This window comes from Peptococcaceae bacterium 1198_IL3148 (assembly GCA_036763105.1).
Classification (GTDB): Bacteria; Bacillota; Desulfotomaculia; order Desulfotomaculales; family Desulfohalotomaculaceae; genus JBAIYS01.
The window spans coordinates 1-115,343 of the sequence record JBAIYS010000009.1 but is presented as its reverse complement, the minus strand read 5'-3'; the positions used below and the strand labels follow the sequence as shown (position 1 = coordinate 115,343).

General features: G+C 42.9%; 116 protein-coding genes, 1 pseudogene and 1 riboswitch (1 of these 118 running past the window's edge). Of the genes and pseudogenes, 86 read left to right on the top strand and 31 right to left on the bottom strand.

Annotated features, from left to right (window positions below; translation table 11 throughout):
* Nucleotides 1-443, top strand: partial view of an ABC transporter substrate-binding protein gene (locus V6C27_10040; GenBank protein ID MEG6616754.1) — the final stretch only. Its footprint begins 559 nt before the window's first position; 443 of the gene's 1,002 nt are visible here — the last part of the coding sequence; its start codon lies off the left edge, out of view; it ends in the stop codon at nucleotides 441-443.
* Between the two features lie 45 nt (nucleotides 444-488).
* Here the strand turns inward: V6C27_10040 and V6C27_10035 are convergent, their stop codons facing one another.
* The 4 genes from V6C27_10035 to V6C27_10020 form a co-directional block, all read right to left on the bottom strand.
* Nucleotides 489-1,175: a DUF554 domain-containing protein gene (locus tag V6C27_10035; GenBank protein MEG6616753.1), complete on the bottom strand. Its 687-nt coding sequence runs from the start codon at nucleotides 1,173-1,175 to the stop codon at nucleotides 489-491.
* Between the two features lie 179 nt (nucleotides 1,176-1,354).
* On the bottom strand, nucleotides 1,355-2,248 hold the full coding sequence (locus tag V6C27_10030) for a DUF3298 domain-containing protein (GenBank protein MEG6616752.1): 894 nt from the start codon (nucleotides 2,246-2,248) through the stop codon (nucleotides 1,355-1,357).
* Complete coding sequence (locus tag V6C27_10025; protein ID MEG6616751.1) at nucleotides 2,245-2,751, bottom strand: RNA polymerase sigma factor; 507 nt, start codon at nucleotides 2,749-2,751, stop codon at nucleotides 2,245-2,247. The genes V6C27_10030 and V6C27_10025 overlap by 4 nt, the downstream gene beginning before the upstream one ends.
* Before the next feature lie 126 nt (nucleotides 2,752-2,877).
* Complete coding sequence (locus V6C27_10020) at nucleotides 2,878-3,657, bottom strand: Cof-type HAD-IIB family hydrolase (GenBank protein MEG6616750.1); 780 nt, start codon at nucleotides 3,655-3,657, stop codon at nucleotides 2,878-2,880.
* A 252-nt stretch (nucleotides 3,658-3,909) separates the two neighbouring features.
* On the opposite strand from V6C27_10020, the gene V6C27_10015 reads away from it, so the two are divergent.
* Both V6C27_10015 and V6C27_10010 read left to right on the top strand, forming a co-directional pair.
* Nucleotides 3,910-4,329 (top strand): PH domain-containing protein, encoded by a 420-nt coding sequence (locus tag V6C27_10015; GenBank protein MEG6616749.1) that lies wholly within the window; start codon nucleotides 3,910-3,912, stop codon nucleotides 4,327-4,329.
* Nucleotides 4,330-4,416: 87 nt separating this feature from the next.
* Nucleotides 4,417-4,674, top strand: coding sequence for a hypothetical protein (locus V6C27_10010; GenBank protein ID MEG6616748.1), 258 nt, complete (start codon nucleotides 4,417-4,419; stop codon nucleotides 4,672-4,674).
* Nucleotides 4,675-4,875: 201 nt separating this feature from the next.
* Here the strand turns inward: V6C27_10010 and V6C27_10005 are convergent, their stop codons facing one another.
* The 5 genes from V6C27_10005 to V6C27_09985 all read right to left on the bottom strand — a co-directional run bounded on the left by V6C27_10005 (nucleotide 4,876) and on the right by V6C27_09985 (nucleotide 7,667).
* A complete protein-coding gene (locus tag V6C27_10005; protein MEG6616747.1) occupies nucleotides 4,876-5,667 on the bottom strand; it encodes a hypothetical protein in 792 nt (263 codons plus the stop codon).
* Nucleotides 5,668-5,669: 2 nt separating this feature from the next.
* Nucleotides 5,670-6,320, bottom strand: coding sequence for an ABC transporter ATP-binding protein (locus tag V6C27_10000; GenBank protein ID MEG6616746.1), 651 nt, complete (start codon nucleotides 6,318-6,320; stop codon nucleotides 5,670-5,672).
* 58 nt (nucleotides 6,321-6,378) lie between these two features.
* Nucleotides 6,379-6,543: an ATP-binding cassette domain-containing protein gene (locus tag V6C27_09995; GenBank protein MEG6616745.1), complete on the bottom strand. Its 165-nt coding sequence runs from the start codon at nucleotides 6,541-6,543 to the stop codon at nucleotides 6,379-6,381.
* 2 nt (nucleotides 6,544-6,545) lie between these two features.
* Entirely contained in the window at nucleotides 6,546-6,917 is a 372-nt protein-coding gene (locus V6C27_09990) for a GntR family transcriptional regulator (protein ID MEG6616744.1), read from the bottom strand.
* A 177-nt stretch (nucleotides 6,918-7,094) separates the two neighbouring features.
* The gene (locus V6C27_09985) at nucleotides 7,095-7,667 is read right to left on the bottom strand and encodes a hypothetical protein (protein ID MEG6616743.1); all 573 of its coding nucleotides are present in this window, start codon (nucleotides 7,665-7,667) and stop codon (nucleotides 7,095-7,097) included.
* A 213-nt stretch (nucleotides 7,668-7,880) separates the two neighbouring features.
* On the opposite strand from V6C27_09985, the gene V6C27_09980 reads away from it, so the two are divergent.
* Nucleotides 7,881-8,642 carry a MerR family transcriptional regulator gene (locus tag V6C27_09980; GenBank protein MEG6616742.1) on the top strand — a complete coding sequence of 254 codons (762 nt, stop codon included), beginning with the start codon at nucleotides 7,881-7,883 and terminating at the stop codon, nucleotides 8,640-8,642.
* Nucleotides 8,643-8,785: 143 nt separating this feature from the next.
* A complete protein-coding gene (locus tag V6C27_09975; protein MEG6616741.1) occupies nucleotides 8,786-10,912 on the top strand; it encodes a YcdB/YcdC domain-containing protein in 2,127 nt (708 codons plus the stop codon).
* A gap of 49 nt (nucleotides 10,913-10,961) precedes the next feature.
* Here V6C27_09975 and V6C27_09970 read toward each other — a convergent pair whose 3' ends face one another.
* Nucleotides 10,962-11,714, bottom strand: a complete 753-nt coding sequence (locus tag V6C27_09970; GenBank protein MEG6616740.1) for a transposase — start codon at nucleotides 11,712-11,714, stop codon at nucleotides 10,962-10,964.
* A gap of 193 nt (nucleotides 11,715-11,907) precedes the next feature.
* Here V6C27_09970 and V6C27_09965 point away from each other — a divergent pair, with 193 nt between their 5' ends.
* From V6C27_09965 to sat, 28 genes and pseudogenes are all read left to right on the top strand, one after another.
* Complete coding sequence (locus V6C27_09965) at nucleotides 11,908-12,075, top strand: hypothetical protein (GenBank protein ID MEG6616739.1); 168 nt, start codon at nucleotides 11,908-11,910, stop codon at nucleotides 12,073-12,075.
* A gap of 212 nt (nucleotides 12,076-12,287) precedes the next feature.
* Nucleotides 12,288-12,761, top strand: a complete 474-nt coding sequence (locus V6C27_09960; GenBank protein ID MEG6616738.1) for a NapC/NirT family cytochrome c — start codon at nucleotides 12,288-12,290, stop codon at nucleotides 12,759-12,761.
* Nucleotides 12,762-12,781: 20 nt separating this feature from the next.
* Entirely contained in the window at nucleotides 12,782-14,026 is a 1,245-nt protein-coding gene (locus V6C27_09955) for an ammonia-forming cytochrome c nitrite reductase subunit c552 (GenBank protein MEG6616737.1), read from the top strand.
* A gap of 13 nt (nucleotides 14,027-14,039) precedes the next feature.
* Complete coding sequence (locus V6C27_09950) at nucleotides 14,040-15,098, top strand: cytochrome c biogenesis protein ResB (GenBank protein ID MEG6616736.1); 1,059 nt, start codon at nucleotides 14,040-14,042, stop codon at nucleotides 15,096-15,098.
* The gene (locus tag V6C27_09945; protein ID MEG6616735.1) at nucleotides 15,098-15,877 is read left to right on the top strand and encodes a 2-vinyl bacteriochlorophyllide hydratase; all 780 of its coding nucleotides are present in this window, start codon (nucleotides 15,098-15,100) and stop codon (nucleotides 15,875-15,877) included. Before V6C27_09950 ends, V6C27_09945 begins: the two co-directional genes overlap by 1 nt.
* Nucleotides 15,878-16,062: 185 nt before the next feature.
* Complete coding sequence (locus V6C27_09940) at nucleotides 16,063-16,260, top strand: hypothetical protein (protein MEG6616734.1); 198 nt, start codon at nucleotides 16,063-16,065, stop codon at nucleotides 16,258-16,260.
* Between the two features lie 121 nt (nucleotides 16,261-16,381).
* On the top strand, nucleotides 16,382-17,287 hold the full coding sequence (locus V6C27_09935; GenBank protein ID MEG6616733.1) for a selenium metabolism-associated LysR family transcriptional regulator: 906 nt from the start codon (nucleotides 16,382-16,384) through the stop codon (nucleotides 17,285-17,287).
* Nucleotides 17,288-17,449: 162 nt separating this feature from the next.
* Nucleotides 17,450-18,586, top strand: coding sequence for an FAD-dependent oxidoreductase (locus V6C27_09930; protein MEG6616732.1), 1,137 nt, complete (start codon nucleotides 17,450-17,452; stop codon nucleotides 18,584-18,586).
* 145 nt (nucleotides 18,587-18,731) lie between these two features.
* The gene (locus V6C27_09925) at nucleotides 18,732-19,433 is read left to right on the top strand and encodes an arginase (protein ID MEG6616731.1); all 702 of its coding nucleotides are present in this window, start codon (nucleotides 18,732-18,734) and stop codon (nucleotides 19,431-19,433) included.
* A 375-nt stretch (nucleotides 19,434-19,808) separates the two neighbouring features.
* Nucleotides 19,809-21,410, top strand: coding sequence for a methyl-accepting chemotaxis protein (locus V6C27_09920; GenBank protein ID MEG6616730.1), 1,602 nt, complete (start codon nucleotides 19,809-19,811; stop codon nucleotides 21,408-21,410).
* Nucleotides 21,411-21,626: 216 nt separating this feature from the next.
* Nucleotides 21,627-22,754: an MFS transporter gene (locus tag V6C27_09915; protein ID MEG6616729.1), complete on the top strand. Its 1,128-nt coding sequence runs from the start codon at nucleotides 21,627-21,629 to the stop codon at nucleotides 22,752-22,754.
* Nucleotides 22,755-22,873: 119 nt separating this feature from the next.
* A complete protein-coding gene (locus tag V6C27_09910) occupies nucleotides 22,874-23,533 on the top strand; it encodes a Crp/Fnr family transcriptional regulator (GenBank protein ID MEG6616728.1) in 660 nt (219 codons plus the stop codon).
* A 280-nt stretch (nucleotides 23,534-23,813) separates the two neighbouring features.
* Nucleotides 23,814-25,295: an SLC13 family permease gene (locus tag V6C27_09905; protein MEG6616727.1), complete on the top strand. Its 1,482-nt coding sequence runs from the start codon at nucleotides 23,814-23,816 to the stop codon at nucleotides 25,293-25,295.
* 61 nt (nucleotides 25,296-25,356) lie between these two features.
* Nucleotides 25,357-27,222 (top strand): aryl-sulfate sulfotransferase, encoded by a 1,866-nt coding sequence (locus V6C27_09900; GenBank protein MEG6616726.1) that lies wholly within the window; start codon nucleotides 25,357-25,359, stop codon nucleotides 27,220-27,222.
* Nucleotides 27,223-27,414: 192 nt separating this feature from the next.
* Nucleotides 27,415-28,329, top strand: a complete 915-nt coding sequence (locus tag V6C27_09895) for an FAD-dependent oxidoreductase (GenBank protein ID MEG6616725.1) — start codon at nucleotides 27,415-27,417, stop codon at nucleotides 28,327-28,329.
* Nucleotides 28,330-28,350: 21 nt separating this feature from the next.
* On the top strand, nucleotides 28,351-28,659 hold the full coding sequence (locus V6C27_09890; protein ID MEG6616724.1) for a thioredoxin domain-containing protein: 309 nt from the start codon (nucleotides 28,351-28,353) through the stop codon (nucleotides 28,657-28,659).
* Nucleotides 28,660-28,944: 285 nt separating this feature from the next.
* Complete coding sequence (lipB, locus tag V6C27_09885; protein ID MEG6616723.1) at nucleotides 28,945-29,643, top strand: lipoyl(octanoyl) transferase LipB; 699 nt, start codon at nucleotides 28,945-28,947, stop codon at nucleotides 29,641-29,643.
* A complete protein-coding gene (gene lipA, locus V6C27_09880; protein ID MEG6616722.1) occupies nucleotides 29,636-30,490 on the top strand; it encodes a lipoyl synthase in 855 nt (284 codons plus the stop codon). The genes lipB and lipA overlap by 8 nt, the downstream gene beginning before the upstream one ends.
* Nucleotides 30,491-30,585: 95 nt before the next feature.
* Nucleotides 30,586-31,035 (top strand): DUF4342 domain-containing protein, encoded by a 450-nt coding sequence (locus V6C27_09875; GenBank protein MEG6616721.1) that lies wholly within the window; start codon nucleotides 30,586-30,588, stop codon nucleotides 31,033-31,035.
* 80 nt (nucleotides 31,036-31,115) lie between these two features.
* The gene (locus V6C27_09870; protein MEG6616720.1) at nucleotides 31,116-31,799 is read left to right on the top strand and encodes a response regulator transcription factor; all 684 of its coding nucleotides are present in this window, start codon (nucleotides 31,116-31,118) and stop codon (nucleotides 31,797-31,799) included.
* Nucleotides 31,789-32,292, top strand: coding sequence for a hypothetical protein (locus tag V6C27_09865; GenBank protein MEG6616719.1), 504 nt, complete (start codon nucleotides 31,789-31,791; stop codon nucleotides 32,290-32,292). Before V6C27_09870 ends, V6C27_09865 begins: the two co-directional genes overlap by 11 nt.
* A 12-nt stretch (nucleotides 32,293-32,304) precedes the next feature.
* Nucleotides 32,305-33,246: a HAMP domain-containing sensor histidine kinase gene (locus V6C27_09860; GenBank protein MEG6616718.1), complete on the top strand. Its 942-nt coding sequence runs from the start codon at nucleotides 32,305-32,307 to the stop codon at nucleotides 33,244-33,246.
* A gap of 27 nt (nucleotides 33,247-33,273) precedes the next feature.
* Nucleotides 33,274-34,281 (top strand): asparaginase, encoded by a 1,008-nt coding sequence (locus V6C27_09855; GenBank protein ID MEG6616717.1) that lies wholly within the window; start codon nucleotides 33,274-33,276, stop codon nucleotides 34,279-34,281.
* 377 nt (nucleotides 34,282-34,658) lie between these two features.
* Nucleotides 34,659-35,819: a sulfotransferase gene (locus V6C27_09850; GenBank protein MEG6616716.1), complete on the top strand. Its 1,161-nt coding sequence runs from the start codon at nucleotides 34,659-34,661 to the stop codon at nucleotides 35,817-35,819.
* Between the two features lie 186 nt (nucleotides 35,820-36,005).
* Entirely contained in the window at nucleotides 36,006-36,488 is a 483-nt protein-coding gene (locus V6C27_09845) for an SLC13 family permease (GenBank protein ID MEG6616715.1), read from the top strand.
* Nucleotides 36,475-37,017, top strand: a complete 543-nt coding sequence (locus tag V6C27_09840) for a hypothetical protein (protein MEG6616714.1) — start codon at nucleotides 36,475-36,477, stop codon at nucleotides 37,015-37,017. Before V6C27_09845 ends, V6C27_09840 begins: the two co-directional genes overlap by 14 nt.
* Before the next feature lie 116 nt (nucleotides 37,018-37,133).
* A complete protein-coding gene (locus V6C27_09835; GenBank protein MEG6616713.1) occupies nucleotides 37,134-37,838 on the top strand; it encodes a sulfite exporter TauE/SafE family protein in 705 nt (234 codons plus the stop codon).
* Nucleotides 37,820-38,845 (top strand): annotated as a pseudogene (gene sat, locus V6C27_09830) (sulfate adenylyltransferase). The gene V6C27_09835 and the pseudogene sat overlap by 19 nt, the downstream one beginning before the upstream one ends.
* Before the next feature lie 245 nt (nucleotides 38,846-39,090).
* On the opposite strand, the gene V6C27_09825 reads toward sat, so the two are convergent.
* The 3 genes from V6C27_09825 to V6C27_09815 form a co-directional block, all read right to left on the bottom strand.
* A complete protein-coding gene (locus tag V6C27_09825) occupies nucleotides 39,091-39,231 on the bottom strand; it encodes a LysR family transcriptional regulator (protein ID MEG6616712.1) in 141 nt (46 codons plus the stop codon).
* A 273-nt stretch (nucleotides 39,232-39,504) separates the two neighbouring features.
* A complete protein-coding gene (locus V6C27_09820) occupies nucleotides 39,505-40,263 on the bottom strand; it encodes a sulfite exporter TauE/SafE family protein (protein ID MEG6616711.1) in 759 nt (252 codons plus the stop codon).
* 124 nt (nucleotides 40,264-40,387) lie between these two features.
* Nucleotides 40,388-41,776, bottom strand: a complete 1,389-nt coding sequence (locus V6C27_09815) for a sigma 54-interacting transcriptional regulator (GenBank protein MEG6616710.1) — start codon at nucleotides 41,774-41,776, stop codon at nucleotides 40,388-40,390.
* Nucleotides 41,777-42,166: 390 nt separating this feature from the next.
* On the opposite strand from V6C27_09815, the gene V6C27_09810 reads away from it, so the two are divergent.
* The 11 genes from V6C27_09810 to V6C27_09760 all read left to right on the top strand — a co-directional run bounded on the left by V6C27_09810 (nucleotide 42,167) and on the right by V6C27_09760 (nucleotide 55,461).
* Nucleotides 42,167-43,207 carry a TRAP transporter substrate-binding protein gene (locus V6C27_09810; GenBank protein ID MEG6616709.1) on the top strand — a complete coding sequence of 347 codons (1,041 nt, stop codon included), beginning with the start codon at nucleotides 42,167-42,169 and terminating at the stop codon, nucleotides 43,205-43,207.
* A gap of 63 nt (nucleotides 43,208-43,270) precedes the next feature.
* Nucleotides 43,271-45,169, top strand: coding sequence for a TRAP transporter large permease subunit (locus V6C27_09805; protein MEG6616708.1), 1,899 nt, complete (start codon nucleotides 43,271-43,273; stop codon nucleotides 45,167-45,169).
* A gap of 47 nt (nucleotides 45,170-45,216) precedes the next feature.
* Entirely contained in the window at nucleotides 45,217-47,700 is a 2,484-nt protein-coding gene (locus V6C27_09800; GenBank protein ID MEG6616707.1) for a glycyl radical protein, read from the top strand.
* Nucleotides 47,701-47,770: 70 nt separating this feature from the next.
* Nucleotides 47,771-48,709 (top strand): glycyl-radical enzyme activating protein, encoded by a 939-nt coding sequence (locus V6C27_09795; protein ID MEG6616706.1) that lies wholly within the window; start codon nucleotides 47,771-47,773, stop codon nucleotides 48,707-48,709.
* A 20-nt stretch (nucleotides 48,710-48,729) separates the two neighbouring features.
* Nucleotides 48,730-49,077: a DsrE family protein gene (locus V6C27_09790; protein MEG6616705.1), complete on the top strand. Its 348-nt coding sequence runs from the start codon at nucleotides 48,730-48,732 to the stop codon at nucleotides 49,075-49,077.
* 24 nt (nucleotides 49,078-49,101) lie between these two features.
* Nucleotides 49,102-49,938 carry an amidohydrolase family protein gene (locus tag V6C27_09785; protein ID MEG6616704.1) on the top strand — a complete coding sequence of 279 codons (837 nt, stop codon included), beginning with the start codon at nucleotides 49,102-49,104 and terminating at the stop codon, nucleotides 49,936-49,938.
* Nucleotides 49,939-50,214: 276 nt separating this feature from the next.
* Complete coding sequence (locus tag V6C27_09780) at nucleotides 50,215-51,333, top strand: FIST C-terminal domain-containing protein (GenBank protein MEG6616703.1); 1,119 nt, start codon at nucleotides 50,215-50,217, stop codon at nucleotides 51,331-51,333.
* A gap of 2 nt (nucleotides 51,334-51,335) precedes the next feature.
* A complete protein-coding gene (locus V6C27_09775) occupies nucleotides 51,336-52,721 on the top strand; it encodes a sensor domain-containing diguanylate cyclase (protein ID MEG6616702.1) in 1,386 nt (461 codons plus the stop codon).
* A 97-nt stretch (nucleotides 52,722-52,818) separates the two neighbouring features.
* Nucleotides 52,819-53,796 (top strand): MetQ/NlpA family ABC transporter substrate-binding protein, encoded by a 978-nt coding sequence (locus tag V6C27_09770; GenBank protein ID MEG6616701.1) that lies wholly within the window; start codon nucleotides 52,819-52,821, stop codon nucleotides 53,794-53,796.
* Nucleotides 53,797-53,960: 164 nt separating this feature from the next.
* Entirely contained in the window at nucleotides 53,961-54,692 is a 732-nt protein-coding gene (locus V6C27_09765; protein MEG6616700.1) for an ABC transporter ATP-binding protein, read from the top strand.
* Nucleotides 54,693-54,711: 19 nt separating this feature from the next.
* Complete coding sequence (locus tag V6C27_09760) at nucleotides 54,712-55,461, top strand: ABC transporter permease (GenBank protein MEG6616699.1); 750 nt, start codon at nucleotides 54,712-54,714, stop codon at nucleotides 55,459-55,461.
* Between the two features lie 92 nt (nucleotides 55,462-55,553).
* Here the strand turns inward: V6C27_09760 and V6C27_09755 are convergent, their stop codons facing one another.
* From V6C27_09755 to V6C27_09745, 3 genes are all read right to left on the bottom strand, one after another.
* Nucleotides 55,554-56,789, bottom strand: coding sequence for an NAD(P)/FAD-dependent oxidoreductase (locus tag V6C27_09755; GenBank protein MEG6616698.1), 1,236 nt, complete (start codon nucleotides 56,787-56,789; stop codon nucleotides 55,554-55,556).
* 57 nt (nucleotides 56,790-56,846) lie between these two features.
* Nucleotides 56,847-57,671, bottom strand: coding sequence for an MBL fold metallo-hydrolase (locus V6C27_09750; GenBank protein ID MEG6616697.1), 825 nt, complete (start codon nucleotides 57,669-57,671; stop codon nucleotides 56,847-56,849).
* A 92-nt stretch (nucleotides 57,672-57,763) separates the two neighbouring features.
* Nucleotides 57,764-58,126 carry a DUF2512 family protein gene (locus V6C27_09745; GenBank protein ID MEG6616696.1) on the bottom strand — a complete coding sequence of 121 codons (363 nt, stop codon included), beginning with the start codon at nucleotides 58,124-58,126 and terminating at the stop codon, nucleotides 57,764-57,766.
* Nucleotides 58,127-58,294: 168 nt separating this feature from the next.
* On the opposite strand from V6C27_09745, the gene V6C27_09740 reads away from it, so the two are divergent.
* The 9 genes from V6C27_09740 (at nucleotide 58,295) to V6C27_09700 (ending at nucleotide 69,544) form a co-directional block, all read left to right on the top strand.
* The gene (locus V6C27_09740; protein ID MEG6616695.1) at nucleotides 58,295-59,206 is read left to right on the top strand and encodes a spore germination protein; all 912 of its coding nucleotides are present in this window, start codon (nucleotides 58,295-58,297) and stop codon (nucleotides 59,204-59,206) included.
* The gene (locus V6C27_09735; GenBank protein MEG6616694.1) at nucleotides 59,203-59,853 is read left to right on the top strand and encodes a spore germination protein; all 651 of its coding nucleotides are present in this window, start codon (nucleotides 59,203-59,205) and stop codon (nucleotides 59,851-59,853) included. Before V6C27_09740 ends, V6C27_09735 begins: the two co-directional genes overlap by 4 nt.
* 16 nt (nucleotides 59,854-59,869) lie before the next feature.
* Nucleotides 59,870-61,033, top strand: a complete 1,164-nt coding sequence (locus V6C27_09730) for a Ger(x)C family spore germination protein (GenBank protein ID MEG6616693.1) — start codon at nucleotides 59,870-59,872, stop codon at nucleotides 61,031-61,033.
* A 2-nt stretch (nucleotides 61,034-61,035) separates the two neighbouring features.
* Nucleotides 61,036-62,163: an endospore germination permease gene (locus V6C27_09725; GenBank protein ID MEG6616692.1), complete on the top strand. Its 1,128-nt coding sequence runs from the start codon at nucleotides 61,036-61,038 to the stop codon at nucleotides 62,161-62,163.
* A gap of 232 nt (nucleotides 62,164-62,395) precedes the next feature.
* The gene (locus tag V6C27_09720) at nucleotides 62,396-62,563 is read left to right on the top strand and encodes a small, acid-soluble spore protein, alpha/beta type (GenBank protein MEG6616691.1); all 168 of its coding nucleotides are present in this window, start codon (nucleotides 62,396-62,398) and stop codon (nucleotides 62,561-62,563) included.
* A 243-nt stretch (nucleotides 62,564-62,806) separates the two neighbouring features.
* Entirely contained in the window at nucleotides 62,807-64,072 is a 1,266-nt protein-coding gene (locus V6C27_09715; GenBank protein MEG6616690.1) for an FAD-dependent oxidoreductase, read from the top strand.
* 356 nt (nucleotides 64,073-64,428) lie between these two features.
* Nucleotides 64,429-65,907, top strand: coding sequence for an aryl-sulfate sulfotransferase (locus V6C27_09710; protein MEG6616689.1), 1,479 nt, complete (start codon nucleotides 64,429-64,431; stop codon nucleotides 65,905-65,907).
* Nucleotides 65,908-66,207: 300 nt separating this feature from the next.
* Nucleotides 66,208-67,620, top strand: coding sequence for an SLC13 family permease (locus V6C27_09705; GenBank protein MEG6616688.1), 1,413 nt, complete (start codon nucleotides 66,208-66,210; stop codon nucleotides 67,618-67,620).
* A 115-nt stretch (nucleotides 67,621-67,735) separates the two neighbouring features.
* Nucleotides 67,736-69,544 (top strand): DNA mismatch repair protein MutS, encoded by a 1,809-nt coding sequence (locus V6C27_09700; GenBank protein ID MEG6616687.1) that lies wholly within the window; start codon nucleotides 67,736-67,738, stop codon nucleotides 69,542-69,544.
* 53 nt (nucleotides 69,545-69,597) lie between these two features.
* On the opposite strand, the gene V6C27_09695 is transcribed toward V6C27_09700, so the two are convergent.
* Nucleotides 69,598-70,086: a spore coat protein gene (locus V6C27_09695; protein MEG6616686.1), complete on the bottom strand. Its 489-nt coding sequence runs from the start codon at nucleotides 70,084-70,086 to the stop codon at nucleotides 69,598-69,600.
* Nucleotides 70,087-70,533: 447 nt separating this feature from the next.
* On the opposite strand from V6C27_09695, the gene V6C27_09690 reads away from it, so the two are divergent.
* The 14 genes from V6C27_09690 to V6C27_09625 all read left to right on the top strand — a co-directional run bounded on the left by V6C27_09690 (nucleotide 70,534) and on the right by V6C27_09625 (nucleotide 83,283).
* The gene (locus V6C27_09690; GenBank protein MEG6616685.1) at nucleotides 70,534-71,322 is read left to right on the top strand and encodes an electron transfer flavoprotein subunit beta/FixA family protein; all 789 of its coding nucleotides are present in this window, start codon (nucleotides 70,534-70,536) and stop codon (nucleotides 71,320-71,322) included.
* Between the two features lie 15 nt (nucleotides 71,323-71,337).
* Nucleotides 71,338-72,354, top strand: coding sequence for an electron transfer flavoprotein subunit alpha/FixB family protein (locus V6C27_09685; GenBank protein MEG6616684.1), 1,017 nt, complete (start codon nucleotides 71,338-71,340; stop codon nucleotides 72,352-72,354).
* 12 nt (nucleotides 72,355-72,366) lie between these two features.
* A complete protein-coding gene (locus V6C27_09680) occupies nucleotides 72,367-73,773 on the top strand; it encodes an FAD-linked oxidase C-terminal domain-containing protein (protein ID MEG6616683.1) in 1,407 nt (468 codons plus the stop codon).
* A gap of 219 nt (nucleotides 73,774-73,992) precedes the next feature.
* Nucleotides 73,993-74,397, top strand: a complete 405-nt coding sequence (gcvH, locus tag V6C27_09675; GenBank protein MEG6616682.1) for a glycine cleavage system protein GcvH — start codon at nucleotides 73,993-73,995, stop codon at nucleotides 74,395-74,397.
* Nucleotides 74,398-74,422: 25 nt separating this feature from the next.
* Nucleotides 74,423-75,247, top strand: a complete 825-nt coding sequence (locus V6C27_09670) for a glutaredoxin domain-containing protein (GenBank protein ID MEG6616681.1) — start codon at nucleotides 74,423-74,425, stop codon at nucleotides 75,245-75,247.
* A gap of 81 nt (nucleotides 75,248-75,328) precedes the next feature.
* Nucleotides 75,329-76,780: an aryl-sulfate sulfotransferase gene (locus tag V6C27_09665; GenBank protein ID MEG6616680.1), complete on the top strand. Its 1,452-nt coding sequence runs from the start codon at nucleotides 75,329-75,331 to the stop codon at nucleotides 76,778-76,780.
* Nucleotides 76,781-76,850: 70 nt separating this feature from the next.
* Nucleotides 76,851-78,227: a dihydrolipoyl dehydrogenase gene (gene lpdA / locus V6C27_09660; protein ID MEG6616679.1), complete on the top strand. Its 1,377-nt coding sequence runs from the start codon at nucleotides 76,851-76,853 to the stop codon at nucleotides 78,225-78,227.
* Between the two features lie 403 nt (nucleotides 78,228-78,630).
* On the top strand, nucleotides 78,631-79,338 hold the full coding sequence (locus tag V6C27_09655; protein ID MEG6616678.1) for a Crp/Fnr family transcriptional regulator: 708 nt from the start codon (nucleotides 78,631-78,633) through the stop codon (nucleotides 79,336-79,338).
* Between the two features lie 113 nt (nucleotides 79,339-79,451).
* Nucleotides 79,452-79,808 carry a response regulator gene (locus V6C27_09650; GenBank protein MEG6616677.1) on the top strand — a complete coding sequence of 119 codons (357 nt, stop codon included), beginning with the start codon at nucleotides 79,452-79,454 and terminating at the stop codon, nucleotides 79,806-79,808.
* A gap of 133 nt (nucleotides 79,809-79,941) precedes the next feature.
* On the top strand, nucleotides 79,942-80,334 hold the full coding sequence (locus V6C27_09645) for a hypothetical protein (GenBank protein ID MEG6616676.1): 393 nt from the start codon (nucleotides 79,942-79,944) through the stop codon (nucleotides 80,332-80,334).
* Entirely contained in the window at nucleotides 80,328-80,930 is a 603-nt protein-coding gene (locus tag V6C27_09640) for a gluconate 2-dehydrogenase subunit 3 family protein (GenBank protein ID MEG6616675.1), read from the top strand. Before V6C27_09645 ends, V6C27_09640 begins: the two co-directional genes overlap by 7 nt.
* Nucleotides 80,920-82,533, top strand: coding sequence for a GMC family oxidoreductase (locus V6C27_09635; protein ID MEG6616674.1), 1,614 nt, complete (start codon nucleotides 80,920-80,922; stop codon nucleotides 82,531-82,533). Before V6C27_09640 ends, V6C27_09635 begins: the two co-directional genes overlap by 11 nt.
* Nucleotides 82,534-82,592: 59 nt before the next feature.
* On the top strand, nucleotides 82,593-82,904 hold the full coding sequence (locus V6C27_09630) for a carboxymuconolactone decarboxylase family protein (GenBank protein MEG6616673.1): 312 nt from the start codon (nucleotides 82,593-82,595) through the stop codon (nucleotides 82,902-82,904).
* Nucleotides 82,905-82,971: 67 nt separating this feature from the next.
* A complete protein-coding gene (locus tag V6C27_09625; protein ID MEG6616672.1) occupies nucleotides 82,972-83,283 on the top strand; it encodes a hypothetical protein in 312 nt (103 codons plus the stop codon).
* A gap of 117 nt (nucleotides 83,284-83,400) precedes the next feature.
* Here V6C27_09625 and V6C27_09620 read toward each other — a convergent pair whose 3' ends face one another.
* Entirely contained in the window at nucleotides 83,401-84,792 is a 1,392-nt protein-coding gene (locus V6C27_09620) for an MASE3 domain-containing protein (GenBank protein MEG6616671.1), read from the bottom strand.
* Nucleotides 84,793-84,875: 83 nt separating this feature from the next.
* Entirely contained in the window at nucleotides 84,876-85,052 is a 177-nt protein-coding gene (locus V6C27_09615) for an H-type small acid-soluble spore protein (GenBank protein MEG6616670.1), read from the bottom strand.
* 192 nt (nucleotides 85,053-85,244) lie between these two features.
* On the opposite strand from V6C27_09615, the gene hcp reads away from it, so the two are divergent.
* A complete protein-coding gene (gene hcp / locus V6C27_09610) occupies nucleotides 85,245-86,873 on the top strand; it encodes a hydroxylamine reductase (GenBank protein ID MEG6616669.1) in 1,629 nt (542 codons plus the stop codon).
* 62 nt (nucleotides 86,874-86,935) lie between these two features.
* Here the strand turns inward: hcp and V6C27_09605 are convergent, their stop codons facing one another.
* Nucleotides 86,936-87,091: a hypothetical protein gene (locus V6C27_09605; GenBank protein ID MEG6616668.1), complete on the bottom strand. Its 156-nt coding sequence runs from the start codon at nucleotides 87,089-87,091 to the stop codon at nucleotides 86,936-86,938.
* Between the two features lie 168 nt (nucleotides 87,092-87,259).
* On the opposite strand from V6C27_09605, the gene V6C27_09600 reads away from it, so the two are divergent.
* The 8 genes from V6C27_09600 to V6C27_09565 all read left to right on the top strand — a co-directional run bounded on the left by V6C27_09600 (nucleotide 87,260) and on the right by V6C27_09565 (nucleotide 93,102).
* On the top strand, nucleotides 87,260-87,787 hold the full coding sequence (locus V6C27_09600; GenBank protein MEG6616667.1) for an RNA polymerase sigma factor: 528 nt from the start codon (nucleotides 87,260-87,262) through the stop codon (nucleotides 87,785-87,787).
* On the top strand, nucleotides 87,780-88,550 hold the full coding sequence (locus tag V6C27_09595) for a hypothetical protein (protein ID MEG6616666.1): 771 nt from the start codon (nucleotides 87,780-87,782) through the stop codon (nucleotides 88,548-88,550). Before V6C27_09600 ends, V6C27_09595 begins: the two co-directional genes overlap by 8 nt.
* Nucleotides 88,551-88,702: 152 nt before the next feature.
* Nucleotides 88,703-89,620 (top strand): phosphate ABC transporter substrate-binding protein, encoded by a 918-nt coding sequence (locus V6C27_09590; protein ID MEG6616665.1) that lies wholly within the window; start codon nucleotides 88,703-88,705, stop codon nucleotides 89,618-89,620.
* A 61-nt stretch (nucleotides 89,621-89,681) separates the two neighbouring features.
* On the top strand, nucleotides 89,682-90,554 hold the full coding sequence (pstC, locus tag V6C27_09585; protein MEG6616664.1) for a phosphate ABC transporter permease subunit PstC: 873 nt from the start codon (nucleotides 89,682-89,684) through the stop codon (nucleotides 90,552-90,554).
* Nucleotides 90,551-91,381 carry a phosphate ABC transporter permease PstA gene (pstA, locus tag V6C27_09580; protein ID MEG6616663.1) on the top strand — a complete coding sequence of 277 codons (831 nt, stop codon included), beginning with the start codon at nucleotides 90,551-90,553 and terminating at the stop codon, nucleotides 91,379-91,381. The genes pstC and pstA overlap by 4 nt, the downstream gene beginning before the upstream one ends.
* A complete protein-coding gene (locus tag V6C27_09575) occupies nucleotides 91,381-92,127 on the top strand; it encodes a phosphate ABC transporter ATP-binding protein (GenBank protein MEG6616662.1) in 747 nt (248 codons plus the stop codon). Before pstA ends, V6C27_09575 begins: the two co-directional genes overlap by 1 nt.
* A 25-nt stretch (nucleotides 92,128-92,152) precedes the next feature.
* Nucleotides 92,153-92,623 (top strand): ATPase P, encoded by a 471-nt coding sequence (locus V6C27_09570; GenBank protein MEG6616661.1) that lies wholly within the window; start codon nucleotides 92,153-92,155, stop codon nucleotides 92,621-92,623.
* Nucleotides 92,624-92,679: 56 nt separating this feature from the next.
* Complete coding sequence (locus V6C27_09565) at nucleotides 92,680-93,102, top strand: iron dependent repressor, metal binding and dimerization domain protein (protein MEG6616660.1); 423 nt, start codon at nucleotides 92,680-92,682, stop codon at nucleotides 93,100-93,102.
* Between the two features lies 1 nt (nucleotide 93,103).
* On the opposite strand, the gene V6C27_09560 is transcribed toward V6C27_09565, so the two are convergent.
* From V6C27_09560 to V6C27_09550, 3 genes are read right to left on the bottom strand one after another with little or no spacing between them, the layout of a single operon-like run.
* Complete coding sequence (locus V6C27_09560; protein ID MEG6616659.1) at nucleotides 93,104-94,492, bottom strand: nucleoside recognition domain-containing protein; 1,389 nt, start codon at nucleotides 94,490-94,492, stop codon at nucleotides 93,104-93,106.
* On the bottom strand, nucleotides 94,489-95,277 hold the full coding sequence (locus V6C27_09555; protein ID MEG6616658.1) for a FeoB small GTPase domain-containing protein: 789 nt from the start codon (nucleotides 95,275-95,277) through the stop codon (nucleotides 94,489-94,491). Before V6C27_09555 ends, V6C27_09560 begins: the two co-directional genes overlap by 4 nt.
* A gap of 12 nt (nucleotides 95,278-95,289) precedes the next feature.
* Nucleotides 95,290-95,532: a FeoA family protein gene (locus V6C27_09550; protein ID MEG6616657.1), complete on the bottom strand. Its 243-nt coding sequence runs from the start codon at nucleotides 95,530-95,532 to the stop codon at nucleotides 95,290-95,292.
* Between the two features lie 317 nt (nucleotides 95,533-95,849).
* Here V6C27_09550 and V6C27_09545 point away from each other — a divergent pair, with 317 nt between their 5' ends.
* The 6 genes from V6C27_09545 to V6C27_09520 all read left to right on the top strand — a co-directional run bounded on the left by V6C27_09545 (nucleotide 95,850) and on the right by V6C27_09520 (nucleotide 103,065).
* Nucleotides 95,850-97,742 carry a methyl-accepting chemotaxis protein gene (locus V6C27_09545; protein MEG6616656.1) on the top strand — a complete coding sequence of 631 codons (1,893 nt, stop codon included), beginning with the start codon at nucleotides 95,850-95,852 and terminating at the stop codon, nucleotides 97,740-97,742.
* A 134-nt stretch (nucleotides 97,743-97,876) separates the two neighbouring features.
* Nucleotides 97,877-98,734, top strand: coding sequence for a radical SAM protein (locus tag V6C27_09540; protein MEG6616655.1), 858 nt, complete (start codon nucleotides 97,877-97,879; stop codon nucleotides 98,732-98,734).
* Nucleotides 98,731-99,444, top strand: coding sequence for a SprT family zinc-dependent metalloprotease (locus V6C27_09535; protein MEG6616654.1), 714 nt, complete (start codon nucleotides 98,731-98,733; stop codon nucleotides 99,442-99,444). Before V6C27_09540 ends, V6C27_09535 begins: the two co-directional genes overlap by 4 nt.
* Nucleotides 99,445-99,701: 257 nt before the next feature.
* Nucleotides 99,702-101,267: a methyl-accepting chemotaxis protein gene (locus tag V6C27_09530; GenBank protein MEG6616653.1), complete on the top strand. Its 1,566-nt coding sequence runs from the start codon at nucleotides 99,702-99,704 to the stop codon at nucleotides 101,265-101,267.
* A 164-nt stretch (nucleotides 101,268-101,431) separates the two neighbouring features.
* Nucleotides 101,432-101,656 (top strand): hypothetical protein, encoded by a 225-nt coding sequence (locus V6C27_09525; protein MEG6616652.1) that lies wholly within the window; start codon nucleotides 101,432-101,434, stop codon nucleotides 101,654-101,656.
* Between the two features lie 122 nt (nucleotides 101,657-101,778).
* A complete protein-coding gene (locus tag V6C27_09520) occupies nucleotides 101,779-103,065 on the top strand; it encodes a 4Fe-4S dicluster domain-containing protein (GenBank protein ID MEG6616651.1) in 1,287 nt (428 codons plus the stop codon).
* Nucleotide 103,066: 1 nt separating this feature from the next.
* Here V6C27_09520 and V6C27_09515 read toward each other — a convergent pair whose 3' ends face one another.
* Genes V6C27_09515 through V6C27_09495 form a run of 5 tightly spaced genes read right to left on the bottom strand, consistent with a single transcriptional unit; the run spans nucleotide 103,067 to nucleotide 107,535 of the window.
* Nucleotides 103,067-103,633 (bottom strand): TetR/AcrR family transcriptional regulator, encoded by a 567-nt coding sequence (locus V6C27_09515; protein ID MEG6616650.1) that lies wholly within the window; start codon nucleotides 103,631-103,633, stop codon nucleotides 103,067-103,069.
* A gap of 19 nt (nucleotides 103,634-103,652) precedes the next feature.
* Entirely contained in the window at nucleotides 103,653-104,762 is a 1,110-nt protein-coding gene (locus tag V6C27_09510) for an ABC transporter permease (GenBank protein ID MEG6616649.1), read from the bottom strand.
* The gene (locus V6C27_09505) at nucleotides 104,759-105,673 is read right to left on the bottom strand and encodes an ABC transporter ATP-binding protein (protein MEG6616648.1); all 915 of its coding nucleotides are present in this window, start codon (nucleotides 105,671-105,673) and stop codon (nucleotides 104,759-104,761) included. The genes V6C27_09510 and V6C27_09505 overlap by 4 nt, the downstream gene beginning before the upstream one ends.
* Nucleotides 105,670-106,551: an ABC transporter ATP-binding protein gene (locus V6C27_09500; protein ID MEG6616647.1), complete on the bottom strand. Its 882-nt coding sequence runs from the start codon at nucleotides 106,549-106,551 to the stop codon at nucleotides 105,670-105,672. The genes V6C27_09505 and V6C27_09500 overlap by 4 nt, the downstream gene beginning before the upstream one ends.
* A 9-nt stretch (nucleotides 106,552-106,560) precedes the next feature.
* Complete coding sequence (locus tag V6C27_09495) at nucleotides 106,561-107,535, bottom strand: efflux RND transporter periplasmic adaptor subunit (GenBank protein ID MEG6616646.1); 975 nt, start codon at nucleotides 107,533-107,535, stop codon at nucleotides 106,561-106,563.
* Nucleotides 107,536-107,716: 181 nt separating this feature from the next.
* Here V6C27_09495 and menG point away from each other — a divergent pair, with 181 nt between their 5' ends.
* Nucleotides 107,717-108,427, top strand: a complete 711-nt coding sequence (gene menG / locus V6C27_09490; GenBank protein MEG6616645.1) for a demethylmenaquinone methyltransferase — start codon at nucleotides 107,717-107,719, stop codon at nucleotides 108,425-108,427.
* 157 nt (nucleotides 108,428-108,584) lie between these two features.
* Here menG and V6C27_09485 read toward each other — a convergent pair whose 3' ends face one another.
* Nucleotides 108,585-109,787 (bottom strand): MFS transporter, encoded by a 1,203-nt coding sequence (locus V6C27_09485; GenBank protein MEG6616644.1) that lies wholly within the window; start codon nucleotides 109,785-109,787, stop codon nucleotides 108,585-108,587.
* Nucleotides 109,788-109,973: 186 nt separating this feature from the next.
* Between V6C27_09485 and V6C27_09480 the strand changes: the two genes are divergently transcribed.
* The 3 genes from V6C27_09480 to V6C27_09470 all read left to right on the top strand — a co-directional run bounded on the left by V6C27_09480 (nucleotide 109,974) and on the right by V6C27_09470 (nucleotide 112,509).
* Complete coding sequence (locus V6C27_09480; protein ID MEG6616643.1) at nucleotides 109,974-110,660, top strand: GntR family transcriptional regulator; 687 nt, start codon at nucleotides 109,974-109,976, stop codon at nucleotides 110,658-110,660.
* Nucleotides 110,661-110,934: 274 nt separating this feature from the next.
* Complete coding sequence (locus V6C27_09475) at nucleotides 110,935-111,552, top strand: chromate transporter (GenBank protein ID MEG6616642.1); 618 nt, start codon at nucleotides 110,935-110,937, stop codon at nucleotides 111,550-111,552.
* 194 nt (nucleotides 111,553-111,746) lie between these two features.
* Nucleotides 111,747-111,873: riboswitch (cyclic di-AMP (ydaO/yuaA leader) on the top strand.
* On the top strand, nucleotides 111,874-112,509 hold the full coding sequence (locus V6C27_09470; protein ID MEG6616641.1) for an NlpC/P60 family protein: 636 nt from the start codon (nucleotides 111,874-111,876) through the stop codon (nucleotides 112,507-112,509). It abuts the riboswitch before it with no gap.
* Nucleotides 112,510-112,777: 268 nt separating this feature from the next.
* Here the strand turns inward: V6C27_09470 and V6C27_09465 are convergent, their stop codons facing one another.
* A complete protein-coding gene (locus V6C27_09465) occupies nucleotides 112,778-113,113 on the bottom strand; it encodes a hypothetical protein (GenBank protein ID MEG6616640.1) in 336 nt (111 codons plus the stop codon).
* A 180-nt stretch (nucleotides 113,114-113,293) separates the two neighbouring features.
* Entirely contained in the window at nucleotides 113,294-114,739 is a 1,446-nt protein-coding gene (locus V6C27_09460; GenBank protein ID MEG6616639.1) for an amino acid permease, read from the bottom strand.
* Nucleotides 114,740-115,343 lie beyond the last annotated feature (604 nt).

Here is a 115,343-nt window from a genome sequence, read left to right as displayed (position 1 = left end):
AAAGGGTGGACGGCATCATTGGCGGCTATATCAACCATGAAAAAATTCTGCTGGAAAAGCAGGGCATTGGGCTGAATACCTTTAATCCTGTGGATTACGACGTGCCAAACCATTATGAACTGGTATTTATCGCCAGCGATGAGGCGGTGGCAAATGATTATGACACCATCCAAGCTTTTTTAGGGGCAGCCAAAAAGGGATTTGAATACACCAAAAACAATCCGGATCAAGCCCTAGATTTTGTGCTGGCGGTGCAAAATGAAAACTTTCCACTGGACCCGGAAATTGAGCAACAGAGCTTAGAAATACTACTGCCGCTGATGGAAGATGACACCGGTGAATTTTTAAGCCAAACAGAAGAAAACTGGAATCAAAATATCAAATGGCTAGAAGAAAAAAACCTGCTAACGAGCAAGGTAGACAGCCAAACAGTGTTTCACTAATAAGAGAAGACACGGGAAGACACGGGGACAGGTCCCGTGTCTTCTTTAAAATCCGATGATTTCCTTGGCAGCAAAAAATAAGATAGGAACCAATAAGGCTGGCAACATATTTATGGTTTTACAATCCTTTATTTGCAAAATGCTAATTCCAGAGCTTGCTATTAAAACTCCACCGACAATAGAAAGCTCGGTCATCAAATCACCAGAAAAGAAAGATTCCGATAAATAGCTTGCCACCAAATAAATACTTCCTTGCCAAACAAATAAAATGGGTGCTGCAAATATCATGCCTATTCCATATGTAGATGCCAGTACCATGGAAGTCACCAAATCTAAAGTAGCATTGGTAAATAAATAGGTATGGTCACCATAAAGGGCACTCATTACTGGGCCTAATATAGAGAGGGTTCCAATACAATAAAGCAATACCCCGGTTGATAGTCCTTGCCCAAGATTGGATTTGGAATACTTTCCCACCAAATTGTGAAATTTTTTATCAATATTTATCATGGTGCCAATTAAACTGCCAACGGCCAGACTGACTATAAACAATACCGGATAATTGCTATCTGGCATATTGTTTACAATGGCATTAATACCCAGTGCCAGCGCGGCAAATCCCATGGCATTAAAGAGTGCTCCCTGATATTCTTCCTTAATTCCTTTTTTAACGATGCTGCCTGCAATGGTTCCGATAATAATGGTTGCTGTATTTACAATTGTACCTAACATTAAATCATCTCCGATTATTTATTCTTTCTATTGGCTCCAATGATCCTTTTTACGGGTTAATTTCTATTGTACACATTTACCATCTAAAGTGCATTAAATTTTTGAGATACTGAACCTGTCTCTGTGTCCCATACAAAGAGAAGACAAGGGGACAGGTCCCTTGTCTTCTTGTCTTTTATTTATTTAATGTACTGATCCCCAACTAAAATATCTGCTATTACCTCAGTGGGGATGATAAATTCCGGTGTACCCATATAGCCTGGAGCCACCTGGTACTCATCAAAGGCTACTACCAGTTTACCCTCTGGGTTGATATAGAAATTCTGTTCTGGAGATATGGTTTCAAAGGGTTCCACCAGCAATTCCTCACCGGGGACATTAATCCAGTAAATTTTTCCTTCATCGGTCTGCATTTGTGTTTGCATTTGTTCCTTAATGTTTTGGCTAATAATATCTATATAGCTATCGTCTTTAAACAAGCTGGGTAAAGTTATTAAAACTTGCTTTTGCTTATCTATGGTGTCATATTTAACGGTTTCTGTTGCTGATGCCTTGGTGACCACCACATAACGCGCCACAGAAAGGATGCGCTCATTATCGGTTTTAACTTGGTATCCACTGTTCACCGCTGAATAACCGCCGCCCTGCTGCTTTAGCTCTTTCATCTCGGTCATAAATTGTTTATATAATTGTTCGTTTTCCTTCAGGTACTTTTCGTTTAAGCTATTTTCCAACGCTTTATTGTCAAGGCCTTCTATTTTGGGCACGTTAATATCTGCGTGAAATTTGTCTTCATTGAAGGTGTAATTTCTAAATGTTAGTACCTTGATGATGCTACCAACAACAGGTACTTCTGCTGCTGTGGTGGCCACCGCAGGGCTAACATTAACTGCTGCCATCAGTAGTACCACCGAGGCCACCACTGAGGCAACTACTTTGTTAATTCTTTTCAACCGATTGCCCTTTGTAGTACCGCCATCCCTTAATGCTTTTTTAACTACAAAGTCCAGTTCGGGGGGGATGGGAATATTCTGATACTCTTTTTTCAGTTGGTCTAGTTTTTTATCTTTCATGCTAAATCCTCCTTAATTTCATCATTCATTTGGATGCGTAACTTTTTAAGTGATCTATACAAACGGGTTTTAATGGTGTTGACATTTTCACCTAAAATTTCGGCAATTTCTTCTAGCTTTAAATCTTCAAAGTACCTTAATATTACAACGATACGATACTGGGCAGGCAACCCATCTAAAGCCCTTTGCAGATCAATATCTTGATATTGATCTACCGTTCCACCATTTAGGCTGGTAAGTACATCTTCGTCCATAATACCAATCCGTTTTTGTTTCCGCAGAAAATCTAAAGCTGTGTTGACAATTATGCGGTAAAACCAAGTTTTTAAATAGCTGGTTTCCTTCAAGGTATCCTTGGACGCCAGGGCTTTATAAATGGATTCCTGCACAATATCTAAAGCGTCATCAACATTTTTTACATAACTAAAGGCCAGCCGATAATGGCGTTCTTTATGTTTGATCACGTAATCTGCAATTTGTTGCTCCAAGCTATTTATATTCATTAACGAAGCTCCTTTGATCAAGATACGTATCTTGTTTATACACTGTTTAGACGCCGGGGGTCGGTGAAAAAGTTTCAGAAAGTGAAGAAGACAAGGGACCTGTCCCCTTGTCTTCTAAAATTGCTTTTATAATAGACCGACCATTTGCAGGCCATGAACAATTCCATTGTCTTCAACGGATTTGGTTACATATTTTGCCACCGACTTTATCCTTTCATCTGCATTGCCCATGGCCACGCTATTTTTTATAGCGGAAAGCATCTCTAAATCATTGGGCCCATCACCAAAGGCATATTGCCGTTCTGCAGGAAAACCTAGCTTTTCAACAATCATTTTTATCCCTCTGGCTTTAGAACCGCCCTTGGGCAAAATGTCCACCGAAACCGGATGCCATCTTACAAAATTAAAATCGGTAAATTGCCGCTGGTATTGTTTCTCTTCCCCCTCAGCACAAAAGAGTAGCGCTTGATATAGGGGGCGCCCTTGGTAATAATTAGGATCATAGCTGGGGAAACGGTTGATTTTTAAGGTGTCAAAACTTTCCCTAATGTAGGTATGTTCTGGAACATTGGCTTTCATATCCTGGTGATCCATAAAGACCACCGGATGACCGTTGCCCAAGGCTACTTCTGTTAATTTTTCCAGGGAGGGGATTGGCAGTGGATTTTTATATACCACTTCACCATTTAACACCACGTATTGGCCGTTATAACTGACAAAGGTATTAATGGCCAATTGCTGGCGCAAATCCTCAAACATAAAAGGGGCCCGTCCCGTTGCAATGGCCACTTGATGTCCCTGCTCCTTAAGTTTATAAATTGCTGTTTCGGTTGTGGCGGGCAGTTTTTTATCATGGTTAAGCAGAGTGCCGTCTATATCAAAAAAAATTACGCTTGGTTTATTCATTGTTCTTTGTTCCAACCTTCGCTGTGTAATGTTTGTTATCCAACTTCCTTCACTGTATTATCCTTTACCTTAGTCACAATTTCTACTAATTTTTGTTGTTTGGTGCGGGCAAAACCAACAGTAATCCCTTATGCAGTGCCTATTTTTTACCTTTTTGCCTTAATAGCAGAATACTATATAATATTAGACAAATACTAACTATTCCCTACTTAAAAACCAGGAATTTTTGCGATATGAGACAGGAGGTTGCCCATGTTTTTCCCATCTAAAAAGGATTTATGGCTGTCTTTAATTATTTGGGGCACAATTATCCTTTGTATTGTGCCGCCAATAGTGGGGGGTGAGTATGTAGCCCTGTTGATAATGCTACCGATAGCAGTTTTTATGCTGTGGTTTTGGTATACCACCGGTTACCAGGTGGCTGATGGTGACATTGTAGTGAAATACGGGCCAATTAAAAAAAGAGTGCCCATAAAGGAGATCAGCAAGATTAATAAAACTAAAAATCCTATATCGGCACCGGCTTTATCAATGGATCGGCTGGAAATAATTTATGGTAAGCATTACGACATGGTGCTAATTTCACCGGTACGTCAGCAAGAGTTTATCGATCTGTTGTTGCAAGAGAACCCAGATATTCGGTACGCCCCTACAGATTTATCGCAATCTTAACCAACGCAATAGATTTATATTACAACATGAAAAGGCAGTCGGTATATGTGATATAATTAACTAAAAAGTTACGATAGGAGGGCTAGTATGGACAAATTGTCCCCTTGCCCGCGCTGTGGCTCCAATAATGTAAAAAAGGAGAGCAAGTGGATGATGGTGCTGGGGTTGTTAGGCTGTTCTTTATGTTTTATCTGGCTAAGTATGTTTTTCCCGTCCCTATGGCCGATGGTGCCGATCTCCATTGTTGCAGCGGTGGTAATGATGTTTATTCGGAAAACCAGTTGGCATTGCCAAGATTGCAATCATTTGTGGGTAGTTAAAAAAAGTAAAGATATACCACAGTAACTGGGTTATGGTTGGGCCGATGTTATTGCTATTTTAAAGAAAGGAGTGGAACAATTATTAAACCTGGTGTGATATATCGTGTGATGATGAGTTATGGCACAATAATGCCCCAGGGTGTATTCACCTAGGGGCATTACTAATTTAATACTAATTTAATAGGCATTAAAGGGTTAGCTTATACATAGATACCTTTGCAGCATGCTATATTTTAATGGCCATTCTACTGGTAATTAAGCGAATGATACATAAAATTAAGCCTATTATTGTGATAGTTCCCACCACCGAGGTCAAAAGTGGTAAATCTATGGCGGAAAAAGGGATTAATGTTGCCAATAATCCTCCTGGCTCCCGCCCCCATAATAAATCTCTAATAATTAAAAACACCACAGATAGCATAATAACTCCAATACCTAAACCGTTATTTCGATAAAAGGCTGCACCAATCATCCACCCAAGTACATAATAGGTAATCAAATTTAAGCAAAAAATGAGTAACGGTAATGACCAATTGCCACTACTTAATGCCATAAAAGGCACATCAATGATCATTAATATCAGACTGGCGAGGACATTGTCGGTGGCTTTTTCTGCAAAACCAATGCCGGAGCTTTGGTCTATTTCAAGGGGTAGATTGACGACATTGCCAAGGGTGTGTTCCAAACCAGTGATTATACCAAATAGAATCGCAATGGCGATAGAAACTCCCAGGGCGGCAAGTGCACCACCTTTAAAGAAATCTTTTCTGGTAAAACCATTGCTGATGAAAAAAGGCATTAGTCCACTGGCTGTGATAATCCCGATGACCAACATATAAATATTTGCGGCATGATAGTAACTTGTGAAAAAGTCCCCCAACTGGTTGCCGCTAATGTTTGCCACCCACAGCCTAATGGTATAAATAGTAATAATAATACCCAGAGCGGTCAGTGCCCATTTAGATTGCACCACAAAGGAATCAATGGCAATTCTAGAATAATTAGTTTTTTGTTTCATAATTAATCATCCACCCTTGTTAAATGAATAAATAAATCCTGTAGGGAAATTGGGCCGATTTCCAGTCCCCTTTGCGCTGCTCGTTTTCTATCTTCATCAGATAAGTCACCATAAACCATGATGGATTTGGTATTTCCCAATTGCTGAACATTTAATTGTTTCATCCCCCGGACAAATTGATCCACTTCTTCAACCGATCCAGTAATTGAGGCGCCTCTGGTGACAAGGGTTTCGTAATCTTCTTTAACTAGCAGGACACCGTGATCGATGATAATGACTTCATCAAACAAATAATCCATTTCAGAGACCAGATGGGTCGATAAAATAATCGTTCTGGGATGCCTTTGGTGATCTGCCAATAATTCTTGATAAAAGATGTCACGGGTTGGTGCGTCCATGCCCAGGTAAGCCTCATCAAAGATTGTGATGGGGGTACGGCTGGCTAATCCGATGGTGACATTGAGAGCAGATTGCATACCTTTGGATAATTTTTTGACAGCTTTGTCCGGTGGCAGGTTAAATTTTTTTACTAGCTGTTTTGCATATTGCATATCGAAATGCGGCCGATACCGTTCAACATCTTTAAGCATGGACATAACGTTTTCTGATTCCTCTTTGTAATCCTTTTGGTAAACAAAAATCACATTTGGCATGACTTTAGCATTTTCAAAGGGGGCTTCGCCGCCAATTTTGATGGTACCGCCTGTTTGTTCACGAAAGGAAGCGATTATAGATTAAGAGGGAAGTCTTTCCGGCCCCATTTCTACCTAGTAACCCATATATTTTTCCGCTTTCCAGTTTAAAGGAAATATTTTTTAAAGCTTCCTGGTGGCCATACTGCAATGAAAGGTTATTTATTTCAACATCGAAGGCCATTATTATTCACACCCCTTTACCCTATTTATCAATTCAACTATTTCATTTACTGAAATACCTAGTTTATCTGCCTCTTGCACTAGCCCAACAATATATTGGTCTACAAAGGCATCCTTTCTTTTCTGGATCAGTTTATCCTTGGCACCCTTGGCCACAAACATACCTAGGCCACGCTTTTTATACAGAATTCCCTCTTCCACCAACTGATTTACACCCTTTGATACGGTGGCATGGTTAATTTTATAAAAATTGACAAGTTGATTGGTGGAAGGGGCTTGATCGCCCTCCTTTAATTGGTTATTGACAATTTGATCTTCAATTTTTTCACGCACCTGCATGTAAATTGGTTTGTTGTTATCCAGCAGTTGGCTCAAATTCATCACCATCTTAACGTTATTTGTCTACTACAGTGATATGGTTATATACTTATGTATATAAGTGTATAATCTGAAAAGCCTTTTGTCAAGTTAAAACGAAGTTTATTGCCTTGCATATCTAATGCCCTTTGTAAATGCGTAAGAGGTGCAAAGTAGCACCTCTTACTTGTGGTCTTAACAATTATCCTTATCGTGATCGTCACAATCGTCATCGTCATTGCGAAATAGTACCAGTTCCATCCAATCTAGCCCAATCCAATCGTCTTCTAAACCGTTAGAGGTATTTTTAATGACCACTTCATTGAGGCGATCAACATCGGGCACATCAAACTCCAATGTTTCCCAGTTCTTAAAACGTTGTCCGAAGGGTCTACCGTTTTCTAAATCATCTAATTTACCACGGTGAGCCACTTTGTCATTGATGCTGATGGTGGCAGAGTATTTTGATTTTGGAGTGGCAGCGCGGTCATCCAACACCGCCCGAATACGCAACTTACCCCTTAAACTATTTGGTGAAAAGAAAAATCCAGGAATGCGAAAAGTCCATCTGCCGCGGTTGCCGGTGTAAAGAATGTCGGCATTGCCACTGGGGTTACCATAGTTTGGGTAGGCGGTTAGCTCTTTAAATAAAGTTAAGGTGGCCACAGGTCGATTGTCTGATAAGAACGGGTCCAGTTCTTTGTCATCACATTTTCTCACTAAATCTAGTCCATAGATTTTATAAGGTGTATCAACAGCAGGCTTCATATCCATTTCCCCCTCTTTTAATCAGCTTGCATATTAATCTTTCAGTATTATATTCAGTGTTCTTGGAACTTGTTACCTTTTAATGGTTGACGATAACTGGCCATTAAAGTTTGGCATATTTATATTTCGGTTGTTAAATAATAATTCTCTACATCACTTTGTTGACATTAACGCAACGTCAAGGTGTATATTGAAGTGGTGGGAGGGATGCAGATGGAATACACAGTGCAAAGATTGGCCAGGTTAGCAGGGGTTAGCACCAGAACGCTAAGATATTATGATGAAATTGACCTTCTTAAGCCGGCAAGAATTAATTCATCGGGATATCGCATTTATGGTCAAAAGGAAGTTGATCGACTGCAACAAATAATGTTTTATCGCGAGCTGGGTTTAGACTTGGCAAGCATCAAGGAGATCATCACCGCCCCTTCCTTTGATGAAGTTAAGGCCCTGAGGGAACACCGGGAAAAACTGTTGGAAAAAAGAACCCAATTGGATACCTTAATCGCCAACGTGGATAAAACCATTGCGTCAACAGAAGGGAGAATTAATATGAGTGATCAAGAAAAATTTGCGGGTTTTAAGAAACAGATGATGGAGCAAAACGAGAAAAAATACGGCAAAGAAGTTAGAGAAAAGTATGGTGAGGAGATAGTTGAACGGTCCAATGCTAAGTTGATGAACATGACCGAGGAACAATATAACGAGTTGCAGCGGATCAATGGTCATTTTACAGAAACGCTAAAGGCGGCCTTTGCCAGCGGAGACCCAGCGGGGGAACTGGCCCAACGGGCGGCAGATTTACATCGCCAGTGGCTAAGTTTTTATTGGCCCAGCTACAGCAAGGAAGCCCATGCCGGTGTGGCCCAAATGTATGTGGATGATAAAAGATTTACCGCCTATTATGATCAAGAGCAACCTGGCACTGCAAAGTTTTTGAGGGATGCCATCTTTATATACACCGGCAAAAAATAAGACAGGGGAAGACAGGGGGACGGGTCCCTTGTCTTCCCTTCGCTCTTACAGATGAAATTTTAGTAAGATATTTAGAGAAATTTTGAAACGAAAAGTTATTTACTCCGTCATAATACATATAGCTATTTTGAAGGAGGGATAGAGTGTTAAAAAAAGTTTTACCTTTGGTGGGTGTGTTGCTACTCACCCTATTGTTGTGTGGCACTGCTCTGGCGGCGGAACAACCAGCCATAGCCGATAGGCAACAAGCGTTGGAAGTGGCTAAAAAGTTGTTACCCGAGGTAGTAACTGACAAAAACTTTGATGCGGAATATAGTGAAAATGATTACCAAGGGAAGCGGGTGTGGCAACTCAGCTTGCATCATGACGGGGGCAGACCTGGTTATCACACTTGGATTCATATAAGTATTGATGCGGATACCGGAGACCTACTAAATTACCATTACAATCCAGCACCGTCAATTAACGCTGGAGGCAATCAGGTTGTAAGCAAAGATAAGGCTCAGGAGATCGCCGTAAAATTTATTAAACGTATGCAACCGGTTTTGTTTAGTCAAATGCGTCTAGAAGAAAGCAGTCACTTAAACAATTATTACAATCAAGGCGACCTCAACTTGACTTATTATTTTAACTGGGTGCGGATAATTAATGGGATACCATCCCAAAGGGATGGCGTTAGTGTCCAGGTGGATGCGGTAACGGGTAACATAATTGGTTATAGCTTTAACTGGACCGATGATGTCAAAGCGCCACAGGCCAATGAAAAAATCCTAACTAAGCAACAGGTGACTGATTTAGTGGTGGAGAATCAAGGGTTCTATCCAACATATCAAATAGAACCGGATAACACTGCTCAATTGGTTTATCAACTGAATAGCCGGACATTAAATTTTGACGCTTTTACTGGTGATCCAGTGGATTTTAACGGCACAGTAAAAAAGGCTGACGAAAACAAAGTGTTTACAGTTCAATTTAATCCCGAAATCGGTAGCAAAGCAATAAGGATGGTGGCACCCGCAGAAAAGATTGACCCCATAGAAGGGCAAAGGATTGCCGAAAAGTTTTTTGAAAAAATGGGCTTTAAGGGAGAGGTGCGCCATTCAGGCGGTGGCAGTAGCGTGGGACCAGGCTTCAGACATGAGCACTGGACATATAGCATAGAGCGGGAAGAACAAAATCGGCGACTATATGATGTGAATGTCGGCGTTGATGTTTTTACAGGCGCAATTGTAAGTTACCGAAACTACAGTGAAGAGACAAATAAGTCTGAAAAAACAATATCTGAAGAACAAGCGGCTATGAAAGCAGAAAAATTTATCAAAGAGCTAATCGGTAATAATGTTAAGTACCTGCCTAGGGAAGTACCTCAATACTATATCATTGATGATGAAGAAAATTACCATTTTGAATATAGTACGTTATTGAATGGTGTGCCCATTGAGGGGAGTAGCATAATTGTAGCAGTAAATCGCTATTCCGGTGAAATAGTGAGTTATAATTATCGACCGGTATATGTAAAAGCTCCTAAATTAGAGGCAGTAATCAGTCCGGCAGAGGCGGCCGAAGCCCTTAAAAAAGCTAATCCATTCAAATTAAGTTATGTAAATATGGCAAATGACAGATTTAATCCTACCAATCAGTTGGCGTTAGTTTACCAGTTGGATAATATCCGAGGTGTTGATGCCCACACCGGTCAATTATTAACCGGTGCCGGCACCGGTCAGTCTGTTTCTGCACAGCTGGAAAACCATTGGGCCAAAGCATCGTTGGAGTTATTAGCGGTCAGCGGGTTGCTACCGGAAACAGATTTTACCCCCGATGGTGAAGTAACCCGGCGACAGGCCATCAAGATATTGACGGCTGCTTCTCAATATTATTATGGTGATGACGGTGCACCATTGCGCTTTAACGATGTGGTTGCTAACGATGCGGACATAGAATCCATTAGAAGGGCAGTTCAACTGGGAATGTTTGAAAATCAAGGGCAATTAAATCCCGATGCATTGCTCACTAGAGAGCAGTTGGCAGTGTGGTTAGTGAACGGCATTGGCTACCGCGAAATTGCTGATTTGCCGGTAAAAATGGAAATTAATTTTAAAGATCAAAATAGCATCACCGATCAATATAAAAACCATGTTGCCATAGCCGCTGGTTTAGGACTATTCAGCGGTGACAAAAATGGCAATTTTAATCCTCAACAGCCAGTGACATGGGCAGAGTTGGCCACCATAGTCACCAGGGTGGCCCCTAAATTAAATGCAGAGCGCTAATAAAGAGAAGACAAGGGAAGACAAGGGGACGGGTCCCTTGTCTTCTTCGTCACTTCACCGCCTTTTCGACGATGTTTTTTCCCAGCCCTAATACCCGGGCTAACTGCCTAATGCTTACCCCTGTGCGCTGATATATTAGTTTAATTATTTCATTTCTTTGGGTCGTTGGTATTTTTTCCAACTGGAGGGTAGCCAGTTCCCTTTGCAATTTCTGTTGTAACATGGCATCGCTATATTTTGTTACTGGTTTAACATCTAGATGCTGATCATAGTTTTCTGCATTCATATATTCCTCAAAGGCCCTTTGGCTGGTAAAATACCCTTTAACTAATTGAAAATCAATACAGCACTGGCCATGCTGATATGCAGTAATATACTGATGATAACTACTCCAAAAATAATCTGCTGCCCGTTTAACCATTTTTGCTTTAACGGGATTTTGATGTATATACCTTAACACGTTAACTAAGTAGCTTTCTGTTTCTACAGGTTCACTCAAAAACCGATTTTGATATAAATGACCTACCCTTGCATACTTAGTGTTATGCCAGTTGGCATAGCTGACACTGATTCGTTTAATGCTGGTGCCTATATCTTCACCCTCTGCAATTAAAAGATGTACGTGGTTGTCCATTAGACAGTAACCATACAGTTTAAAATTGGCAATTTCCCGGAATTTCAAAAGTTTGTCTACAAAAGTTCCTTTATCCTCGTTGTCCCAAAAAATATTACTTTTATTAATACCCCTTAACATAACATGATAAACTCCGGTGCTGCTTCTTTTTCTTGCTTGTCTGGCCACATTATCACCCCACTTACACTTACATTTACTACAATATACCATAGTCATTTTTATAAATGGAGATCATTTTAAAATAAGACACGGGACCTGTCCCCTTGTCTTCAGGAGGCATACCCTTGTCTTCCCTTTTGTGTTATTATTCAATAAAAAGAAATCACACAATACTAAGACAAACTAAGGAGGCATATCAGCTATGGGTAACGGCAATAAACCCGAAAAAACAATGGGGAATGCTATGGCTATTGGGGTTGCACTGGGCGGAGTTTTAGGCTTGCTTTTTGACAACTTAGCCCTAGGAATTGGAGTTGGTGTTGCAATAGGTGCAGGCATTGGTATAGCTATGCAAAATAAAAAGAAATAAAACAAGTGGGGGAAGACACGGGACCCGTCCCCCTGTCTTTCCCCCTGTCTTCTCCTGTTGTCGTTAATAGTTATTTAATGTAGTAATTGAAGGAATGAGTGTGAAAATAGCGAATATTATAACGAATATTAGAGTTAGTTAATTAGCGGCATTATCGTACCGACATGTGAATAACTTTTAACATTACAACCTTTTTGTAGAATAGTGGCAATATGAAAAAGGTTGTTTTTGTAGAGGGAGGTGAGGTGACCGGGGAAATGAAGAAAAAATTGTTGTGGTTGGCAGGTTTAGCATTTGCTGGTTTTGCATTGATGCTGTTAACAAAGGTCCCGGCCTTGGGCTTGGATAAGGCAGAGTTCTGCGGTCAATGTCACGCAATGGATGAACAGGTGGAAACATATTTACATTCTGCTCACCGGTCGGGTGCCACCTGTGGCGACTGTCATATTCCCCATAGTCTGGTGTATGGTGCCACCTATAAAGCATATACCGGAACCAGAGATGTATACCGAGTTGTCACAGACACTATCCCAACGGAAATAAAAATGACCGAGCTGGGCCAAGACATTGTGCAGGAAAATTGCCTTCGGTGTCACGGACAAATGCTGGAATTAGTGGGGGACACCAAGGAGGACGGCGGAAAGTTTTGCTTTGATTGCCATCGCAGCACACCACATCAGAAATAGTAAAAGGGGTGATTATTTAATTGATTCCCAAACAGTACCGAAATTTGGTTATCTTTTCGCTAATAGCTGTTGTCATCTTAGGGGCGTCGGCTTTGTATTTCTTTAACGCCCATAATACCGACCTGGAGGAAGGACCAATTGGTGAGATTGCAGCCAATGAGGCAGATCCGGCGGTGTGGGGTAAATATTATCCCAAGCATTACGATAGTTACATGGAAAACTTAAAAAATACCGACAAGCCATCGCACTTCGAAACCAAGCCCTACATGGAGCCCATCTATGCCGGTTTAGGGTATGCCAACGAATTTAACGAACCCCGGGGTCACTTATATACGTTAGAAGATATTCGAGAGGTTGATCCCAGTAGATACAAAACCGGTGCTGCCTGTAACACCTGTAAATCCACGCAAATACCTGAACTAATCAATCAATATGGTGAGGACTACTACCTACAATCCTTTGAAGAAATCAATAAACAACTGGAGCATCCCATTGGCTGTTTAGACTGCCATGATCCCCAAACAATGGATTTAAGAATCAGCCGACCGGCTTTAATTGAGGCCTTTGAACGACAAGGTAAGGATATTAGTAAGGCCACTCGGCAAGAAATGAGAAGCTTAGTCTGTGCCCAGTGTCATGTAACCTATTACTTCCAACCGGAAACCAAGAAGCTGACATTCCCTTGGGATAACGGTATCAAAGCCGATGAAATTCTCGCTTATTTTGACGAAAAGAACTACAGTGAATGGAACCATCCCGATGCCGGAACTGGTTTGGCTAAGGCCAGACATGCCGAATATGAAATTTTTATGAACAGTACCCACCAGTCTGCCGGCTTAGCCTGTGCCGATTGCCACATGCCCTATGTTAAGCAGGGCAATGTAAAAATTAGCTCCCACTACTGGACCAGTCCGCTCAACAACATTGAGCAGAGCTGTACCGTTTGCCACCGGGAGGGTGTAGATTGGCTCAAGTCTAGGGTGGAGGATATCCAAACCAAGACCAAGGAAACCCAAGATATCGCCGGTGAGGCGGTGGTGCAGGCCATCAATGAAATTAAGATTGCCAAAGATACCCCTGGTGTTAACCAACAACTGTTGCAGCAGGCCCAGGAAATGCACCGCAAGGGCCAGTGGTATTTAGATTATGTTATGGTCACCAATGGTTACGGATTCCATAACCCCACAGAATCAATAAACAATTTGAGCAAGGCCATAGACTATGCCCATAAAGCAGTGCAATTGGCCAGAGAATCAGTAAACTAATGGAGTGAATGGATTGACAGATAACAATGGCAACTTAACCAGACCCGAAGGAAAGGGGATTATAACTCTCCTTTCCTCCATGAAAATGGGTCTTTTTCTTTTATTGTTATTGGGTGCGGCCTCATCCATTGGTAGTTTAATTCCCCAGGGTGAGGCTGCTGGTTTTTACAAAGCCCACTATGGCCAACTAATGGGTAGCTTCATTGTGCTATTGTCACTGGATGAATTATATAATTGCTGGTGGTTTATAGGGTTAGGCACAGTCTTTGCTATCAATATTCTCTGTTGTTCTTTAAGGCGTATTAAAACCATTGTCGGTGCCCGCCAAATGGGTTCGGTATTATTGCACTGCAGTATGTTGGTTATTTTTGTGGGTTCCCTTGTATCAGGCATAATTGGCAAAAGTGTACACATCGAACTGATTCCAGGGGAATCAATAAACTTGGCCACCAAAGGTTTCCCGGAGTACACCCTCGATGTGCTTGACTTTGAGATTGAGTATTACGATACCTTTGAACCCAAGCAGTATATTAGCAGCCTAGCTTTATCCGGTGGAGAAAGCCAAGTAAGCACAGATATTAGTGTAAACCATCCACTAAAGGCAGAGGGCTTTACCATTTATCAAAAGAGCTATGGCTGGAAGACCGCAGGCAGCATCAACATAGCCGGAGCAGAGAAAAAATTTGACCTGATAAATGGGGATGAAACACCGGTCGCCGAGCACATTAATTTAAAAACAATCTTCGTGCCGGATTTTGACCCCCTAAGTGGTAGTTTGCAATCAAAGACGCCCTTTCCCAATAACCCGCACCTGGCTTGTGCGCTGGTGCAGCATCAACAGTTAATTGATGTGCAGGTACTCGCCCAAGGTGAAACAAAAGAAGTAGCCGGGTATCCCGTCACTTTTAGTGATTATCAATATTACACCGGACTGGAAGTAAAGCGAGACCCAGGAGTAAAGATTGTCTATGTTGGCTTTGCTTTAATGACAATGGGATTTTTGATCCGGTACTTTGCACCTATTAAAGGTAAGGGTAGTAAAGATGCTGATAAAAGTGAGGTGGAGGCATAATGGAAGCAACCTTTAACCTGGCGGCCTATGTTTTACTTTTTGTTGGTGTGATTCTCAGCTTGATATCTCTATGGAAGCCCCATAAAACCATTGGTAGGCTAGCATTACTGGCAATTGTGTTGGCCTTCATTTGCTTAACAGCGGCCCTTTTAGCCCGAAGCCTTGTCAGTGGCAGACTACCCTTTGCCACCATGTATGAGTTTACATTTCTTTTTGCCTGGGGTATTTTACTGTTTTTAATCATCCTCAACAGAAGATTTTCCTCAGACCTGTTAATGGCGCTGGTGGGACTGCTAACCATAGTCATTATTTCTTATGGTAGCACGCTACCTTCGGACATCAGGCCGTTGATGCCGGCCCTGCAAAGTATTTGGCTAGAAGTACATGTTATTACCGCCATCGTTGCCTACGGCGCCTTTGGACTTTCCTGCTGCTTGGGCATTTTATACTTAGTGAAAGGCAAAGGGGGAGACCGGTTAGATAAACTGGATGCTACCCTACACTGGTCGGTGGTGGTGGGGTTCCCCTTTATGACGCTGGTGTTAATTACCGGTGCCGTTTGGGCCGAAGAGGTCTGGGGTCGCTGGTGGAGTTGGGACCCCAAAGAAACCTGGGCATTAATAACGTGGCTGATCTATGCTGGTTATTTACATGCCCGAAAGACCTACGGTTGGCAGGGCAAAAAGGCAGCCATCATGGCCATAGTTGGCTTTGTGGCGGTGCTGTTCACCTTCTTCGGCGTTTCACTACTACTACCTGGTGCCCACAGTTATGTTTAAAACACACAACCCATAAGCTTTTACTTATATAAGGTATCAGATAAACGGTATTTTACTTATATGCTCTTTAGGGTTAAGATTTAATCATAGAAAGCAATTCGATTAAACTAGTAGAAAAAGTTGCAGCTGGATTAGTAACTTATCGCTATAAACAAAAAATTATAACCCAAAGGAGCTGATGATATATGACAATGTTTGATATTTTAAAGGACGAACTGGACAATAGACAATACCAAAATGTTCTAAAGTTAGCAGCCAAATTCGGTTATTATATGGAATCTGATGAACAAAAAGAGGAACCTTTGATGAAACTTAGTTGTCCTAACTGTGAAAATATAAAAAGGATACTGGCCCATTATGGATGTAACATTGAGTGCCAATAAGTGTGCCAAAACTAAGAGAGTCTCCACCGTTGGGGACTCTCTTTTTTGTGTCCGTATGTGTCTAAAATGTGATACCATAATATAGTAACTTAAAGCAAATATATAATTTATGGAGGGAAAGATGGGTCCATATCAATTAGAGATATTCAAAACAGTGGTAGAAAAGAAGAGTTTTTCTGCTGCTGCCCAGGCTTTGTTTATCTCTCAACCAGCAGTGAGCATGCATATACGATCACTGGAAGAACATTATAAAACCAAATTATTTGATCGAACTAATCAACAGATAACCCTTACCGAAACCGGGCGTATTCTCTACAGTTATGCTGTCAAAGTTTTAACTCTCCTAAGTCAAGTAGAAAAGGAAATTTCCAGCTATACCGGACAAATAGAGGGTCCATTAGATATTGGAGCCAGTTTTACCGTAGGTGAATATGTGGTGCCTAAGGTGTTAGGGGTTTTTAATAAACGAAATCCTGGAGTTAAGGCTGCCCTGCAAGTGACCAACACAGAACATATAGTAAAACTGGTGTCTAGACAAAAGCTGGATTTAGGTTTGGTAGAACACAGTGTAGATGCACGCAATCTAATTGTTAGCCCTATAATGCAGGACGAATTGCTGGTGGTCTTTTCACCAGAACATCCTTGGGCAAAACGAAAGATGATAACTATCCAGGAACTTAAAGATATGCCCTTGGTACTGAGGGAACATGGCTCTGGCACAAGAATGATTGCTGAGGAAAGACTGGATGAGGCTGGATTCGACTTGGCTCAACTGAATATTATTATGGAGCTGGGCAGTACAGAGGCAGTGAAAGAAGCTGTTGAGGCAGGTTTTGGTATCACCATTATTTCCCGTTGGGCTGTACAAAAGGAATTAAAATTAGGTACATTACTGTCTGCAAAGATTGAAGATGTCAACATGTTAAGAAGTTTTTATCTTATCCACCACAAAGACAAATTTAAGCCTTTGGTGGTGGAAAAGTTTATTGATTTTCTCATTTCATACTGTAGGGAGTATTCTTATTAAAGATTGCTGCTATTAATAAGAACTAGAAAGTTCAAATGAGCTTTTTAGTTCTTTTTTTATGTAGTAAAGGAAAATTTATTAGTATCTTGGGAAAGATATCCCTAGGTGTTGGTTTGATCAAAAGATGTTACTATGCGGTACTACATAACGGAGGTTACGGATGTGAAGATAGCAATTATAGGGGCCGGTATTTCCGGGCTGTCGGCGGCATTGGTGTTGGAGAAAAACGGTTTTAAGGCTGATATTTATGAACAAAATGCCCTGGTGGGTGACCATTACTCCCATGTGGGTGTTGTTTTAAAAATGGCTTACCGCAGCATTTCCAATGAACCTTTAGATTACCTAAATAAATTGCTGGACATAAATTTAGCACCATTGGAAATAATCAATAATTTAATTATTCACAGCCAAAACTCCAAGGCAGAAGTGAAAAAAGAGGTAATTGGCTATAGTTTCATTATTGGTCCCGAGCCTAATTCGTTAATGAATCAAATTGCCAAGGAACTGAAATACACTAAGATTCTATACGAGCAAAGGGAAACCATAGAAAACCTACGCCAAAGGTATGATTATGTTATCGTGGCCACCGGTAGCAGAAGCGAGGACTATGTATCAGATCAGTATTTGCAGGATTGGCAACAATATTTGGTGGCCTATAGCCGGGTGGCTAAAATATATGGTAAATTTAACCCCAACACTGCTATGGTTTGGGGCAATAAAGAGATCCTTAAAGATGGTTATGCCTTTCTCGCTCCCTTTAGCAATCAAATAGCCTCTTTATACGTTACTGTGCCCCACATTGGTGGTTGGGAAGAGTTAAATCAATGTTGGAAAGATTTTTTAGCAACAGAAAATATTTTAGGGCAGTACACGCTGTTGGGCACTTACGACCGCACCCACGTCAGTGCCCATTCCGCCAATGCCAGTTGGGAAAACTGTTTGTTTGTGGGCGACCAGGGCTGCTTTTTAGATCCCTTTTTGGGCTTGGGTGGTGCCACCGCAGTGGCCTCCGGGGCCATGGCTGCCCGGTCAATTATAGAAAATACCAGTTATGATGAACTGGTCAAGGAGTATAAAAAGGTTATTGGGGTGATGGGTAAGGCGAGAAATTTCTATGACAGCATCGACGATCCAACCTTTGATAAGATAGTGAAGGCAGAAAATAACGCTCTACTAAAGAAACTAATTTATGGTACCAATGTTGATTGGTTAAAATATGGTACCTTGCCAATTGGCCCCTTTGTCAAGAAAAAACAATCCCCCGATTTTCATGACACCTTTTCTTCCCCAACCAAATAGGCCGAGGGAGCCTAACGGCTCCTTGACCAATTGACTTTTGCTGGAAAAGTAATAAAATAATATTATTAGCACTCTAATAAGGCGAGTGCTAATGGATGACCATTAATAGAGAGAGCTTTTTCTCATTGTTTAGGAGGCGATTTAAATGGGAAAATGTTTATTGTCTATTGATTGGGATTATTTTATTTACACCGCCAAAGAAAATTGGGGCTCCTATTTAGAGAACAACAAAAACATAATTAGCCTATGGTATAAGCGCTATTTGCAAGCCAAGAACCGAGGTCAGAACCTGCAAAATTGTTATCAGTTATCTAGTCAAGTGGATGATTTTTGGCAGCGAATTAAAAAAGTTTTTCCATTGACCGCCGATACCAAGGCCTATGTTTCAGATTCCCACGCAGTATCCTATGATATAGCGCTAACCAATCATTGCAACGTGGTATATCTTTTTGATGCCCATGCTGATTTGGGTTATGGCGGCCTTTCGTCCCTTAACTTTGAAGTCAACTGTGCTAATTGGTTAGGCAAACTCTTTAAGAATAAACTGATTGACTCTGCCCATATTATCTACAGTCCCTTTACCAGTGAAAAACCAGAGTATTTTAAAGCGATGAACGATGCCTACAACATCCATTATCCATCACCGCAGGATTTAAACAGCAAAGATAAAGTGGCTGCCATTCATATATGTAGATCCGGGGCCTGGACACCGCCCTGGTTTGATTATAAATTCAAGCAGTTCATTGGCGCTATGGGGTTTAAATATCAAGTAATCAACTGCCCACCGAGAAAGTGGGACCCCCAAAATATTAGTTTATCAGATCAAATTAATTATATGTTGGCTTAGAGAAAAAGGACAAGGAGTACATCCTAAAGGGTGTATCCCTTGTCCTTATACTTTATAACAGTTTTTATCCAATCTCAATTTGACCTTGTTTAATAACCGCGCAAATTCCTCCGCCTCTTGGGCGGTTAAATCACCATAGATGAGGTCAACGAGCTTTGCAGAAACGTCCTCAACAATGGTTTTTTGGGGAGAGAGAATTTAATTCACCTTTAACTTACCGTAATAAAAAATTAATAAAAAATTAAAAAATGGAAGGGTTTGCATTCACTTATGGCGAACACTATTTTGTCAATTTATCCAATACATGGTCGAATTTTGTGACTGAATACTGGGTATACCAAACATTTAACTATATCATCAACAGGGGGAATAGTAATGAAGGTAAGAATTGGTACTAAAATTGCCGGAGGATATGTTGCACTAATTGTTTTACTTTTGGTATTGGGGGTGTACAGCTATAACGTAAGTCACAGCACCATTGAACATTTAGAGAATATAGATGTTTATAACCAGCGTTTAGGGTTGGAAAAGGATATTCAAGCGGAATATTATGCAGTGATGGCCAGTATTAGGGGATATACTATTGCTGCTGATGAAAAGAGAAAAGAAGAGTATCGTATGCATATGGAAAACGTTATGCAAATGGTGGGTCAGTTACAAGATATAGCTGCTGAAAAAAATAAATCAAAGGTTGTAGATTTAAACAACTTACTGGCGGAATATGACCAATCGGTAACAGAGATGTTAATGCCTGCTGTTGAGCAAAAAGTTAAAGGGCAGAATAGTGAACAAGACGCAGCCTATGTTGAAGAACAATTTAATTTGGCGCGCAGCAGTCAATCAGCTTTAGGTTCCGAACTAGAGAGTATAATAGCGGGTTTAGTTAAAGAAAACAGCAATGTTAGAGAACAATACATGTTCGAAGCTAAAGATAATTCTACTACTGTCCAAAGATATACAATTATATTTGCGGTATTAACAGTTGTTGTAGGCGTCGTTTTGGCTATTGTATTAACTAATATGATTAGAAAGCCCATTTTGGAGCTGACTGAAGATGCCAATAGATTTGCCGAAGGGGATTTCAGCCAGCAAATACAGGTGAAGAGCAGTGACGAAATTGGTGATTTAGCCGGCACATTTAACAACATGGCACAAAAGTTGGGTGCAATGATAGCGGATATGGGCCACCATGCCCAAACCTTGGCGGCCCACAGTGAAGAGTTGGCTGCCTCGGGAGAAGAGGTTAACGCCACAGTGGAGGAAATGGCCAGCACCTCCAGTGAAGTGGCCGCCACCGCCGCGGCCGGTTTTGCCAATGCAGAAAAGACGGTGACGGAAGCCAAAAAGGTGGCCCAAGTGGCCCTTGCTGGCAATGAAACGGTTAAACAAACGGTGGTAAAAATAAATGCCATAGCCACTTCCGCCCATGAAGTAGAAAAGTCGGTGGAAAATTTACATGACCTCTCCAATCAGATTGGCAAAATTACCAATGTCATTACCGGAATAGCCGAGCAAACCAATTTGTTGGCGTTAAATGCCGCCATTGAGGCCGCCCGGGCCGGTGAACACGGTAAAGGGTTTGCGGTGGTTGCCGACGAGGTGCGGAAATTAGCCGAGCAATCTGCCAATGCCACTAAAGAAATTGCCCAACTGATTGATCAGGTACAAACCGGTGCTCAACTGGCCAATAGCACCATGAAGCAAGCTGGTCAAGAGGTGGAGGACGGGGTGCGCCTGGCCTCCGAAGCTGGTCAAGCATTGGCAGAGATTGTGGCCTCAACTAATGGTACCATTGAAATGATAGAAGATATTAAAGAAGGCAACCAACAAAGTAGCGAAGGGATGGAACAGGTGGCAGCCAGCAATGAGCAGATTACCTCCACCACCCAGCAGATATCCTCTGCCACCCAGGAGCTGGCTGAAATTGCCAACCAAATGCAATTGGCAGTGGCCCAATTTAAAGTCGCCACCGAATAAGACAGGGGGACAGGTCCGCTGTCTTCCCAATCAGAAAAGACAAGGGACCCGTCCCCTTGTCTTTTTCTTGTTGTTGCAGTATAATTGTTAAATTACTTTTTGACATCAAGCTGTGTCCTGGGCACAGCTTTTTAGCATTGGAGGGTTTCTTTTGACTGGTGATTTAAAAACGATGGCGCAACCAGGCCCCATCTGGACGAACAATTTTATTTTACTGTGTATAGCCAACCTAGCTGTATTTATGAGTATGCACATGCTGTTACCCACGCTGCACTGTATGTGGTGGATATCAGCGGAGATAAAGGGAATGTCGGCTTGGTTATGGCTTCCTTTACCATTGGTGCGTTGATTATGCGTGTTATTGCTGGTTGGTTAGTGGACAATTACGGCCGTAAAAAGATTATGCTCTGGGGCATGGTGGCCGCAGTGGTGGTAGTTTCCTTTTACCGTTTGGCAACGAATATACCCTTAATGTTATTGGTGCGGGCACTACATGGGATGGCCTTTGGTATGATCAGTACCGCCGCCAGTACCATGGTGGCGGATATTTTACCCACCGCCCGCATGGGGGAAGGGATGGGCTATTTTGGTTTAACCACGGCCTTGGCTATGGCGCTGGCGCCAATGACCGGTGTATGGTTAGTGGAAACCAGTAGTTACACAACCATGTTTATAACTATCTCAGTGTTGGCGGTGGTGGCGCTATTCTGTGGCTTACCTGTACGAGGTACCAACGGGGTGGTTGCCAATGCGGCACCGGATACCATTGGCGAGGTGTTGGCCGGATTGTTGGAGAAAAAGGCAGCGCTGCCATCGGTGGTGATGTGCTCTTTAGCCATCCTTAACGGTGCCATTATTCCCTTTGTTGCTTTGTACGCCGTTGAGCGAGGTGTGGCCAACGTGGGCCTATTTTTCACTGCCAATGCTGTGTTAACGTTACTGTCACGACCGATAGCTGGTCGTATGACTGACCGAGGACGCACTGATTTAGTACTACTGATTGGTCATTTAAGTTTATTTGTTTGTGTGGTTGTTTTGGGTTTAGCCAATACCCTTACCGAATTTATCATTGCAGGGGCCTTTTTTGGCTGGGGCTTTGGTTTTGTCATGCCGACATTACAGGCGTTGGCGGTGCGTTATGTGGCTCCTCACCGGCGGGGTGCGGCCACCGGTACTTTCTTTATTGCCTTTGACCTGGGCCTTGGTGTGGGCAACATCTTCTTTGGCTTTTTGGCTGAGGCCTTAAGCTATCAGATTATGTTCTTCATTACCTTGATACCGCTAATTATAGCTGCTGTTATCTATTACCTTTATCGACCCCGCCCATCAGTAGAAAACTGCTGACAACAGCGGAATTTCCACAAGTTAGTGTAAAGAAAAACGAGGTTTATTGGGGAATATAATATAGATTCAAAATATATTTGGCGCTGCGCATAGGGGGGGTCCTGGAAAGGAGAGTTGGCATGAACGGTATGCTGGAGCTAACTGATGTTGTCAGTTGTGAGTTTAAAAAGGGTGAGTATATTATTCGCCAAGGGGAAAAAATTCAGTTTTTGTATTATTTAGCATCAGGGTCTTGTTATCGCACCACCTTTACCGAAAAGGGTGATGAAATTATCTTTGGCGTTAAAGAAGCCAGTAACAATAGCTTCATTGAATGTATGTTGGGAGTTTTAATTTTATATACTGATAACGAGACCAGTGTTAATAACTTCATTGCCAAGACCAATTGTAGTTGCTACAAAATTCCTAAGGAGACTTTTCTGCAGTATGTGCAAGACAAGCCTAATATATTGACTCAACTGGTTTCAATGGCCATGGCTGAGTTGCGCGAGTTGACCAGTTCATTTCAAGCCCGCCAAGAGGGCAAGGTGGCCAATCGCCTTTGTGAGTTATTATTAAAAAATTCCCAACAAAAACAAGGCAGACTATTGGTTAACAAGGACTACAGCAATCACACTAAGATTAGTCAATTTTTAGGTATCCACAAGGTTACGGTGGCTAAAATAATCAAAGCCTTAAAAGAAGAAGGCGTTATTAGTAAAGAAAGGGCCGGCATTGTTATTCTGGATAAAGACCGCTTAACAGCATATGCACAGGCCGAAAAAACCATTGAATACTAATTTTTATTATATAGAGCATAGCGAGCCAATACCAGTAAAACACTAGGAAGCCAAGGGTTTAGTCCCTTGGCTTCTTGTTATGTATGCCCAGCATTTAATACCTTTACCAATAAATCCTTGTAAATAAAAGAACAAAAAGATCAAAATGATAACATAGGTTATATTTTTTCGACAATCATTTTTGTTATCATACTAATTGTAAATAAGATCACATACACAATAAAGCTTAATACTTAGGGGCTACATAGTCGTATTATTGGTGGTTAAGGAGGAGTTTAAAGTGAATAAAAGCATTAACGCAAGTGTTGTCGCGGCTGCATCAGCAAAAAATATCTTATATTATATTCACTGTATCATCGGTATGTTATTCATGTTTGGTTTTGGTGCTTTAGAGCCCTTTGGTCAAATTACTCCGCTAGGTATGAAAGTATTAGGTGTTTTTCTAGGGCTAATTTATATGTGGTCCTTTATTGGTACGCTGTGGCCCAGTTTGTTAGGTTTGATCGCGTTAGGTTTAACTGATTATGCCCCCATGAAACAGATTTTTATGTTATCCCTAGGGGATACCGTGCCGGTTTTAGTACTCTTTGCCATGATCTTATTTGGTGCTATCCAACACGCTGGTGTTACCCAATACATCAGTAGATGGTTTTTAACCAGAAAAGTGATCAACGGTCGTCCAGTAATGTTTAGTTTTATCTTTCTCTTTTGTACCTATGTTTTGGCGGCGCTGTCGGCCAACATTCTACCTGCTTTATTATTAATGTGGTCCATCCTGTACAGTATTTTAAACGATGTTGGTTATAAAAAAGGTGACAAGTACACCACCATTATGGTTATTGGCACTATGTTTGCTGCTATCTCTGGACAAGCTGCCAAGCCCTTTACTGGGTCTGCATTAATGATTGTGGGCGCCTTTGAAAAGGTTACTGGTGTTGCTATCGACTATTTATCCTATATGTCCTTTGGCTTTATCGTATCAACCTTAGGTATCATTGTTTATAGCTTACTAATTAAATTTGTTTTCAGACCAGATATGAGCAAAATTGCTGATATTAGTACCGAACGCTTTGAACAGGACAGGTTACCAGCGATGGATATACGTCAAAAAATCCTGTTTGGTTGTTTGTTTGGCTACCTGATTATGATCCTTATACCCAGTATTTTACCCAAGACCATCGGTTTCGTTGCCCTAATCGACCAGATTGGTCCTTGGGGTGTGGTGTTAGCCTTCATTGTTGGTTTGTGCATGGTTAAGGTGGATGGCCAACCAATTATTAATTTTAAAGAGATTATTGGTAAATATGTGACTTGGGATGTTTATTTCCTGGTGGCAATGGCCATGGTTATCTCAGGTGCTTTAACAGCCGAAGGTACCGGCATTAGTGAGTGGGCTACCGAAGCATTAAGTCCACTACTTGGCGGTCGTTCACAAATAGCCTTTGCAGTGATCTTACTAATATTTGGTATGTTTGTGACTAACTTTGCCAACAACGGCGTTATGGGTGTGTTGTTAATGCCCATCATGTACAGCTTTGCTTTACAAAACGGCACCAACCCAGCGGGTATGGCTACCTTGTTAACATTTGCCATGCATATGGCCATTCTAACCCCGGCAGCATCACCCTATGCCGCCATTTTGATTGGTAATAAAGATTGGGTTGATCAAAGCGATGTTCTTAAATATGGTGGTATTATTTTAGTTGCTACCTTTGCTATTTTCTTGTTAGTTGGCCTGCCTTTGTCAAGGGTAATGTTTTAACCTTTGACAAGGTTCCTAAATACATTAATTTGTTAAATAAATTTTAAAGGAGGAAACGTAAATGACAGTTTTATTTAAAGAATTTGAGCACATTATTGATGAACAATTCCGTGCCGAACAAGCTTTTTTAGCTGAATACCAACAAGGTGAACATACCTTTGCCAACCCTTATGTAAAATTAAATCCATACCTGATTGCTCCTTTAACCGCTTTAATAATGTTTAAAACTGCTGAACCAGTGGGAGTAACCGTAATTGTTAATGGTAAAGAACCAGCTGGCGATATTAGATTTAGCTTCTCACCAGCCACCGAACATACCATTCCTGTATATGGCTTGTATGCAGATTATGCTAACAAAGTGGAACTGAAATTAACTAATGGTGAAAGCATTGTGCTGACCATTCAAACCGAAGCAGCTCCAGAAGATGTAAAACCAGTGACCAAGATTACCACCACTCCGGAGTATTTTGAAGACAATATTATGTTTGTCAGTCCCACCTCTGCCGCTATGACCGCAGGTTATGACTACAAAGGTGATGTGCGTTGGTATGGTACTTTAAACTTTGCTTTCGACATTAAGAGAGTGAGAAATGGCCGCCTATTAATTGGTACCAACCGTTTGGTGACCCCGCCTTACCACACCACCGGTCTTTATGAAATGGGTATGATTGGTAAGATCTACAAAGAATATCGTCTGCCCAGTGGTTACCACCATGACCAATTTGAAATGCCCGATGGTAACTTACTAATCTGTACTCAACATCTACCCCGGGGTACCGTGGAAGACATGCTGGTAATGGTAGACCGCCAAACCGGTAAAATTATTAAAACTTGGGATTACCAAAAAGTACTGCCTACCGATGTGGCTGGTTCCGGCAGCCAAGATGCTCACGACTGGTTCCATAACAACGCCGTTTGGTACGATAAGAGAACCAACAGTTTGACTCTGTCCGGACGTCACCAAGACGCTATCATTAACCTCGACTTTGAAACTGGTGAACTGAACTGGATTATCGGTGACCCAGAGGGATGGCCACAGGAAATGGTAGACAAATATTTCTTTAAGCCAGTGGGTGAAGGCGATTTTGACTGGCAGTATGAGCAACACGCTTGTGTGATGTTACCGGATGGCGATGTAATGGTTTTAGATAATGGTCACTGGAGAGCCAAAAAGAAAGAAAATTATGTGGCAGCTAAAGACAACTTCACCCGTGGGGTTAGATATCACATTGACACCGACAAAATGGAAATTGAACAAGTATGGCAATATGGTAAAGAAAGAGGAGAAGAATTCTTCTCAACCTATATCAGTAACGTAGAATATTACGGTGAAGGACACTACATGGTACACTCCGGTGGTATCGGTAAATTTGATGGCGAAACCTGTAATAAGCCACCGGTACAATTTAGAGGTGAAGATGAAAAGAAAGTGGAATTCCGTTCCGTCACTGTCGAAATTAAAGATGATGTAGTAAAATACGAAATGGAATTGCCAGCTAACTTCTATCGGGCTGAAAAATTGAGACTCTACTGTGCCGAGGATGTATTAACCTTTGGTAAAGGTGAACTACTGGGTAGCTTAGGTGTAACCGAAGAATTTTCCACCATTCCGGAGTTGGAAAATGGCGGCATGGTACCTGAAAAGTACGAAGCTAAATTTGGCCTGGAAGCAGATAGACTGATCTTTAAAGCTTTATTTGAAAAAGGACAAATGGTAATGGTATTGTTAGAAGGAGAAACCACCCATAGCTACTTTGTACCAACCACCAAACGTCCATTCCTGGCCATGTGTGTAGGTACCTTCATGGAAAGCGATGAACGGTCAGTTGAATTCCCAATCAGCAGAGAAGGCATTACCGGTGAATACAAAATTTCATTAATCATTGATGAGTACAAATACGATACCGGTCTAACCGTTAATCTGTAAGTAACCGCTGATAATCAATTAAGACAAGGGTCCCGTCACCCTTGTCTTTTTCTACAAAATTTTCGCTTTAGTTAGTGTATGTTATAACTTATGCTTTAGCCCTGTGATAAAATTATTAATGTAGCGAAAACAAAGCAAATTTAAGAAAACGTTGGCATTTTACTATTGATTATCTAATTTGGAGGGGTATACATGACATATGATGTAGCAATTATTGGATCAGGTCCAGCTGGAATGACAGCGGCAATTTATGCAGCCAGAGCAAACCTAAATGTACTGCTGTTAGATAAATTGGCTCCAGGTGGACAGATTGTCAATACCTTTGAAATTCAAAACTACACCGGTATGGGAACCATCAACGGTGCAGATTTAGCCATTAAAATGTTTGAACATACCCAAGAGTTGGGCGTTACCTTTGATTACGGCACCGTAACCGAAATCCAGCCCGGAGGTAATATTAAAAAGCTAATTTGCGAAGAGGGCCCAACCTTTGAAGCCAAAGCAGTAATTATTGCCACCGGTACCAAGCCTAGAATGCTGGGCATCCCTGGGGAATTAGACTTTGCTGGTTCCAGCATTAGTTGGTGCGCCATTTGCGATGGTGCTCACTATCGTGACAAAAAGGTAATAGTAATTGGTGGCGGTAACTCGGCGGTGGAAGAGGCCATCTACTTAGCTGGATTGGCCGAAGAAGTGATTGTAGCTACTCTGTTTAACTTAACTGCCGATCCATCAGCTTGTGATAAATTAAGAGCTTTACCTAACGTAAAAATTTACGAGTATTATGAGAACATTGAATTCCTGGGTACCAATAAATTTGAAGGTCTGAAAGTTAAGTCTACCAAAACCGGAGAAGAACTAGTTTTAAAAGCAGACGGAGCCTTTGAATATATTGGCTTAAAACCAACGGCCGAAGTCTTTAAGGACTTAGGTATCCTAAATGATTACGGTTATATTGAAACCGATGCCTATATGGCCACCAAAGTACCGGGCATTTACGCTGCCGGTGATATCATTAGCAAACACTTAAGACAAGTAATCACTGCCTGCGCTGACGGTGCCATTGCGGCTCAATCCGTTGCTAAATATGTAGAAAACTTAAAGTAATAAACAAAGGAGAGATTATTAATGGCTGCAACAATCAGAGAAATTACCAGTGCTGAACTGGACGATGTAATTAAAGAGGGTAAAGTATTGGTTGAGTTTTACTCCAAAACCTGTGGACCTTGCAAAATGCTAAGCTTTGTATTAAAGGACGTAGCTAAAACTGTGGACGGCGTGGAAATTGTCACTCTAGACTTCGACGTAAATAAAGATGCTGTAGAAAAATACAACGTAGCCGGTTATCCCACCATGATCGTATTCAACAACGGCCAAGAGGTAACCCGCACCAAAGGTCTCCAACAAAAACCCAAAATTATTGAAATGCTAAGCTAGTTTCACATTAGAAAAGAAGACAGGGGGACGGGTCCCCCGTCTTGTTGGCGCTGCCGGCAAGACAAGGGACCCGTCCCCTTGTCTTGAGGGACCCGTCCCCTTGTCTTGTCCTTAAAGTAACCGTTGCTACAACACCAAAGTATTCACATGGTGTATAATTATGTTAGACATTGTGGGCATAGCACAGATAGGGATTTGTGCAGGAATTACTGTGGGAAACTAGAACACATATGACTATATAAACGGAGATTTTAATTTTTTAACGGGATACACGGGGGACGCATTATGATGAAGCTACAAATCGCTATTTTAGGAGAAACCGATTATCAGCAGGCGTTAAACATGCAAATGCAGTTGTTGGCATTGCGGCAACAGGGTCAAGTGGGCGATATCATGTTGTTGCTGCAGCATCCTCCCACATTGACCATGGGCATGCGGGAAAACCGATACAACATCCTGGTGCCAGAGGAACAACTAAAAGCACAAGGTGCCAGCATCTATAAAATTAATCGGGGCGGGGATGTTACCTACCATGGCCCAGGACAAATTGTGGGCTACCCCATTTTAGACCTGAAAAACCATGGTAAAAGCGTTAAGGGTTATGTCAACAAATTGGAAGAGGTGTTTATTCAACTATTGAAGGATGAATACAACCTCAACGCCCACCGGGAACCTGCCTACCGCGGGGTTTGGATTAACGATGAAAAGATTACCGCCATTGGTTGTTCTGTTAAGCGCTGGGTAACGATGCACGGCTTTGCCTTTAACGTCAACACCAATTTACAACACTTCCAGTGGATTAACCCCTGTGGCATCACTGATAAAGGAGTGACCTCGCTGCAAAAAATACTTGGTCAATCCCAAGATATCGACGTGCTGAACCAGCAAGTAATTACCTATTTCTGTAGAATGTTTAATGTGCAACCGCAACTGATCGAGCAACAACAACTAAACCGAATGCTAGGGGGAGGGCAACATGAATAGTCAACGCAAACCAGAATGGTTAAAAATAAAGCTCCAAGGGGCTGAGAAGTTAACCGGCATTAAGAATATGCTCAATCGCCTGTCGCTACACACCGTCTGTGAAGAAGCCAATTGCCCCAACATGATTGAATGCTTTGGTCGCAAAACCGCCACCTTTATGATATTAGGCAGCATTTGCACCCGCAACTGCTCCTTCTGTAATGTCACCAAAGGCCACACCCAGCCGGTGGACCCAGAGGAACCAAACCACGTCTTAGAAGCGGTGAAGGAGTTGGGTTTAAGGCATGCGGTGATCACCTCGGTAACCAGGGATGACTTGCCAGATGGTGGAGCGGCACATTTTGCCGCAGTGATTAACAAGTTAAAGGATACCGATGTGGTGGTGGAAGTGCTAATCCCCGACTTTCAAGGGGATAAAGAAGCCCTGGCTAAGGTGGTTAGCGCCAAGCCTCAAATCATCAACCACAATATTGAAACGGTACCACGCCTGTACCCCACCGTGCGACCCAAAGCCGTTTATCGGCGCTCGCTGGAACTGCTGCAAAATGTTAAACAAATGGCTAGCAACATTTACACCAAATCCGGCATTATGGTGGGCTTAGGGGAGCAGGAACAAGAGGTAATCAACACCATGAAGGATTTGCGGGCAATGGATTGCGATCTGCTCACCGTCGGTCAGTATCTCAGACCATCGGTTAAGCACCACCCGGTGGTTGAATACGTGCACCCAGATCAGTTTAAAAAGTACGAACAGGCCGCCCATGACCTGGGCTTTAAGTATGTTGCCTCCGGCCCGTTGGTCAGAAGCTCCTACCACGCCGAAGAGGCCGGCAAGAGCCTAGATTAACTTTTTCTAATCAAATTCTAATTTTACACTAATAATTCTCTAGTGATTCCCGCCTATAATAAATAATAACAAAGCTGATAGGGGGAATTTTTATCATGTCAATAAATTTAGAACTGATTGATGAGTTAAAGAAAAGGGCCAACGTTAGCTACAGCGATGCCAAAGAGGCGTTGGAACAATGCAATGGTGATTTGCTGGAGGCTTTAGTTTACCTGGAAAAAAATAAAAAAGTTAAAGCAGACACCAACTGTGACTGGGCTGACAAAATTAAGCACCTGTTTCATAAAGGCAACAACACCAGATTTATCATTAGCAAAAAGGAACGGACGGCGTTGGATTTATCGGTCACTTGGTCCGCCATTATCACTGTCTGTGCACCCTATGTGGTGGTGCCGATGCTGGGGTTAGGGCTGGTCACCGGGCACAAAATGAAGTTTGTGGGCCAAAACGGTGAAGATATGGCGGTCAATGAAACGCTAAACAAGGTGTCATCCGCTGTGGATTTGGCTAAACAGAAACTGAATGATGACAGCCTAAAAAAATAGTTTTCCTCAAATAACCTACCTTGTGTGTAGGTTATTTTGCTATATAATAACATCAACGAACTATGGTTGGAGGCAAGATAATGGCAGGGCAAAGAATATTGTTGGTTGAGGACGAGGTGAAAATAGCTAGGTTTTTAGAGCTGGAGCTAAAGCACGAAGGTTATCAGGTGGAACAGGCCCACAATGGTTGGCAGGGCTTGGAAACCGCCTTAGAGGGCCAGTTCGATTTAATCATTTTAGATATTATGCTGCCGGAGATCAATGGCTTAGAGATATTGCGCCGAATCCGCAAGAAATCTGAGGTGCCGGTGATTATGCTCACCGCCAAGGACGAAACGATGGACAAAGTGATGGGTTTAGATATGGGGGCGGACGACTACATTACCAAGCCCTTTGCCATCGAAGAGCTGCTGGCCCGCATTAGGGTGGCCTTAAAACGAAAGGCCCCGGCAACATCCAGCGCCCCTTTGCAGGTGGGGCCACTAAGGTTGGATTTAGACCAACACGCCGTCACCTTTTATGGGCAACCCATTGAGCTAACCAAGCGGGAGTTTGATTTGTTGGCCTATTTGTTGGCTAACAAAAACATCGTCCTCACCAGACAAAGGTTGCTGGAAACGGTCTGGGGTTACGATTACGCTGGTGACACCAATGTGGTGGATGTATACATCAGGTACCTGAGAAGTAAAATCGATGACGTATATCAGCAAAAGATTATTTATACCGTGCGGGGAGTGGGGTATCTGATTAAAGATGAAGTCTAAGCACTGGTTACTAAATGCCGTTAAGTTACTGTTTAAAATACTGCTGCTGATTATCAGGGCCATTCCCCGGGCGTTGGGGGATTTGCGCCGCTGGTTGCTCAAAAGGTTGCGCTTTTCCATCACCTTTAAAATTACCACTTTTTATGGCGTCATCTTTAGCCTGATGCTGTTGTTCATCAATCTAATTGTTTGTGCCGCCATGGTCGGTTTTTTGGGGTACAATGCGGCCCAAGACCTGAAGCACAGCCATCAATTGGTGGCCCCTTACTTCAAAGAAAATCAGCAAATTCCCACCGCCAACATTGAGCAGTCAACCCAATTAAATCAAGTGGAAATAACAGTTTTTGATCACCGGCAACGGGTGTTGTACACCACCGATGACCAGCCCAGCCTTAACCCCGCATTGAATATTACCGACAACTACTTTTTAGAGCTGGGCCTGAATAATCGCTTAATTTTGCAGGATGGAAAGCTGCAAATTGCTCGTTCCTAAGATCAGGAGTTGTTGATCGTCGGGTTGTTGGCTGCGGTGCTGTTTAGTTTGACACCGCTGGCCATCATGGTGGTGGCGGTGGTTGGTTGGAAAAATAGCAAAAGAATGTTGATGCCGGTGGCCACCATGAACAAAACGGTGCAAAATATCACCATCAATGCGCTGGATACCAGGCTGGACGTTTCTGGCTCCCACGATGAACTGAAGGATTTGGCCGAGACCTTTAACAGTATGCTGGATAGAATCCAAGGGGCTTACGACCAACAAAATCAGTTTGTTTCCGATGCCTCCCATGAGCTGAGAACCCCCATTGCGGTAATACAAGGCTATGCCAATCTATTGGCCAGATGGGGTAAGGATGACCCAGCGGTGCTGGCGGAGTCGATAGAATCCATAAAAACCGAAGCTGACAACATGAAGGATCTGGTGGAAAAACTGCTGTTTTTAGCCCGGGGGGATAAAAAATCCCAACCGGTGGAAAAAGAGAAATTCCCACTGCATCAACTGGTGGAGGAAATAGTAAAGGAAACCAAGCTCATCGATGCCGACCACCACATTATACTACAGCACTGCCAATCGCTAACCATTTACGCTGACCGCAAACTGTTAAAAGAAGCCCTGAGAGTTTTTGTGGACAACAGTATCAAGTACACTCCCCCGCAGGGGCAAATAACCATTGGCTGTTATACCCAAAAATCCCGGGCGGTGGTGACGGTGGCTGATACCGGCAGGGGCATTCCCGCGGCAGATTTGCCCCATATATTCAATCGCTTTTACCGGGCAGATAAGTCCCGAACCAAAGAAACCGGCGGTACCGGCCTGGGGTTGGCCATTGCCCAGTGGATTATCCACCAACACGGCGGTACTATTGAAGTGGAAAGTCAATTAAACCAAGGCACCAAGGTGACGGTTTTGCTGCCTTTGCTGAGTACAGGCGGCAATAATTTGGGGTAATTTTATAAATGCGTTATAATTGCAATTATGAAAAAGATACTTTTATTTGCCACCGGTGGCACCATTGCCTCGGTGCAGGGAGCAGAAGGACTAACTCCGGCCATGACCAGTGACCAACTGTTGGATTACTTGCCCCAGGCTAACCAAGATTATATTGTCGAGGGTAAAGTGCTGATGAGCATCGACAGTACCAACATGCAACCGGAGTTTTGGGCTGTTATTGCCGAAAATATTTATCAAAATTATAATGATTATGATGGTTTTGTCATTACCCATGGCACAGATACCATGGCCTATACCGCTGCTGCCCTTTCCTATATGTTGCAAAATTTGGCTAAACCGGTGGTGCTAACAGGGTCTCAAATGCCTATTCATTTTTATAAAACCGATGCCATTAAAAACTTGGCTGACGCTGTGCGCTTTGCCAATGAAGATGTGGGTGGCGTTTTTGTGGTCTTTGGCGGCAAGGTAATAATCGGCACCAGGGCAGTAAAATTGAGAACTAAAAGCTATGCCGCCTTTGAAAGTGTCAACTGCCCCGATGTGGCTTACATTGAGGACACAGTAGTTAAGTATAACTGGAAAATACTGCCCAAAACAAAACATGAGCTGCAATTTGATACCGCCCTTTGCCCCGATGTGTTGTTGCTGAAACTATACCCCGGCATTAAACCGGAAATGTTTGACGCCTTGAAGGACGAGTCATTATATAAAGGGGTAATCATCGAAAGCTTTGGCAGCGGCGGGGTGCCTTTTCAAGGCCGCAATCTACTGCCTAAAATTAAAGAGTTGGTGGATGCCGGTGTGGCAGTGGTGATCACCACCCAGTGTCTAGAGGAGGGTGAGGATTTACACAGGTATGCAGTGGGGCGCAAGGTGATGGCCCAAAGTTTAATCATTTTGTCCGGCGACATGAACACCGAAGCCATCGTACCCAAATTAATGTGGGTTTTAGGCCATACCAATGATATGCAACAGGTAAAAAAACTAATGGAGACTGCGATAGCCTACGATTTGACCCCTAAATTGAGTTAATTAATAAGACAGGGGGACGGGTCCCTTGTCTTTTCTGATGTAAAAGACAAGGGACCTGTCCCCCTGTCTTGTTTTTTTTGATTGTGATAAACCTTATTGCATCAGGGTTATGCAAAATTGGTTATCGGGTTATCCCAGGAGGTAATTTGATTATAAGATACTGGTTGTGATAAGTTTAACTTAAGAAATTTAGCAAAATTACGACAGTTTGTGCACTGAATTAAGTTATTAAACGCACAATTAAAACTATTTAGTTTTATTTCAAGTTTTTAATTTTATAAGTAGGTAGGAAGGAGGGAAATAGTAGTTCGTAAGTGTTTGTTTAATTTTTTCAAAATAGAGAAAACTCTAAATAATTAAAAAGGAAGGGGATTATTTTGGCTATTGAACTAAAAGAAAAACCTGTTTTTGTTATTGGGCATGAAAGATCTGGTACAACATTACTAATGGTTATGTTAGGTCAACACAGTCGCATTGCAGTACCTGAAGTAGGTTGGTTGTTCCCGCGGATTTATCCCTGGTTACATACCTATGGTGACCTAAACAAAGAAGAAAACCTAAAAACCTTAGCTGATGAAATGCTCTTTGGATTAAACAGACATCTATGGGGAATGGATTTAAACCCAAGAACTGCTGTTGATCAGCTAATAGAAATGGCACCTGAAAAGAGTTTTGCTGGTATTTATTGTGCTATGCATGAAATGTTTGCTCAAAAGAATGGCAATAAGCCTCGTTGGGGTCAAAAAACTCCTCACAACCTTTACTTCATAAAGCAAATTAGAGAGTGCTTCCCAAATGCTCAATTTATTTATATAGTAAGGGATGGTCGGGACGCTGCGTCAGATTATCTAGAATCCGCATTTGGACCTACAAACATCTTCTGTGCTGCAGAGAGCTGGAAAATGGCTTGGAATGCAGTTAAACCTTGGAGAGAAAAACTTAGCAATAAAGAATGGCTTGATGTAAAATATGAAGACTTGGTTCGTAAACCTGAAGAAGTAATGAAAACAGTATGTGACTTTTTAGATGAGGAATTTGAGCCTGCTATGTTTGACTTCTGGAAAGGTGATATTGGTCAAAAACGTGGTATGACCCGGGACCATAAGCCTCTAGGTCACGCAATTAGTGATAAATATGTGGGCATTTACAAAAACCTACTGAGTATTAGAGATCAGCGGGTCTTTACTGCGGTAGCCGGTGAAGAACTAAAAGAAGCTGGCTATGAAAATATTATTGAACCTATTGAAATTACACCTGAAGACGAGGCCCGTTGGAGAGAATATGATGGCAGAGTAAGAGCGGCATTATTGGATGCCCCTGAAGGTCATATCTTGTTTGAGAGCTATCGCGATTGGTTAGTTGATCAACGAGAAGCAAGAAAACAAGCCGGCATTTGGAGCGATGCGGATATTCCAGAAGATTGTTTCCCAATTGGTCACCCACACGAGGAACTAATTGTTGGTTTCCGTGCTTGGAAGAAGTGGAAAGACCATTTTAGCATTAAGAGACAGTATACAGCAAAAGGTATTGTGTTTTAAGATAGAACAACTATTAACTAATTAAAGTTCGGGGGCTATTAATTGTAGTCCCCGAATGATTGCCCCTACCACTATAAAATACTTCTTAAAAATTCATAATTTTTAGGTAGTGGTTTAAGGCACATCGGATATAAGTGCAAAATTTTGATGTAAAGGTTAAGTGGTTAAAATTTAAGGGGGGAGAAAATAGGATACAAAACACATAAGCAAAGATATGATAGTAAAGCAGCTTCAAATATTCTTATTGCCGTTGCTTGGGGTGCCTCAATAGGCGGAATGGCAACACCATTAGGTGGCGGACAAGCCTTGGTTACTTGGAGTTTTCTTAATGAGTATATTGGCACTGAAGTGTTTTTCATTGACTGGTCTCTACGAATGGTTCCTATTTCCCTACTGGTGATGATTGCCTGTTCTTTGTTTATGTACTTTGGTATGAAACCTGATCCAAGTGAATTAAAATTCCATGGGAGCAAGGAGTTTTATAAGCAAGAATTAGAAAAATTGGGCCCCATGACTTTTGAAGAAAAAATATTAGGCTTCGGGTTTTTATCAATAATTCTTTTAGCTATTTTGCGGCCGTTGTATGTTGATTTCTTGCCCTTTGCATGGTTGCACCCAGCTCATAGTGTTCTTTATCTTTGCGATAATATTGTTTATGATCCCTTCTAAAAAGGAAAAGGGAGAGACGTTGCTTTCTATCCCGGCATTAGTTAAACACTTTCCAGTAGCGATACTGTTTATATGGCCGGGGGCAATTGCCCTAAGTCGTGTTTTAATAAATACCGGGGCCAGTGGAGTATTTGCCAGTTGGCTAGAACCGATAATAGAAGGCGGTACAATTCCTGCTATTATCGGTATCGGCGCAGTATCAACCACTTTATCACAATTTACATCTGATACAGCGGCCGCCGGTATTCTTGTACCACTGATAATGGATGCCTTCCATAACTGGAATAATCTAGAGTATGGTGCTGTTGCCTTTATATGGATTGCCGGTGCTTCATTAAGTTGGAGTTTTGCAGTAGTATCGGCCAGTGGTGCCCAGGCCATCGTTGCCGGTTTTGGTGCCAATATTAAGAGATTGTTTACTTATGGTCTGGCATTGGCGGGCATTTCTATAATAGTCACGGCAATATACTTTATAATCACTATAGGTATCTTGCAACTACCATTTTACACCATGCCACCAGGTATGTAATAGAATGTGCTAAAGAATGTTATACCCAAACTGATTGTGCCCGAAACCATGTTAGGCTATCGGGCACAATTAAGTTTTATCAACAAAAAATTATTATAGTTTGGTGGTGATTTACCATGGAAATGTTGGTCCTTTCTTCGCTGATTGTATTTTTAGCCTCTATATTACAGGCGAGTACAGGTTTTGGTTTCTCTATCATGGCTACACCTTTTTTGCTATTAATATATGAGGCCCATGATGCAATACAGATAAACATCATTCTTTCACTTTTAATTTCTTTCGTTATGATCACAAAAATATGGCAAGATGTTGATAAAGAACGCCTCATTAGTTTGGTAAAGGGAAGTATTATTGGAGCACCTATAGGGGTAGCGGTATTTGTTTATGCGGATGTACAAATGTTAAAAATAGTTATCAGCATACTAATTCTGGTATTGACATTTTTATTAATGCTTAATTTCAGTATCAAAAAATCCAAAGGTAAGGATATTACGGCAGGGGGTATTTCTGGGCTTTTGACAACCAGCCTTGGTATGCCTGGGCCACCTTTATTACTTTACTTTACAGGGGTGGGAACAGAAAAGGCAATTTTGCGTAGCACCACGTTAGCCTTTTATGTTTTTATTTACACTGTCAGTTTGGTTATGCAAATAGTATTTTATGGAACTACTAAAGTAGTTTGGACTTCGTCGCTGATGTCGGTGCCCCTGGTTTTATTAGGCATAGTGCTGGGGCAGATGTTGTTCAAATATGTAAACCAAGTAATGTTTAGACGAATAACTTATGTAATTCTTTTTTCACAGGATCATACCTGCTTGTAACCAGTGGTTTTATGAACAAGGCTGACTATCAAGAAGTTGTAGAAAGTAAGCACTTGGCAAATGGTCTGGCATGGCCAATCCCCATTACTGTTTCTGTAACCAAAGAGCAGGCTGCTGAACTAAAAGAAGGCCAAGAAGTTGCTCTGGTTGATGATGAAACTGACGTTTATGTAGGTATTCTTACTGTAGAAGATAAATATGAATACGACAAAGTAAAAGAATGTAAGTCTGTATTCTTCACTGACGATGCAGAACACGCCGGCGTTCAAAAGGTTATGGCCCAAGGCGATGTTAACATTGGTGGTCCCATTGTAACCTTCAGTGAATTGGGATACGACGAAAAGTATGCCGGTTACTATGCACACCCAGCACAAACCCGTGAACTTTTTGAATCTAAAGGTTGGAGTACGGTGGCAGCTTTCCAAACCCGTAACCCTTTGCACCGCTCCCATGAGTTCCTGTGCAAGATCGGTAACGAAGTTTGTGACGGTCTGTTTATCCACCCAATTGTAGGTAAGCTGAAATCAGGCGATATTCCAGCTGAGGTCCGCTTTAAATGCTATCAAGCGCATTTAGAAAACTACTTCAACCCAGCCACTGTAGCATTGAAAGTTTATCCGATGGAAATGCGCTATGCTGGCCCTAGCGAAGCTATCTTGCACGCTATCTTCCGTCAAAACTTTGGTTGCAGTCACATCCTAATCGGCCGTGACCACGCTGGTGTTGGTAGTTACTATACACCATACCAAGCTCAAGAATTGTTTGATGAGTTTAAGCCTGGTGAAATTCTGTGTCAACCAATTAAGGTTACCGCTTCTTATTACTGCAAGAAGTGTATGGGTATGGCTACAGAAAAAAGTTGCCCACATGGCCCCGAAGATCGCATTGCCATCAGTGGTACTAAGGTTCGGGCTATGTTTGCAGCAGGTAAATTGCCACCGCTTGAGTTTGGTCGTAAAGAAGTATTAGAAATCCTTACTGAGTACTACAAGAAACTAAACAACTGATTATAATAACGGATGGAAGAAAATTAAGCTTATAAACATGTAAAGTCGTCCTCCTATTTAATGGTAGTAGATAGGAGGCGACTTTACTAACAAATTTTTAAAAGTCCTTATTGTTGTCCTTTAAAAATCTTATAAATTTTCTATATGCCTTAGACAAATTATCCTCTTTATATAAAATGTACATATCATGTTTTAAATTAACATTTTTAATGTTAACCGTTCGTATCCTATCTAAACATAAATCTCTAGCAATCACCGTAAAAATCTTCAATAATTTTAATATTTTTAGAGGTCGCTGGTTGCGTCATGTAAAGTTCTTCTGCGGCTCTGGTAAAACTTTTTAGTTCAGCCACCTTTATAAAAACTTTTAGTCTATTTATGTTCAATTTTCTCCCCCCTCTACCAGTATATACTAAAAAATGACAATCCTCTATACCTTTTCAAATCATACCATTAGCTAATTGTCGCTTTCACTTAAATACAATATAATATAATTATGAAAGAGGAAGGTGAGGATTTATACAAGTATGAAGTGGGTCGCAAGGTGATGGCCCAAAGTTTAATCATTTTGTCCGAGGACATGTGAAGACAGGGGGACGGGTCCGTTGTCTTTTCTGATGGAAAAGACAACGGACCTGTCCCCCTGTCTTGGTTTTTTCTTAAATTGTTTTAGCAATCATGTATAGGCCGGTAAAGATCAGCACTAAATTGATGATCAGTTGGAAAACCCGTTGATTAATGCGATAGTGTAAGATGTTGCCTACAAATACACCGATCAACAATGCGGGTACCAACATTAACGAAGTGGTAATTACGGTGCCGGCAATTTTGACGGTAAGGGCTTGGGAAATTATGGTTATCACATAAACACCGATAAAAAACGACAGCGTTGTGCTCCGGGTAACTCCTTTTTCAATGTTTTTTACATTAAAATAGATGGCTAATGGTATCCCTGGCAAACCGGCACCATTGGTGAGTACCCCTGAAAGTAAACCGCTAAATAGCTCTTGAAATTTACTGCTTGGTTTTGCAGTATCCTGCAATTCTTCTTCGCTTAAATTGCGGGTTTTATACCATTTAACAATTAAGAATATGGAGATAAAGCTCACCAGTATACCTACAGTAATTTTCAGCAAACCCAGACTGACGTAAGCAAAAAATAGCAAGCCTAAGGGCACCCCAAATAAACTACCGATAAAAAATCGCTTCAATAATTGATAGTCTACCTCTTTAATAATCTTAGGCAGCAAAATAATTGCTACAAGTAAAGAAAGAAAATTGTTTATTTGAACAACCTCCCGGGAATCATAGACCAATAACAATAATGGTGTTCCCACAATGGCAAAACCAAAACCAACGGCGGACTGTAACACCGAAGCCACAAATACTATCAACCCAGCAAATAACCATTCATACATACTGTCACCAACCTTGTAAAGTTATTAGTTTGAATCATGCTGAGTATTAACCCTTAATACATAATGATGCAATTTTTGTGCCAAACATTAGAAAAGCTTGGCGTTTGCCAAGCTGGGACATGATCTAACTTATCAGCCGATACTTCTTTAATTTTCTAAACATGGTGGAACGGTCCACTGCCAGCGCCTTGGCTGCTTTGGCTACATTGTTGTGGTGGGTTGCCAGCGTTTGTTTTAGTAAATCCTTTTCTAGCTGTTCCATAATGTTCCTTAAAGATTTACTTTCTAAATTACTGACTGGTAAAGAAATACTGGCGCTAGGTTGTTCTTGCCGTACCTTACAGGGTAAATCATCCGCTTCTAAGTATTGTTTGTCTTGGGTGACAATTAGTCCTAAGATCATGTTTTCAATTTGCCGCACATTGCCGGGCCAAGAGTAGTTTAATAAAAGTTCTCTGGCGTCGACAGAAAAGGATAGGTTTTTGCGGTATTTGGTATTAAATTTATTTAAAAAGTGGTCAACTAAAGGCAAAATATCCTCTTTGCGCTCCCGCAGCGGCGGCAAGTCCAACACCGCCACATATAAACGATAGTAAAGGTCACTTCTAAATTTGCCTTCCTTTACCGATTGCTCTAAATTCCTGTTGGTGGCGGCAATAATCCGCACATTTACTTTCCGCACCTTGGTGGACCCCACCCGCATAATTTCTTGATCCTGCAAAACCCGCAGCAGTTTAGCCTGCATCGCCAAAGGCAGTTCCCCCAGTTCATCTAAAAATAGCGTGCCCTTGTCGGCTAATTCAAAATAACCGGGTTTACCCTTTGCACTGGCCCCGGAGAAGGCTCCCGGTTCGTAACCAAATAATTCCGATTCAATCAGGTTCTCAGGAATGGTGGCGCAGTTAATTTTAAAGAAGGGGCCATTGGCCCGGGGGCTATTTTCGTGAATTTGCCGGGCAAATACGTCTTTGCCGACACCGGTTTCTCCCAGAATTAAGGCGGTGGTATCGGTTTTGGCTATTTTTTTTAACAACTGCATGAGGTTGACCATTTTGGCACTGACAATAATGACATTATTATCATGCCCTTTATTGCGCAACGCATTGGCCTCCTGGTGATACTTCTCAATTAGTCTTGCCTGATTGGCTATTTGATCCCTTAGTTGAGTAAGTACCGTTACGTCTCTAACAAAGGTAATCACAAAGATAACGTTACCATGTTTATCAAAGATGGGATGCCCGTTGAGCAGCACCCGCCGGCCTGCTTTGGTGGTTTGCATGGCCGTTTGGGGTTGGCCTGTTTTTACAATGATCGGGTTGAGAACCACATTAAAAACCTGTTCTTCTACCAATTCGGTGACTAATCTGCCGACAATATCTTCCTTCTTTAAACCGGTTAGTTTTTCATAGAGACTATTTACCGTGATGGTTTTGCCTTTGGCATTTGTAATATAAACGCCGTCAGAAAATACTTCTAACAGATTATCAAAATAATTTTCAATCCGTTTAGTCACATCGCAGCCCCCTCAAAAGTTGAAATTAAACGAAAGTAATCACAATAACATTTAAATTGTAACAGCTTTGTTGTAATTTTGCAACATTGGTGTAAAATTGCAACAGGTGATTGTGAATACTTGTACCACTTCGTAGTTTTGACTACCTGAAAAAGGTCCGCCATCTGACATTTTTCTGTTGTTGCAACTTTGCAACGTCTGACTAATCTGCATAAAAAATGGTTACCAATATTGCGGTTTAAGAGGTTATAAAAGTTGGCACGGTAATTGCAATATATAATGGCAAACAAAAGTGAGAAAGTAATTACAAATACATGGGGGGTGAAACACAAAATAATATGGTAAAAATCAATGGCAGTTAAATATAAAAAATAATTAGGAGGCTAAATTATGTTAAGAAAAAGCAAGTTGGTTATCGGCCTAGTGGCACTATTAATGCTGGTATCAGTGGTGATGGTGGGCTGTGGTTCTGGAGAAAAAGAAACAGCTGGCGGCGCTGGAGATAAACCCATTAAAATTCGTTTAGCTCACCCGATGGCCCCGGGTAACAACGTGACTTTAGCTTATGAAAAGTTTAAAGAGCTGGTTGAAGAAAAGTCTGAAGGTAAAATTGAAGTTGAGCTCTATGGTAACACTGTTTTAGGTAGTGACCGGGTAACTATGGAATCGGTACAAAAGGGTTCCTTAGAGTTGGCATCCAGTTCATCACCAAATATGGCTAACTTTGCAACAGAATACATGGTATTTGACTTACCTTATATCACTTCACCAGATCACCAACAAAATTTATATAAAGCACTGGATGAAGGGGAACTGGGCCAGTACTTTGAAGAGGTAGCAGCTAAAATTGGTCTCAAACCAATTATGTACACCGAGTATGGTTATCGTAACTTTGTTACTGCAGATAAAGAGATTAAATCTGCTGCTGATTTGGCTGGTCTAAAGGTTCGTACCACCGATTCACCGGTGGAAGTGGCGGTGGCTAAGGCGCTGAACATGAACCCCACACCGGTGGCCTGGGGTGAAACCTATACCGCCTTACAGCAAGGCACCATTGATGCAGAAGGTAACACCTTTGGTTTGCTTTACGATGCTAAACACCATGAGGCCTTGAAGTATGCAGTGGATTCCGAGCACAACTACAGCATGCACATTTTAATGGCAAACAAAAAGTATTTTGACAGCCTGTCCCCAGAGGTGCAAAACATCCTTTTAGAAGCGGGAAAAGAGGCAGTTCAGTATGAGCGAGAATTATCTGTTGAATTGGAAGAGCAGGCGAAACAAAGCTTTATTGACGCTGGCATTCAAGTTCATGAATTAACTGATGAAGAGCGCAATGAATTTAAAGAATTAACCAAACCAGTATGGGATCAATTTAAAGATCAAGTTCCCCAGGAACTTATCGACATGGTACTGGCAACACAGCAGTAATACAATTGGGGGGCGTTATGCCTCCCAATTAGATACAAATTTGCTTAAAAGGGGGCGATTTTATTGTCAACCAGTGAAGAAGCAGTCAAATCGTCAATGCCCACTGATAAGACCAAGCCTAAGAGCTGGCTAAAGTTGATCGACGATAACTTAGAAAAACCCATTCTGTTTATCGGGATGTTGTCAATTATTTTAATTATTACCTTCCAAACCTTTTACCGTTATGTTGCCACTGAACTGTTAGGCACCACCGGTGGGGCGGTATGGACCGAGGAGTTGGCCAGATACATTTTTATCTGGATCTCTTACTTGGCCATTCCCCTAGCCATTAAAGACAGAAGCAACATTCGGGTGGACATCGTCTATGACAGATTGTCAGCGCGCTGGCAAAAGATCAGCTGGATTGTGGTGGATGTTTGCTTCCTTACCTTAGCCGGTGCAATATTTTTTATGGGCATTGATCACTTGCAAATGATGGTTGAGTTTCCACAAACCACCGCAGCGTTACAAATACCATATTATATTCCCTATTTAATCTTGCCAGTTGGCTTTGGCTTGATGGCCATTCGGATTATTCAAGATTTTGTCATTCAAGCTAAAGCAATTGGGCCAAAGGATACCGGTATAGGGCTAGCCATTTGTGCAGTCATCGGTGCACCGCTCTTTATCGGACTGGAATTACCTGCCTTAGCCTGGCTTTTTGGTTACTTAGTACTTTTTCTGGTGATTGGGGTACCGGTGGCCATTTCTCTGGGACTATCAGCGCTCGCCACCATCATTGGTGCCGGCACACTGCCCATTGAATATGTGGCTCAACTTTCCTTTACCTCCATCGATAGTTTCCCCATTATGGCCATCCCGTTCTTTATTGCTGCCGGTGTGTTCATGGGTGTTGGCGGATTATCGGAAAGGCTGCTAAACTTAGCGGATGAAATGTTGGGTTCGCTATACGGCGGCATGGCGTTGGCCACCGTAGCGACCTGTATGTTCTTTGGCATGATCAGTGGCTCTGGTCCAGCAACGGTGGCGGCCATTGGCGCCATCACCATCCCGGCGATGGTTAAACGTGGTTACGATAAATATTTCGCAGCGGCATTGGTGGCTGCGGGCGGTGCCATCGGGGTAATGATTCCGCCCAGTAACCCCTTTGTGGTTTATGGGGTGTCGGCCCAGGTTTCTGTTGGCGATTTGTTTATGGCTGGTATTATACCCGGTGTGTTAGTGGGTTTAGTGCTGATGTTGGTCAGTTATGTCATCGCTCGGAAGAAGGGCTGGAAAGGGGAAGCGCGGCAAAGAAGTCTAAAAACCTTTGGTAAAGCCTTTTGGGATGCTAAATGGGCTTTAATGGTGCCGGTAATCATTCTGGGCGGCATTTACGGCGGTTACATGACTCCAACGGAAGCGGCGGCGGTTTCTGCCTTCTATGGCTTAATTGTAGGTGTCTTTGTTTACAAAGAAATTAACCTGAAAAATATTGTTCCCTGCTTTGTGGAAGCCTGTAGCACCTCGGCGGTGGTAATTGTGTTAATGGCCATGGCCACCATTTTCGGTAACATTATGACCATTGAGCAAGTGCCCAACAAAATTGCAGCCTTCCTGCTGGGGGTAACAGAAAGCAAGATTGCCATTCTAATGATGATCAATATTATGTTGCTGATTGTGGGTACATTTATGGAAGCGTTGGCGGCCATTGTAATTTTGACCCCCATTCTGTTACCGGTGGTGACCCAAGTGGGGGTAGATCCAGTGCACTTTGGTGTGATGATGGTGGTGAACTTAGCCATTGGTTTTATCACGCCACCAGTTGGTGTCAACCTGTTTGTGGCCAGTGGTGTGGCAAATTTAAAAATAGTCAATTTGGCCAAAACGGCGTTGCCATTTTTAGGTGCAATGTTGGTGGTTTTACTTCTGGTCACCTATATACCGGAAATTTCATTATATTTAACAACCCTTGCCAAGTAGTTGATTATTAAAAACTAACAACAATATAAATCAAGGAGGAGAATAACATGACTGAATGTTGCAGAGTATTATCACCTCAAGAACAAAGAATTCAAGAAGAACTCCAGGGTAAACAAGATTTTGCCGGTAGAGAAAGGGTTTATAACATTCTACACAGCTTTCAAAATCTGCGCCCGGTAATTGATATTGAACGGGCCAAATACTTTACTGAATCCTTTAAGCAAACCGAAGGCCAACCATTAATCCTCAGATGGGCCAAGGCATTAAAGCACATCGCAGCCAATATCACTGTATATATTGACGACCATCAATTGTTGGTTGGTAGATCTGGCTGCCCAGGTAGGTACGGCATTCTTTATCCCGAACTGGATGGCGATTTTCTGGATGTAGCCTTAGAAATGCTACCCCAACGGGTGGAGTCACCCTTTAACATCAGCCAAGCTGACGCCGATGTGGTGGTGAAAGAAATTGCTCCTTATTGGAAGGGCAAAACATTCCACGAAGATTTAGCCCAATCGTTGCCAGAGGAAACCTTAAAACTGACCTATGACCCAGCCGACCCGTTAAAATCGAGATATATTGTTAACGAAACTGCTTCTTTCCGGTCCTCTATTCAGTGGGTACATGATTATGAAAAGGTGTTAAAGAGAGGTTTTAAAGGCATCAAAGAAGAAGCCATGGCTAAATTAGCTGTTTTAGACCCTCTAAGCCCTGTCGATAACGTAGAGAAACGTACTTTCTTAGAAGCCATCATCACCGTTTGTGATGCCATTGTTCTTTGGGCCAATAGACACGCCCAACTGGCCCGGGAGTTGGCTGCCAAAGAAACTGATGGCCAAAGAAAGGCCGAACTGGAGCAGATTGCGGAAATTTGCACTTGGGTGCCAGAAAACCCAGCCCGCAATTTCCACGAAGCCATGCAGTCCCAATGGTTTACCCAAATGTTCTCCAGAATTGAACAAAAAACCGGTACTGTGGTTTCCAACGGTAGAATGGACCAATATCTCTACCCTTACTTTAAAAAGGACCTGGAAGAAGGCCGCATTACCGAAGAAAAGGCCACAGAACTGCTGGAATGCATGTGGGTAGCCATGGCGCAATTCATTGACCTGTATGTATCTCCTGCCGGTGGTGCCATTAATGAGGGTTACGCCCACTGGGAGGCAGTGACCATCGGTGGCCAAACCCCCGATGGAAGGGATGCAACTAACGAATTGACTTATCTGTTCCTAAAATCTAAACAAGAATTCCCGCTGAACTATCCTGATTTGGCCGCCAGAATGCATGCCCGGGCACCGGAAAGATATCTGTACGAAGTGGCAGAAACCATTAAGGAAGGTTCCGGCTTTCCCAAACTAATCAATGATGAAGAGGTAATACCATTGTTATTGGCCAAGGGAGCCAGCTTTGAAGAGGCCAATGACTACGCGGTTTCCGGTTGTGCTGAATGCAGAATGCCTAACCGCGATACCTTCACCAGTGGTGGTGCTTACATTAACTATGCCGCCGCAGTGGAAATGGCGCTGTACAATGGTACCATGAAAATATATGGCGATGAAGTAATTGGACTGCAAACCGGTGACCCCAGAGAATTTACCACTTGGGAAGAATTTTGGAATGCTTACTTGGCCCAACAGACCAACTTCTTGAAGCATGCCTTTATTCAACAATACATCATCAACAATTTACGGGCCAAACACTTTGCGGTACCGATGAGTTCATCACTGCATGATTTATGCATGGAAAACATGGTGGATCTGCATACCCCACATATTGATGGCGGTATTGACTTAGGTTACTTTGAGTGTATTGGTTACGCCACCGTGGTGGATTCACTGGCAGCCATTAAAAAATTAGTGTTTGAAGATAAAAAGCTCACCATGGCTGAACTAATTGATGCCATCAGTTGTAACTTTGAAGGCAAAGAGGCCATTAGGCAAATGCTGATTAACGCCCCTAAATACGGCAACAATGACCCTTACACAGATACCATTGCCAAGGCCATTGACCGTGAATCTGTTAAATTTACTAAGAAGTATTCACAGGAATTGGGGGTACACCTTGACTTTAGATTGGTGCCCTTTACCTCCAACGTACCCTTTGGTAAAGTTGTGAGCGCCACCCCCAATGGTAGAAAGGCTTGGACACCACTTTCTGATGGTTCCTCAGCATCCCAAGGCGCTGACTTAAATGGCCCCACTGCGGTACTGTTATCTAACTTCAACTCTAAAAACTATGATTACAGAAACCGGGCGGCTAGATTATTAAATATTAAGTTAAGCCCTTCCTGTGTGGCTGGGGAAGAAGGTACCGAAAAATTAGTTTCCTTTATGAAAACGTGGATTGACCTGAAACTATGGCACTTGCAGTTCAACGTAATTAACAAAGAGACCTTGCTGGCGGCCCAAAAAGATCCAGATAAGTACCGCAACTTAATTGTCCGGGTTGCCGGTTACAGTGCTTATTTCACCGATCTATCACCAGATCTGCAAAATGATATTATTGCGAGAACTGAGCATAGCGCTATCTAATGGCAAACCGCCTGTGGGTTCTGCTTCACCGCAGAACCTACAGTCACTTATCTTTTAGGAGGCAATTGATATGGGGGAAGTGAAAATTTTTGACAAGAAGAAACAAGGGTATGTATTTAATATCCAAAACTATTCGGTTCACGACGGCCCAGGCATCAGAACGATTGTATTCTTAAAGGGCTGTCCTTTGAGATGCAAATGGTGCAGCAACCCGGAATCCCAAAGTCGTCAGCCCGAGTTGGCTTATAACAGCAACAAATGTATTGGCATCAATGAATGTATGTGGTGTGTAGAGGTTTGTGCCAACGGCGCCATTACTATAGAAGCCAGTGCAGATGATATTAATAGAATTAAAGTAGATAGAAATTTATGTAACAACTGTTTAAAATGTGCCGATGTTTGCCCGGCCAAAGCACTGGATGTATTTGGTGTTTTACGTAGTGTTAACGAAGTGATGGATATTGTAGAAAAGGATAATATTTTTTATTCCCGGTCAGGTGGTGGCATTACTTTAAGTGGTGGCGAACCTCTGATGCAAGCAGACTTTGCAGCGGCCCTCCTAAAAGAAGCTAAGCGGAGAAGGATTAACACTAACATTGAAACCTGCGGTCATGCCGACTGGGAAAGCATGGAGAAGGTTTGCAATTACCTGGATAATATCTACATGGATATCAAGTGTATCGATCCCGTTAAACATCAAGAGTTTACCGGTGTGAGCAATGAGAAGGTATTGGCCAACTTTAAAAAACTGACCAATTGTTTCCCCAATATTGCCGTTACGGTGCGGACCCCAGTGATCCCTGGGTTTAATGACAGCGAGGAAGATATACTGGCCATCATTAACTTTATTAAAGGAATCCCCAATGTTAAGTACGAATTATTAAAGTACCATCGCTTAGGGGAAGCTAAGTATGGTTATATCGGTCGGGAATATCTAATGGAAACAAAGTCAGTGACAGATCAACAGATGGCCACCTTTAATGAATTAGTTAAGCGATATTTTAAGTAAACCAACTAGGAGGGACACCATTGCAAACCATTAAAGTGTTATTCCATGTATCGGACCAAGAGGTTTGGCCCAAAGCGGTAACCAATATTGAAAATTACCTCAACGATGTGGATAAAGAAACAATAGAGATAGAAGTGGTGGCCAATGCTGCGGCAGTGGTAACCTATTTTAATGCCGATAAAAAGGAGTTGCTGGACAGAATGGCGAGCTTGTCAGCCGCCGGGGTAAAGTTTACTGCCTGCAGAAACGCCCTGAAAGCGAATAAATTAGCAGAGGCAGACCTGCCGTCCTTTGTACAGCCAATACCTGCTGGCATTACTGAAATTGTGATTAGACAAACTGAGGGTTTCGTTTATATTAAGCCTTAGTAATCAAAAATAGGGGGCATCAAAATGAAAATCATTGACTTTAGATTTAGACCGAACACCGATGAAACTATGCACGGAATAGCAACCAGCAACATGTTTAAAGGCCTTTGTGCAGCCATAGATTTTTCTAAAATGAAGGCTCAAAGGCTGGATGAAATTGTGGCCGATATGAATAAACATGGTGTTGAGCTGGCGGTGATAACCGGTAGAGATAGCGAAACCACCTACCGCTCGCCATCAAACAACGCCAGTGTCATTGAATTCTCCAGCAAATATCCAGATAAATTTGTGGGTTTTGTGGGCTTAGACCCCCACAAAGGAATGGCTGCCATTGAGGAACTAAAGCGGGCGGTGGCTGATCATGGCATCAAAGGGGCCGCCATTGACCCCTATTTGGCACAAATTTATGCCAATGATGCCAAGTACTATCCCATTTATGCTAAATGCTGTGAACTAAATATTCCCATTGTCATTACCACCGGTCCAGCAACCTTGGTGCCCAATGCGGTGATTGACCATGTGGCACCCAGGTATATTGACTTCGTGGCCCGGGACTTTCCGGAGCTAAAAATTGTTATTAGTCACGGCGGTTACCCTTGGGTAAATGAGGCTATTTTTGTGGCCCAAAGGAATCAGCATGTGTACTTAGATATCTCGGAATATGAACGGTTTCCCCAAGCCGAGGCCTATGTACAAGCGGCCAATACAGTTATTCCTGACAAGTTGTTATATGCCAGTGCCCATCCCTTTGTGGATTTTAAAGAGGCCCTCAAAACCTATGCCGAACTGCCTTTTACCGACGATGTACGGCAAAATGTGATGTATAACAACGCCGCTCGGGTATTGGGCCTAACCAAGTAACTGCAAAAAACAAAATATTTTTACACAGCGGCACCCTTTTTGCACAGGGTGCCTTTGTCATGTTATCAACAACCTGTGCATAAATAAAACAGAAACCCTGTAACTGCGCACTTTACGGCGGTGAAAAGTTGTTAATAATGTTAACATAATTGTGGATAAGTACTTAATCAATGTTTAATTTAGTAACATTATTTGCAGGATAAAGTATAAAAATCTTGTATAATGTAAAATATAGGTTTTTGCAAATATTTCAGCTGATGGATTAGGTGAATTTATATGTTTGATAACTGCAGCTTTTATGATGGGAATAACTTTTGTGGTTGGGATGAGTTTTTAGATAGCCTTATTACCGATGATACACGGGGAATTATTTTATTAGTTGGCGAAGAAACGTCCTTCTTTAACTATCATCATATACAACCGATACTAAAAAAGCATGCCATTCCCATTTGCGGTGCGATATTTCCGGGGTTAATTTATCAAAATGCCATGGTGAAAAGCGGGGTGTTGGGGATTAGCTTTAACCAACCAATGGAGATTAAAACGGTAGAAAATTTAAGTTCCTTTGACGGATGCATATTTAATACTGCCGATCAACACACCCCCCAGACCTGCTTGGTTTTAGTGGATGGTTTGGCGCCGGGGGTGGGTGGTTTTTTAGAAAAGTTGTTTGCTTGCAGTACCCAAAATATAAAATTTATTGGCGGTGGAGCAGCTAGCTTTAAGGGTGGGCCGGTACTATTTACCCCAAATGACTGCTGGTCCGGTGGCGGTATTTTGATTGGCATCAGCTCACCGGTGGGTATTGGAGTGCAGCACGGTTGGAATGTTTTGCATGGGCCTTTAGTGGTTAATGCCAGTGATGCATGCTATATCAATGAAATTAATTGGCAACCGGCACTGATTACCTATCAACAAGTGCTAAAGAAAAAAACAAAAGAAAATATTACACCGGAGAATTTCCTTAGCATTGCTAAGAAGTATCCCTTGGGTATGGTAAAAACTGATAACTCCTTGGTGGTTAGGGACATCATCAGCCTTCACGGCCAACAAGCATTAAGGTTAGTTGGCGAAATACCCCAGAATTCTGTGCTGACAATTTTACAAGGGGAGGCTCAGCAATTGATTGTCTCCGCTGGCCGAGCGGCAACAGATGCCTACGTTGACTATTATACAGATTACGGCAGCAAAGCCATCAAAGGAATGATAGTTATAGACTGCATTTCCAGAGCACTATTTCTAGAAGATAAGATTTTGGATGAACTGGCGATGATTAATGATGCTAACCAGGGTGATTTGCCGGTTATTGGTTTCTTTAGTCTAGGGGAAATTGCTGCTATTGGGGACCGATACCTGGAGTTTTACAATAAAACCACGGTAATTGGAGTTGGCTAAAGATGATTGACAATTACATTTTGCAACTGACAAATAAACTCTCTTTATCCTATGAGTTAGCATTGTCAATCGGTCAGAGTTTGCACCTGGAAGAAATGCTGCAAGAATTCATCGACACCTTAGCCCGTAAAACCTCTGCCTTGCGGGGGATAGTTTGGACCACCCAACAGGATATGGTTAGTTTCGGAGCCGGTGCGGGCTATGGCGTTCGGGATATAGATCAGGAACAAACAGCGGCCGCTATCAAGTTGTTTTTACCGGATTTAATAAATAAAGGAGTAATGGTAATTAATCAAGACGACTATTCTTTTTCATCTTGCTGCTATCCCCAGACCGGCAGAGAAAAGGAAGTATTACTGATTTTAATTAATAATTCGTTAGTAATTCACCTAATTTATGGTCGAACAAAGGTGACCGAAGAAGGTATAGCAGATATTATCAGAACATTGAAGACTAAAATACATAATGCGGTGTCTGCTTGTCTTAATTATAAAAAGCTATTGGCATATGAACGTAAAGAAAAGAATCGGTTAGAAAGTGAACTGGTACAATCCGAAGAGAGATACCGGCTGTTAACGGAAAGTGCGCTGGCGGGAGTGTTTTTAATTCAAAATAAGGTTTTACGCTATGCCAATCCCAAATTTGCCGAGATTTTTGGTTACCAACCGGATGAATTACTTGGTAACTTTAAATTTGACAGCTTAGCCAGCGCTGATGATAAAGCACGGATTTCCCAATGGCAAGAGAACGTCATTAACGCCCGATCCGCTGATAACAATCAACTGGTTTTCAGCGCCCGAAAAAAAGATGGGGACATGGTTGTTTGTGAATGTATGGGGGCCAAAACACTGTATAATGATGAATCTGCCATTGTTGGTACGCTGATAGATATCACCGACCGCATGCGCCTGGAATCTGAACTAAAATATTTAGCCACCCATGACAGTTTGACCCGATTATATAACCGCACTTATTTAGAAGAATTGCTTGCCAATTATAAAGGGAACAATGATGTTTTTCCCATTACCATCATTATGTGTGATTTAGACCACTTTAAAAATATAAACGATTCCTACGGACACCTGAAGGGGGATGTTGTTTTAAAGGAGGTAGCACAGCTACTAAAAACCAGTCTGCGTAAAGACGATATTTTGGCCAGATATGGCGGAGATGAATTTATTGTACTGTTGCCCAACACCAGCAATCTATTGGCTAGCCAAATAGTGCAAAGGATTGAAAATGCCATCGCAAATTGTAACCAATTGGAAAACAAATTGCCGATCTCGATGTCTTTAGGTTTTGCCACTGCCAATGATTGCAGTCAGTTAGAGGAAGCTATTAATAAAGCAGACAGCAATATGTATGTCAGTAAGGCAGCCAAATGCTAATGGTAACGGCCACCGCAACGCCTTGTTTAATTCACGTTCACTTTTTGCTTAAATCACTGTATAATAGATTTAGTTTTTTAGGAAGGGTGGATTGATGATGCAAAGACGTAGTCCCTTATTATTGGTATTATTTTTAACGGCGGTCATAGCACTAACTCTGGTTGGTTGTGGTGATACAGCTAAGGACAACGTTACTGATCAACAGCAACTGCAACCGTTAAAGATTGGTGTACTGCCAGTTGTGGATAGCTTACCTTTTTATATTGCTGAAGCAGAGGGTATGTTTAAGGATCAAGGGTTAACGGTGGAGCTTATACCCTTTCCCTCACCCCAAGAAATTTCCGCTGCCCTACAAGCGGGGCAGATTGACGGTATGATTACCGATATGATAGTGGCTGGGATGTTAAAAAAGGGTGGTACCGACTTAAAGGTAGCCACTGTGGCTTTGGGAGCCACCCCAGAGGAAGGACGCTTTGCTATATTAGCTGCACCGGAATCTGGTATTAAGTCAGTGGCAGATCTAAAGGGCAAAGAAGTGGCCATTTCACAAAATAGCGTCATTGAGTTTGTGTTAGACCAAATATTAATGGATGCTGGTTTAGCCCCCACCGATGTTAAAAAGTTATCGGTGCCCAAAATTCCGGTGCGCATGCAAATCTTGCAAAACAACCAAGTGGCGGCAGCGGTATTGCCAGACCCCATGGCCTTTTTAGCTGAACAGCAAGGGGCAACGCTGGTGGCTGACGACACCGCCAGAAGCATCAGTCAGTCGGTGTTGGTTTTCCGGCAACAGGTGCTGAATGATAATGGCCAGGGGGCCAAGGGTGTGGTTGAGGCCTACGGAGATGCCGGACAAGCTCTAACCAACAACCCAGAGCGCTATCAAGATTTGGTGGCAGAGAAGGCCAATATCCCCAAAGAGATTAAAGACACCTTTAAGGTAACCTCCTTTTCAAAACCCCAATCTCCGGCCGAATCCGATGTGCAGCAGGTGCTGGATTGGATGGTAAGTAAAAACTTGCTGGATCAACCCTTTAGTTACCAAGAGTTTATAGATACCGAAATATTGAGGTAGTGTCTGCGAATGGATTAGTGGGTAAGTTTAAAGTATGATTGATGGGTGAAACATGGTATTATAAGACAGGGGAACACTCCCTGTCTTATTTGACTTTTAGAGGAACGATAACGAATAATGCGGCCACCTGCGTTTATTATACCTATGATCAAGGAGGATACCCAGTGGCGGAGAATTTAATGGTGGAGGTAACTGGGCTTTCGGTCAGTTACTGGCAACAGAAAAAAGAAATACCGGCTCTAAAGGAAGTCTCCTTTGCCATTCCTGCTGCCAGCACCTGTGCTTTGTTGGGTCCTTCGGGGTGTGGTAAGTCAACGTTACTTTATGTGCTGGCGGGCTTACATGATGACTATCAAGGCACGGTGGCGGTGCACGGAGACCCCACCTTGATTTTGCAAGATTATGGCCTGTTGCCTTGGAAGACGGTGTTTGACAATGTGCAACTGGGGCTGGAGATTAGGGGTGTCAGCGGTGAGGAGCGGGCTGACAAAGTTGAACAGGTGCTCAGTGAAATGGGTCTATGGGAGATGCGGCATCGTTACCCCTCCCAGCTTAGCGGTGGTCAACGGCAGCGGGTGGGCATTGCCCGGTCATTGGCGTTGGAACCCAATCTTTTATTAATGGACGAGCCCTTCTCAGCACTGGATGCCATTACCCGGGAAAAAATGCAGCGACAGATGTTGGATATTTGGCAAAGCAGAGGTATTACCATTATATTAGTCACCCACAGCATTGAAGAGGCAGTGTTTTTGGGCCAGAAAATCATTGTGCTCACCGGTCAACCGGGGCAGGTGTTAGACATTGTGGATAACCCCCAGGTGGGGAAACCGGGCTACCGCAAAACTACCCAGTTCCACCAACTAACCTCAACCCTGCGGGAAAAGTTAATTCCATAAGGCCATAGGAGAGTGAATCATGGAGCAGCGTAACAATAAATTTTTAACCATCACCCTTTCGGTGGCCGGGTTACTGCTGGCATGGGATCTCTTAGCCCGGTTGTTGAGTAACACCGCTTTGCCCGGCCCGGCTCCTTCCTTGGCAGCGTTCTTTCAAGCGATGTCTAGCGATTTGTGGCAACATTTTTTAATTAGCAGCTATCGGGTGGTGGTGAGCCTGGTTTTATCACTGCTGTTGGCGCTACCCATTGGCATGCTGTTGGGACGTGAAACTGCATTGGACCGTTATCTGGCACCGGTGATCTACCTGGTTTATCCAGTGCCTAAGGTGGCATTTTTACCAGTATTGATGGCGCTATTGGGCATTGGCGATCTCTCAAAAATTACCCTCATTACACTGGTGGTATTCTTTCAAATATTGGTTCCCATCAGAGATGCCGCCCGGGGCATTAATATGGCGATGATTAATTCCATCAAATCTCTGGGGGCCAGTAAATGGGATATATACAAGCATGTGATCTGGCCGGCAGTGCTGCCGGAGATGCTTACTTCGCTGAGAGTGGCCTCCGGTACCGCCATCGCCATTTTGTTTGTGGCCGAAACCATCGCCAGCCAAGAAGGACTGGGTTACTATTTGTTGGACGCTTGGTCCCGCTATGATTTTCTAGAAATGTTTGCCGGGGTCATTGCCATGGGACTAATGGGTTTCATCATCTACATGTTTTTAGATTACCTAGAACACAAAGCCTGCAAATGGAAGTACCTATAGAAACAAAATAGACCAGGCAAGACAGGGGGACAGGTCCCCTGTCTTATTTGTAGAAACAAAAGAAGACAAGGGACCTGTCCCCCTGTCTTCTTTTAATGGGCGGCATTTTGTCCGGCTACGAATCCCGATGACCAGGCCCATTGCAGATTAAAGCCGCCGCATTGCCCGTCAATATCGATGATTTCGCCGGCAAAATATAGGCCGGGCACCAGTTTTGATTCCATGGTGGCGGGGTTGATTTCTTTGGTGGAAACTCCACCGGCGGTTACTTGGGCGCTGGGCCAACTCTTGGTGCCCCGCACTTTAAAGCGCCAATCGGTTAGGATGTTCACAATCCTTTGTTGCTGCTTATGAGAAAGGTTGCCCACCGGAATCTTAAGATCGGTAAACCCTGCTTCCTTCAGCAACACCGGGATCAATCTTTTGTTAATTAGGCCCACCAGGCTGAAATCCAGCGCCTTTTTGGGATTGTTTTTAAACCGGGTGGCCAGCAGTTGGCTCAGTTCCTCCTTAGACATGACGTCGATGATGCTGATTTTTAGCGTGGCATCTTTATTCTGACGCAAAAGTTCCGCTGCTTTTCTGCTGATTTGAAAAATCGGTGGACCGGAGACGCCATAATTGCCGAACAGAATGTCTCCCCGGTCTTTGGCCAGCGCCTTGTTGTCAGATAAAATTTCAGCGGTGCCGACAAATTTGACCCCATCAATTTGTTTAAAAAAATTCCCTTCCAACTTTAACTGCACCAGTCCAGGAAAAATGTCGGTAATGGTGTGTCCCAGTTGGCTGGCCAATTCATATCCATTGCCATCTGAACCGGTGGCAGGTGCTGCCTTACCGCCGGTGGCAATGATCACCTTATCCCCTCGAACGGTGGAATTATCCTCCAATTCAATAATAAATTTGCCCTTCGCCTTAGTAATTTTTTTGACCAAGGCATTGCAGGTAATGTTTACACCAAGTTCATTTAGTTCGTACAGCATTACATCTAAAAAACTGGAAGCCTGATTGGACATGGGAAAAACTTTACCCAGCTCCTCCACTTTGTGGGCAATGCCCAGCCCGGCAAAAAAGTCAATGGTATCTTGATAACTAAAACTTGACAATGCGTTATAGGCAAATTTGGGGTTGTTGCCGTGGTAATAAGTGATATCGGTGTTGATGTTGGTGAAATTACAACGACCGTTTCCAGTGGCCAATATTTTTTTGCCAATGCGCGGGTTTCGTTCCAGTATGGTAACTTCAGCACCCTGTCTTTTGGCTACAATGGCCGCCAACATGCCGGCGGCTCCTCCGCCAACGATAATTACTTTATTTGCTACTGCCATATCTGTTTCACCTCGGTACTATATTACCATACGGGGTTGATCATCTCCAGTGTCTCACTACTCTTCCACAAAGCGCCCTTGCTCGGGCATTGCCATTTCGGCAAAATGTTGGGTCAGCATTGATAAATGTTGAGTCAATTCCTGCCCTTGCATTGGTTGCCCGTGGCTGGGGATGACCAAAGACGGCCCGAGATCTCGCAATTTATTTACCGAAGCTTCGGCGGCTTGCCAATCGGTGGTTAGGTAAGCCGGTGGACCGCTAATCTGTTCGCTTTGGGTGACCACTGATAGTAAGGATTCTTGCTTGACGGTGGTGAAGGCATCTGCCGCCAACAGTACTCGATCTTGATGTCGGAACAGGCAGATATGTCCCGGGGTATGACCAGGGGTATGTAGCCAACGCCAACCAGCAATGCCGGGTACACTGCCGTCATCCGGTAAGGCCACTGCCCGGTGTCCTAAGTTAATACTGGTGTGAGGGAAGGTGGGCGACATTTGTGCCACCATGCCACCACCCACGGTGGGGTCCGGCATGGGGTAATCTTTTTTACCAGTAATATAAGGTAATTCTAATGGATGAGCATAAACCGGCACATCCCAGTGGTTAGCCAACGTAATTACCGAGCCCACATGGTCGAAATGGCCGTGGGTGAGAATTATAGCCTGGGGCCGGCTGCCCTGACCGAAGCGCTGGTCCACAGATTGCAAAATAAAATCTGCCGAGTTTTCTAGCCCGGTATCCACCAACACCCAGTTTTTATCCTGGGGATGACCCAGCAGACAGGCGGTAACAATGGTAAAGTCTAACACAAATATGTCCGGCTTAACTTGCTGAGCCGAGGTTGCTGAGACTGATAACCCTTCCACTAATTTATTTCCCATTACATAACCCCCAATTATTTATTAACGATAGTATGACCAAATTTAAAAACATAAATGACCCAGTGAATTAATTCACTGGGCCTAAATTTTCTTTAGTCCTTATTGGGAGCCACCTTTTCATCTTTTAGTAAGTATTGATGGAAGAAATATTCAAAGGCCGCCACAGCCAAGGTAAATAATATTAGTGCGGTAAAGGTAGTTTCAAAAACCGGGATCAGCATGTCTAAAATATAGGCAGTAAGCGCTGCCATCACACCGTCACCCACCGAAGCTACAGCGTTGCCAAATTTAGGTAACACCATCAAGTCGCCCAGCAGATAGTTTATGGCTGTGCCTAAAGCACTTAATAAAAGTACATGGGATAGTGGGTTGTCCAACATTACGCCAAAAATTATCCAAGCGGCCAAGAAGGTCATAATAAATTTTACAATCAGGGCCATTGTGGTTCTACTCATTTTTTCACCACCCTTCAATTAAATTTAACTTTAATATGCTCGTAAAAATTGCCGTTATGCATTACAGACAAATGCTTTAATGGCTTAATTAAGCATTAATGTAAATATTTAACTTGGTTGTGGTGCAAAATAAAGGCGGACTTGTTTATTAATGGGGGTGGCATTGTCATGTGGTGGAAAAAGTGGACAAAAGGGCGGCATAAATTATCCAATGGGATAGCGGCAAAGGGTATCACTGGCAATAATTTTCGTCCCCAGCATCTCAAGCGGGATTTAAAGTTCAATAAGGAAATGTTACAACACATTTTAGGCAGCAGTTTGGATGTAAATTTCAGAGATGTTACGCTAGCCCATCATGGCCCTAACGCCATCATTCTATATCTAGATAATATGGCGGATGCCCATGAGATTAATGAGAATTTATTAAAATCCATTATGTTACAGGCACCACCGATACCGGAAAAGGATGCCTTTGATGTGATGTGGCATACCGCCCTCACCATTGGTGAAGTCTATGTGGCTCGGGACTTTGACCAACTGGTGGAGGGGGTAATCTTTGGGGACACTGCCATCTTAATTGATGGCTTTGATACGGCCATCATTTGTGGTACCAAGGGCTTTAAGGGCCGATCCATTGGGGAACCTAACGCCGAAGAGGTGGTGCGGGGACCAAAGGAAGCCTTTACTGAAATGCTGTTAAACAACGTCACCCAACTGCGGCGGCGAATTCGTACCCCCTATCTGCGGTTTGAGGCGTTGTCCGTTGGTCGTTTAACCAGTACAGATATTGCCTTAGTCTATATTGAAGGGGTGGCGGACCCCGAGGTTGTAGATGAGGTGCGGCGGCGCATTAAAGGGATTGATACCGATAGCATTTTAGAAAGCGGCTACATTGAAGAGTATATTGAGGATCACCCCTATTCACCTTTCCCGCAGATTGAGCATACCGAGCGCCCGGATAAAGTTGCCCGCCGGTTTGGTGGAGGGCAGGGTGGCCATTATCATAGATGGTACTCCCTTTGTGCTGCTGGTGCCAACGCTATTTATGCAATTTTTCCAAGCCTCAGAGGATTATTATGAAAAATATTTTTACGGGCACGGTAATCCGGTGGTTGCGCTTGGCCGCAATGTTAATCTCGCTGACATTGCCGGCCACCTATGTGGCAATGGTTACTTACCACCAGGGGATGATTCCCACTCTATTGGCGCTATCCATCTCCTCCGGCCGGGAAGGGGTACCTTTACCGGCCATTATGGAAGCGTTGTTAATGGAGATCACCTTTGAACTGTTTCGGGAGGCCGGTATCCGTTTGCCCCGGGCAGTGGGGCAGGCGGTGTCCATAGTGGGGGCGTTGATTATTGGTGAGGCGGCGGTACAAGCGGGCTTGGTATCACCAATTATGATTATTATCGTGGCCACCACCGGCATCGCTTCCTTTGCTATTCCGGCTTATAACTTGAGTATTACTTTAAGGTTGTTGCGGTTTCCCATCATTATTTTAGCTGGACTATTTGGGTTTCCGGGGTTGTTTTCTGGTTTGGCTTTTATTTTAGCCCATATGGCGTCCTTAAAATCCTTTGGGATACCTTACCTCACCGGTGCCAATTTTTTTGGCCAGCACGGTCGGGATAATTTGGTGCGGGCACCCCACTGGGCACAATTGTTAAGGCCCCGTAGCATTGGTCGCATGGCACCAATTAGACAGAAGAAAAGACAGCGTAGTTAGATGGAGGTTAATGCCTTTGCGAAAAAAACATTTGATTAAACTAACGGCAGTTATACTGATTTTAACTCTGTTAACCGGCTGCTGGGGCAACAATGATATTGAGGATTTATTTTTGGTATTAGGGGTGGGTATAGATAGAGCGGGAGAGGATTATTTAACTACGCTCCAAGTGGTGCGTACATCGGTGCTACAGACCAGTAGCAGTGGCAATGGTGGTGGTCAAGAAAGTCCCATCATCAGCTATTCCGCAGCGGGCCGCACAGTGTTTGAAACGGTGCGGAACATGGCCAAGCAAAGCACCAGACAGTTGTTTTTTTCTCACAACCAAATATATGTCATTGGTGAAGAGGCGGCCAAGGCCGGCATCAGCAGCTTGTTGGACTTTGTGTCCCGGGATGTGGAATTACTTTATAGCACTTTAATTGTTACCTGCCGTGGTCAAGCCAGTGATTTACTGCAGACTGAGGTGGAAGAACAACTGCCAGCCATGGCCATAACCAATGTTTTTAAAAATGTAGATAAGCACGGTCAATCCATGGAAGTTAACCTTAAGGATCTGAGTTTGTTTATCAATGCTCCCAGTGGGGCTTACTTGATACCTACTCTTAAGGCAATTTCAGCGGCACAGGGCAAAGAAAAACACTTTGAGTTGGATGGCGCCGGGGTTTTTAAAGGGGATAAGCTGGTGGGATATATTAATACCGACCAGATGCGCGGTTATCTGTTAACAATCGGTAAACTGCAGGGAGGATTAGCGGTAGTCGCTGACCCCACAACTCCGGGCAATCAAATTGCTTTAGAGGTGCTGTCAGCCAACTCCAAATTAAAGCCGCTATTGGAAAATGGCCGCCCGGTGGTGGAGGTGGAGGTAAGTGAAAAAGTAATTTTGGCCAATGAAAACATTTTGCGCCGTCAGCTGACCAAAGAAATGGTAACTGCCATTGAAGAACACGCGAGCCAGGCCATTGTAAGTCACATAGAAAATGTTTTTGCCACAGCCCAATCAATGCAGGCAGATATTTTTGGCTTTGGCAATCTGTTTCATCGCAAAATGCCCCGGGAATTTAAAAACATGGAGGCCCACTGGGACCAACTTTTTTCCAAAATGGAGATTAGAATCCATGCTGACTGTCGGGTGATATCCAACGGGCTCAAGGCGGGCAAAAAATTTGATGAGTGAGGGTGAATGCATTGGGGCGCCCTGAAATAACGTTACAGCAACTTGCTACTATTATTATCATTTGTATTTTGACCGCCGGCAATGCTTCTATTATCAGTGCCATTTTTGACTTTGCTGGCAGGGATATCTATTTTTCTTTATTATTATCAATGGTTTATATGTTGTTATTGGTGTCGATTTATACCAAACTGGCCCAGCGCTTTCCCCGGCACAGCATTATTCAATATGCGCCGGCATTGTTGGGCAAGTTTTTGGGTAAAATAATTGGTATCCTTTATATCCTATTTTTTATTGCAATACCAATTTTAGTTTCCATGGAAGTAAACTTTTTAATGCTCACCAGCTTTTCACCACAAATACCCGTCATAGTGATCGCGCTGTTGCATTTTATACCAAAGGTATATTTAGTGTGGCTGGGCTTAGAAAGTATGGTGAGAATTACGCAAATTATTACTTTGCCGGCCCTGTTACTGATGGTGCTGTTTGTGCTGTTAAATATCCCCAATTACCAGTTGCAATTGCTACAACCCTTTTTGAACCATGGCTTAGTACCACTGTTACTGGGGACGGTATTGATGATGGCCAGAATGGGTTATTTGTCTTTAAGTTTAATGGTTTACCCCTATCTAAAATCAACATCTTCCCGAAGGCTATTTAAAACCCAGATAATGGCTATGGCTGCCATTACCTTGGCTTTGGCAGCCAGCTACTCAGTGATTATGATCTATGGCGAAAGACAAACCCAAAATTTCTTATTTCCCACCTTTGCAATGATTCGGATGATCGAAATAGGGGATTTTTTAGAACGGTTAGACCCGCTATTGTTGGGGGTGTGGTGGTTTGGTTACTGGATTTTGGGAGCAATTTTTTACTATGCCGGTTGCTTGGCAATTCAACAGTGGGCCGGTTTGAAGCATTACCGGCAAACAGTGTTGCCGTTAGGTGTAATTATGGTTATGGTAGTGGCCTTGGGGTTTCGATCAAACTTTGATTTTAGAGCACTGTCTGTATATGTTATTACCCCGCTATTGCTAGTACTAACGTTCCTGGTGCCGCTATTGTTGCTAATGATTGCAGCCGCCCGAGGCATAGACAGCCAACAAATTGATCAAAGGAAGAAAAATAAATAAAAAAGCAATTATGAATTAGGAATTAAATGGCGAACCATCCATTCATAATTCAAAATTCAGAATTCATAATTAAAACAAGCTTATGCCAGCAGGACAATGTAAATTATTTTAGAAATTATAAATCAAAAAAGGAAACCATATACCAACCTGCCTTTACTTACTTGTCATACAATTGTTTTTGTGGCACAAACTAAAACCAACAAATCATCTAAATTAAAAGGGGGTTGCTTTCATGGGTAGAGATAAAGTGATGAATTGGAAAATGAAGCACTATGCAGCCCATCAGCAAGGTGTTGAAGGTCTAATTGAAGGTGAACATAGTGACTATGGAAACCTAACCTCCAGACAATGCGGCAACATGGTTAGAATAGCGCTGGAAAAGGCAAATGAATTGATGTAGCATTAAAGAGGCCGAAATACCATTCGGTCTCTTTATTTTTACAATCAAAAGGTATAGGATAAAATAAGAAAAGCTAAGACGCTTGCTTAACTTCGGTAATTTGTCAAGAGTTTCAATACCTGATATAGAAAAAAAGAATGACCATTTTGGTTCTTTTGTAGTGTAAACTATATAATATCTTCAATGTGTATGTTATACTTATCACATAAGTTAAGCCACAACTAGCTAACAGGGGGTGAGCACGTGGCAGAACAAATTGTAATATTAGGTGCGGGTTATGGCGGCATTAAGGTCGCCCATATGTTAGATGAATTGTTATTTAGGAATGAAAATTTTAACTTACACAACGAATATCAAATTGTTTTAATAGATAAACATGATTTTCATACACTAAGGACTCAACTATATCAGCCTGCTGCTGGCACCAAGGATATCAATGAAGCTCGGGTTTCAATGGATATAGTATTGGATGACCACAATATCAAATTTGTTAGAGGACATATAGATAACATCGATTATCAAAATAGACATGTGATTGTAAACGGTGATAAAAGAATACCCTATCGCTATTTGGTGAATGCGCTGGGCAGCGAAGCGGAGTACTTTAATATTCCTGGCTTAAAGGAACACAGTATTAGCTTAAACAGCTTAAAAAATGCTTGTCAAATCAAAACCAGGGTGGATAAGGTAATAGCAGATTTGGTGGCGGCACCCCTAGCGCCGAAAAAAACCTTTGTGGTTGGGGGCGGTGGACTAACGGGGGTGGAGTTTGCCGGTGAATTGGCGGACCAATTGGGCGAATTGCAAGATCTGGGAATTATTAAAGCCCAGCAGTATCAAATCATCCTGGTGGAAGGTAGTCCCCATCTGTTGCCAGGCATGTCAGCCCAGGTATACCAATATGCTGAGAGAACCTTGAAAAAGCTTGGCGTCGAGGTGGTGACAGGTGACTTTATTAAAAAAGCCACTGCAGACACAGTTTATTTAGCATCCGGACGGGAAATAAACTATACCGACTTTATTTGGACCGGCGGCATCAGAGCCAACAGGCTGGCAACCGAAACAGGATTAAAAACCGATGCCCGGGGCCGGGTGGAGGTAAATCAGTACTTGCAGTGTCCTGAAGATGAAAACGTTTACGTCATTGGTGATAGTGCACTGGTTAAAGACCCCAAGACTGGAAAACCGGTCATTGCCACCGCCCAAGCGGCTAGACAGCAGGGCCAGGCGGCGGCCGAAAATATCTTTGCTGATATCATCGGTCTACCGAAGAAGCCTTATCAGCCATCGATTATATTTTTGCTGATTCACATCGGTCGCCATACAGCGGTGGGAGAGGCAGTCAACAAGCTCAAGTTCATCAAGCTACAGGGCCCAGTGGCCCTGCGGGTTAAAAACTTAATTCCCCTAAAATACAGTTTTGCACTGGGGGGTATTAAATCATTATTTTGTGATGTATCCGGGCTTAATCGAATGAATTATGTATATAAATGCAATTACCATAAATAAAGAGAGGCTGTTGCAAAATACTTTTGCAACAGCCCCTTTATGCCAACATAGCGGTTGTCACGCGGCTGACATTATGTTATAATTTTTTTAAGTTAAGAACACCTCCTTGTTCTTATATAGTTTATTAAGTTATAAATATATCTGAAAAACATGCATCGAATTAGGGAGCGATGCATGTTTTTTTGTGTCACCGTCAATAATGATAAATTTTTGCTACTTGTAGCCTATGCTACAAAGTAATGGCGCTATGTATAGTATAATTTCATCATCAAATAAAATAATTCACAATTAACGGTGAATTATTTTTTAAGAGTACAATGTGAAAAAATAAACTTTAACAAGGAGGAGATTGTTTTATGGGTTTACCAACAATTCACCCCACCGGTACGACAATTTACAATCCCAAAAAAGCTTTTAACGGTTACACCATTTTTCAAGCTAACGAATTGGGCGCGCTGTTAATTAACATGAATGGTAAAGAAGTAAAGCTATGGAAGGGTCTGCACGGATTCCCTAACAAAATGTTGCCCGGCGGCTTTGTAATGGGTCACAGTGGAGCCAGAGATTCCAGATTTGGTTACCAAGATAACGTTGACTTGGTACAAGTTGACTGGGATGGTAATATTGTTTGGAAGTTTGATCAACATGAATTTATTGAAGACCCGGGTATGGAAGGGCGTTGGATGGCTAGACAACACCATGATTATCAACGGGAAGGTAATCCAGTGGGTTATTATGTACCAGGTATGGACCCCAAAACTGACGGTGGTAACACTTTAATCCTTTGTCATAGAAACGTAGATAATAAAAAGATTTCTGATAAAAACCTGTTGGATGACACTATAATTGAAGTGGATTGGGAAGGCAATATTGTTTGGGAATGGAACTGTAACGAGCATTTTGACGAGTTGGGCTTTTCCGAAGCAGAAAAAAACGTACTGTTCAGAGACCCCAATATGCATGATTGTGGCGGTGGTATGGGCGATTGGATGCACATTAACTCCATGTCAACCCTGGGCCCCAACAAATGGTATGACCAAGGGGATGAAAGATTCCATCCAGACAACATCATTTGGGATGCCAGAGAGACTAACATTATTGCCATTATTAGCAAAGAAAACGGTAAAATTGTGTGGCAAATTGGCCCAGATTATACCAAGAGTCCTGAACTAAAGAAAATGGGTATTATCATTGGTCAACACCATGCCCACATGATACCCAAGGGTTTACCTGGTGAAGGAAACATCTTAGTCTTTGACAACGGTGGTTGGGCAGGCTATGGCTTACCAAGTCAGACTACCCCATATGGTACCAAAGCATATCGTCGGGACCATTCCAGAGTTTTAGAAATTGATCCCATCACTTTAAAGGTTGTTTGGAAGTATACCCCAACCAAAGCAGGATTTTTGGAGCCATATCATTCCCATTATTTCTACAGCCCATTTATCAGCAGTGCCCAAAGATTGCCCAATGGCAATACCTTTATTACCGAAGGCTCCGGTGGTAGGCTGATTGAAGTAACTGCAGACCATGAAATTGTGTGGGAATATATCTCTCCATATTGGGGTAAAAACTTCAAACTCAACATGGTGTACCGTGCGTACCGATTGCCATATGATTGGGTGCCTCAATTAGGCAAGCAAGAAGAAGTTGCCATTGAACCAGTGGACGTAAATAACTTTAGAATGCCCGGGGCTGCTCCCATGGGTTGTGACGATGTAATTGAGGTAGAAGGTACCTTGGGTTACGGTAAAGTGGATGGTTTCTGTGTTACAACGGTAGAGGAAGAAAATAATGACGATGACGACGATGATGATGGTGTAATCCGCATTTAGTTAATATCAGCAATATCGGGGGTGGCCAGTGGCTACCTCCGATAACAATACTAGTGAAAGTAAATATATTAATTAGTTATTTGTAAATCGTGCAACTATTTTACTATTATTCCATTAGTTACAACCAATAGTCTAAAAGAAAACATAGCCTATGCTACAAAATAGTGTTACTATACTAAAGTATAATTTGTTAATAAAATAAAAAACAATTCACAAGCCGGCGGTGAATATTTTTTTAAAATATGTTGTGAAAAGGCAAACAATAACAATACAAATGTTTTTTGTTAGGAGGGCTTGCTTATGTCAACATCAATTGCCACTAAATCCCCCGCCATTGCCCAATCAAATAATGCCAATAGAAAGCAAATGTTTTTATGGTTACTCACCATTGGTTTACCATTACTAGTGATGTTGATTCCAGTAACAGAAGTCTTCACATCACAAATGAGAATATTTTTTGCTGGAACACTATGTGCCATATTGCTCTTTGCCTTTGAGTTGTTACCCCAGTTAATCCCGGCTTTGTTTCTGCCAGTATTTTATGTGGTGACCGAAGTTGCGCCAGTCACTGCTGTCTTTGGTCCTTGGTCAACCACCATTCCTTGGATGTTTTTGGGTGGAATTTTATTGGCTAACTGTTTAGAAAGCACCGGCATATTAAGAAGGATAGCTTACTGGTGTATCATTAAAACCGGTGGCACCTATAAAGGAATTTTATATGGCGTAATGTTTGCGGGCATTATCTTAAACATACTGATACCGGCCCAGGCAGTAATTCCGATGGCAGCCTTTACCTATGGTATTTGTATGGCCTTAAATTTAGGTAAATCAAAAGAATCTGCAGGCATTATGCTTACTGGCGCCTTTGCCGCTTTGCTGCCGTTATTCTTTTTTTATAACCCAAACTTCGCCATCATTACAGGCGCTGCATCGACGGTATATTCCGAACAAATTACTTGGATACAATTTTTCACCCATAATATTCCTGGTATTTTTTGGTGCTTCTTTATGGTGTTTGTAGTATCAAAAGTATTTAAACCTAGCAAGCCCATTAACTGCAAAGATTATGTTACTGAGGAGTATAACAAATTAGGAAGGTTAAGCACTAGCGAGAAAAAAGCTATTTTTGTTACTTCAATGTTAGTGTTATTCTTAGTCACCGGGGGTCTGCACGGCATCGATATTGGTTGGGGTTTTGCTTTTGCTGGAATCGCCCTGTTTCTCCCTGGGATTAATATTGGTACCGAAAACGATATCAAGCGAATTAATTATTCGTTGCTATTCTTTGTTACCGCATGTATGAGCATTGGTGCTGCTGCCAACGTGCTTGGATTGGGTCAATTATTAGCAGAAGCAATGATGCCATTACTGTCCTCCAATGGAATTTACGTAACCATAGGTTTAATCTGGTTGCTATGCGTATTAAGTAACTTCTTGTTAACGCCTTTGGCTATCTTTGCGGCCTTTACTGCTCCATTGACTGAAGTGGCCCTAAAGTTAGGCATCGATCCCAAAGTATTTTTCTATACCATTTTCCAAGGTGCTGACCAAATCATCATGCCTTATGAGTACGCGTTGGTGTTAATATTTTTCTCCTTTGGTTTGATTCACCTAAAGGATTTTATCAAAATATTTAGCATTAAAATGGTATTGAACTTGGTATTCCTGTTAGCTATTTTGGTTCCCTATTGGAAAATAATTGGTTTACTATAGTGCCATTTATTATTAAAGCAACCATGGATGTTTTTCATGGTTGCTTTTGGCATTTTATTAAGAATCTCAATAAAAAATTTGAGGTTAATTTTTTATTTATGGTAAAATAGTCATTATGAAAACTAATGCAGAAGAAATCTACCAACAAAAAAAATCCGGTTACCAAACAGAATTGGCTGATGCAAAGAAAAAAGATAGCCAACTGGTTTTCTATCGCAGTGCACTGGCAGTGACGGTGATTGGTTTATTGGTTTACAGCTATTTTAAGGAGGTGGCTAACCTTTACCTATACGTCGCTCTATTGGTGCTTATATTTATGGTGGTGGTTAATCGGCATCGCAAAGTGAGGGGGCAGATTAGCCATTTAGAAAACTACGTTGCCATTAATGACCAAGCCTTGAAAAGACTGTCTGGCCAGTGGACCAGTTTTCCCCACCGGGGAGAACAATTTATGGCGGCAGAACACCCTTACAGTGGGGATTTAAACATTTTTGGTCAGGGGTCGCTATTCCAGTACTTAAACACCACCAATTTGGTTACCGGTGAGCGGGCGTTGGCCCAATTATTAGGTCGGCCCGTTGCGCCTGATGCCACCACTGCTCGCCAACAGGCCATTAAAGAACTGGCCAGCCATTTAGACTGGCGGCAACAGTTACAAGCCAATGGCATCGGTGGCAGTAATCAACCGGATAATTTAGATAAACTGTTGGCTTGGACTCGGGAAAGACCGCTGTTTGAAAATAGAAACTATGTCTACCTACTGTGGCTATTGCCGGTGACCACCGTGATCTTGTTTATTCTAGTGGTGATGGGGAAAGTGTCCAGTAATTTACCCCTGGTAACCTTAATTATGCAGGTGGTGGTGGCCACATTGAGCATGGGGGTAACTGGCAGGGCCTTTGGTAGCACCGAGGACACCGCCGCCGAATTGGACCGACTGTTAAAGCTGTTAAACCATATCGAAGGCCAGCAGTTTCAAGCGCCATTGCTGGTGAAACTACAACGGCAACTGATTAAAAGGCAGCAAACAGCTTCCCAGCAAGCCCAGGCGCTGGCCAAGATTGCCACTTTGATTAACCTGCGCTATTCGGTGGTATATCATTTTATTAATGCGCTGATATTCTTCGATCTTTATACCATTAGGGCATTGGATCAGTGGAAGGCCCAATATGGCAGACATTTAGAAAGATGGTTTGAAGTCATTGGTCAGTTTGAGGCGCTGTCCAGCTTAGCCATTTTGGCCCACGACAATCCCCAGTGGGTATTTCCAGAGGTGACCGGTGATACGCCTTACTTTAAGGCCACCGAACTGGGGCACCCGCTGATTAACCAAGGGGCGCGGGTTTATAATGATGTTTCGCTGGCGCAACCAGGCACCATCCATATTATTACCGGTTCCAATATGTCCGGTAAAAGCACACTGCTGCGTACAGTGGGCATTAACTTGGTGTTGGCCTATGCTGGAGCGCCGGTTTGTGCCTCGGCATTAAGCTGTTCCAACATGAATATCTATACCAGCATGCGCATTCAAGACGATATGGAACAAAACACTTCCTATTTTTATGCAGAAATAAAACGTATTAAGTTAATCATAGATGCTGCCCATCGGGGTGAATCAATTATCTTTTTACTTGATGAAATATTTAAAGGCACTAACTCCCGAGATCGAATTACCGGAGCCCGCATCATCATTAAAAAGCTGGCTCAGCAAGCAGCCATTGGCATGGTCACCACCCATGACCTGGAATTAAGTTTGCTGGCAGATGAATTGCCGCGGCAAATCAGCAATTACCATTTTACCGATCAGATCGTTGGCAATGAAATAACCTTTGATTATCGACTAAAAACAGGAGTTTCCCGAACCACCAATGCCATAGCGCTGATGAAAATGATTGGCATTGATGTTAGCGATGCAGATAAATAGAAAAGCCAAGGAATAATTATTTTCCTTGGCTTATTTTTGCTTTCAAACAGCCACTATGGATTGTACATGCCTTTGCTTTGTATATAATTATAGATAGCCTCGCCATGTTGTTGTTCTTCCTTTTGGATGTGGTTTAATATTTGCCGCACTTGGCTGTTGGTGTTTTCAAATATGGCGTTATCATAGGAATTAGAGATATATTTCTCGGTAATCAACATGTCGTTACATAAAGTAATATCGTGTGGGTTAACAGTACCGCCACTCAGAGCAAATTGCTGAGATGTTTGCGCATTTTGTTGTTGGCCCGGTTGCTGCCCTTGTTGTTGGTTTTGCTGTAGATTGGGTATCTGACCGTTAAGTAATTGATTAATAGTATCTAAGTGCTGTTGTTCCTTTTGGGACAGTGAATTAAATAACTGTTGCAACTGAGGATCTTGGGCCTGTTGGGCATAGTCCTGATACTTTTGCACGCATAGTTGTTCATGTTTTTGTTGATCTTGTAACAACATATTTTCCTTTTGGGTTAAATTTAATGACGTCATTTGAAATATCCACCTCCTGTATCATATTATGGTACCGTTGACTGGACTTTATACAGGCACATATATGCCCCTACCGGGCGTGATGAATCAAGCCCCTTGCACAAAAGGCCACTACCGCAGAAGAAGTAGTGTAGTGGCCCGTTGATTTACATTCTTTTTCTTGCCGCCGAAGACAGGGGGACAGGTTCCCTGTCTTATTGAGAAGACACGGGACCTGTCCCCCTGTCTTCCGGGACCTGTCCCCCTGTCTTCTTCCCCTGTCTTCCCATGGCCATTCTAGACTAATTATGACAAGGTTTCACTTTTTTAATTAAATGTAGTCTAAACTATTGATCAACCAATAAGTGTTTGATATAGTAATCACGAATATGTGTGGTCAGACCATCAGATGTCTTTATTATCAGACAACAATCACTTAAACACAAAAATTTCTAGGAGGTGCGGGTTTTGCATATTGTTGTACTTATAAAGCAGGTTCCTGGTACCGACAACGTTAAAATGGATCCAGAGACCGGTGTAATGATTCGTAGTGGTAAAGATACCATTATCAACCCGTTAGATGAGAATGCGCTGGAGGCAGCGGTTCAAATCAAAAACTCAAGAGAAGATGTAAAGCTAACCGCTGTAAGCATGGGCCCTCAATCGGCATTAAAGGCTTTAAAAGAAGCAGTGGCTATGGGTGCCGACGGTGGCGTACTTCTATCCAGCAGAGCCTTTGCTGGTTCCGATACCATCGCTACCGCTAAGGCCCTTTCCGCCGCCATTAAAAAATTAGGTCCAGTGGATATGGTGATTTGTGGAGAGAGAGCCACCGACGGTGAAACCGGACAAACCGGTGCCATGATTGCCAACTACTTAGATATACCGGTAGAAACATACGTTTCTGCCATTGATGCCCAAGATGACCAAGTTGTGGTTAAGCGTACCGTTGAAGGTGGTTTTGAGAAGGTGGCAGTTACTTATCCAGTAATGCTCACTGTAAACAAAGATATTAACGAACCAGGTTTCCCAACATTGGATGGTAAACTGAAGGCCAAAGAGGTGGAAATCTCCGTTTGGTCTGAAAAAGATTTGGATGTAGATGCCAGTGAATTGGGTTTGGGCGGTTCTCCCACCAGAGTGGTTAGGGTGTTTAGCCCCAAACTTTCCCGTGATACTATTATGCACAATGCTGACGGTACTTCTAAGCCGGTTGATGAACTGATGCAGTTTTTAACCGCTAAGGAAGCGCTATAGAAAGGGGAGAACAATATGGCTAACCACGATATTTCTCAATATAAAGGTGTAATGGTTCTAGGCGAACAAAGGGACGGCAAAATTGGTTCAGTAACTTTTGAATTGCTAAATCGCGGTCGTGCGCTGGCTGATGAGCTACGGACCGAACTGAGCTGCATTTTATTGGGCAATGAAATTGAAAATTTGGAAGAAGTAATAAAGCGCGGTGCCGACAAAGTGTTCTTTATTAAAGATTCAATTTTTGCTAACTTTTTACCAAAACCATATTGCAATGCTATTTGCCAATTGATTGAAGAGGAAAAACCAGAGATCATTATCGCAGCAGCCACCACCACGGGTCGCACTGTGATGCCTTTAGTTGCTGCTAAGGCTAATACCGGTTTAACTGCTGATTGCACCGAGTTAACCATTGACCCCGAAGAGAAAATCTTACTACAAACCCGTCCGGCCATTGGCGGTAACATTATGGCCACCATTAAAACAACCGACCACCGTCCTCAAATGGCAACGGTAAGACCAAAATCAGCAAAACCTGCGGCAATTGATCCCACTCGCACCGGTGAAATTGTTGTTAAGGAATATGCTGGCAGCTTATTAGCCACTCCGGAAAAATTCTTAGAATACATTAAAGATACCACTCAAACAGTAAATATTGAAGAAGCTGACGTAATTGTAGCCGGCGGTAAAGGGATGAAGAATGCCGATGGCTTTAAGATGGTGGAAGAACTGGCTGACCTATTAGGTGGCGCTGTGGGCGCTACCCGGGATGCGGTAGAATTAGGTTGGACCACTTATCCTCACCAAATTGGTTTATCCGGTAAAACTGTATCACCAAAATTGTATTTTGCCTTTGGTTTATCCGGCAAAATTCAACACTTAGCTGGTATGCAGACTTCAGATATTGTTGTAGAAGTAAACAAAGACCCAGAAGCACAAATCTTTAAAGTTGCTGACTTTGGTATCGTAGGCGATGTTTTCGAAGTGGTACCTATGATCATTGAAGCTGTTAAAAAAGTTAAAGCTACTGCCTAAGGGGGGATAATCGTGAAATTTAATAAAGTTAATGCGGAATTTATCGCCGCACTGCAAAATATAGTTGGTGCAGCCAATGTGCTGACGGATGAAGAAAAAATGGACATGTACTCTCGGGACGAGACCTCTGACAAACAATGGGAAAAAATGCCAGAGGTGGTAGTAAAACCTGAGAACGTTGAGCAAGTTGCTGGCGTTGTTAAGTTAGCTAACGAATATGTAATACCAGTTACCCCTCGGGGTGGCGGTACCGGTCTGGCTGCCGGTGCAGTACCTCTACATGGCGGTATTGTGTTATCCCTAGAGAAAATGAATAAAATTCTGGAAGTGGATGAACAAAACCTGTTTATGGTGGTAGAGCCTGGTGTAACCACTGGTGAAGTACAAGCCACCGCTAAATCCCATGGTTTTCTGTATGCCGGTGACCCTTGTTCGGCCGACAGCTCCTTCATTGGCGGTAACATCGCCACCAATGCCGGTGGCAACAAAGCAGTAAAATATGGTGTTACCAGCCGTCACGTATACGGTTTAGAAGTGGTCATGCCCAATGGCGAAATTGTTACCTTCGGTGGTAAAAACGTTAAGGATGTAACCGGCTATGATTTTATCCACTTAATGGTGGGTACTGAAGGTACCTTTGGTGTGGTGACCAAAATTTGGTTAAAGCTGATGCCGCTGCCTAAGTATGTGGCTGACCTGTTAATTCCCTTTGCTGACATGCAAAGTGCCATTAACGTAGTGCCCAAAATTATGACAGCTGGTATTATTCCTACCTGCCTAGAGTTTATGGACAGCTTATCCATTAAAGCCGCTGAAATTTATCTAAATAAAAAGCTACCTTACAGTGATGCCGGCGCTTATGTTATTTGTGAAATTGATGGTAGCTCCGAAGCTCAGGTGCAAGATGACTACGAAACCATCGGTAAATTGGCGCAGAAAAATGGTGCGCTGGAAGTGTTTGTGGCTGACAACATGTCCACCCAAGAGCGGATTTGGAAGTCGCGCAAATGCTATGCCGAAGCCCTGCGCATGCTGAGCCCAGTGTACTGCATGGAGGACATTGTGGTGCCGGTTTCTGAGATCCCCAAAGCGCTGGAAGCTATTGAGCGCATTTCTGCTAAATATGACTGCAAAATTCCTAGCTGCGGCCACGCCGGTGACGGTAACATTCACGCCACCATCCTGCGGGAGGACCGTGATGAGCACCAGTGGCATGAACTGAAGGACAACGTATTGGAAGAGTTATATGAAGCAGTGTATGCATTGGGTGGTAACCTATCCGGTGAACACGGAATTGGTGCAAAGCGTGCTCCAGCCATGGATAAACACATTACCGCTGGTCAACGCAACGTATTAAAGGCCATTAAAAATGCCCTGGATCCGAAAGGCATTATGAACCCAGGTAAAGTGTTGGTTTAATTGAATAATTAAGATTAAAAAGGAGAACTGTATTATTATTGCAGTTCTCCTTTTTTCTTTCGTACATAACGACATATAAGACTTTAAAGAATCTAACTTGAGATGTAGTCTGTGTTACTGAAAACAGCCAGTTTGTTGTGATAATCTAAACACAATAAGTACTGTGAAAACTTTCCCAAGAACTTTGGGTATAACCGAAAGAAAGGATTGAGGTTAATTATGACTAAGCCAATAGCTGAACTGAAATTTGATGATGAAATTCGTTACTTCGAAGAGCATACCTGGGCTAAGGTTGAAGGGGACACCGTTATTGTTGGCATTACAGACTTTGCCCAAGATAATCTAGGGGACATAATCTTCATTGAACTGCCAGAAGAGGGCGTCACCTTTGATAAAGGGGAAGAGTTTGGTCAGGCAGAATCAGCAAAAACAACTTCTGCTTTATATATGCCTGTAAGTGGTGAAATTGTGTCGGTAAATGGTGAACTGGAAGATTCACCGGAACTGGTGAACAATGATCCCTATCAAGCCGGGTGGCTGATTGTAATTAAGCCCAACGATATCAGCGAAGTGGAAACATTGTTAACTAAGGACGGTTATATCAGTTTTATTCAAGAAGACTAGGTTAATATAGAGAGGAGATTATATTATGAGCCATATTGTTTACTCAGCCACTGGTTGTACCCGTTGTAAAATCCTTAAAGACTATTTAAAATCCCGTGGTATTGAATATGTTGAATATGATATGAAAGCTGACGGTAAAGAGGAATTTCAACAATTCTATAAAAACAATCGGAAGGCTATTTTTCGTGGCCCCGATGGGGTAGAATTTCCCATTTTAGTTGAAGGTGATGAAATTCGTCAAAGCATTGCCGCCACCATTGCTTTCGCCTATGCCGGTACCAAATTAGACGGATTTTTCACTGTGGGTACTTTGCACAAAGAGTGGGTAAACGGTATTCACGTTTCTGGCGGTAACCCAGAATATGCTGAAGAATTCCTAACTGTACTGCGGGAGCTAAAGGCTAACAACTTTAAACTACAAGTAGAAACCGATGGCCGCAATAGTGCCATTTTGCAACAAGTATTAGATGAAGCTTTAGCTGACGTGGTGATTATGAATGTGTTGGGACCCAAGGAGCTTTACAGCGAGATTTTAGGTGTGGAAGTGGATCCAACGGACTTAACTAAGAGTATGGAATTGGTAACTAAGTTCCCAGAGTATAAATTTCAAACCACCATCGCTCCAATTGAACGCAGCAACGGCGAAGTTAGTTACTTAACTCCAGATGAAGTGGGTGCTGCTGCCAAACAAATTGAAGAAGCAACCGGCAGCAAAAAGAACCCTTATCTGCTGAAGGCCTTTGATGTAAAAGCTGCCAAAGACGATCGCTTTAAAATTGAACCACCGGCGCTGTTTACCTACCGCACCAAAGCCAGAGCAGCCCAAGTGATGACAGACATCGAAAAATAAAACATAATTAAACCAAGCACTTTAAAAGCTTTAACAAATTAGTACTACAAAACGTTTTGTTACCAAAAGGAGGATTTGTTAATGTCTTATCCAAGTATTTATCCCACAGGGGTTACTATTTATAAACCGGAAAAATGCTGGAGTGGTTATACCATTTTCCAAGCAAAGGAAGAGGGCGCGGTATTAATTGATATGAACGGTGCCGAAGTTAATGTTTGGAAGGGTCTGCACGGTTTTCCCAACAAATTGCTACCTGGTGGTTACGTTTTTGGCCACCTGGGGGAACGCAACAATGCTTTCGGTATGCAAGACCAAACAGACCTGGTACAGGTGGACTGGGATGGTAACATCGTTTGGAAGTTTGATCAAAATGAATTTATTGAAGACCCAGGGGAGGAACCCCAATGGATGGCCAGACAACACCACGACTACCAACGGGAAGGTAACCCAGTGGGTTACTATGTACCTGGGATGGACCCCGAGGTTGATGGTGGTAACACGTTAATTTTATGCCACCGGAATGTTTTCAATCATAAAATTTCTGACAAAGTGTTATTAGATGATACCATTCTAGAAGTGGACTGGGAAGGCAATATTGTCTGGGAGTGGAACTGTAACGAGCACTTCGATGAGTTGGGTTTTGATGAAGCTGCTAAAAACCTACTATTCCGTGACCCCAACATGCGCCCTGCCGGTGGCGGCATGGGTGACTGGATGCACATCAACTCCATGTCGGTCCTCGGTCCCAACAAGTGGTACGATGCCGGTGATGAGCGTTTTCATCCAGACAACATCATTTGGGATGCTCGGGAAAGCAATATTATGGCCATTATTGACAAGCATACCGGTAAAATTGTTTGGAAAGTTGGTCCATACTACGATCAAGATGAAGCATTGATAAAATTAGGGTGGATCATTGGTCAGCACCATGTGCATATGATTCCTAAAGGTTTGCCCGGTGAAGGGAACATTTTGATCTTTGACAACGGCGGTTGGGCCGGTTATGGTGTGCCTAATCCCAGTTCACCCACCGGTAGAATGAACGCCAAGCGGGATTACTCCCGGGTGTTAGAAATAGACCCCACCACTTTAAAAATTGTTTGGCAATACACCCCGGCGGAAGCTGGTTTTACCATGCCGGTGGATGCCTATCGCTTCTACAGCCCATTTATCAGTGGCACCCAAAGATTGCCTAACGGCAACACCTTGATCACCGAAGGCAGTGGTGGTAGACTGATTGAAGTGACAGCGGACCATGAAATTGTTTGGGAATACATCAGTCCATATTGGGGTAAGGAAATGCATACCAACATGATTTACCGCGCTTATCGGGCACCTTACGACTGGGTACCCCAGGTGGAACGTCCAAAGGAAGTTGCCATTGAACCGGTTGATGTCAATAAATTCCGTATGCCTGGGGCATCATCGGAACGCAAAAAAGAAACCACCGTTGCTGGCACCCGTCCATACCAAGGAGATACCGCCCTGTGCGTTGCTGCCGGTGATGAAGTGGAATGTGCTGACGAGGCATAGACATAATTGGGGGGCTAATTAAGCCCCCTATATTAATAGACGATAACACTATAGTAAGGGAGAGGTAAAAATGACTTACCATGCAGTGGTAATCGGCGGTGGCCCCGGTGGATATGTAGCCGCCATTAGAATGGCCCAACTGGGTGCTAAAGTGGCGTTAGTGGAAAAAGATAGATTGGGGGGCACCTGCTTAAATAGAGGTTGCATACCAACTAAATCGTTGATTGCTGCGGTGGAAAAGCTGGCGGCTGTCCGGGATGCCGCTGAGTTTGGCATTGCAGTGGGTGAACCCACAGTAAATTTTGAGCGGGTACAGGCTAGAAAAGATGAAGTGGTTAATAAATTAGTTACCGGCATTGAGTTTTTAATTAAGAAAAACAAAATTGATTTTATTAGCGGCACAGCCCAAGTTAAATCTGCTAACCAAGTGGTGGTGACTGCCAATGGTGAAACCACAGCCCTAAACTGTGACAACATTGTTATTGCCACCGGCTCCAGCCCTGCTTTAATCTCAGCCCTAGGGTACAACGGCACTAGCGTCATTACCAGTGAAGAGGCCCTAAATTTAACCGAGCCGCCCAAAAGTTTATTGATTATCGGTGCCGGTGTCATTGGTTGTGAGTTTGCTCATATATATAATAGTATGGGCACCGAAATCACCATGGTGGAGATGGCCCCCAACATTTTACCAATGCTGGATAAAGATATTTCCCGTCGGTTGCAAATGACCTTTAAAAAGAAAAATATCACCATTAAAACTAAAGTGGGTATTAAAGAAGTTAAGACAACGGACACCGGCATTGAAGCCCTGTTGGATAACGGTGAAACCATTGTTGCTGAAAAAGCACTGATCTCCATTGGTCGTCAACTGAATACCAAAGGCTTAGGTTTGGAGGAAATTGGTATTGAATTTGGTGCCAGAGGAGAAATTGTGGTTAACGATAAAATGGAAACCAATGTTAAAGGCATTTACGCCATTGGCGACGTAGTAAATAAATATCAATTGGCTCACGTTGCTTCTAGCCATGGTATTGTGGCTGCCGAAAATATTATGGGCAAAGAAAGTAAAATGGAATACCATGCGGTACCCAGTTGTATTTTCACCAACCCTGAGCTGGCTTCGGTAGGTATTACCGAGCAAATAGCCAAAGATAAAGCCATTCCAGTGAGAGTGGGCAAATTTAACTTTATGGCCAACGGCAAAGCGCTGAGTATGGGCGCAGCCGAAGGGATGGTAAAAATCATTGCCCACAAAGAAACCGATGTGGTGCTAGGGGTGCATATCATTGGCCCCCATGCTTCAGATTTAATTGCCGAAGCCACCCTGGCAGTGAAAAAGGGCATGACCGCTAACGACTTGGCCACCACCATTCACGCTCACCCCACCTTGGCAGAAGCCATCATGGAAGCGGCCGAAAACGTACATGGATTAAGCATCCACGGTTAATGGATGCGGAACAGTCGAGGCTAAAGTTAGAAAAAATAACCGAGGGATAGGATAAGCCCTCGGTTATTTTTTCTGCAATCTACTAAAAAGATAATTGGCTATAAAATTGTTTATAGCGCGATGAAAATATATTACAGAATGTAGTCCATACTACAATTCAAAACAGCAATACTATGATAAAATTAATGATAAATAAATTGTGGGTATGGACGTGAATGTTACCACGATTACAAACGGCCACCAATAATAAATAATTAGGCAATTACATCACAATGGATACCAGCAAAGCCAGTTTCGGAAATTTGAAGCTGGCTTTTGCAATAACCATGATTGTTTGCACAAAGTTAGGAAACAATGTAATATTAAGTACAAATAACTATGACATGTTAGAGGGGTGTTTTATATGGTTTATAATAGAAATGATTATCTTTCTACATCACCTTGGTTAAAATCGCAATTTTTAGGGGGCACCTTATTAAATAATGAAGATATTGATTTTATAAAACAAATTGGGGATAAAAAACAGTTTGTCAAAGGGGCTGTAATGCTACAAATTGGAAGCAGGGGGGAAAATATGTTTTTTATTCATCAGGGAACGGTTCGTTATACCCTGTTAAGCCCCGAGGGTGTGGAGAAACCAGTCATTTACGTTACCCCAGGGGGTTTTGTGGGCGAGGAAGCTTTTTTTCACAAACAGCCGATTTTGTATGATGCTGTGGCGATGGAATTTACTGAAGCCACAATAATTAACCAAAGGAACTATTGGGATATGGTTTCCCGACCGGGTGTAGCCCATATTATGCTAAAATCTATGGGCATTAAGTCTAGAATTATGGCTACCCAAATAGAAGACTTAGCATTCCGTACCACTGTGGAAAAGGTGGCACGCTTGCTTTACTGTCTGTTGGCTGAAAATGCAGGGGTAAAAGCTGCCACCAATAATCTCAGTGTTACCCAACAGGAATTGGCCTCCCTTGCCGGTGCCCATCGGGTTTCAACCACCAACGCCATTACTCAATTAAAGAAAGAAGGGCTGATTTCGGTTAATTCGGACGGTACAGTAACGGTTGAAGATATAAAAAAATTAAGAATAAAGGGCTTTGGTGAATAAATGATTGACGTTATATACAAATAACATTTATAATTGGTTGAAAAGTGGTAAATATTTAATACAAACGTCTTTGTTTTAAGTATTGGGTAAGGAGATGTTATTTGGTGGCATATATGTTAGTGGTTGATGACAATGCTGGTATTCGTCAGTTGGTTGAAATGATTTTTACTGACAAAGGTTATGAGGTGGAAACAGCCACCAACGGCTCGGAAGCAATTGCTAAGGTAATGGAGCGATGTCCAGATGTTATTTTATTAGATTATAGAATGCCGGGCCTGGATGGCTTTCAAACCTGGGAAGCGATTCAGAAAATTCATCCCAATATTCCAGCAATTATGATGACTGGTTATGGTGAGAATGAAATACAGCAAACCGTCAAGCAAAGCATAAAACACTTTGTTACCAAACCCTTTTCCATAGAAGATATCTATCAACTGGTTAACAGAATATTAACTGAACGGATTGCCTAACATTAACGCCCTGCAGAACTGAACTGCAGGGCGTTAATGTTTCTCTATCATTTTGGCTAAATTTCACTAACAATCTGCAGAATTTACAGAACTTTTGGTAATACTAAACTATCAGATTTTAGGGGGGATTGCCATGTGGGAGGGTTGGTCGCTAGCCAGAATAATTTTAATGTTTACCGGGGTGCTATTATTGGTGGTTTCGGTTCAAGTTACTTTATTTCATTATCGGCAAAATTTTAGACATTGGGCCATGTGGGGACCGGTAATTGGCGCCCCGGTAACCGGTGTGTTGGCCATCATGATGGCGCTTTTTAATATCGGTTGGCTGCAACCAATTTTAGCAGTTATTTTAGTGTTGGACGTGGTCAGTGGCTTAGTGGGCTTTGGCTATCATTTTGAAGGGGTAGGGGAACGGGTGGATGGTTATCGAATGCAAAACTTTCTGGTGGGACCGCCGGTAACTCTGCCGTTAATGGTATCGGCAATGGGCGTTTTGGGATTGCTGGCCTTATACTGGAGGTGGTAACATTGCCCAGTCATTACACTAATTATGATGTGATGAACTTGGCCGATGAGTGGGATGACCATACTAAAAAAATTGTTACTCAACGGTTGGCGCCCTTTCCCACTCCCGGTGCACTGAACGAAGCAGAGGTCCGCACCGTTAAAATTATTGCTAGTCACCTAATCTATGATGATCGTGATCAAGTGTTGGCTTACATAGTGCATCACTTAGATAGCAAATTGAGCGCAAAAACCGGGGAGAGCCAAAGGAAGGTTGGCAGTCCCAAGGAGCGGGACTTAATTCTTCATGGTTTAAAGGCGTTGGATTTGTTAGCCCAAGATTTGTATCAGCTACCCTTTGCCGAGGCAGATACCCAAGCCCAGTTGAATATGTTGGAGATGTTGCAGCAGGGACAGGTACCACAAATAACCGACTGGAGCCTTTGTCCACCCAAGGAGTTATTTAAAAAACTATTATCAATTATTGTGGATGCCTATTACTCCCATCCCATCATTTGGTCGGAAATAGGTTACGGTGGCCCAGCTTACCCCAGAGGTTATGTGCGGGTGGAATTGGGTTTAACGGACCCTTGGGAGGCGAAAAAAGATGGCCAGTAGAGATAAAGTCAGACATAATTATGACCATTACGACGGGCATCGTTATAATGATTTAAATCATAGAAAGTACGCTGATGGCGCCGACGTTTGTATTGTTGGTGCCGGCGCTGCCGGCGGGGTGTTGGCCTATGAATTGAGTAAAGCTGGCCTTAAGGTAGTGGTGGTCGAGGCAGGGCCTTATTGGAATGTGCAAACCGATTTTGCCAGTGATGAGTTGTCCATGAGCCAGCTGGCTTGGCAACAAACCAGGTTGGTCTCTGGAAAGGATCCGTTAGACTTGGGCCATAACCTGACCGGTCGTGGTGTGGGCGGTGGCACCGTTCACTTCACCGGGGTGTTTTTCCGCTTTCACGAAAGTGATTTTGTGGTCAAGACTTTGGATGGGGTAGCGGACGATTGGCCCATCAATTATCAAGATCTGGCCCGTTACTATAGTAAAATTGAACGGGATATTGCCGTCTCGGGACCGCGACAATTCCCCTGGGGTTCATTTAGCGGGCCTTACCCTTACCCGGAACGGGAGCCCATCAGTGCCAATTCTCAGTTGTTCCGCAAAGGCTGTGAAAAAATCGGCATTAAAAGCACGGTGGCGCCGCTGGCAATATTGTCGGCCCCCTTTGAGGGACGCCCCCCTTGCATTAATCGGGGTTTTTGTAATCAAGGGTGTTTGCCCAACGCCAAGTTCAGTACGCTAATTCACCACATTCCCAAGGCGATTCAATGGGGCGCTGAGGTGTTAAGCGACTGCATGGTGACACAGGTTGAGGTGGATAAGTCCGGCAAAGTCAGTGGGGTGTTGTTTAACCACCAAGGCAAAGAATATCGCCAGCGGGCCAAAATTGTGATACTATCGGCCTTTGTGGTGGAAACACCGCGGCTGCTGTTAAATTCTGCTTGTCCCCAGTTTCCCGATGGGTTGGCCAACAGCAGTGGTCTGGTGGGCAAAGGCATTATGGTCCATAGCAGTCCCGATGTGTATATGAAATATCATCAGGAAGTACGTTTATATAAAGGCACCCCGGTACTGGCAGTGACCCAGGATTTTTATGAAACCGATAGCAGCCGCGGCTTCGTCCGGGGTTATACCCTAAATGCCCATGGTTCCAGACCGGTGGCCATGGCCAGCGGCTTAGCTAACCACGCCAACATTTGGGGTAAAAGGTTGCGGGATATTATGCTCAACTACAACCATTACGCCCGGGTAACGGTGGTGGGGGAAGTTTTGCCAAACTTAGATAATGCCGTGACATTAAGTGACGAAAAGGATGAATATGGTTTACCCCGGGCACAGGTCAACTTCAGCTATGGGGAAAATGACAATAAACTAATTGCCCACGCAGTGGATAAATGTCAACAAATATTAGAGGCGGTGGGCTGTACCGACCCAATTATAGTACCGGACACCGCCCATTTGCTGGGAGGTTGCCGCATGGGCAATGACCCAGCTAAGTCAGTGGTCAATGGTTTTTGCCAAAGTCACGACATCCCAAACCTCTATATCTGTGACGGCAGTGTGTTTGTCACCTCAGGGGGTGGCAACCCCACCGAAACAATTATGGCCATTGCCGCCCGGACGGCTGACCATATTGTAGGCAGGATTTAAAGGAAAGTACCAGCCCTTAATTGAATATAAACTTGAAGTTTATGTAGAGGAGGGCTTGTATGTCAACGGATTTAATAGCGGTATTAAATCAGCTACAAGCTGAAAAGCCTGAAGTGGCCCAGGCAATTGGTAATTTAAGGACTACAGTCATCAATAATTCAACTCTGGATGAAAAAACCAACGGACTGGTGGCATTGGGTATATCAGTTGCCACCAAAGACCCTAGTGCGCTAGTGGGGCATATTAAATTAGCCCAGCAGGCTGGAGCCAGCAAAGATGAAGTTGTTAGCTGTATATTGCTGGCCACTCCAGCAATCGGTGTACCGGCCACTTTAACCGCACTGGCAACGGCTTGGGATATTTATAAATAAAGATGGTTTGGAAACAGCCATAACGGGTAATGCTGATAGAAACATTATTACATATGGAGGGAAAATAATGTTAGAGTATTTGCCCTGTGGCTGTGCATCCAATCCGGTGACCAATTTTGTTGAGATTAAAGAGGCAATCATGGCTGGCAATACCGTTGCCATAGATAACCCTAAAAATCCCCAAGCCAACATTCTTTACCTACAGCGCAGTGACCAAGGGAATATTTTGTTATTGCAACAAAAGCCATCGGGCACAGGGGATTATACAGAGATTACCCTAGATCTGTGCTTATCCATCTGTCGAAACCTATGGACCCGCGGTTGCGATTTCTCTATTGGCGAAGGACATTTTAAATTAAAGCCTGTGGAAGAGGTTTAATACCGGTGGTGTGTCCTATATGCGCAAATGCCAGTGGTTTTTGCCCTTTCTTCACGAAAAAAGGTTAATTAAAACCCCGACACCTGCTGCTAAGCGAACGACATATTCAAAATTGTTTCACTCAACCCTATTTTTCCCCTTCTCCTTAGCCAAATACAAGGCCTGGTCGGCACTGGCTAACAGGTGTTTTTCTTTTTTACCATCATTAGGCCACTGGGCAATGCCCACCGAAATGGTAAAGGGCGGGTCGGCTACTTTGGCTAATCGGTGCTTAATTTTTTCTGCCACTTTTTTGGCATCCTCCTTGGGGGTGTTGGACAATAAAATCATAAACTCATCCCCACCAAAACGGGACACGGTGTCTGTGGGAGGGATGGCCCCTTTAGCAACTTTAACAAAGGTTTTTAAACAAGCATCCCCCACCCCGTGGCCATAGGTGTCGTTGATTTTCTTAAAGGAGTCAAAGTCAATGGCTAACACCGAATGAACCGCCTGTTGGTTGCTGTTCTCTGTGAGAACGCTAAATCGGTTAGAAAACTCCATGCGGTTAACCGCCCCGGTTAGATAATCATAAATGGCGGCTCGAGCCAACTTTTTATTGGCTTGCTCCAAATTGTGGGTACGTTCACGCACTCGCTGCTCTAAAATAACATTGCTTTTTTCCAACTCTTGCCGTATATTCACCAACTGTTGGTAGGGCCGTTTAACATTATGAATGACAATGGCGGCATAAATTAAACAGAAGCTGGCAAAGCGAAATAAGTGACCCAATACGTTGATGGCACCGTAGTAAAGGGTAAAACTTAATTCACTAAAGACAAAAACAATTAAAGATAAAATAACCAGTTCTAAATAGGTATTTAACACTCGCTTGTATAGAAAAGCATAGCCAATAATGGTGAACACCAGCAGAATAATAATTGCATACTCGCTAAAGATTTTAGCGGTTGTTTGGCCCTGTTCCACACTATACATGGCGGGATATAAATTGGGCATGACAGTAACACTGCTTAAAATAAACACCACAATACCTAAGGTAAGGGTAAGCATAAAAAAGCGCATGCAACCGTTTAACCTAAGTTTTTTATCATAGAGAAACAGTGCCACCAAAAAGGTGGCCACCATCACAAACCGGCCAATAATATGGAATAAAGTGGCGTTGTTGGGACAGGGAATAGAGAACAGAGTGGCGGGCATGCCTTCATAACTATACAAATGCATCCAATCAATTAAACCTACAGCCAAAAGACCCAGACCAATAAAATAACTGTGATATGATAGGTTATTCATATAGGAATATGAAGTGACGGTAAATGTACAAAGGGCAACAAAGATGCAGAAAAACTCAATGGTGATGTGGATGGTGTGAAAGGCTTCTGTGGTTAAGGTGTAATCGCTGGTGGAAATATTGGCGCCAATTAAAATTAAATATGAAAAAGATAATAAAATCAACAAAGAGATTTTCCACCGAAAATTTGTCATGCGCAGGTTTTTTTCCGTTAGCCCCATGGCTAGCACCCCCTAAAAATTATATATAATACCATAATATGTAAAAAAAATTAAGGGGTGAAAAAAAGCCGGATATTCCGGCTTTATTGCTCTTGCAATGCACTTACTGGTACTTCACTCACTTTATCTGTATCTAAGTTTTTAACTACCGCGGTATTTTTACTTTGATTAACATCCTCAATCCAAATCGAATTATTTTGATAAGTGACTTCAATGGTATTTTGTGAATGTAAAATCTCTGTGGCCCTTTGGGCATCCATAGTCATTACCTCCTTTGGCTTAGTATGAAACCTATAGAAAAATTTATGTATTCATCCAAAAGGATAAATTTTTTGCACTTTTCTTAAAACATGATATGAATCATATTTTTTTAAATATTACCATGGTAAGCTAAAGTTACCAAATAGCAGGCAAATTATACTAAGCTAATACTAATGAGGAGGGGTTAGTGAATGTTTTGTAACCAATGTGAACAAACCGCAAAGGGTACCGGTTGTACTGTAATGGGTGTTTGCGGTAAGAAACCAGAAGTGGCTGCATTGCAAGATTTATTGTTGCATGCCATTAAAGGGTTATCTCTATACGCAGATGCCGGTCGAAAAGTGGGAGTAGTTGATATCAAGATTAACCGTTTCACTTGCGAAGCTATGTTTAGCACTTTAACTAACGTGCAGTTTGATGCCACCAGATTACAGCAATTAATTAATCAGTGCGTTGCCTATACCAATCAACTTAAAGAAAAAGTTGCTGCCGCCGGTGGCAATACCAACTTTGCTGATCCAGCGGCCAGCTTTGTGCCGGCTGCTAATTTAGAAGAGTTAATTAAACAAGGTGAAGCAGTGGGTATGGTCAACCACCACGATGTGGCTGAAGATATCCAATCACTACAGCAAATACTTGTTTATGGCCTCAAAGGGGTTGCAGCCTATGCCAATCACGCCTTTATTCTGGGTCAAGAGGATGATGTGGTTTACGCTTTTCTGCACCAAGGGATGGCTGCACTGACCAATAAAGAGTTGGGACTAAATGACTGGGTAGGCTTGGTGTTGAAGTGCGGTGAAGTAAACCTGCGCACCATGGAATTGCTGGACGCCGGCAATACCGGTACCTTTGGTCATCCAGTACCCACCGAAGTGCCCCTGGGGCATAAACAAGGTAAATGTATCCTAGTATCCGGTCACGATTTGGAAGATTTATTGGAGCTGTTAAAGCAAACCGAGGGTAAAGGCATTTATGTATATACCCATGGTGAAATGCTACCTGCCCATGGTTATCCAGAACTAAAGAAATACAGTCATTTCTATGGCCATTATGGTACCGCATGGCAGAACCAAAAGAAAGAGTTTGCCCAGTTCCCCGGCGCTATCCTGATGACCACCAACTGTATTCAAGACCCCAAAGCCTATATGGAAAACATCTTTACCACTGGTCAAGTGGGTTGGCCCGGGGTAAAACATGTCACCAAAGACCAGTTTGGCGAAGTGATTGAGCGGGCTTTGGCAATGCCAGGATTTGCAGCCGATGAAGACAAAGGAACAGTAATGGTCGGTTTTGCCCGCAATGCGGTATTGGGTGTAGCAGATAAAGTTATCGAAGCGGTTAAAGCCGGAAATATTAAACATTTCTTCCTCGTCGCCGGTTGTGATGGTGCTAAGCCGGGTCGCAATTACTACACCGAATTTGTAGAGAAAGCTCCCCAGGACACCGTTGTGCTCACTTTGGCCTGTGGTAAGTTCCGCTTCTTTGACAAGAAATTAGGTGACATTGGCGGCATCCCAAGATTACTGGACGTTGGTCAATGTAACGATGCCTACTCAGCCATTCAAATTGCGGTGGCACTGGCCAATGCCTTTGAATGTGAAGTTAACGACCTACCATTGTCTATGGTATTATCTTGGTACGAGCAAAAGGCAGTGGCCATTCTACTGACCCTGCTGTACCTAGGCATTAAAGACATTCGCTTAGGGCCTACACTGCCAGCATTTATTACTCCAAATGTATTAAATGTACTGGTGGAAAACTTTAACATTATGCCAATTACCACCGTAGATGAAGACATGGCCGCCATTTTAAACAAGTAATAGACGTGTAAGCTGATATAAAAACCCCCTCTGTTTGACAAAAACAAAGGGGGTTTTCTTAGTTATTCAGCACCGTAACCGCCGTAATAACCGCCGCCACCATAGCCGCCGCCACCATAGCCGCCGTTAAAGCCACCAAACAGCAAGAGGATTAAAATCAGAAATACAATAAAGGAATTTCGATTTCCTCCTCCGAAACCGCCTTGGTAACCACCCATAATATCGTCCTCCTTTGCATAATTTTGCTTATTGGTATACTCTCATGTTAAAATATGGAAATCATAAAGATTTTGTTACTAATTTTACCAATTATTATTTTAAAATAATTGAAAACTTTTTCTGTGCCCAGCGGGTATATACAGTGAGTACAGAAAGGAGGGCAGCAATTGGAACAAAAAATTATCGCCCAAGTTAAAAAAGGTGATCAAAAGTCTTTTAAGCTGCTTTACGAACTATATGCAGATTATGCGTTAAGAACGGTTTACTCCATCACCAAAAATAAATATGATGCTGCAGACATTGTGCAAGAAACCTTTATCAAAGTTTATAAAAATATTGATACCTTTGATGAGGGCAAACCCTTTAGGCCTTGGTTTTATAAAATATTAATTAACGAGTGTAATCGTTATTTAAGCTGGAAAAATAAAAACGGTATTAGCTGTGACAATGTAGAGGAGCATATAAACAATGCTGTAAATCCCTTTAATGAGCGCAACCGATATGACGACCTATATCAGGCGCTTTCAGGGTTAGATGATATTTATCGCCTACCGATTATTCTTAAATACTTAAGTGATTTGTCTGAAAAAGACGTTGCCCAAACACTAAATCTAAATATCAATACATTAAAGTCCAGATTATTTAAAGGTAGGCAAAGGTTAAAGGAACTATTAAGGAGGGAAGCCAATGCATGATGATAAGTTCGATCAGCAATTGAAACAATCGCTGGAGAAGAATACTGACGAAGTAGCTGCTCTCAAAGAGCAAACCTGGGAAAATATTGAAAAACAATTATTTAATACAGACAGTAAAGGGGCGGAAAAATCAGTGAAAAAGAGCGGTAAAAGATTAATCACCGCCATCTCATCGGTGGCGGCAGCGGCCTTAGTGGTATTGGTGCTAAATACTCAACCGGGCCATGCCATAATTCAAAATATTAAAGAGATATTTTTACCGGAGAAAGTGGTGGAACATAATATTGAGGGGCAAACAGAACAACGGAATGTAACTTTAGAGGAGAGTAAAACCGCAGATTATTTGATTTATGTGGATGAAGAATACTATAAAATGGTATCAGAAAATGGGGTGGACAAAATTGTGCCTAAAAATCCACTGCCAGAAAACTATCCCGCTGTCTATATGCAGATTGAGCAATTTAAAGATCGGAGCAGTGAAGATTTAGCAGCCCAGTTGGAAGCAAGCTTAGAAGATGGTTATCAACTAAGGGCGGCCCAAGAGATTAATGAACCGGTGGTGGGAAAAGAAATCAGAGCCATTGGTGGCACCGGTGGTCAAAGTGGCAGTGATCCGGTGGTTAAGTATTATGTGATTGATAACCAATTGGGCGGCAGTTTTGTCATCGAGCAACGCTATTTCTTAGAGGCGGCAGAGGGACACGGGGCCAGGTTTGATCAAATGCTGCAGGAATTTTATGTGGTATCGCCTGACAGTAAATAGATTCAACACAACCCCCTCCAATATAACCAAAGCTTATAACAACCAGTTGATGCAACGATTATAATAAAATGTTATTTTACTTATAACAATATGTGTGGTATGTTAAAAATTGGTTAGAAATAATAAATATATATAAATTTGGAGGGGAAGTTATGTTTAAAAGCAAGGTTTTGAACCTGTTATTAATGCTGGCCTTGGCTTTATCATTGTTAGTGGGCTGTGGGCAAAATGAACAACCATCAGCAGAACAAGCTAAAGACACTGCGGCCCCAGAACAGTCAATTAAAATTGGTGGTTCCAGCACGCTGGCCCCGGTAATTGCCCAGTTAGCCAATGAATATACTGAGGAATATGGCACCTGGAACAAAGTTGATGCCAGTCTGCCCGAGGAACCAATTGTGATTTTTGTTTCCACTGGTGGCTCCGGTTTTGGTGTTAAGTCTGCCATTAATGGCACCTTTGATATCGGTCTGGTTTCTAGAAGTATAAAGGACGAAGAAAAGGAACAGATACCCAATGGTCAGTTAATCAAAGTGGGCACCGATGCGCTGGCCATAGCAGTTAATCCCGAAAACCCAGTTCTGCAAGTAAAACCCAACTTGACCACCGAGGAACTAAAGGGTATTTTTGCTGGCGAAATTAAAACTTGGAAGGAATTGGATCCCCAGTTGCCAGACAGACAAATTGTTTTAGCCATCAGAGATTTGGGTGGCGGTGCCAGTGAAGTATTTGACACTACTGTTATGCAGGGCACTCCGGTGGCTAAAGAAGCCATTCAATTGCCATCCATGGGGGCACTGGCGGGTAAAGTAATGGAAAATGTTGATGCCATTGGTTATGTATCCACCGGCTTTGTTGACCAAAATCAAGGGAAAATTGCGGTGTTGAGCATTGACGGGGTAGAACCCACCGATGAAAACATCGCCTCGGACCAATATAAAATTTCTCGCCCGTTAATTATGGTTACAAAAGATCAGCCCACCGCCCAACAACAAAAGTTTATTGACTTTGTAATGTCCGCAGAGGGTTTGGCAGTGGTCAAAGAAATGGGCTTTGTACCTGCTAAGTAAATAGAAATATTTCTGGGTAGTTGGCTTTCAACTACCCATCATTATTATTGAGGTAATGGCGATGAAAAATAGACTTGTTAAAATAATTTGTTTCTCTGTGTCCAGCTTGGCAACGTTACTGCTGCTGGCTATTGTCGCTTTTATGGTTAAGGAAAGCTGGCCAGTTTGGCACTCACTGGGCGTTGGTGCAATTGTTACTGGCACCGACTGGCACCCGATGGCAAACCCGCCCCAATTGGGAATTGGGACGATGATTTTGAGCACCCTTTGGTCTGCACTGGGAGCCATTATGCTTGCTACCCCCCTTGGTTTGGGGGCAGCGATATTTTTGGCTGAGTTTGCCCCTCCTTGGTTAGCCAGGTTAATTAGGCCGGTGCTCAACATTTTAACCGGCATCCCCTCGGTGGTCTATGGCTTTGTGGGTGCGGCGGTGTTGGTCAAGTTCTTTGAAGTGTCCTTTGGGATGCCCAGTGGTGAATCACTATTTTGTGCCTCGCTGATTCTTACTGTAATGGTGTTACCATATATTATCACCAATTCCGAAGCTGCCCTAAGGGCGGTACCCAATCAGTACCGAGAAACCGCCTTGGCGGTGGGGGTATCTAAACAATATCTCACCATTAAGGTGTTGCTGCCCTTGGCTAAAAAGGGACTGGTGGGGGCAATAATACTGGCCTTTGGTCGGGCAGCGGGGGAAACAATGGCTGTTTTAATGCTGGCTGGCAACACTTTGGTGCTGCCAACATCGTGGTTTAGCAAGGGCGAGCCGTTGTCGGCCTTAATTGCGCTAGAGTTGGGAACGTCAGTGGTGGGCAGTGCCCATTACCAAGCATTGTTTGCTGCCGGTTTGGTATTATTAGTCTTTGTCACGGCCATCAACATCCTGCTTAACGTAATTAGAAACGGTAAAAGAAATGTGGTGAGTAAGCGTTGAAGCCACGGCGCTGGATAGATATAATTTGGTTAGCATTATTTTGGGCAGCGGGACTGAGTATGCTGGTCATTTTGCTCGGTATTATTGGTTATTTAACATACCGGGGTGGCTCGGTACTATCGCTGGAATTTATCACCTCATCCCCCAGCGGCATGCCCTTGGGGGTTGAAGGCGGTGTATTGCCAGCCATTAGGGGTACATTATATTTAGTTTTGGTGGCCATTATTACTGCGGCATTACCAGGGGTAATCACCGCGGTGTACCTAGCTGAGTATGCCGAAGAATCAAAGTTTAAGACCATGATCAATCTGACGGTGCAATGTATGGCCGGGGTGCCATCTGTTGTGACCGGGTTGTTTGGCTATGCCTTTTTTGTTATGTGTCTGGGATTTGGTATTTCTTTACTGGCCGGAGGGCTGACCCTGGGGATTATGATATTTCCACAAATTGTGGTCACTGCCAGAGATGCGCTACTGAGCGTCGATGAAAAGTATCGCTTGGTGGGGGAAACACTGGGGGTGTCCCGCTGGTATATGCTAGTGCGGGTTATCTTGCCCCAAGCGGCATCGGCCATTGTGGGCGGCATCCTACTGGCCATGGGTTATGCAGCGGGTGCCACCGCACCGATCATGGTGACGGCAGCAGTAATTTCCGCTAATTCCTCTGGGGCTTTGCTGGAACCGGTGATGGCTTTGCCATACCACTTATATATTTTATTTACTCAGCAAATTTCCATTGAGAATGCTTACGGCACCGCATTGCTGCTGGTGCTGCTGTTGCTTTTTATCAATGTCATTACCTTATGGCTGCGCAGGGGGCTTAGATGATGTCTATTACAATAAGTAATTTAAAGGCTTGGTATGGTAATAGTGAAGTATTAAAGGATATTAATGTGGATTTTAAACCCCGAACAGTTACCGCCATTGTCGGTCCATCGGGATGCGGCAAAACCACATTATTAAGGAGCATTAATCGCACCGCGGAATTAGCCCACAGCTATCGCTGTGGTGGAGATATTAGGTTAGATAATGAAAGTATTTTTCAGCAAAAAAATGTAGATAATATTCGGCGCCGGATTGGCATGGTATTGCAGACACCGGTGGCGTTGCCGTTAAGTATCAAAGAGAACGTTATTTTTGGCACCCGTTACCACGGGGGTAAAAATAAGACTGAATTGAATGCGCTGGCAGAGAAATGCCTTAAACAGGCGGGTTTATGGACAGAGGTAGAGCATAAGTTAAACTGCCCAGCCAGTGAGCTTTCCGGCGGGCAAAAGCAGCGGCTCTCCATTGCCCGGGTGTTGGCAGTGGAGCCGGAAGTGTTGTTATTGGACGAGCCTTGCTCCAGCTTAGACCCGGCGTCCACTCAAATCATTGAAGGATTATTGGTGGATTTAGCGAAGGAATTAACAGTGATTTTAGTTACCCATAATCTTTTTCAAGCCAAACGGGTGGCGGCGGAGACCATCTTTATGATGGACGGCCGGGTGATAGAACAGGGGCTCACAGCTAAATTGTTTGACCAGCCCCAGCAACCGGAAACCGCGGCCTTCTTTAATGGCTTAACCTGGTAGCGATAACGATGTGGGGTGGATTTATTTGATTAACGTAGCTGTTCCCGGTGTGGGTAGTCTTTGTTTAAAGCATTTGGTGCTTGATTATAATGGCACCATAGCCTTTGATGGCAACCTATGTCAGGGGGTGGAAGCGGCTTTAAACTTGTTGGCTGAGAAGATTAAAGTCTACATCATCACAGCGGATACCTTTGGCACCGTTGCTGAGATGTGCAAAGATATTGATGGCGAGGTGACGGTGTTAACCAGCGCCAATGGCACTGAAGAAAAAGGGCGCTTTGTGGAATCCTTAGGGGCCGCAGGTGTGGTGGCCATTGGCAACGGAGCTAACGATAGTTTGATGTTAAAAAAAGCCGCTTTGGGCATTGTGGTGATGGGCAACGAAGGGGCCGCCGTCAAAACAATTATCCAGGCGGATATTGTGGTGCAGGACATTAATGATGCCTTAGGATTATTGCTAAATACCCAAAGACTGATTGCCACATTAAGAGTATAAATTGTCATTCTAAAACCCCCTTTCAATAATATCCTTATTATAAAGGGGGTTTTACTGTGCTTTCTCCCAGTTTAGAGGATTATTTAGAAGAGATCTACCGCATCAGTGAACGGGGTGAAACCGTTAGGGTAACGGATATCGCCGCCTGTCTTAATGTCAGCTTACCTTCGGTAACTAAAGCATTGCATCGGTTGGACGAGGCTAAATATATAAATTACCGTCGCTATAAAGATATTGTGCTAACTGATAAGGGTAAGGAATTTGGTCATTTTTTAGTTAAAAGAAATCGCATTATTCAAGACTTTTTAACTTTAATTGGCTCTGCCTGTGACGTGGCTGAGGAAGCGGAGGCAATGGAGCATTATTTATCATTGCCTACGCTAACCGCCATTATGAACTTTGTGAAATTTACTGAGCAGCATCCCACTTTGCTGACCGAATATAAAAGGTTTTGTCAGCAAGAGCAAGGAAAAAGATAGTTTACACCCAGCCCAGGCCACTAGCCAGTTGGGCGATGACAAAACATACCGAACAGGCAACGACCAATGGGATGGCGAAAGCCAAAGCGGTCCATTTAGCACTTTTTGATTCTTTGGCAATGGTCAACAAGGTTGTGGCACAGGGGTAATGCAGTAGTGAGAATAACATCATACATAGGGCAGTAAGCCAAGTCCAGCCATGCTCCACCACGAATAATTGATGTAGCGCTGTCATGCTGTCCAATTCTAACATCGAGCCGGTGGCCATGTAGCTCATAATTAATATTGGCAACACAATTTCATTGGCCGGCAAGCCTAAAATAAAGGCCATCAATATAAATCCGTCCATTCCCAACAGTTGGCCAAAGGGGTTTAAAAAGTTGGCACAGTGGGATAACATGCTTAAGCCGCCCACGTAAGTATTGGCCAGTAGCCAGATGATACCACCGGCTGGGATGGCCACCACAACGGCCCGCCGCAATACAAACAGAGTGCGATCAAAAATCGAACGAACAATAATTTTTCCCACCTGCGGTTTGCGATAAGGAGGTAATTCCAAAGTAAATGATGAAGGAATACCCCTTAAAAGGGTTTTTGAAAGTAACCAGGATACCAAAAGTGTTGTGACAATGCCTAATAGTACCACACCGACTACAATCGCGGTGGCACCAATGGTACTGCCCATCCCCAAGATCAATAAACTGGCCAGCATGATTAGCGTCGGGTAACGACCGTTGCAAGGCACAAAGCTATTGGTCAACATGGCTATCATCCGCTCCCGGGGCGATTCAATAATCCGACAGGCGATAATGCCGGCGGCATTGCAACCAAAGCCCATGCTCATGGTCAGTGCCTGTTTACCGTGGGTACCGGCTGCCTTAAAGAATCTATCGAGGTTAAAGGCTACCCGGGGCAAGTAGCCCATATCTTCCAATAATGTAAAACAAGGAAAGAAGATGGCCATTGGTGGCAGCATTACTGACACAACCCAGGCTAAACATCTATAGACACCTTCCACAAAAAAGCCGTTAACCCAAGGGGGTGCATTGAGCGCCATGCATAAGTCAGTCAACCTTTCTTGAACCCAAAACAGGCCCGTTGCCAACAGTGCCGATGGGTTGTTAGCCCCTGAAATGGTAAGCCAAAAGATCATCCCCAGCAACAATAACATTAATGGAAAACCAAAAACCTTGGAGGTGAGAATATCATCTAGGGTTTTGTCCCAATCTATTTTTGGCTTTTCCTTTTGTTTGACCACTCTTTTGGCGATTTCCTCAGCATTGTTATATATATTGACCACAATGGCATCGTTAAAATTGCCATTGTTTTTGCTTAAGTTTTTTGCATCATTTAATAACTCATCTAGACCAGAGGTAACCAATTGGCTCATGCCAATATTTCACCTCCAACTTTTCCTTGGGGATGTTTTCCGTTGGAGAGATATTCTTTTATTTTTTCTGTCACTGTAAGATCATTATCCAAAAACCTAAGGGCTAACCAACGACTGTTAAACTCTGGGCCCACTAATTTTTCTACTTTAGGTTGTAGCCAATTGATTGCTTTTTCAATCTCAGGGCTGTATCTAACTACATATGGTTTTGGTTTAACGTTGCCCTTGGTCACCTCGGTTATTTTAGTAACTAACTTATTTAAACCCAGACCATTTCTGGCGGCGGTTGGTACCACCGGTACTCCCAATTCGCTGGCTAAAGTATCTATATCCACGCGAATCTTTTTCCTTTCGGCTTCATCCATTAAGTTTACACAAACAATAACCTTAGGGGTAATTTCTAACACCTGTAATACTAAATTGAGATTTCGCTCCAAACAAGTTGCATCCACCACCACCACCGTGGCATCTGGTTTGCTAAAGCATAAATAATCCCTAGCAACCTGTTCTTCCACTGAATTAGCCAGTAAGGAATAGGTACCGGGTAAATCCACTAACTTATAGACCATACCCTGGTTAATATATTTACCTTCGGCCCGAACAACGGTTTTGCCCGGCCAGTTGCCGGTATGTTGATTTAGGCCGGTTAAGGCATTGAAAACAGTGCTCTTACCTGTGTTGGGGTTACCGGCTAAAGCGATCACATAATCTACTTTGGATACATGTTCTTTCATAAAAATTTCTTTAGTGGCGCCACTGCCACATGCTTGGTGAGTTAGGCCCATTGCTACTCCCCCTTAAATATCCACTAATATTTGACAAGCTTCTTCTTTCCGAAAGGCCAGGGTGGCTCCCCGGATTTTAAAGGCTTTGGGATCTCCGGTGGGGCTAACCCGAATACACTCCACCTTTGTACCGGGAGTTAATCCTAAATCCAACATTCTTCGCCTGGTTAAGCCTTCGGCAATAATGGAATTAACAACCGCTGATTTGCCAATGGGTATGTCATATAAGCTGATAATATTGGTGTTGTTTGGCATAGCATCATCTCCTTTTTGTTAGATGAGATTAATTAAATTAGCTAAAGCTAACAATTAGTTAGTAAATAGCCTCGGCGTTTTAATTAATACTGCTAACAACAATTTATGATGGTTTTTATCATTGTGTTACATTCATAGAATATTTAATTACCATCATTTCAATAATATTTCTTAAAATTGTTGAATAAATACAAAAAATTTTGTACAATGTTAATGTGCAGAGCATTGTTAAATATTAACTGCAACGGACAATATGACACCTCGTAAATATCACATGGTAAAAAAACAGAGGAGAAAAAATGGAGAGAGGGTAAGTAATGTTTAAAAGTATTAGAACAAAACTAGTGATAATAATTACTTTAACCATGTTGGTCAGTCTAAGTTCTGTAGTGTTAATAAGCTCATCCTTAATGGCAGACGATTTAAAATTCAAAATTAACCAAGACAATCAGTCTTTAAACGATGCCTTAAAGGCGGACATAACTCTATTTATGAAAAACAATATTAATATTGTTAACAGCGTAGCTGAGACTGAGATGATGAAAAATGTGGACGAGCCTAAAATTATGGATTTATTTGAAGGGATAATTAAAAGTAATCCCGATATTTTAAAAATTTATTATGGTTTTCCGGAAGAAGCTCGCTTGGTTGGCTATCCAGTACATGACATGGCACCAGATTATGATTCTCGACAGCGCCCTTGGTACATAGAGGCAGTTGCCCAGGACCAAATGATTATTACCGATGTATATATTGCCAAAGCAACTCAAAAACCAGTGGTAACGGTGGCCACACCAATAAAAGGTGACGATGGCAGTTTAAAAGCTGTTTTAGCAATTGATATCGCATTAGATACCATAACTGAGTTCGTAAAAAGCAATAGTAGTAGCGGAACAGGTTATTCTTTTATAACTGATAACCTAGGGGTGGTAATAGCCCACCCAGACAATCAACTGATTGAGAAACAAGAGAAATTTGACCAGTATGATTTTGTCAAAAAAGCTTTAAACGGCGGCAGTGGTTATCAGAGTGCAAATTTTGACGGTGAAGAACGGTTAGTGGCTTATTCTAATATGGATTTAACAGGTTGGGGTGTGTTTTCTCAACAATCCCAGGCTGAAGCCTATCAACAGGTGGAAAAGCTAACATCAATTAGTTTTTTTGTGGGACTGGTGGTATTAGTACTTTCAATTATTGTAACAATCTTGGTAATCAATAGAACAACTAAGGCAATCAAAGAAGTCACCTATGGCGCCCAGGAATTAGCCTCTGGCAACCTCAATGTAAACATCGAAGCCACCGGCAAGGATGAGGTTGGTTTATTGGCAGTATCGTTTAACACCATGGCCCGACAGCTCCGTGAACTTGTTGATAAAGTTGTTGTAGCCGCAGATCGTTTGGCCACTTCCAGCGAGCAGATTGCCAGCAGTTCCGAGCAGATAAATAATGGTGCCACTGATACTGCTACCACCATTAATGAAATGGCTTCAGGCATTGCCAGTGTAACGGAGAATGTGCAACATGTGGCGGGATCTGCCAAAGATGCCAGCGATAAGGCTCAAAAGGGACAAGAAAAAATGGCTGAAATGACAGAGCAAGTTAATGTGTTGGTGGAAAGTACTAAAGTGGTGGGTGAATCGGTGCAGAAAATGAATGAGCGCACCCAAAACATTGGACAAATTGTGGATATTATTACCCAAATTGCCGGACAGACTAACCTGTTGGCATTAAATGCCGCCATCGAAGCTGCTAGAGCGGGAGACGCCGGCAAAGGTTTTGCAGTTGTCGCTGATGAAGTGCGCAAACTGGCGGCTCAATCGGCCAATGCGGCTAAGGATATTCAGCAAATGATTAGTGATATTCAAGATGTGGCCAACACCACAGTACAAACAATGGAAGAGGAGGCAGCAACCATTCGACATGCTGTTCAGGTGGCCAGTGATACATCTGCAATGTTTACCGAAATCACCTCAATCAATAACGGGTTAGCAGAAAAGGTTGAACAGGCAGCTGCAGCAGTTGAACAAATGTCCGCAGGCATTCAAAATATGGCTGCCGTTGCCGAAGAACAGTCCGCCATCAGTGATCAGACAAACGCTGCTATTCAACAACTAACAACAATGACCCAAGAATTAAAACTAGCGGTAAATAATTTTAAAATAGAAGAAAACCATGATGTGACTTCCGCAGAAGATGTAGATAGTAATTAAACAGTTATATAAACAGCCTGGGTTCAGTTACCTGACACAGGCTGTTTAATTTTGTAAAGACCTGTTGAACCACCAAAGGGTTGTTCATCTTTGATATAATATTTTTATACCATACAGCCAGGGGTGAATAGAATATGAAAAAATTAGTCTTTGATCAGGCAGAAGGCATTGTCTATCGGCCTCCCACGGAGGCCCACAGCTTTATTTTGCGGGTGACCACCGGTTGCTCCCACAATGCCTGTACCTTTTGCGACATGTATCGGCAGGTTAACTTCTGTATCCGCAGTGAGCAGGATATCCGGCAACAAATAGAACAGGCGGCTCGCCACAAGCCAGGTATTAAACGGGTGTTTTTGGCCGATGGTAACGCCTTAGTATTATCCACAGAAAAATTGCTACAAATATTGGCGCTGCTAAGCCAGGCATTCCCCAATTTAACCCGGGTCACCTGCTATGCCAGTGCCAAAGATATTATTAGAAAGACCCCTGCAGAGCTAACAGCTTTAAAGGATGCCAAGTTGAAGCTGTTTTATATGGGCATAGAAAGCGGCGATGACCAGGTGTTGACAGCGATAAATAAAGGGGCCACCGCGGCAGAAATGGTGGCAGCGGGACAAAGGGCAGCGGTAGCCGGGATCAAGCTGTCTGTGTCCATCATGCTTGGCTTAGGTGGCAAAGAGAGAACCACTGCCCACGCGTTAAACACTGCTAGGGCAATAACCCAGATTAACCCCAACATGCTGGGTATATTAACGACAACACTTCTTGAAGGTACTCCACTGGCGGAAGCAGCGCAGCGGGGGCAATTTAATCACTTGAACCAGAAGGAGATGCTGGCAGAACTAAAATTAATGTTGGAGCACATCAATGTGCCAGGCCCTTGCGTGTTTGATACCACCCATCCCTTTAACCTATTACCCCAAAGGGGAGTATTACCTAAAGATAAACCGTTGTTGTTGTCAGAAATTGATGAGGTAATCAGTGTTCAATGAAGCTAGAGGTGCAACTCCAAGGGCAAACCATTACCTGTGAAGTTATCTATAGGAAGCGCAAAACGCTGGAAATCCAAATTAAAGAACCAGGCACCGTGAGAATGCTAGTGCCGCTCAAAACTACCCCAAAACGGGTTGACGAAGTATTGCAGCTAAAGGCCCCATGGATTATAGAAAAATTAGCCTTGTTAGAAGTCGCCAGCAACTTAACGACCAAGGCCTATGTGGACGGAGAGCAGTTTTTATATTTAGGCAGTGACTATAATTTACAGATTAAAGTAGATCGAAAAATAAAAAAGCCCTTTGTGGCGTTGCAGGGTAAGCAATTGCTAGTTACCACTCCCACTGCAGAAGCTAACCAAATAAGAAAAGCATTGGTATTGTGGTACCGGCAACAGGCCCAACAAATTATTGAACGGCGGGTGGCCCACCACCAACGGTGGTTAAAGAAAGTTCCCACAGAAGTGAAAGTTAAAGAACAAAAGAAACGGTGGGGTAGCTGTACCGGGGCTGGCAAAGTGCTATTTAACTGGCGCATTGTGATGGCGCCACTGCCAATTATTGATTATCTAGTGGTACATGAGATGTGCCATCTGCAGCAAATGAACCATTCAAAAGAATTTTGGCAGTTGGTGGCCTCAATATTACCGGACTACCAAGCCAGAAGAAACTGGCTCAAAGAGCACGGCGTCAAGTTAGATATTGGGTAAAACCTAAGCAGGGTAACCTTTAGTGTTGTTAGAGGTTACCTTGCTTTTATATTTAAAAACCAGACTATTTAGACTATTTTACAAATTTAATATTTTATTTACAAAAAAGTTTATAAAACAAAGGATTTGTTGGTTAAATGTGGTATATATTTTATATTGCACATATGCACAAAGGGAGTGATTACCAAAGGAGTTTCTAGCAAGTCAACAACCTACAGTCAAGGGAGGAAGCTAAAATTAAAATTAAAGGCAAACTAATGCTATTAGGCATCATTCCTGTGATATTGTTCACCATACTGAACGTTGCTTACATCATTCCTGCGGTAGAACGTGATATCTATGCCGAGAAGGACAAAGAAATAAAATATATTGTAGAAAGCGGCTATTCAGTGTTAGCCTACTATAAAGGTTTGGAAATAAATGGTGAACTAACTAAGGAAGAAGCCCAAAGACAAGCCCAAGCAGTGATTAATGAAATTCGCTATGCTGAGGATGGCTATTTGTGGATAGATGACATCAATTACAATGTGGTGATGCACCCCATTAACCCAGGGCTAATTGGCACCAATAGAAAAGGGGAAGTGGATGCCAATGGTAAGCTGTATGTTGAAGAATTTATAGATGGGGCGGTAAAGAGCGGCCAAGAGGGCTATTACTGCGACTACTGGTTTGCTAAACCGGGAACCGAAGAAACTTACCCTAAGCGGGGGTACCATAAATACTACGAACCTTGGCGGTGGGTGATCAGTACCGGTGTCTACATAGATGATGTTGAGGCCATAATTGCTGAAAAAACTCGGATTATGTATGGAGCCAACGTACTCATCGTATTGTTAACGCTAATGTTAATTCACTGGTTTTCCAATAAGGGTATTCTTAACCCATTGAAACAGGTGTTGGCTAAAATTAATGACATGGCCGAAAACGGTGGCGATTTAACCCAGAAAATTGAGGTTACCAACAAAGATGAAATAGGCCAGTTGGCTCACTCGGTAAACAAAATGACCGCCAGCATTAGAGATCTGTTGTCCCATGTGGTGGAAAAATCACACACTGTGGCTACTTCGTCACAACAAATTACTGCCAGTACCCAACAAACATCTGCCAGTATCAATGAAGTGGCAGTAACCATTAACAAAGTGGCCACAAAATCTGAAGAGATGGCCCAGATAGCTGAGTCATTGAGTGATTACGCGCAAAAAGCTAACCAGCACGCTGATCAGGGCAGTGTAGGGTTAGGCCGGGTGCAACAACAAATGGTTTCCTTTGAAAAGGCCACCGCCGACATGGGGAAAGTAATCAATGAATTAAGCGGTGCAACCAACGAAATAACGCAAATTGTCGATTTAATTAACAACATCGCGGAACAAACCAACTTGTTAGCCCTTAACGCAGCCATTGAAGCAGCCCGGGCGGGCGAACAGGGCCGAGGCTTTGCTGTGGTGGCAGAAGAGGTCAGAAAACTGGCCGAGCAGTCCGGCAATGCTGCTAAAGAAATACATAGGTTAATTGCTAATATGAAAAGCGAATCCGATAAAGCAGTGGCCACCATCGACAGCAGTGCCGATGATGCTCAACATGGCATCCAAGTAATGAACGAGGTGGGCCAACTGTTTACCCAGATTATTGACAACGTCAAAGGGATGACGATGGGGATTGAAAAAGAAACAACTAATATTGAAGAAATAACCCAAGCGGTACAAAATGTTGCAGCGGTGTCGCAAGAACAGAATGCCACCATGGAGGAAGTGGCTTCATCGGTGGAAGGTCTCAGTCAGTTAGCGGCTTCACTACAGGAGTTAACTGCTAAATTCAAATTATAATTAACTACTAAGCAAGGGAAGTAAATACCCTTGCTTTTTAATTGTAGATTTTACCAGAATTTTATTTATTATTTTGCTATTGCAAAAATGTGAAATATATCACAATCCCTGCTGAAATGCTATATAATAGTCTCAAGCAATAATAAGGAAAGGGGGTAAGTGTAATGAAAAAGTTTAAATTGGCTTTCACAGTATTAGCAGCATTACTTGCAGTGATCCTTTATAGCGTAGTCTTTGGGCTTTATTGTTTAATGGTTGGTGTTTTCTATTTAATGCAAAAGCCATGGTCAATGCTCTTTGGAGCCAATAAATCCAAAGTTAAAACGGTGGCAAATAGTCAACCGCCACTTAAACAGTCTAGCCAAACAACAGTCATCACGCGGAGTTAATTTTAATTAGGTTTGTGAAATAAATAACTTCCCCAACCCACCTCACCATCAGTGAGGTTTATATTTTTTTATTTGACGATATAATGATAAAAATACACTGATGTTTGAAAGGAAGGAAATAAATGGGCCATGTACACAGCGGGGATCGGGAATTTGAGTTATTACAAAGGCGGTTAGATCATTGCGTGGAGGGGGCGCCCTATTCACCGGTTTTTATTAAGATTTTAAAACTACTTTTTACACCCTCCGAAGCCAATTTTGCTAGGCAAATTCCTCTAAGACCAACGCCCATCACGGTGTTGGCTAAGAAAACTGGTATGCCGCTTAACGAATTGGAGGATAAGGTCAGTGAAATGGCCCAGCGGGGCTTAGTTTTTGATGCCGAACACAAAGGTGTCCGTTATGTGGTGTTGGCACCGGTGGTGATCGGCTTCTTTGAGTTTACCTTTATGCGCACCAGGGATGATTTACCGCTGAAAGAATTGGCGCACCTCTTTGAAGAGTATATGCTGGGTGAGGGTGATTTTGCCCGGGGGGTATTTGCCGGCCAAACCCAAGTTGGTCGGTCACTGGTGCGTGAAGAGGCGTTGTCGGAGGAAAATTACTCCGAAATTTTGGATTGGGAGCGGGCCAGTAACATCATTACTTCGGCCAGTAAAATCGGAGTCTCCCTTTGTGCCTGTCGCCATAAGGCAGAGCACCACGGGTCAGCCTGTGATCGCCCCCAAAGGACTTGTCTGACGTTAAACAACGGTGCGGATATTTTGATCAAGAACGGCTTGGCGGAGCAAATCTCAGTGGGCAAAGCCTTAGAAATATTTCAACAGTGTAAAGAAGCTGGTTTGGCTCAAACCGGTGATAACGTACAAAAAAACGTCAGTTATATCTGTAATTGTTGTGGTTGCTGCTGTGGCATGTTTAAAGCGATGAAAACCTTTAATTTAAACAATGCCATTGTGTCATCCAACTGGATTATGGAAATTGACAGCGAGAGATGTGTGGGTTGCGGCGCCTGTGTACAGGCCTGTCCGCTAAACATTATTACCATTGAAGAACGGATAATGGGAGAACAGAAAAAGCGGTTTGCCGCCAGCAACACCGACCTGTGTTTAGGTTGTGGGGTTTGTTATGGCGCCTGTAAGCGCGGTGCCATTAACATGAAACCGCGCTCCAAGCGGGTGTTTACCCCGGAAACCACCTTTGACAAAATTATTATGATGGCCCTTGAGCGGGGTAAATTATCTAATTATCTTTTTGATGATCCCAGTCGTCTCAGCCACCGGGCTTTGGGACGCATTGCCAGTTTAATAGAAAACTCCCCGCCGGTTAAAAACTTACTGACCGCCCAATCGGTGCGCTCGGTGTTTCTGAATACCATTGCCGCCAAGGTGAAGGAACGGGCTCAGTAACCTACTGGTTATTCTTGACAATGCCATATAAAAAGGTATCAAAGACTGCATTAAAGGCTTGATCCATGGTGAGGTTGTTTTCTAAAATAAAGATGGGATTGATGACTGCCCTCACGGTGGCCAGCAGAGAAGCCGTCACGATCACCGGATTGATCTCTTTAAAATACCCCTGTTGGCTGCCTTGCATCAGTATGTTAACGATATGTTTCAGCTTTTCGGCGCGAAATTGTTCCACTTGGTCCCATATTTGTGGGTAGTGGATTTGTAAATCCCGTAGCATTAAGGGATTTAACAGCGTTAATCTTTCCGGTACTAATCTAGCTAAGGCAGTAATTTTTTCTATCGGGTTGTCAGCACTGTTTAAACGCAGATCAACCTGTGCCTCTGTTTCTGCTATAAACTGTTGTATTACTGTGCCAATCAGTTGTTCTTTGCTGTTAAAGTGTTTGTAAATGGTGCGTTTACTAATATTGTTGCGTTTAGCCAATTCATCAACGGTGGCGTTATAAAACCCCCGTTCATAGGCCAATTCTCTAAATGCTTGTGTAATTTTAGTTTTTGTATCCATATATCTTACCCCTTTAACGCTAGGCAATTTTCTTTTTAAATTTAACAATGCTCAGTCCCAGCAACACCACCGTAAAGGTCAACAACGCCATCACCTGGGGTACTAGATAGGAAAAACCAATGCCCTTTAATACTATTCCCCGGATAATGGTGAGGTAATAGGTTAATGGAATGATATTGCTGAGATATTGAATAAACTGAGGCATGGCAGCGATGGGGAATAAAAAACCGGACAACATGATGCTGGGAAGCAGAATGAAAAAGGACATCTGCATGGCCTGCATTTGGTTTTTAGCGATGTTAGAGATTAAGATGCCAATGCCCAATGATGCTGTAATAAAAAATAACGTCAACAGGTATAACTGCAACAAGCTACCCCTAATGGGTACCTGAAAGATAACCACCCCCACCAGCAAAGCCACTGTAATTTGCACATAGCCCAAAGCGATGTAGGGTATAATTTTGCCAATAATTAGTTGGTAGGACTTAACGGGGGTCACCAGTAGCTGCTCCAATGTGCCCCGCTCCCGTTCCCGCACAATGCCCATTGAGGTCATCATCACCATGGTCATGGTGACAATGATGCCTAAAATGGCGGGCACCATATAATAGGCGGTGATGCCATCGGGATTGTACCAGGGACGCACTCTGATATCGTATGGAACTTTAGCCACTCCGGTTTGCTGAGCAATGATTTCTTGGGATTTTAACAGGCCGATGGAATTGGCAGTGGCAATGGCCGTTGACGACACCATGCTATCGCTGGCATCCACCAGTATCTGTACTGCGGCTGTGTCTCCCCGGGCCACCCTTTCGGCAAAGTCCGGCGGAAAAACAATCCCCACCTGAGCCACTCCGCTGTCAATCATTTGGTTGACCTCGGTGTAACTGGCGGCAGTATTGGTAACATCGAAGTAACCAGAAGCTTTAAAGGCCTCCAGCATCTCCCGGCTTTCCATGGACAGTGATTGATCAAACACCGTCGTTGGAATGTGTTTAACCTCGGTTTGAATGGCAAAGCCAAAGAGCAGCAACTGCACCAAAGGTAACATAAAAACTAAACCAATGGTCAGTCGATCCCGCTTCATTTGTAAAATTTCCTTCCGCAGAATGGCCAGAATTCTGCTCATAGTCTCACTCCCTTTTGGGTAGCCAAGCTGACAAAGACATCTTCCAACGAAGGTGTAATTCGCTGGGCCTCAATGCCGGTGTAACTCTCTAACTGGGTTAAATTTTCTTCACTGTCCACATATACATGCAGTAGCGAGCCGTGAAGGGAACATTGTTTTACATAAGGCAGCCCTTCTATTTCTGCCAGTCTTTCCATCGGGTTAGGCAGCGCCAACTCCACCAAAATATCTTTAATCACCCTTTGTTTTAGATTATCCGGAGAATCTTCAGCAATTAAGTTGCCAGCGGCGATAAAGGCTATGTTATCGCAACGCTCGGCCTCATCCATGAAGTGGGTGGTGACCATCACAGTGGTGCCTTGGTTGGCCAACTGTTGAATAATGTTAAAAAACAATTGGCGACTGGTGGGGCTGACGCCGCTGGTGGGCTCATCTAAAAATAAAATATCCGGTTCAGCAATGATGGCGCAGCCCAACGCCAACCGTTGTTTCCAACCGCCACTTAAATTAACCACCAGTTCCTTTTCCCGCCCGGTCAGTTGGGCCATGGCAATCATTTCCTCGATGCGGGTATTTTTCTTTTTGGGGGAAATGCTGTACAGGCCGGCATAAAAATTTAAATTCTCCTGGACTGTCAGATCATCATAAAGGCTAAATTTTTGGGACATGTAGCCGATTTTGGTTTTAATCTTTTCTGCTTCGGTCAGCAAGTCCAACCCCAGTACCCGACCAGAGCCAAAAGTGGGCTGCAAAATGCCGCACAGCATGCGGATGGTGGTGGACTTGCCGGAACCGTTGGGGCCTAAAAAACCGTAAATTTCTCCCCGTTTGATATTAATGGTCAAGTTGTTGACTGCGGTGAAGTCCCCAAACCTTTTGGTCAAGCCGTTGGTAGACACTACATAGTTCATGTGGTCACCTCGCTTTCGGCCAAAGAAACATAAACCTCTTCCATAGATGGTGGGATTTGTTTTAGCGACAGCAATGTGATGTTTTTGCCAGCTAAGTAATCAGTAATATGCTTAACGTTATCACCACTAATCATGGTTAAATGATATTTGTTGCCGTAAAAGTTGGCATTAATTAACCCCGGTAGGTCGTTAAATACTTCCGGGTCTTTGGTAGTGGTCTTAACCTGTAAAATTTGATAGCGAAAGGTATTTTTAAAATGCTGTGGTGAATCCACCGCTCTCAAAATGCCGTTGTTAATGAAACCCACTTTGGTACATAACTCTGCTTCATCCATGTATGGCGTAGAAACAACGATGGTTAAACCCTCTTGATTCAGTTGGTACAGTATTTTCCAAAATTCTTTTCGGGACTGGGGGTCAACACCATAGGTAGGCTCATCCAGCACCAGTAAAGTGGGGCGGGAAACTAAGGCACAGGTTAGGGCCAGTTTTTGTTTCATACCGCCGGAAAGGTTATCCCCGTAGCGGTTTTTAAACTGGATTAGGTTTGTCAGCGTCAGTATTTCGTCCGCCCGCTGGGTAATGGTTTTATTAGTTAACCCATACATGGCCCCGAAGAAGTTGATGTTTTCCATCACCGTTAAATCCCCATAGAGGCTAAACCTTTGGGGCATGTAGCCAAAACTGATACCCTTTGCCAAAGTCAGGGTTCCACTATCTGGAGTAATTAAACCACAAATCATTCGCAGCAGCGTGGTTTTGCCGGCCCCGTCTGGCCCCACCAAGCCAAAGATTACCCCTTTATTAATTTGTAGCGACAGATTTTGTACCGCTTTTATTGCACCAAAGGTTTTGGATAGATTGTTGGCATTAATCATGTCATCACCTTAATTAAAGCTGACATCGGCCGGCATGCCAGGTTTTAACACACCTTGTTGATTATTCACTTTGATTTTTACTCCGTAAACAATGTTGGTGCGTTCCTCTTTGGTTTGGATGGTTTTGGGTGTAAATTCCCCTTTGGAGGCAATTTCCATAATGGTGCCATTGTATTGTTCTGGGCTGCCACTGACGGTAAAGTGCACCCTTTGCCCCAACTTAATTTGGGGTAAATCGTCGGTGGGTAGATATACTTTAATCCACATATTGTCTAGATCTGCCACCGTGACAATGGAGGCACCAAGGGGAGCAAACTCGCCCACCTCGAAGTTCTTAGTTAAAACTGTGCCGTTGATGGGGCTAATTATTTTAGTGTCTGCCAATTGGGACTCAGCGGCTTTTAATATGGCCCGGTTGCGTTCCACTTCCATTTGTGCCGCTTTGATGATGTTTTCCCGGTTGCCCGCTCGCATTAAACTTAACTTGGCGTTGGCCGCAGTCAGTTGATTTTTGGTTAAATTTAAATGGGACTGAATCTTTTCAAATTCAGCTTGGGCTAAAGCATCTGCGTTAAATAGTTGCTCCGCCCGTTGGTAGTCTGCCAGTGCCTTTTGATAATTGGTTTCGGCAATGTTTACATTGGCCTCAGCTGCGGTAACCTCTTGTTGCCGGGAGCCGGAGGTTAAATCTGCCAGTTGGGCTTCGGCCTTTAGTACTGCCAGGGCATCCCGTTCCCTTTGGGCCACCAGGTCGTTACGGCTAATTTTAGCTGCCACTTGACCCTTTTTCACTAAATCCCCTGGCTCTACGCTGATGTTTTCAATGGTGCCGGCAACTTTGGCAGCCAACTGCACCGTTGTGGCTTCAATGGTGCCAGAGGCTGTCAGTGCTTTGGTTTGGCCATTTGAGTAGTGGTGATAACCCCAATAGCATGTGACAAGTACCATTACCACAACCAATGAGCCAGCAATTTTTTTCTGCATACTTTACACACCACCTTTAATAACTAACTAAAAAACCAGGAAACTAAATAAACAAATTTAGTTTCCGTGATATTATGATAGCACTCACTACATTTTTCCACAAGCAGAAATGTGTATTTAAAGCAAGTTGATGGCAAAAATGTTATAATACATGATGATAATATGGGGAAGAGGGTTGGAGATGAAGCAGTCTAAAGAACAGCGGGTGCATACTGTTTTTGAAGATATTTCTGATAAGTATGATGTGATGAACTCGGTGATTAGCTTTAAGCGTCACCTGGCTTGGCGTAGGGACACCATGAAACGGATGGATGTGCAAAGGGGCCAGCGGGCGCTGGATGTCTGTTGCGGTACTGCCGATTGGACCATTGCCTTAGCAGAACAGGTGGGCGCCAGTGGTGAGGTAAAAGGGTTAGATTTCAGTAAGAACATGCTCAAGGTGGGAAAAGACAAGGTTCAGGATAAGGGATTAAAGAATGTTGAATTAATCCATGGCAATGCCATGGAGTTGCCCTTTGCCGACAATAGCTTTAATTATGTAACCATTGGCTTTGGCTTGCGCAACGTACCGGATTATATGCAGGTATTAAAGGAAATGCAACGGGTGGCCAAACCCGGTGGTAAGGTGGTTTGCTTGGAGACCTCCCAACCGACAATTCCCGGATATCGGCAGCTGTACTATTTTTATTTCAGTTATATCATGCCGCTTTTTGGCAAATTACTGGCTAAAAATTACGGTCATTATTCCTGGTTACAGGAGTCCGCTAAGGAATTTCCCGGCCGGGACGAATTGGCACAGATGTTCCGCGATGCCGGGCTGGTGGATGTGCAAGTTAAACCCTATGATGGTGGCGTGGCAGCAATGCATATGGGGGTTAAGCCAGAAAAATAAGAGAAGAGAGGCGTCGGGCCTCTCTTTTTGTATTACATTACAGTAATTCAAACAGTAATTATTTAGAGGGAAATACTTGTAATAAAAAATTAAATTAATAATTTCCTAATTGTATAATTCGACATAGTTAGTAAAATTCCTGCAAATTTTACAAAAACTACAACTTATTTATTTTCCTAATATCGTTATCGTTTGGTAAAAACAAACTTAAAATAAACGCCAATATTGGAAACAGGGACAATGCCGTAAAGGCAGTGGGGGCGCCAAAGATGTCGGTAATGGTTCCCAAAAAGGTTACCCCTAGACCACCCATTCCCACGGCGAAACCGGTCATTAAGCCAGAGGCTACACCAATTCTGTGGGGCAACAGTTCTTGTCCCATCACCACGGTGGTGGCCATGGTGGAAACGATGACCATACCAGTAATAAATAGCGTTACCATTAACCAAAAACCAGTGACAAATTTAATTATTAACAACAACGGGATTAGTATTGCCGTTGAACCAACTAAATATTTTTTGCGGCCAAAATAATCGGCCAGTGGCCCACCGATAACAGTGCCCGCTGCACCAGCAATCATAAATGAAACCAAAAAGGTGCTGGCGTAGGCTGGGCTTTCCCCAAGATAATTCACAAAATAAAGGGGCATAAAGTAAGTTAACCCTGCCTGTGTCCAAGATCGGACAATAATTACCAAGATTAGAATCACCAGTGAAACAATTACCCGCCTAGGTACTTGGATTTTTACGTTAATGTTATGTTTACCGGTGGGCTGTGGGTCATCCGGCAGTTTACTATTCAATAAAAAAAATAAAACGGCCATCATGATGCCAGGGATGATAAAATAGGCGCTGGCCTGCCGATCATAGATATTTAAAAGTTGAGCCATAATTAATGACCCCAGTGCTGCTCCCAGTGCACCGCCAACTGTAAAGAGAGACATGCCGGTGGTAAGCCGATGCCCGCTGGCCAAGCGACTTACTTTAGATGCCTCGGGGTGATAGGATGCTGAACCCAAACCGCTAATTAAAACAACCGCTAAAACCAGTCCGTAGGATGAAACAACACCGGCTAGGGCTAACCCGAACATGGATAATAAACAACCCATCGGTAACAGCCACCGAGATTTTACCTTATCGCTCCAAAAGCCCAAAAGGGGTTGGATAATTGAAGAACTAAAATTAAAAACCAGGGATATAAAACCTGCTGCGCCATAGGATAAATTTAAACCGCTTTGAATTATCGGCAGTAGTATCGGCAGTGCCCCCGCAGCCATGTCGGTGACCAAGTGACCTGCCGAAAGCAACATCAGTACTTTAGGGTGCATTTTGCTGCTGATGCTAGTTTTGTTGTCACTCAAAATATTTAACCTCCATGTAAATCAATTAGAACAAATAAATATTCGCGAATAAAATGTCAGATCCTTTTTTAACAATATTCACCTAATTTAGATTGCTCAGGTTTTAAATTATTATTGCAAATTTATCACACAAAGAATAAAATATTAGCAATAATTATGGTATACCATATACCAAGGAGTGATGTTATGGTTGATGGTTTTAAGCTAAAACCGATTATTGATGAGCCTCAGTCACAGGTGCGGGACAAAGTCTATCAACAACTGCGGCGGGCTATATTTGATGGGGCTTTGCAGCCAGGAGAGCGGTTAATTGAACGCAAGCTGGCCCAGATATTTGGGGTCAGTAGAACTCCGGTTAGGGAGGCCATTCGCATGTTGGAATTGGCGGGTTTGGTATACCATTTGCCAAGAATCGGCGTGGTGGTTACCGAAATAAATCAATCGGAAGTGCTGGAAATATATCGCATTCGGGCGGTGCTAGAGGGCTTAGCCGCCAGAATGGCAGCCGAAAGAATCAGCCCAGACCAATTAGCGCAGTTGGAAAAGTTGTTAAGGTCTATTGAAGAAAGTTTCAAACGCAAAGAGTTGGATAGTCTAGAGAAATTCCACCGACAATTTAACGATTTAATATATAAAGCCGCCGGCAGTGCTAGGTTGTATGATATGATCACCACGCTGTTGGATTATGTAGTTAGGTATGCCCGGGTGGGCTACTCTAAGCCCGGACGGATAGAGGAAGCCAATAAAGAACACCGTCGATTGCTGGAAGCCTTGAAACTGAAGGATGGCGATTTGGCCGAGCGCTTAGCCAGAGAGCACATTGAAAATTCCAAAAAGGCCTATTTCAGCACATTGGATAAGGGGCAATTTTGAATTATGAATTATGAATTTTGGATGGCTAGTTTGCCGGTGGCGCACGTCCTATGCGCCACCCTGCCTCCGCCGGCCTACTTCGCTAAGTTCGGTTCACTGCTCAACTATATGTCGTTCGCTTACTGCAGCAAGTGTCGGGTTTTTAAAATAACCTTTGTTTTGAAAGCAAAGGCAAAATCCACCTGTGTTAGTGAGAATACATAGCTTAAATTAATTTTTTACAAATACCCACCTAATTTCTAAAAGTACATTCGTATACAAAGGAGGAAGAGAGATGGTCACTGAAAAAACCGATAAACAGACCGAACAAAAAAATACTGGCGTCAAAACTGCGGCGGTGGCGGCAGTAGCTGCAGTACCTTTTTATTTGGTAATCTGGCAACTGTTTGTGGCCTTTGGCCGCGCTAACCTGTTTGGCTTTGGGGGCGGGCCCAGTGTAATTCCTTTGATTCAGCAGGAAGTGGTTGATCATTACAAGTGGTTGAGTACCGAAGAGTTTACCGACGCGTTGGCGATGGGCAATGCCTTGCCCGGTCCCATTGCCACCAAAATGTCAGCCTATGTGGGTTATAAAATTGCTGGTTTTTGGGGAGCAACCGCGGCTTTAGTTGGTACTGTGGTGCCCACCGCTGTAGCCATGCTGGCACTGGCTAGTCTTTATTTTAAATACAAAGATACGCCGCAAATGACTGGCATGTTGAAGGCAGTTCGTCCGGTGGTGGTGGTGTTATTAATTCAAGTGGCCTGGGAAATGGGAGTTAAATCCTTTCCGGTTCCGGTTACCTGGATTATTGGGTTAGTGGCATTGGTGTTCATTTTCTATTTTAAAGTTCATCCCATTATATTAATTGTAGCTTCAATGGTGTTTGGATTTTTTTTCTTTAATAAATAATTTTTTGGCATTATTTGGTAACATAAAGATAATTTTTATCTAATATAAATTGAAGTAAATATTTGCAAATTTATATGTAAAAAGTTGGAAAAAAGGGAGGTGTGTAATAATTTAATAAATTAAATCGTCAGTTGCTTGACTAATGAATAAGAAATTTGTAAAATAAATAACAAGGTAACTATAGGATAAATATGAAAAAATTAACGCCGAATTCTTAGGAAACGGGGGAACCCAATTGTGGGGGTGAATTGCTTAGGCAAAGGGCTACACTTTCAGCCCTAACCCGTCAGCTAACCTCGTAGGTGTGGAAAGTGGGGCAACATGTTAAAGTCAAAATTATTTATTGCGTCTATTGCAATGGGGGTTTCTTTTTGTCTGTTACCAAATGTTTCTTTTGCCGATACCCAATACACTGTTAAAAATGGAGATTCACTTTGGAAGATTTCTCAAAGCTATGGCACCACAGTAGATAATATCCGTTCGTTAAATAATTTGACATCTGATTTGATTCGTCCTGGTCAAACTTTAATAGTCAGTAAAGATGGATCTGCGGCTATTCCGGCCACAACACAAGTGGCCTCAAGAAGCGGCAGTCGTACCGAGGCAATAATTGACTATGCTAAGTCATTTATTGGTACACCCTATCGGGGTGGTGGTTCATCACCCAGTGGTTTTGATTGCTCTGGTTACACCCAATATGTATTTGCCAACTTCAATGTTGACTTGCCGCGTACGGCATCTTCGCAGTATCATCATGGACAAGGTGTTTCTGCCGATGAGGCCAAGGCTGGGGATTTGGTAGCCTTTAAGTCTGGCGGCTCAATTAATCATGTGGGTATTTACTTAGGTAATGGTAGCTTTATCCATTCCAGCTCCAGTAAAGGCATTGCTATATCAAGTGTTTATGATTCTTACTGGGGACCACGTTTACTCGGTTTTAGCCGAGTAATGCCGTAGAAATTTAAACGAAACTAGAGGGGCGGTTGCAAAACTTTGCAACCGCCCCTTTGTATATTGTTAATAACAAAACCCAGGTGCCTTTTGCCTTTGCTTTTTAGATAAAAGGTTAATTGAAAAAACCGGCACCTGCTGCAGGTAGCGAACGACATATAGTGGCGCAGCGAACCGAAGTTAGCGAAGGAGGTTGTCAGAGGCAGGGTGGCGCATAGGACGTGCGCCACCGGCTGAGAACGAACAAAGGTTAATTATAAGGCGTAGCCTTTCACTAGTCTTTTATTATTTCGTCGGCACCGGCATCCTCCATCATTTGTTGTACCCGGGTAACATCGTGTTTGGGCAGTTCCACCGCCACAATGGTGCCGTTTTTACCCGCTAATGCTGGAAAATCTTCACCATAGGATGCGGTGTTCCACAGACTATCGCTTTCCCTTTTAACAAAGGCTACTTCCTCTGCCACCTCATCGGCACTGCCTAAAGGGTGGGTTTCGGTACTCTGCAGGTCACTGATGATCAGGTCGTCCCGGTTAAAGCCGCCCCTTTCCAAACTATCCACCAAAAAATTTACTTGCTTTTTATCTTTAAATCTGGCAACCAATCGCATTGGCTATACCTCCTAAAATATTATGTTATCCTAAAGCCTTTGTGATCCTTAATTTATCATGCCCAGTTACCGACGCCAAATATTACGGAAGGATATATCGGCCAGCAAGTTCTCATCCCATAAACAATTACGCATAAAAGGAAGGAGCAGGCTAGTTTAATTGCCGTGCTCCTCTTATTTTTAATCGTTATATATATCCTCATATTTAACTCTGCGAATCTCTGTCATGGGCTTTAGCTTATGACCCCAAATTTTGTACCAAATCATTGGCAAGATAAAGAGGGGTAGACCAATTAAGAACGAGGCCCGCAAATCTTGGTTAAAGGCAATTACCGCTAGGCAGGCCACTTGAACCCAAATTGCAAAATGAGTAAGGTACGGGAAAAATGGTGTCCGGTACTTAAGTTTGCTGGTATCATAATTTTGTTTTTCTAAACGACGGCGGAATTTAAGCTGTGACCAACAAATAGAGATCCAAGCAATGGCGCCGGTAAATCCCGATAAAGCCAGTAGGTAAGTAAAAATAGTTTCGCTGGTGTCAAAGGTGTAAGCAATTACCCCAACCCAACAGCCGGCGATGGACAGTAAAGTTGCATTTTGTGGCACCCCATTTTTGTTTAGTTTTCCTAACCAGCGGGGGGCCATTCCCTCTCTAGCCAAAGCGTAGACCGCTCTGGTACAGCCATAGAGACCGGAGTTGGAACAAGACACAGCAGCGGTTAATACCACAAAGGAAAACAATCCGCCGGCCCACTTAAAGCCATAGGAATTAAGGGCTGCGGCAAAGGCGCTTTCTTCTAAACCAGCTTGTTTCCAAGGGAAAATAGTCACCAGTAAAAGTACAGGAATTACATAAAGGGCGATAATCCGCCAAGTGACATTTTTAATGGCGATGGGAATGCTTTTTTCTGGTTCTTTACTTTCCCCTGCCGCCAGGCCAATAATCTCTGATCCCTGAAAATTAACTAAGATAATTACCATGGTTAATAATATTGCCCAACTGCCATTGGGAGTAAATCCACCGTCACCCAGCAGTACTGAGGTGCCGAGAAACCCTTCATTGCCGATTAGGCCCAAAAATATCAGGACGGCAATAACAATAAACATTAAAATAGCCATTATTTTAATAATAGAAAGCCAAAATTCCATTTCGCCAAAGGTACCAACATAAGACAAATTAATTACTGTAATAATTAAACCAAATACAATGGCCCAGCCAAGGGTGCCGAGACCCGGAAAAAAGAAATTCATTATAATCCCTGCGGCAATCATTTCTGCTGGTACATAGGTTACCCATGTTAACCAATAAGACCAGCCCACACCGCACGCCCAAGCGGGCGAAATAAAATCATGGGCATAGGTAACAAAAGAACCTGAGATGGGTATAGCCACTGCCAATTCTCCCATACACAACATTACACAAAGTACAATTAACCCACCTAATAAATAGGCTAAGAAAGCAGCCGGGCCTGCCGAATCGATCACATATCCGGTACCTAAAAAATAACCACTGCCAATGATACCTCCTAGGGCAATTAACTGCAGATGCCTTGACTTTAAACCTCTCTGCAGGTCTGTGCCGGTGGCAGCAACCCCGGTCAATAACTCACTCTCTTTTACTGACATAATGTCATTCTCCTTTCTTAGCCTAGCATGTGCCTAGGCCGGTGAATGTTTCGTAATAACACCCCCAAAATTTTAGCCAAACCTGGCAAACAAGTAATGATAATTCGACGTGTGGTTTATCGTTCCTGCTGTATAATGCCCTAGCATAAAATATTTTTTATGCAAATTGAACACTAAATACCTGTTAATAATTGGTTAGATATTATAGTTGCGAGATATAATAATAAGTCATTCTAAAGAAAGCAAATAAAGTTGTAAATTACCACTTGCATTGATAGTTGATAAGTGTTAAATTAATAAAGCGCCGCCGCTGAGGGCGGTATGCAACAACGAATTAAAAAATATAGAAATTAGCTATTGACTTAATTCGACAATAATGCTAAACTAAAACACGTCGCCAATGAAATGGCGGCTACAAATGGAAACAGATCCTTGAAAACTAAACAGTAAGAGATGGATGTTGTAGAGGCTCAATTTATTGAGCCTAAATAAAGCAACACATGCAAAACGTTGATAATAATGAGCTAAATCAGCTTATTCATAAAGAAATTTTATGGAGAGTTTGATCCTGGCTCAGGACGAACGCTGGCGGCATGCCTAACAC

What these genes read in the sequence shown, in the direction of transcription:
- V6C27_09965 (MEG6616739.1), top strand. Translation starts at nt 11,908, where the DNA reads ATGGGTAACGGCAATAAACCCGAAAAAACAATGGGGAATGCTATGGCT.
- V6C27_09480 (MEG6616643.1), top strand. Translation starts at nt 109,974, where the DNA reads ATGGTTGATGGTTTTAAGCTAAAACCGATTATTGATGAGCCTCAGTCA.
- V6C27_09460 (MEG6616639.1), bottom strand. Translation starts at nt 114,739, where the DNA reads ATGTCAGTAAAAGAGAGTGAGTTATTGACCGGGGTTGCTGCCACCGGC.
- V6C27_10030 (MEG6616752.1), bottom strand. Translation starts at nt 2,248, where the DNA reads ATGAAAGATAAAAAACTAGACCAACTGAAAAAAGAGTATCAGAATATT.
- V6C27_09475 (MEG6616642.1), top strand. Translation starts at nt 110,935, where the DNA reads ATGGTCACTGAAAAAACCGATAAACAGACCGAACAAAAAAATACTGGC.
- V6C27_09735 (MEG6616694.1), top strand. Translation starts at nt 59,203, where the DNA reads ATGAAAAATATTTTTACGGGCACGGTAATCCGGTGGTTGCGCTTGGCC.
- V6C27_09560 (MEG6616659.1), bottom strand. Translation starts at nt 94,492, where the DNA reads ATGAGCCAATTGGTTACCTCTGGTCTAGATGAGTTATTAAATGATGCA.
- V6C27_09985 (MEG6616743.1), bottom strand. Translation starts at nt 7,667, where the DNA reads ATGAAGCCTGCTGTTGATACACCTTATAAAATCTATGGACTAGATTTA.
- V6C27_09710 (MEG6616689.1), top strand. Translation starts at nt 64,429, where the DNA reads ATGGGTTTACCAACAATTCACCCCACCGGTACGACAATTTACAATCCC.
- V6C27_10015 (MEG6616749.1), top strand. Translation starts at nt 3,910, where the DNA reads ATGTTTTTCCCATCTAAAAAGGATTTATGGCTGTCTTTAATTATTTGG.
- V6C27_09770 (MEG6616701.1), top strand. Translation starts at nt 52,819, where the DNA reads ATGCAAAGACGTAGTCCCTTATTATTGGTATTATTTTTAACGGCGGTC.
- V6C27_09520 (MEG6616651.1), top strand. Translation starts at nt 101,779, where the DNA reads ATGGGCCATGTACACAGCGGGGATCGGGAATTTGAGTTATTACAAAGG.
- V6C27_09630 (MEG6616673.1), top strand. Translation starts at nt 82,593, where the DNA reads ATGTCAACGGATTTAATAGCGGTATTAAATCAGCTACAAGCTGAAAAG.
- V6C27_09665 (MEG6616680.1), top strand. Translation starts at nt 75,329, where the DNA reads ATGTCTTATCCAAGTATTTATCCCACAGGGGTTACTATTTATAAACCG.
- V6C27_09650 (MEG6616677.1), top strand. Translation starts at nt 79,452, where the DNA reads ATGTTAGTGGTTGATGACAATGCTGGTATTCGTCAGTTGGTTGAAATG.
- V6C27_09810 (MEG6616709.1), top strand. Translation starts at nt 42,167, where the DNA reads ATGTTAAGAAAAAGCAAGTTGGTTATCGGCCTAGTGGCACTATTAATG.
- V6C27_10020 (MEG6616750.1), bottom strand. Translation starts at nt 3,657, where the DNA reads ATGAATAAACCAAGCGTAATTTTTTTTGATATAGACGGCACTCTGCTT.
- V6C27_09535 (MEG6616654.1), top strand. Translation starts at nt 98,731, where the DNA reads ATGAAGCTAGAGGTGCAACTCCAAGGGCAAACCATTACCTGTGAAGTT.
- V6C27_09530 (MEG6616653.1), top strand. Translation starts at nt 99,702, where the DNA reads ATGCTATTAGGCATCATTCCTGTGATATTGTTCACCATACTGAACGTT.
- V6C27_09995 (MEG6616745.1), bottom strand. Translation starts at nt 6,543, where the DNA reads ATGGCCTTCGATGTTGAAATAAATAACCTTTCATTGCAGTATGGCCAC.
- V6C27_09465 (MEG6616640.1), bottom strand. Translation starts at nt 113,113, where the DNA reads ATGCGATTGGTTGCCAGATTTAAAGATAAAAAGCAAGTAAATTTTTTG.
- V6C27_09635 (MEG6616674.1), top strand. Translation starts at nt 80,920, where the DNA reads ATGGCCAGTAGAGATAAAGTCAGACATAATTATGACCATTACGACGGG.
- V6C27_09645 (MEG6616676.1), top strand. Translation starts at nt 79,942, where the DNA reads ATGTGGGAGGGTTGGTCGCTAGCCAGAATAATTTTAATGTTTACCGGG.
- V6C27_09515 (MEG6616650.1), bottom strand. Translation starts at nt 103,633, where the DNA reads ATGGATACAAAAACTAAAATTACACAAGCATTTAGAGAATTGGCCTAT.
- V6C27_10000 (MEG6616746.1), bottom strand. Translation starts at nt 6,320, where the DNA reads ATGCCAAATGTGATTTTTGTTTACCAAAAGGATTACAAAGAGGAATCA.
- V6C27_09920 (MEG6616730.1), top strand. Translation starts at nt 19,809, where the DNA reads ATGAAGGTAAGAATTGGTACTAAAATTGCCGGAGGATATGTTGCACTA.
- lipA (MEG6616722.1), top strand. Translation starts at nt 29,636, where the DNA reads ATGAATAGTCAACGCAAACCAGAATGGTTAAAAATAAAGCTCCAAGGG.
- V6C27_09625 (MEG6616672.1), top strand. Translation starts at nt 82,972, where the DNA reads ATGTTAGAGTATTTGCCCTGTGGCTGTGCATCCAATCCGGTGACCAAT.
- V6C27_09720 (MEG6616691.1), top strand. Translation starts at nt 62,396, where the DNA reads ATGGGTAGAGATAAAGTGATGAATTGGAAAATGAAGCACTATGCAGCC.
- V6C27_09510 (MEG6616649.1), bottom strand. Translation starts at nt 104,762, where the DNA reads ATGAGCAGAATTCTGGCCATTCTGCGGAAGGAAATTTTACAAATGAAG.
- V6C27_09960 (MEG6616738.1), top strand. Translation starts at nt 12,288, where the DNA reads ATGAAAAAGGTTGTTTTTGTAGAGGGAGGTGAGGTGACCGGGGAAATG.
- V6C27_09780 (MEG6616703.1), top strand. Translation starts at nt 50,215, where the DNA reads ATGTTTGATAACTGCAGCTTTTATGATGGGAATAACTTTTGTGGTTGG.
- V6C27_09940 (MEG6616734.1), top strand. Translation starts at nt 16,063, where the DNA reads ATGACAATGTTTGATATTTTAAAGGACGAACTGGACAATAGACAATAC.
- V6C27_09895 (MEG6616725.1), top strand. Translation starts at nt 27,415, where the DNA reads ATGACATATGATGTAGCAATTATTGGATCAGGTCCAGCTGGAATGACA.
- V6C27_09695 (MEG6616686.1), bottom strand. Translation starts at nt 70,086, where the DNA reads ATGACGTCATTAAATTTAACCCAAAAGGAAAATATGTTGTTACAAGAT.
- V6C27_09785 (MEG6616704.1), top strand. Translation starts at nt 49,102, where the DNA reads ATGAAAATCATTGACTTTAGATTTAGACCGAACACCGATGAAACTATG.
- V6C27_10010 (MEG6616748.1), top strand. Translation starts at nt 4,417, where the DNA reads ATGGACAAATTGTCCCCTTGCCCGCGCTGTGGCTCCAATAATGTAAAA.
- V6C27_09620 (MEG6616671.1), bottom strand. Translation starts at nt 84,792, where the DNA reads ATGGGGCTAACGGAAAAAAACCTGCGCATGACAAATTTTCGGTGGAAA.
- lpdA (MEG6616679.1), top strand. Translation starts at nt 76,851, where the DNA reads ATGACTTACCATGCAGTGGTAATCGGCGGTGGCCCCGGTGGATATGTA.
- V6C27_09755 (MEG6616698.1), bottom strand. Translation starts at nt 56,789, where the DNA reads ATGGCAGTAGCAAATAAAGTAATTATCGTTGGCGGAGGAGCCGCCGGC.
- V6C27_09740 (MEG6616695.1), top strand. Translation starts at nt 58,295, where the DNA reads ATGTGGTGGAAAAAGTGGACAAAAGGGCGGCATAAATTATCCAATGGG.
- V6C27_09705 (MEG6616688.1), top strand. Translation starts at nt 66,208, where the DNA reads ATGTCAACATCAATTGCCACTAAATCCCCCGCCATTGCCCAATCAAAT.
- V6C27_09505 (MEG6616648.1), bottom strand. Translation starts at nt 105,673, where the DNA reads ATGAACTATGTAGTGTCTACCAACGGCTTGACCAAAAGGTTTGGGGAC.
- V6C27_09615 (MEG6616670.1), bottom strand. Translation starts at nt 85,052, where the DNA reads ATGGATGCCCAAAGGGCCACAGAGATTTTACATTCACAAAATACCATT.
- V6C27_09670 (MEG6616681.1), top strand. Translation starts at nt 74,423, where the DNA reads ATGAGCCATATTGTTTACTCAGCCACTGGTTGTACCCGTTGTAAAATC.
- V6C27_09685 (MEG6616684.1), top strand. Translation starts at nt 71,338, where the DNA reads ATGGCTAACCACGATATTTCTCAATATAAAGGTGTAATGGTTCTAGGC.
- lipB (MEG6616723.1), top strand. Translation starts at nt 28,945, where the DNA reads ATGATGAAGCTACAAATCGCTATTTTAGGAGAAACCGATTATCAGCAG.
- V6C27_09750 (MEG6616697.1), bottom strand. Translation starts at nt 57,671, where the DNA reads ATGGGAAATAAATTAGTGGAAGGGTTATCAGTCTCAGCAACCTCGGCT.
- V6C27_10005 (MEG6616747.1), bottom strand. Translation starts at nt 5,667, where the DNA reads ATGAAACAAAAAACTAATTATTCTAGAATTGCCATTGATTCCTTTGTG.
- V6C27_09875 (MEG6616721.1), top strand. Translation starts at nt 30,586, where the DNA reads ATGTCAATAAATTTAGAACTGATTGATGAGTTAAAGAAAAGGGCCAAC.
- V6C27_09870 (MEG6616720.1), top strand. Translation starts at nt 31,116, where the DNA reads ATGGCAGGGCAAAGAATATTGTTGGTTGAGGACGAGGTGAAAATAGCT.
- gcvH (MEG6616682.1), top strand. Translation starts at nt 73,993, where the DNA reads ATGACTAAGCCAATAGCTGAACTGAAATTTGATGATGAAATTCGTTAC.
- pstC (MEG6616664.1), top strand. Translation starts at nt 89,682, where the DNA reads ATGAAAAATAGACTTGTTAAAATAATTTGTTTCTCTGTGTCCAGCTTG.
- V6C27_09745 (MEG6616696.1), bottom strand. Translation starts at nt 58,126, where the DNA reads ATGAGTAGAACCACAATGGCCCTGATTGTAAAATTTATTATGACCTTC.
- V6C27_09575 (MEG6616662.1), top strand. Translation starts at nt 91,381, where the DNA reads ATGTCTATTACAATAAGTAATTTAAAGGCTTGGTATGGTAATAGTGAA.
- V6C27_09935 (MEG6616733.1), top strand. Translation starts at nt 16,382, where the DNA reads ATGGGTCCATATCAATTAGAGATATTCAAAACAGTGGTAGAAAAGAAG.
- V6C27_09835 (MEG6616713.1), top strand. Translation starts at nt 37,134, where the DNA reads ATGGAAATGTTGGTCCTTTCTTCGCTGATTGTATTTTTAGCCTCTATA.
- V6C27_09945 (MEG6616735.1), top strand. Translation starts at nt 15,098, where the DNA reads ATGGAAGCAACCTTTAACCTGGCGGCCTATGTTTTACTTTTTGTTGGT.
- V6C27_09540 (MEG6616655.1), top strand. Translation starts at nt 97,877, where the DNA reads ATGAAAAAATTAGTCTTTGATCAGGCAGAAGGCATTGTCTATCGGCCT.
- V6C27_09700 (MEG6616687.1), top strand. Translation starts at nt 67,736, where the DNA reads ATGAAAACTAATGCAGAAGAAATCTACCAACAAAAAAAATCCGGTTAC.
- V6C27_09760 (MEG6616699.1), top strand. Translation starts at nt 54,712, where the DNA reads ATGGAGCAGCGTAACAATAAATTTTTAACCATCACCCTTTCGGTGGCC.
- V6C27_09495 (MEG6616646.1), bottom strand. Translation starts at nt 107,535, where the DNA reads ATGCAGAAAAAAATTGCTGGCTCATTGGTTGTGGTAATGGTACTTGTC.
- V6C27_09865 (MEG6616719.1), top strand. Translation starts at nt 31,789, where the DNA reads ATGAAGTCTAAGCACTGGTTACTAAATGCCGTTAAGTTACTGTTTAAA.
- V6C27_09525 (MEG6616652.1), top strand. Translation starts at nt 101,432, where the DNA reads ATGAAAAAGTTTAAATTGGCTTTCACAGTATTAGCAGCATTACTTGCA.
- V6C27_09855 (MEG6616717.1), top strand. Translation starts at nt 33,274, where the DNA reads ATGAAAAAGATACTTTTATTTGCCACCGGTGGCACCATTGCCTCGGTG.
- V6C27_09655 (MEG6616678.1), top strand. Translation starts at nt 78,631, where the DNA reads ATGGTTTATAATAGAAATGATTATCTTTCTACATCACCTTGGTTAAAA.
- V6C27_09775 (MEG6616702.1), top strand. Translation starts at nt 51,336, where the DNA reads ATGATTGACAATTACATTTTGCAACTGACAAATAAACTCTCTTTATCC.
- V6C27_09500 (MEG6616647.1), bottom strand. Translation starts at nt 106,551, where the DNA reads ATGATTAATGCCAACAATCTATCCAAAACCTTTGGTGCAATAAAAGCG.
- V6C27_10035 (MEG6616753.1), bottom strand. Translation starts at nt 1,175, where the DNA reads ATGTTAGGTACAATTGTAAATACAGCAACCATTATTATCGGAACCATT.
- V6C27_09800 (MEG6616707.1), top strand. Translation starts at nt 45,217, where the DNA reads ATGACTGAATGTTGCAGAGTATTATCACCTCAAGAACAAAGAATTCAA.
- hcp (MEG6616669.1), top strand. Translation starts at nt 85,245, where the DNA reads ATGTTTTGTAACCAATGTGAACAAACCGCAAAGGGTACCGGTTGTACT.
- V6C27_09900 (MEG6616726.1), top strand. Translation starts at nt 25,357, where the DNA reads ATGACAGTTTTATTTAAAGAATTTGAGCACATTATTGATGAACAATTC.
- V6C27_09470 (MEG6616641.1), top strand. Translation starts at nt 111,874, where the DNA reads ATGTTAAAGTCAAAATTATTTATTGCGTCTATTGCAATGGGGGTTTCT.
- V6C27_09795 (MEG6616706.1), top strand. Translation starts at nt 47,771, where the DNA reads ATGGGGGAAGTGAAAATTTTTGACAAGAAGAAACAAGGGTATGTATTT.
- V6C27_09590 (MEG6616665.1), top strand. Translation starts at nt 88,703, where the DNA reads ATGTTTAAAAGCAAGGTTTTGAACCTGTTATTAATGCTGGCCTTGGCT.
- V6C27_10025 (MEG6616751.1), bottom strand. Translation starts at nt 2,751, where the DNA reads ATGAATATAAATAGCTTGGAGCAACAAATTGCAGATTACGTGATCAAA.
- menG (MEG6616645.1), top strand. Translation starts at nt 107,717, where the DNA reads ATGAAGCAGTCTAAAGAACAGCGGGTGCATACTGTTTTTGAAGATATT.
- V6C27_09605 (MEG6616668.1), bottom strand. Translation starts at nt 87,091, where the DNA reads ATGGGTGGTTACCAAGGCGGTTTCGGAGGAGGAAATCGAAATTCCTTT.
- V6C27_09820 (MEG6616711.1), bottom strand. Translation starts at nt 40,263, where the DNA reads ATGTATGAATGGTTATTTGCTGGGTTGATAGTATTTGTGGCTTCGGTG.
- V6C27_09890 (MEG6616724.1), top strand. Translation starts at nt 28,351, where the DNA reads ATGGCTGCAACAATCAGAGAAATTACCAGTGCTGAACTGGACGATGTA.
- V6C27_09910 (MEG6616728.1), top strand. Translation starts at nt 22,874, where the DNA reads ATGAACGGTATGCTGGAGCTAACTGATGTTGTCAGTTGTGAGTTTAAA.
- V6C27_09545 (MEG6616656.1), top strand. Translation starts at nt 95,850, where the DNA reads ATGTTTAAAAGTATTAGAACAAAACTAGTGATAATAATTACTTTAACC.
- V6C27_09980 (MEG6616742.1), top strand. Translation starts at nt 7,881, where the DNA reads ATGGAATACACAGTGCAAAGATTGGCCAGGTTAGCAGGGGTTAGCACC.
- V6C27_09595 (MEG6616666.1), top strand. Translation starts at nt 87,780, where the DNA reads ATGCATGATGATAAGTTCGATCAGCAATTGAAACAATCGCTGGAGAAG.
- V6C27_09925 (MEG6616731.1), top strand. Translation starts at nt 18,732, where the DNA reads ATGGGAAAATGTTTATTGTCTATTGATTGGGATTATTTTATTTACACC.
- V6C27_09555 (MEG6616658.1), bottom strand. Translation starts at nt 95,277, where the DNA reads ATGGGCCTAACTCACCAAGCATGTGGCAGTGGCGCCACTAAAGAAATT.
- V6C27_09840 (MEG6616714.1), top strand. Translation starts at nt 36,475, where the DNA reads ATGATCCCTTCTAAAAAGGAAAAGGGAGAGACGTTGCTTTCTATCCCG.
- V6C27_09550 (MEG6616657.1), bottom strand. Translation starts at nt 95,532, where the DNA reads ATGCCAAACAACACCAATATTATCAGCTTATATGACATACCCATTGGC.